Below are 114,411 nucleotides of genomic sequence, written 5' to 3'. Positions count from 1 at the left end.
CACGCGGACCGATTCGCTGTAGGCCACCGCGAACATGGAGATCACCGCCACTTCCGTGGTTCCGCCGCCGATATCCACCACCATGTTGCCCACCGGCCGCTCGATGGGAAGCCCCGTTCCGATGGCCGCGGCCATGGGCTCCTCAATCAGGTGCACCCTGCCCGCGCCGGCCTGCTCGGCGGCATCGATCACGGCCCGCTTTTCCACGGAGGTGATCCCGGTGGGCACGGCCACCACCAGCTTGGGGCGAATGAGAGGCCGACGCGACAACACGCGGGACAGGAAGGTTTTGATCATCACGCTGGTGACCTCGAAATCCGCAATGACCCCGTCCTTCAAGGGCCGGATATGGACGATGTCATCCGATGTGCGCCCTGCCAGCTCTTTGGCCTCGTGGCCCACGGCGACCACTTCCTGTTTGTGGCGGTGGATGGCGACCATAGAGGGTTCGTTGAGAACGATCCCTTTGCCGCGCAGGTAGATGAGGGTGTTGGCGGTGCCCAGGTCCATAGCAAGATCTTTGGATAAGAAGCTCAAAAGCCGGTCCAGCATGTGCGTCCTTTCTGCACGCGTCCATCGTTGTTGCCGGCTCACCACCAGGCTGACCAGAGTCTAGCCCCGGGGCCGCAGGCCGTCAATGCTTTTCCCCCGCCGGTCTTTGCGCGAAGGAAATCACGAAGACCCGCTTGAGGGCGAAGATCGCGACGGGCCGGGCCGAAACGATTCCAGCAGCCGGCGGTAGGCCGTTTGCCAAAGATCGTCCGCCGTGGTCCCGTCCTGGGGCAGCGAGGCCCAACCCAAATGGATCTTGAGATGGATTCCCTTCCTGCGGGGCGCCGAAAGCTTGATCAGGCATGCGTCCAGCGCATCGGCGGTGAGCATGAGCTCTTTCATGTCCCCTTGCGGGTGGAGCACGGCGTAGCGGTTCTGGGCCAAACGGCCTGCGATGGCTCCCGGCGGGGTGGCGTCCCGGAGGGCTGCGGCCAGCGCGCTTTCCCACTGGTTTGTCTCGGAAGGGGGAAAGATGCTTTGGGCGTACTGCCAGGGTTCGCACTGCACCACGATCAAGGCCAGGGGGGTACTGCCGTGGATGGCGGCCTGCACACATTGGTGAAGCCGCTGCGCCAGCGTGCATTCGTTGAGCAGTCCGGTGGGGCCATGGGTGCAGGCCGACTCAAGGTAGCGCGCATGCCAGTAGACGCTGTCCAAGAAAGCGGCGAAAATCTGAAGGGCCTTTTCCACCGCGTAGCGTTCGTCCTGGGCCCAAGACATCTTCTTTCGGGCCAACACAGCCAGGCACAGGCGCCCTCCCGCTCGGCGCTCCGTTGTGAGCACCCAAAGGGAACCCTGGTGCGGCAGATTTTCACCCGGGAAAAAGAGGTAATGCTCGTCGGCGTCCGGTTTGAGGGCCGGAATGAAGAGCTGTCCCCCCTTGCGCATCGTTTCGGCCACCAAGGCAGGCGACGAGACGGGAAGGGGCCTTTGCAGCAACCCGCGCGGAAGGGATCCGGACGCCGAAAGCATGGTGCCATCCCTTTCACCCGGATCCTGCTGCAGGCAGAAAGCCCAGTCGGTGCCCAAGAAGGCGCGGGCCTTTTCGGTGAGCTCGTGGGCGGCTTCCAGTGGATCCTTGGCGGTGTGCCAGCATTCGATGAGCTCGTGCCAGAGGGTGAGGATTCTCGAATAGCTGTTGCGTTCGAAGACGCATTGTTGCTGATCCAGGAGCTGGCGCAAGACGCGTGCGGTCTCCAGGATCCATTTTTGCTGCTTGTCGTTGAATCCCCAGTGACGCTTGGTGTCCGCGTAGAGCAGCCCCTGGCCGGTGCCCACCGGTGTGGCCAAAAGTCCCTTGATGCCCCCCTCCCCCTCACGATAAAAGGGCAAGGACGCTGCCAGCTTGTCCACATCCACTTTGCCCAGGTGCACGGTATGGCCCACCTTGTGCACCTGGGACAGGATGCCGCTGCCGTCCTTGGGAATCGAGACTTCCGTCTGCAGGTATTTGCTCAGGGAATGGGCGGCCACCAGACGGAAAGCGCCGCAATGGGGGTCGTACTGGAAAAACGCCACCGTGTAGGCGTCCAGTACGTTGCTCAGGAGATGAATGACGGACTCAAACGTGTTCATGGTGATCCTTGCTGCCTGAAGTGGGCGCCTTGAGATGCACTTCGCCGCCGGATACACACTCCCTTTAACTCTTCATAGTGGCGGATCGGCCATAACACTGTCAACCAAGGATCCAACGTGGGACGTATAAAGGTATTGCCCGAAACCCTGTGCAACCAGATTGCCGCCGGCGAAGTGGTGGAACGGCCGGCGGCTGTGGTCAAAGAGCTGGTTGAAAACAGCCTGGATGCGGAAGCCGGGCGCATCGTCATCTCGCTGGAAAGGGGCGGCAGGTCGGAAGTGTGCGTGGTGGATGACGGGGTCGGCATGGACGCCGACGATGCCTTGCTGGCCCTGGAACGGCATGCCACCAGCAAGATCACATCCGTTTCTGACCTGCAAGCGGTTCGATCCCTTGGGTTTCGAGGCGAAGCGTTGCCGAGTATCGCGGCGGTGAGTCGCTTTGATCTGATGACACGGGAGCGCGATGCCGTGGCCGGAACGCGGATTCGCGTGGAAGGCGGCGTCATTCGATCCGTGGAAGAAACGGGATGCCCTGCCGGCACCTCCATCACCGTGCGCGATCTCTTTTTCAACGTGCCGGCCCGGCGAAAATTCCTCCGCTCCGTGAACACGGAATGGGCGCATATTCTGGACCTGGTCCTGCGGCTGGCCTTGGCTTATCCGGACGTGCACTTGCAAGTCCACCACCAAGGCCGATGCACCCACGATTTCCCCAAGGCGACTTCCCTTGTGGAGCGCGCCGGCCAGGTCCTGGGACACGACACGGCCCGGAGCCTCATCCCCGTGCGCTCGGAAAAGGCCGGTGTGCACGTGGAGGGCCTCCTGGGACCGCCCACGCTCCAACGGGCCAACACAAAGGGCATCTTCCTCTATGTCAACCGACGCGCGGTGAAGGACAGAGTTCTCCAACATGCTTTGCTCAGCGCCTACGATACCCTCATTCCCAAAGGCCGATACCCGTCGTGCATTCTCTTTGTGTCGGTACCCCCGGAGTTGGTGGACGTCAATGTCCATCCCACCAAACGGGAGGTGCGGTTCCGACGTCCGTCCCAGGTGGTGGAAACAGTGCGGGGATCGGTTTCGGAGACCCTGTCCCAGGCCCTGCAGGCCGGAGTGCGCCGTCCCCTGCCCGCCGGCAGCGCCCGCGAGGATTTGCGCCCGACCGCCCAAGTGCGCGAATTTCAAAATCGCCTGGGCCGTCCGGATGCCTTCCCGGAAAAGCCGAGGTTGCAGGAAGGATCCAGCGCTGTTCTGGCATCTGACGCCGACGGCCTTTCCGAGACGCACCCCGGAAGCGGTTCGGCTGCCGCAGGCCCCCGCCGGGAGGCCCTGCCCCGCCAGGTCCCGCTCTTTTCCCGTGAAGATCCGTTCTCACACGAAACTCCAGGATCGGAATCCGTCCTTCCCAGGTTTTCCCAGCTCCGCATCCTCGGACAAGTGGCCCGGTCCTACATCCTTTTGGAGGCACCGGACGGCCTGGTCATCGTGGATCAGCACGCGGCCCACGAGCGGATTCTTTTCGATCGATTGGCTGCGGAGGGCTCGTCGCGGGCGTGTCAAAGGCTCGCACCGCCCGCGGTGGTGGATCTGCTTCCGTTGGAATCCACGATTTTGAAGCGTTGGCTGCCTCAACTGGCGCAGCTCGGCTTCGAGGTGGAACCCTTTGGGGGCGAAAGCTTCGTGGTGCACACCGTCCCGGCGGTCCTCGGTCGGATCGACCCTCGGGAAGTGATCCGCTCCGTGGTGGAAAGCAACCCCGAGGAGGAGTCTTCCCCAAAGGTGGAGCTCTTGACCCGGCTTGCCAAAACCGCCGCGTGTCACGGATCGGTGCGGGCGGGCCAACGATTGAGTCATGACGAGATCCGGCTCCTGCTGCAGGACCTGGACAAGACGCGATTCGGCGCCACCTGCCCCCACGGTCGCCCCCTGTGGCACAAGATCACGGTGGCGGAATTGGAGCGCGCCTTCCTTCGCACCTGAAAGTGGATACCGACGATTCCATGGGTCCCTTGGCAAACGAACAGGAACATGGCCGGCGACTTCCCATCGTGCTTCTGGCCGGCCCCACAGCCGTGGGAAAGACTTCCTTGGCGCTGGATTTGGCACGCCGGATGAACACCCAGATTGTGAACGCCGATTCCATGCAGGTCTACCGCCACATGGACATCGGCACCGCCAAGCCCACGGCCGAAGAGCAGCGCCTGGTACCGCATCATCTCCTGGATGTGGTGGATCCCGACGAACCTTTTGATGCCGCGCGTTATGTGGAGATGGCGCGGCCCATCGTGGACCACTTCCATCAGCGCGGTCGTATCCCTTTGGTGGTGGGTGGAACCGGGCTCTATATGAAGGCGCTCACGCGCGGGCTGTGTCCCGGAGCCCCGTCGGATCCGGAGATTCGACGGATCCTGAGTGACGAGCTGGCCCAGCGGGGTTCACCGGCCTTGCATCGGGAGCTTTGCCAAGTGGATCCGGAGCTGGGCCGGCGCCTCCATCCCAATGACCGTCAGCGGATCCTCAGGGCCCTGGAAGTCTATCGTGCCACGGGCAAGCCGCTGTCCCACTGGCAGGCCCAACATCGATTCCAGGACCGTCTCTATCCCAGCATCAAAGTCGCCCTCTTCCGGGAGCGTGAGGAGCTTTATGATCGGATCAACCGGCGCACCCTGATCATGATGGAGCAGGGTTTCCTGGAGGAGGTGCGAAAGCTTTTGTCCATGGGCTACGATCCCTCACTCAAGCCCATGCAATCGCTGGGCTACCGGCATCTGTGCGACCATCTGTTGGGCAAGCGAAGGCTGGACGAGGCGGTGTCGCTCATCCAGCGCGACACCCGCCGCTATGCCAAGCGGCAACTCACCTGGTTCAAAGGCGATCCGGAATTTCAATGGTTCCACGCCGAGGATCACCAGGCGGTCCTTCAATGGGTGCAGGAACGGATCCGGGCCATGCAGCAGTAGGGGCGGGTTCGGATCCCCCCCTTCCCCCACAAAGTTCGGCCGGCCGCACGGGCCCGCCTGGCGATCCCCAACCCTTCCTTCGCATGGGAAGGAAACAACCGGGGTGTTCTCGGACCCAGGGGCCTTGTGCATGATCATGGCCCCGCTGGCACGTGGCGGTTTACCTGAGGCGGGAAATGCGCTAGCATGCCGCGGCCTTTCACGATAACCGGCATTGGACATGCCACACATTGATCTTGGAGCCCTATGAACGAGTTTCTACGATTCCGGGACAGCATTGCACTGCGCACGGCCTCCTTGCGTTCCTCTGTGGAACGGTTGCTGGAGGACCAACTGATCGATTCCCAACGGGCTGCGCTCTGGTTGGAACACCTGAACCTGGTGAGCGGCGCGTTGCAAGACCCGCTGGTGCGGGTTGCCGTGGTGGGTTCCGTCAAATCGGGCAAGAGCACCCTCATCAATGCCCTGTTGGGCCGGGATCTGCTCCGGCGGGGTGCGGGCATCATCACCTCCTTCATCACCCGAATCCGTTCCAACACCAGCCAAGGCGGCTGGGTGGAGCTGAAGTCCTGGCCGGAGATTCACCGGGAAGTGCGCGAGGCGGTGGCGCTTTTGCCGCCCACCGAAGATGGGGCCCTGGCCCAGGAGGAATGGGACCTGAGGAACCCCGACCACCGGGGGATTCTGCAGGAAAGGCTCCGGGCCGTACAGCGGGAATGGCAGCAGAGCCGGGGGAGCCTGGAGGCCAACTTCGTCCTCCTTCAGGCCTATCTCAACGGCTTCGACGACCTGGAACAGATGGTGGGCGAAGAGCCCAACCGCCTCCATTTCGATGCCAACACCCTGGAGGAACACCAGAAATTCGTGGGGCGGGAATCCCACGCGGTTTACCTCAAAGATGTGCAGCTCCACTACCCTGTCCCTTGGCTGGGTGAAGAGGTGGAAATCGCCGACTGTCAGGGAAGCGATGCTCCCAATCCGCTCCATTTTGCGCTCCTGCAGGCTTACCTGCTCAAGGCGCACCTCATCGTCTACGTGGTCAGCTCCCGTACGGGGCTGCGGGAAGCGGATCTGAAGCTCCTCCAATTCATCAAGACCCTGCGCATGCTGCCCCACACCCTGTTCGTCTTGAATCTGGACCTGGACAACCACCAAGGGCCCGACGATGTGCACCAGTCCATCGAGCGATTGCGCCAGGAACTGGAATGGACCGTGCCGCAACCCCACGTTTTTTCCTTCTCCGCCCTCTACCACCTGATCCAGGCCCAGGGAGAGCGGGCACCGGCCAAAGACCGCCGGCGTTTCCAGATCTGGAACGACGAATTCGCCGATGGGCACATGGACTCGGTGGTCGGCTTTCAACAGTTGCAGGAAAGGCTCTCCGAGCGGATCGGACGACAGAGAATCCGGGTTCTTTTCGGAAGCGGCCTGAACCGACTGGGCGTGGTGGCCCACGCCCTTTCGGAGACCACGCGCACCCAGCGCCAACTGCTGGGACAAAACGTGGATCAACTGAAGCGCTCCGCCAAGCGGCTGCAGGACCGTCAGGAAGCGCTCTTGGAAACCTTGGGAACCCTGGAAAACGCCATCTCCGGTCTTCGCGACACCCTTCGCCAGGACCTGGACCGCGCTGTGGGTACCTTTTTTGACCTGAGCTATGGCGCGGTGGTTCAGGAGACGTTGCAGATGGTGGACACCCATCCCGTGGATCCCTCCTATTTGAAGGATCTGAGCGATCCGGCCAAGGTCTTGAAGCAGCTTCACCGCTATTACCTGGACTTTCGCCGATCCCTGTCCGTTTTTCTGGTGGAGAAGGTGAACCTGGCAACCATTGAATTCGCCAAGGAACAGGAGCAGCATCTTCGCAGTCGCCTGAGCCAATCCTCGCGGGCCTTCTGGGCGCTCTTCGAGACGGCCATGGAGGAATACCATCGGGAACTGGCCTCCTTCGGGGTGGAAACACGCGGTTTCCAACGGCCTCCGGAGACGGGCTGGAACGAGTGGGAGGAGATCACCCCGCCGGCCTTCAGCGGCTTCGTGGATGAAAACGCTCTGGGCCGCGGGGCGCTGCTCATGAAGTTCGGGATCGGACGGGTTTCCCGCCTGCTGAATACGCTGAAGACCCGCCTGGGAAGAAAGGGGCGCGCAGAGCAACGGAGTGCGGAAAGCGATACCCTTCGGGAGGCCATCGAGGTGGTCAAGGCCGAAGCCCGTTCGGAGCTGCTCTACGCCTTCCGTGACTACCGCCAAAACTTCCGGTTCCAGTACCTGCACCGGCTGCTGGACGTTGCGAGCGCCAAGCTGGTGGAGGAATTCCGTTTGAGAGCCCGCATGGCCCAGGTGGACTTTTCCGATCTGCTGCGCCAAGGGCGTCAAGAAGAAAGTGTGCGCCAGCGGCACATGACGACGCTGGAGGAGACCGCCCGGTTTGCGGAAGAACAACTGGACGCCATCGAGGAACTGCGCCGGGCCCTCAATCTGGAATGGTTCCCGGAGGAACAGGCGGCCAATCCTGGGGAACAGGCGCTTTCAGACGGAGGGGCTGCCGGGTGACCGGGTGCTCCAATTCCAGCCGATAGGCGTGGAGGCGCAATGGCTCCGCCCTAGCGGGAGCGGAATCGCCTCCGTAGAGACGATCGCCCACGATGGGATGGCCCTCGGAACTCAAGTGGAGGCGAATCTGATGGGTCCTTCCCGTGAGTGGTCGGGCTTCCACCAGCGCCCTGTCTTGGTCCCGGAAAAGAACCCGAAAGGCGGTGCGGGCGGGCCGGCCCGAGTGCCTGGCGCAGACCCGATACGCCCCCTTCCCTCTTCCGATGTCGCGATCCGTCACCCAGTGGTCCCGGAACGGGCTTCCGGCCACCCATGCCAAGTAGATCTTCTTCACGCGACGCGCTTGGAAGGCGGCCCCCAAGCCTGGATTGGCCTTTTTGTGCACGGCGAGAAGAATGACGCCCGTGGTGTCCCGGTCCAGGCGCTGGTGCAGCGCCGCATAGGCGGGATGTCTCTCGGCGGCCAGGTACCGAAGCACGGCTGCGTAAAGGTTGTTGTAGGCGTCCGCCGGAGTGGCTTGGGAGGGGATGCCGGCCTCTTTGTTATAGGCCAGGATCCAGCGGTCCCGGTAAAGAAGGCGCTTGGGATCCAGCTCGTAGGTTCGAGCGGTCCCCTGCCACGGCCAGTAGATGCGCACCCGAGATCCCTTTGCGAGCAGGAAATCGCTCCGGGTTTGCCGGCGCCCGTCCACGTGCACGGAGCCGAAGTCCAGGAGATCTTCGGCCTCTTCGGGACTCAACAGACAGATTTGCTCCAGGAGCGCCCCCAGCGTTCGGCCGTTCAGGTGCGCTGGGACCTGCACTTCCTGAAAGGCTTTCGCGCGAGAACCGTCACTCCAGATCGTCGTCATGGGCACCGCCGTCCCCTCCGCCCGTACCACTCGCTTGGCCGCCTCCCGCGGCCTCCTCTTCCATGGCCTCTTCGATCAGGGAGTCCACGTCCTCGTCCAGGTCGTCACCCATCTCGTGGGTCATGGCCTTCATGAATTTGGCCATGCTCTTGGGGTCGTTTTCGTCCAGGTTTCCAAAACGCGCAGGGTCGGCGAGACGTTCCAGGCGGGTTTCTTCCGACAGACGAACGCGAACGCGGGACGGAATGCGCCGGAGCCCGCTCTGATGGCAATGGGTGCAGGTGTCGGGCACCACCTCGGAGACACGGAACGTAATGAACTCGTTTCGCCTGCCACAGTGTGTACAGATGAATTCGTAGATCGGCATTTGTCAGACCTCCTCCATTTCACGGGTCCGTGTCGCGGGCGGCCATCCGGCCAAGGGCCCTGCAAATTTTCAACGGCCTAAAGGATTTCGTCAATATGGATCTGGTGGTCGGTGTCCGTCAAAGGGCGCTGGTGGGTGCCGTAGGCCTGTTCCAGGTAGGGAGGGAGAATGAAAAGGCCCAGGAACATGGACGGGCTCAGGTACCGCAGGGGAAGCGAGGCGGCTTCGGCTCGTCGGGCCACCTGCTCCGGCGACCACTGGGGGTCCAGAGATCCCAGAAGATGGGCATCCGGTCGATGGAAGCTGTGGAGCATATAGGGGCAGGTGCGGGCCACGGGGAAGGAGGCGGCCAGGGTGTTGTAGATGCGTGCGTGTACCGTGCATTGTTGCGGGCTGATGGATTCGGCCTGGACGGCACAGGCGCCGCCGGGCTGGAGCCGGCGGCGCACAATCTGGAAAAATTCGCTGGTATAGAGAAGAACGGCCGGGCTGTCATCCACTGGATCGCTCAGATCCAAAAGGATCACGTGGAAGCGCTCATTGGTGGCTTCCAAATACGCCCGGCCGTCTCCCACGACGAGCTCGACCCGGGGATCGTCGAAGGCGCCCTGGTGCCATTCGGGCAGAAAGTGCCGGGCGATGTCCACCAGTTGCCCGTCCACTTCCACCATGAGAACGCGTTCCACGCTCGGATGGCGCAGCACCTCGCGAAGAGTGGCCCCCTCGCCTCCCCCGACGATTAAAACGGACGTGGGCCTGTCCACGCTGAACAGCGCGGGATGCACGAGGGTTTCGTGGTAGATGAACTCGTCCCTTTCCGCAGACTGCAACACCTTGTCCAGGAACAGAACCTTGCCGTGAAGCGGCGAATCAACGATATCCACGCGCTGAAATCGGGTTCGGCCGCTGAAGATGATGGAACGGCACAGGTAGGCAAGGTCCACACCCCCAGTGCAGAGTTCGCGGAACCAGTGGTGTGCGCTGGCCTCCTCGATCACGGCTTGTGCCTCAGCTCCTTGCCCGGAAGATCCAACACACCGCGCTTGATCTCCATGACAGACATGCTGCCGGCCTTGAAGGCCTCTTTCAGGTATTGGAGCGATGCGTCGGAATCTATAAGATCGCCGCACGTGAAAATGTCCAGTGCGCAATACCCATATTCGGGCCAGGTATGGATGCTGAAATGGGATTCGGCAATGATGACGGCGCCGCTGACGCCATGCGGAGAAAATTGGTGGAAAACGGGTTGGACGATGGTTGCCTTGGAAATGGCGACCGCCTCCACCAGGATCTTCTCTACGGAGGATACCTGGTTGATGAGGTCATGGTCGCAGTCATAGAGCTCGACGATCAGGTGTTTTCCTAGTGATTTCATTTTCTTCTCTGCTTCCTCACGTCATGGTTTTACCTTTTCTCTGGGTTTGCAAAACAAAAAACCTCCAATTCATGGGGGGGCTGTCATGCGGCAAGCCGCATGACCCAACCAAACGCCATAAACGGAGGCGGGCCAAACGCATCCACTATACTCAAAACTTTTCCCAGCGCAACCAAAAAGTAACGGTGCCGTCTCCATAACGCACAAGACAGGCCCCGATGAGCCTTCCAACTCCGGCCGAAATGGCGCGTGTGCTCCCCGCCTCCTTCAAAGAAGTTGACAATGGACAATGCCCTTGTAAATATCGTGACGGACCAGATATCCACCGATCTTAGTCTTTTTGACGAGCGAGCGTCCAACGGCGCTATGACAAGTCCCCAAAAGGTGCGGGAAGGTTCCTGGTGCCGCGAGCGGAACCTTCCAACACTCCCCGCCTGTCCCCCATGGTGTGCTTGCCATTGTCAACCCAAAGGAGGTGACTGATGAGACCGATCCGGATCTTCGATACAACGCTTCGCGACGGGGAAAAATCGCCCGGGACCGTGCTTTCGGTGCAGGAAAAAGTCCGACTGGCCAGGCAGCTGGCCCGCTTGGGGGTGGACGTGCTGGAAGCGGGATTCCCGGCGGCATCCGCGGAGCAGTTCCAGGCGGTGGAAGCCATCGCCCGGCAAGTGCAGGGACCGGTCATCGCGGCCCTGGCCCGCCCGACCCATGCCAAGGACTTCGAGATGGCCGCCGAAGCGCTGGAGGCGGCCGCAAAGCCCCGGATTCACACCTTCGTGCCCGTTTCCCCTTCCTATCGCCGCCATTTTTTGAAGATGGACGTCAAGGAGTGCCTGGCCCTGACGGAGCGTGGAGTCCGGTCGGCCTTGCAAAAGGTGCCGGAGGTGGAATTTTCCCTGGTGGATGCCCTTCGGGCTCCCCTGGAAGACGCGGTGGCCATGGCCCGTGTGGCGGCCGAAGCCGGAGCACAAGTGGTCAACATCGCCGATACCGTGGGGTATGCCGCTCCCGCGGAGGTGGAACGACTCATGGAAGCGGTTGCCGCCGGTCTGGCTTCCTTTCCCGATGTGGTACTGAGTATTCACTGCCACAACGACCTGGGCCTGGCGGTGGCCAACTCTTTGGCGGCCATAGGCGCCGGCGCCGGCCAGGTGCATTGCACGGTCAATGGGATCGGGGAGCGTGCAGGTAACGCCGCCTTGGAAGAGCTGGCCGCCATGTTGAAAGCGCGGCAAGACCACTTCCAGTGCGAAACGGGAATCCGGTTCCAGCGCCTGGGTCCCACCTGTCGGCTCGTCAAGAGACTCACCGGCATCGGCATCCAGCCCCACAAGCCCATCGTGGGAGCCAATGCCTTTGTGTATGAAACCACTGTACCGCAGCTGGCCGATGCGGCAGAGCAGCCGCCCTATCAAATCGTGGACCCCAGGGAACTGGGCATGGCGGACCAGGCCAATGAGCTTCCCAGGGATATGACGCGCGAAGGCCTGGCGGATGCGGCGGATCGCCTCGGCTATAGGCTAGAGGACGATGAGTTGGATCGTTGCTGGCAGGCCTTCCTGGATCTTCGGGATCGCAAGGAAAAGCTCTTTGAGAGCGATTTGGAAAGCCTACTGGATGAGCAGATGAAGGCCCCGGAAGCTCGCTACCGGCTGCTCTACTTGAACGTTTCGGCCGGGTCCATCTCGGTGCCCAACGCCACGGTTCAAATGGAAGTGGATGGAGAGGTCATTCAAGACGCGGGCTTCGGACAGGGCCCCGTGGATGCGGCCTTCAAGACCATTTGCAAGATCACTCGGCGATTTCCCAAGTTGGTGCGCTACGAAGTAAACGCCGTCACGTCCGGAACGGATGCCCTGGGCGAGGTGTGCGTTCGCTTGGAAGAAGACGGCCAGTGGGCCCTGGGCCGGAGCGTGGCCACCGATGTGGTGCTGGCCAGTGCCCAAGCACTGATCCATGCCCTGAACAAGTTGGAACAGAGCCGAGAAGCCACTCCCATCTCCGAATTCGCTTTGCTGGAAGACTGGGAGCCCCGCCTATGACGCCCTTTGGGCCATAGGAGTCTGTTCGAGAACGCCCAGGTTGCTCCCTAAGGGCCCGTGCTTCCAGCCTAACCTTCGGCGGTAGGGGCGGGTTTCAAACCCGCCCCGAGTCCCCCAAGGCCAGACGGGCAGCACGAACCCGCCTGGCAGCTCGAATCTTCCCCGTCCACTCCTCGCTTCACTTGACAGCCGGCCGAGACCGGGATCCCGCGCCGAGGCGCGCGAGGAATTTCCCCTCGCCCCCTTGAATTGGCCCCCCGAGTGCTGCTAAGAGTCTCCCCTGTTGGAACGGGGACGCCCTCTCCCGTTCCCGGTGGCCGAGAGAAGCGGACTCGAATTGGGGTGGAGATCTTGCCTGCTACTGAAAGGGGTCGATGGCATGGCTGGTGACCGATGGATTGACAAGGCCCGGGGGAAGTCAACCCTGGCGTTTTTTCGGTGGACGATCGTAGCCTGCGTGGTCCTCGTGTTGGGCGTGAGTTCCGGCCGGGCGCAGACCGCCTTGAAGGTGGAGGCCCGCTCGGCGATGTTGGAAGAGGTGGCCACCGGCGAGGTGCTCTTTACACAGAACGCGGACGAGCCCATCGCCCCGGCTTCCTTCACCAAGATGCTCACGCTCTATCTCGTCTTTGAAGCCCTGGAAGAGGGACATGCCCGGCTGGACGACCAGGTCTGGGTGAGTGAGAAGGCGTGGCGCACAGGCGGATCCAGGATGTTCATCGAGGTGGGGGACAAGGTTCCCCTGGAGGAACTGATCAAGGGCATCGCCGTGGTATCGGGAAACGATGCGTGCGTGGCCGTGGCCGAGCACCTGTACGGATCGGTGGATGCTTTCGTGGAAGCCATGAACCGAAAGGCCCGCGAACTGGGCATGGCACACAGCCATTTCGAAAATCCCAACGGTCTTCCGGCCGACGGACAGCTCACCACGGCGCGGGACATGGCGACCCTGGCCCGCGCCTACATCCAACGGTTCCCGAACGCCCTTCGGTATCATTCCATGACCGAATATACCTACAACGGGATCACACAGCCCAATAGAAACCGGTTGCTCCTCAAGGACGCCAGCGTGGACGGGCTCAAGACGGGCTATGTGGCATCCGCCGGATACCACCTGGCCGCAACCGCTCGACGCGACGGCATGCGGTTGCTGGCCGTGGTGATGGGGGCCGCTTCTCCGGCAACGCGAGAACGGGAAGCCCACAAGCTTCTCAATTACGGCTTTCGTCAGTACGTCTTGGTGGCTCCGCCGGATCCGGCTTCGCCCTTGGCGGTCCTGCGGGTCTGGAAGGGAGCCGTGGATGAAGTGTCGCTTTATCCCAAGACCAGCCGCCCCATTGTCTTGAAAAAGGAGTTGCGGCAGGGACTACGGTGGGAACTGAAAGTTCCGGAATCGGTCACCGCTCCGCTCGAAGCGGGCCAGGTGCAGGGAGAGACGCTGCTCAAATCCGGCGATGAAATTCTTGCTCGGGTAGAGCTGATCAACCGCCAGCCGGTGCCCGCCGGCGGGCTGCTCAAAAGGCTGTGGCATTCCCTGCTGCTGATGCGTCTAAACGGGTTGGCTCGGTGGTGGAAGGCGGCTGGAGGCGTTGCCCTGATGGCGGTTCTGGTCGGCCTGGTGTGGATCCGGGCCCGGGCCAAGCGCCGTCGGAAACAACGATGGCAGCTCCGATGACGCACATGGAACCGAAAGGGTCTTCAAAGCACCCGGCCTGATCTCTACGGAAAAGAAGAGCGGAGGGCTCAAAGAGCCGCCGCTCTTCTTTTGCCTACTTTTTCTGCGGATCGCCGATCTCGCAACTGGGAGACATTCACGTGGAGACACCCATCTTGGGAAGCACCCACTTGTTCAAGATCACCCAAACAGCGACGATTCCAATCAACCACCATGCGTCCTGACTCATGCGAACCTCGATTCTTCCACTTTGACGGTTGCCGATGACCCATCGGCATCACACATCAGGCTCAGCCAAAACCTCCCAAGCCCCCGGTTCCGCAGCCGGAACTCAGTGCGCTGCCCAGAGAACCCTTGCTGCTGAAAGACGACAGCAGCTTGGTCACTTCCTCGGCTTCGCATTTGGGACAACGCAACGTCTCCTCGTCCCGCGAAGACCACACGAATGTTTCGAACTCATGACCACACTTCTGACAGCGATACTCAAAAATGGGCATCCTCTCTCACCTCCACCGGATGATTGTCTCAAGCCGTCGTTTCGAAGGCCCACACGACATGATAGACATTAGTAATCCGGTGGGGCTTATGCAAGAGGTTTATCCGATACCGGCTGGGCCGGGGGCCACTGGCCCCGTTCCTGGAGCACGGATTTGAGAGTGGCGAGGGCCGCATTGACCACCGGAAACCCTGCATAGACCCCCACTTGAAAGATGGCCTCGGCGCAGGTCTTCCACGACACCCCCACATTCAAGGCACCGTGCAGGTGGATGCGAAGCTCCTCGGTCCGCCCCAAGGCCGCCAGGGCCGAAACCGCCACCACCTGTCTTTCCGGAAGGGAAAGCACCGTGCGGGAATAGAGGTTGCCCGTGATGAAAAGCGATAAATCCCGGGCCAGCTCGGGGTCGAATTCCTTCCACAGGTGATAGGGCACCTCCACGTCCACGGGGCCGGAAAAGAGTTGGGCGGCGGTCTGCTTCGTTCGTGCCTTCAGGCTGGATTCCTTCACCACGTCCCCTCCTTGTCCTGTCTGCAAGAGCATCCGTTCTGTCCTGTCAGTTGACAACCGATTGGTAGCTCTTTACCTTAGCGTCCACCGAAAGGGGAAATTTTATCTGAGCGAAGGGAGACCACCCATGAGTTCTTGCGAAGGAAAATCGTGTTCCACCTGTGAACGTCGTTCCAAGGGCACCAAAGATGAGCTTCTGGAGTGCAAGCTGTCGCGCATCAAGCACAAGATCATCGTCATGAGTGGCAAGGGGGGTGTGGGCAAAAGCAGTGTGGCTGTCTACATCGCCTTGGCTTTGGCCCAAAAGGGCCACCGCGTCGGTCTGATGGACATCGACCTGCACGGGCCCAGCATCCCCAAGATGCTGGGCTTGCACGGTCTTTTGCGCATCAGCAAAGACCAGGAGATCCTCCCCCATGAGTACAGCCCCAATTTCAAAGTGGTGTCCATTGAATCCATGCTGGAGGATACGGATTCGGCGATCATTTGGCGCGGCCCGATCAAGCACGGCGTTATCCAGCAGTTCATCAGCGACTGCACCTGGAATGACCTGGATTTTCTCGTGGTGGATTGTCCTCCGGGAACGGGCGACGAGGCCCTGAGCATCGCGCGGATCATGCCGGACGCCAAGGCCGTCATCGTCACCACGCCCCAGGAAGTGGCTCTGGCGGATGTTCGCAAATCCATCAATTTCTGCAAGAAGGTCCAGCTGGATATCGCCGGGCTGGTGGAAAACATGTCCGGTCTTTATTGCCCGCACTGCAATGAGTTCATTCCCATTTTCCGCACGGGCGGCGGCTCCAAGACGGCCGAGCGCATGAAGATCGACTTTCTGGGGTCTCTTCCCTTCGATCCCGCGGTGGTGGTGGGAGGCGATCAGGGGCGTCCCATCCTGGAAGACGCCGCATCGGATTCCCCATTCCGAAAAGCCGTGGAGACGCTGGCCGATGCCGTGGTGGCCCGTTTTGAAAGAAACGGTGCCGAGGAAGTGAAAGAAAGCCAGACCGTGCACTGATCGGCCTGTATCGAGCAGAGCCGCACTCTTCTCTTGCCGGGGGCAAACGGTGGTTTGTCCCCGGCAGGACGACCTCAAGAAGTTAACACCCCATAACCGCTAAAAAAGATAGTATTCCTTGCCCGCCGGGGGACCTGTTCCGAGCGCAAGGAACACGGCTGAGCCCAAGGGGCTTGTCTGAGAACCCCCAATTGGCTCCCTTGTTGTGTGGCCGGAAGGTTGGGACTTTCAAGCGGGCTTGTGCTGCCGGCCTTGCCATGCCTTGTAGGGTTTCCAACGCTCTCCGCCGAGGCTTCCTGAGAGCACCGAGACCGCACAGCCCTTCCTGGCATCTCTACAGGTTCAGTTCTTCCACGAACTTTCGGATCTCCTCTCGGACCCGCCGATACGGTTGGAGGGCCTCCTCTTCCGATGCGGCGTCTTGGGCCAGCCGAGGGGGATCATCGAAGGGGACGTGCAGGCGCTGCGTGGAGGCGGGAAAATAGGGACAGGTTTCCTGAGCGTGACTGCACAAAGTGATGACGAAATGAAAATCCACCTGGGGCAGCTCGTCGATGCTTTTGGACCGATGGCCGGTGAGAGGGACGCCGGCCTCTTCCATGACCCGAGCCGCTCGTGGGTCCACGGTCTTGGGCTCCACACCGGCGGAAAACACCTCATAGCGGTCTCCATGAATCGCCCGGGTCCAGGCTTCCGCCATCTGACTGCGACATGAATTGCCCGTACACAAATAGAGAATCCGCTTCCGATCGCTCATCTATCGTCTCCAGCCTTGTTTCTCTGATCATCCGTTCCTGTCGAAGGGCTCCAAGTAGGCGTTCAGGGCCTGAAGATCTTCCGGGGAAAGATGCGGGCAATCCTGCGGATCCTTTCCCCCTTCCGCCACTTGAACGGCGAAGACCGTGCACGTGGGAGAGCCGCAGTCCTTGCAGTTGGTTTTGGGCAGGCGCTTCAGGATGGTAAAGACCTGCGGCTTTCGAATCGGCTCGTATTTGGGGGTGATGTCCGCCCGGTTTTCCCAGATGCGATTGATCTCTTCCTTGAGCCAGTTCAGGATGTGATCCGCTTCTTCCGGGTCCTTCAGGGCGTTGATGGCGATCTGGCGGGGATGGACCGTGATGAGCTTGCCATGGGCCTTGAAGGTCACGGACGGTGGTTCGCGGGTGAACTGGGATCCGCCCAAAACCGCATTCAGGTATGGGATCACCTCACACACGTCCTGATCCAGATGGGCGATGCAGTGGACGGACTGAAACGTGGGATTGCATTCGGGGCGAAAAACTTCTTTTCGATAGCTTGTGAGCAGCATGGGCCACCTCGCTTTCGTGCGGTCCCGGAGATCCCTTCGGGATCGCCGGGCCGCGTTCTGGATTGTCTTTCCCCGACCTTCGTTCGGGTTCCGAGCGAGGCACCGTCCAATGGAACAGACCGTACAAGATGCGAGGGTCAGCTGCAGCACACTTCTTGGCTCAGTGCCTCGGTGGGAAGATCCTTGCAGGCTTTCTTCACGGCGTCCTTGACGGCGTCGATGGTACCCCGCTCCAGATCGAACTTCTTGTTCTTCTCGATTCCCAGGTCCGTGAGCACCAGGTAAGCCTTGAGGGGCACCTCCGCGTGTTCCAGAATGGCCTTGGCACATCCGACGGAACAGCCGTCGACGGCCACCATGGCCGGTACGTCCCGGGCCGATTGAACGAAACCGGAAAGATGGCCGCCGATGCCGGCCAGGCAGAACATCTTCCCAAAGCCTTCCCGTGTGAGCTCCACCGCCGCCTGATTGGCAAGCTGTCCCACATTGGATCCTCCCGAGCAGGAAAGGATCATCACATTGCCTGCGGACGATTTCGCGGTTGCGCAACAACTTTCAGCCATAGCTATGATTCCCTCCCAGGTAAGTGGTGAACTTGGCGCGGCGCTGAACCGTTGGTCTCTTTTCCAAAGGTGGAAAGACCGAGCCCACGCCCTCATCCATGGCCGGCCCTTTTGACACCTTCGGCCGGCCCTGGGTTCCGAGCCGTCTAACCCAAAAGCATGCATTGGGGCCCTTTGAGACGGCTCCCTACGCGTTCTTGAGCCACCCGATCACTTCCTCCTTCTTGGGCACCTTGCCGACACTTTTGACCTCGCCGTCGATCACCACGGCCGGGGTTCCGAAAACACCGTAGCCGGCAATCTCCATGGCATCGGTAACATGCCCTATCTGGGCGGTCACACCGGCCTCGGCCACGGCTTCCTTCACGATCGTCTCCGTCTGCTGGCACTTCTTGCAACCGGGTCCTAGTACCTTGATATCCATCGTAACCTCCTCTTGAGTGGAATCATCGTTCGTCCCCACTGGACGCGGGCGAACGAAGGGCCGAAAGAAGTAGATTCCTAAGCTTTGCCTTGGGCGGAATCCGCCCCGCAAAAAGAACGCGTTGGCCCACCAAAAGAGCGGGAACCGCCACCACCCCCATCTCCGCAATGGCCACCGGATCGCGAACGTGGTCCACAGACACCTGAAGCTGCTCCGCGCTGAGGATCTCCATGACCGTGCGTTCCGACGCATCGCACTGGGCACAACCGGGGCCCAAGATGAGCACGGAGGATTCCTCCCGAGCCTCGTCCGGGACCGGCAAGCCGGCATGGCGCAGAAGTTCCCGGTAGAAGGCGTCCGCATAGGCTTGCCGGGCAGCCGCGGGAATATAGTTTTGACGGGAAAGCTCCTCCAGCAGTCTCTGTCTGGCGGTTGGGGCGGGAAGGCTCGCCAGTTCCTTTCCCTGGGCTTCCAAGAGCTCATCCAATCCCACCACGCCCACTTTCCGACCGGCCACGTTTAAGGATCGCACCTTTGCCATGGGACCCTCATTGCCGGGAGCAGATGGTGTCCCGATCCAGCTGAGGCACCTGTTTCAGCAGGGCACGGATTTCGGGATCGTCGTTGAGCCAGTGTTTGAGATTTCCCAGCAGCGTGGCGGCGTAGGGGCTGGCTTCCCCGTCGCTGAGCCGGTAGTTGACCCACAGGCCCTCCTTGGTCTTTTGGACCAGCCCGGCGTCTTCCAGGATCTTGAGGTGCTTCGACACGGTGGGCTGGGCCAATCCGAGTCCCGCCTGAACCTCGCACACGCACAGTTGACGTTGCGACAGCATCTTGAGGATCTTGACGCGATTGGGGTCGGAAAGCGCCTTCATGACGCGAATGAATTCCTTCATGCGCTCTTTCCTCCTATATTGCCATATAAGGATATGTCATCCACTCCCGGGTGTCAACCTTGGAGGAGGCCAATCCAGGCCCGGTTCGCTTTTTTGCCGAAAAAGACGGAAAGAAGGGATGCCATGGCCTGTTCGGTCGTAACGCCGGGTGCTTTTGGCAAAAGGCCGGTTGATCCCCTTGCGCCCTGGCGACGTGGTCCGGACCCGGTTATATCCAGCGCCGCCGGACGCCGGTCGGAAAGCCCCTGGAAACGTTGCACCATGGGTGCGGCCCCTCAAAGGGGTTGCGTTGTCCTCGATCGGGCCGGGCTTCACCACTTGGAAGGTGCACCTTCTGAGGCCGGTGTGGTTCCGTGCGGCTTAGAGCACCCGGGTGATCGTCAGGCGCTCGCCCAGGCGCCGCAGGCCGTCTTCCGGGCCCAGGATCGCCACGCGGCCTTCTTGGCGAAGCACTTCCACGGCGTCGGCAAAGCGGCGAAAGTCTTCCGGTGAGGTGGCCAGCACCTCTTGGCGCAACTGCTGGCGCCGCTCGTCGTCATCTCCCGTAAGATGCCGGATGAAGGAAGTGAAGCCTTTGGCGTCCGGCAGAAGATGGCGATCCAGATCGCCGATCACGCCGATGACGCTCTTGGTCAGTTCTTCCACGGACAGATCCAGATTGCGCAAAAAGTCCGCCGTTCGGTCGTAGACTTCCAGGGTCTTTTCCAGGTTGGGGTCCCGGTAGGAAACGAAGGCCAGGTTTCCGGAAAACCGGTCCAACTGGGTGAAGGCGCCATAGGCCCCACCCTGGACGCGGATCTGATCCCACAACCAAGCCGTTCGAAGGAAGTGGGAAACCACCAACGCCGAGCCATGGAAGTGGAATCCGTGGGAAGCAAGGCAGGCACCCTTGGCCACGTAATGGACCTGGGCCGGCACGGTCAGTCCCTCATGAGCCGGTAGCAGTTCAGGATTCCAGGACGCGTCGGGGCCTCGACGATCGGGCACCGCCTCCAGCAATTCTTCCACCACGGAGGCCGTGGACCGCCAGGCGGCTTCATCCAGGGTCACATTGACGCGAAGCCGGGATCGGTCCAAAAGCGAGCGGCGAAGCTCTTCCAGATCCGCCAGGACCTGCGGCCAACTGGAATCCACGCGGTCCGCCAGGTTCCGCACGAAGTGAATGGAATCCACCCCTTTCATCTTTTCAAGCACCCAATCGGCTGGATGCAGGGAGGCCTTCAGCCGGCGGCTCACGAAGCGGTGTCCTTCCGGGATGAGGCGTGCCTCGCGCCGTGCCTTCGATTCCAGCACCATCTGTTTGAAGCGGGGCCGGTTGTCCAGCCGGATGGAGGTGAGCACATCTCGGAGAATCCGGCACAGATCCGATGCCTGACGAACCATGGCCTTACCGCGCACAAAGAGCCAGGCGCCGAATTGTCGGCCGTCGGCAAAGGCGCTGGTGCTTACTTGAGTGAAGATGCCGCCCGTGGTTCGGCTGATGCGCTGCGTCAAGGAGACATAGTCTTCCTCTTCCGTTCCCATCTCCAGGAGGGCCCTAGCGAAAAGGGGGACGTAGGGCAAGAGGCGTTGGGGAACGCCTTTCAGGTCGAAGCCCAGATCCAGGTAGAGGATTCCTCCCGTGAAGAGGTCGTGGGTCAGTACGGGAACGCCGGCCAATCGCCCCTCTTGGGCGGGGATGGTCTTGTTTTTCGGGTCCAGGTCTTCCAGGCGCAGCCGGGGAATGGTGGCCAGGGCTTCGGGGGGATCGGGCTTTTGCTGCATTTCCCGCAGCAGGCGGGTCTCTTCCACAATCTGCTGGATCTGTTCCGGGCTCAGGGATTCCTTGATGGCCTGTAGCCTTCGCGATTCCTCCTCTTCCCGGCGTCGTTCCAGCTCGGCGTCCGGCTCCAGGATGAGCGTGGTACGGTGCGGATTTTCCAGCCAGTGAGTTTGCAAGAGGCCTTCCAGATAGCCGGGCATTTCCAGGATTTTGCGCTTGGCTTCTTCCAGGGGTTTCTCGAAGGCGATGAGGGACAAGGGGTTTCCGTCGTAGAGCCAGGTGGAAAGAGACCGAAGCATCAAGGCCAGCCCCCTGGGGTAACTTCCGGTGTTGTTCTCCCGAAGGCGAAATTCCACGGTGTTGACAGCGGCCTCCACGGTTTCCCTGGCAATGCCGTTTCGGGCCAGATCTTGGAGGGTGTCCAGGATAAGGGGTTCCACCTTGTCCGTCGCGTCTGGGGAAACCCCGCGGAGCCCCGTGGAAAACATCATCTGGCGAAGCTCCCCTTCCAGCCCCACACCACACAGGTCTTCTCCCAGTCCGGAATCGATCAGGGCCTTTCTCAGGGGTGAGGCCGGCATGCCCAATAGGGCGTACTCCAGAATGTGAAGCGACAGGTTCAGTTCCGGCGGTTCCGTCTCCGGCAGAAGCCAGTTGACGGTCACAAAGGATTTGGCCGTCTCGGCTTCTCCCGCCGCGTAGGTCCGGCTGAGCCTTTTGGGTTCAGGAAAGGGCGCCTGGCGGGGAATGGCGCTGTTTACCCTTCGGGCCTGGAAATCCTTCAGATACTCTTCCAGGATCTGAAGCCGGCGATTGGGATCGTCGTCTCCATAGAAAAAGAACCAGGCGTTGGAAGGATGGTAAAAGGTTTCATGGAACGCCTTGAACTGTTCATAGGTGAGAGAAGGAATCACCTTGGGATCGCCTCCGGAATCCACGCCGTAGGGAGTGTCGGGAAAGAGGGAGTGCTGGGCGTATTCGATCACCAGACGGTCGGGAGATGAATAGGCCCCGCGCATCTCGTTGTAGACCACACCCTTGTAGGTGAGAGGGGCTTGGGGGCTGTCCAGTTCATAGTGCCAGCCTTCCTGTTTGAAGATCCACGGCGTGATGCGTGGGTAGAAGACGGCGTCCAAGTAAACGTCGATCAGGTTGTAGAAGTCCTGGTGATTCTGGCTGGCCACCGGATAGCAGGTCTTATCCGGATAGGTGAAGGCGTTGAGGAAGGTCTGGAGGGATCCCTTGAGCAGCTCCACGAAAGGTTCCTTGACGGGGTACTTGCGGGAACCGCACAGAACGGAATGTTCCAGGATGTGAGGAAGTCCCGTGGCATCCTGAGGCGGTGTGCGGAAGGTGACGCCGAAGACCTTGTTCTCATCGTCGTTTTCCATGCTCAGAACGCGAGCGCCCGTGGCTTTGTGTCTGTAGATGGTCGCCTTGGTTCGAATCTCGTCGATCACCGCGTGTTCCAGCCGTTCAAAAGCCTGGCTCCAACTCATGCGTGCCTCCCGCATCGTTAGCCCCGAGCGCCGGGATACGTCGGTCGCCGGGGAGAATGGAATGACGTTTGTCAAAAGGGTCCTGTTTTCATAACATGATCCGGGCCAATTTCGAACCAGGTCCCCTTGGTGGGGGATGTGCCCGGAACGGTGCAAACGAGTGAGGTTGTATAAACCATGAATCCAGGAACCGACAAGCGTCGCCTCATCTGGGCCCTTTTAATCTGCCTTCTTGCCGCCCTGTGGGCGGGCGTCACCCCAGCTGCCAGGACGCCGGGCGGCTATGAACGGCTGGAGGAGCGGCTGGTGGCTTTCGGCCGCTCACCCGAGGCGGTGCACCGGCTTTTTTCCGGATCGGGCGGCGCAAGGCTTAAGAACGTGGCGCTCTACATGAGGATCCAAGAAGGGAAGCTGGCCTATGACCGCTTTTTGGATCCCCAGGCGCTGGCCCAGGCGCGGCGCTTTTCGCGCCGTTACGACGAGGCCCTTCGCCAGGCCCAGGCAGCCTATGGGGTGGATCCATCGGTGGTGGTGGCCATTCTGCTCGTGGAGACCCGTCTGGGGACCCAAACGGGGAATCATCCCGTGGTGCCCTCCTTGGCGGCCTTCGCCCTCATGGAACGCAAAGACTATCGCGATCGGGTGTGGCGGATGCTACCCGCCAAGGATCGCAAGAGATGGGGACGGCGGCGCTTTGACCAGAAGCTCATCTCCCGGGCGCACTGGGCTTTGACGGAACTGGATGCTCTTGTGAGGCTCCTGGAACAAGACCGGAAGGTTTCCGGCTTGAAGGGCTCCTTCATGGGGGCCATTGGATGGGCTCAGTTCATGCCCACCAGTCTGCTTCGCTACGGAGCAGACGGCGACGGCGACGGCCAGGTGGATCTCTTCACGCCGGAAGATGCCTTCATGAGCATCGCCAACTACCTGAAAAGCCATGGCTGGAAGGATTCCGCTTCGCGATCCCATCGGGAAAAGGTTCTTTTGCGCTACAACAACAGCCGCCCGTATGTCCGCACCGTTTTGGAGATTGCGCGGCGGCTGAGCCGCGATCCGTGATCTTCTGGACCCTGCCCGGTGCTGGGGAATGGGCGTGGGGTCCGGTATCAGGCCAGGTGATTCACCCCAATAACCGCATGGAAACGAGACGGACACGGGACGCCCGCTTTGGCGGAAGGCCGGCGGTGTAAGCGGCGAAAGCCGCCATGCTGTCTTCCCCCATGCCCTCGGGGTCTGCGCCGGCCCTCATCCGGCAGCCGTCCATGGGGGGCGCGCCTTTCGGGGCTCCCACAGAAGATCTATGGGGCAGCGCGTGCGATTGGAAGCGCCCACTGGGCCCAGGAGCCTGTCCGACAAGGGCGTTTCAGCCTTTCGGGAGATTTCTAACTGCTTGAAATGCCACGGGGCCTTGTGTCCCTTTTCGAGCCTTGGTGAGGCGGGTTCCCAACCCGCCCCTACTGCCGCAAGGCCAGGCCCGTAGGGCGGGCGCTTCTGGTACCCCAACCTTCCGTTCGCACAGGAAGTGAAGAACCTGGGCCTTCTGGGGCAGTCTTCCAGGCCCGTCTTACCCAATTTTTCAGGAGGAAAGCAGGCCCCAAGAGGATCCCCGTCAGGCGTGGAGGCGCGCCTTGAGCTGCTCCTCCACCACTTCGGGCACCAGCCCTTGCACGTCCCCGCCGGAGATGACCACTTCCTTGATGATGCGGGAACTGATGTAGATCCAGCGCATGCCGGTCATGAGGTAGAGGGTTTCGATGTTGTTGTTGAGCTTGCGGTTCATGAGGGCCATCTGGAATTCGTATTCGAAGTCGCTCACGGCCCGGAGCCCTCGCAAGATGGCTTTGGCCCCCACCCGGTCCACGTAGTTGACCAGGAGGCCGTCGAAGGTGTCCACCGAGACCCGCTTTTCCAAAGGGTGTCCCTGCAGAGAGCGGCGGATGAGATCCATGCGCTCTTCCAAAGAGAACAAGGGCTGTTTGGCAGGGTTGCTGGCCACAGCGATGATCACGTGGTCGAAGATCTTGAGGGCGCGCTCCAGGAGATCCAGATGTCCATTGGTGATGGGATCGAACGATCCGGGATAGACGGCCAGCTTGTCCATGACCCCTCCTCGTGGTTGGATGAACCATATCTCAAGGCGAACGAAAGGCACAGAAGATAACGTTATCGACAAGGAAAGTCAAAAGTGTGTCCATTACGGGTTCAGTCACGGACCAGGAAGGTGATCGCCGTATCGCCGTATCGGCGTTGATCCCGGACGCTCCAGCCGTGGTAGGAGCGGGCCATGGCCTCTGAGGGAGTGTGTTCAGCCACCACCAGGGTTTCGGGAAGACTGATTCCCATGAGCAGCGGCAGCGTATCGGAAACCAGATGTTTTCCGTAGGGCGGATCCATGAAGATGATCTGGAAGTGCCGCCCTTCCTTTCGCAAACGCTCCACGGCGGCCTTGGCGGGCATGCACAGGACCCGTGCGCTCTGGTCATCCAGCCCGCAGGCCCCCATGTTCCTGCGGATGAGTTCCACCGACTTGGGATGGCTATCCACAAAGACCGCCTGGGCCGCTCCACGGCTCAGGGCCTCCAGGCCCAAAGCTCCCGTACCAGCAAAAAGGTCCAGGACAGAGGCGTCCTGGACCCTGGAACCCACAATGCTAAAGAGCGCCTCTCGGACCCGGTCGGATGTGGGTCGCACGTGCCGGGAGGCGGGGGCGAAGAGGCGGCGTCCGCGGAATCGCCCGGAGATGATGCGCACGGCGGATCGCTCCTTTCCCTCCGTCCAGCAATCCACGCAGGCTTAGAGGAGCCCTTCTTGCACCAACAGCTCTGCGATCTGCACCGCATTGGTGGCGGCACCCTTTCGGATGTTGTCGGCCACCACCCAGAAGACCAAGCCGTTTGGTATGGAGATGTCCTTGCGGATGCGCCCCACAAAGGTCTCATCGCGGCCTTCCGCATCCAGGGGCATGGGATAACGGCCCGCCAGGGGATCGTCCACCACCTGCACCCCCTGGGCCTTGGAAAGGAGCGCCACAGCGTCTTGAACCTCCAGGGGCTTGCGCATCTCCACGGCCACCGATTCACTGTGACCATAATAGACAGGCACCCGCACCGTGGTGGCGCACACCTGGATGTCCGGATCCTCGAAGATCTTGCGGGTCTCGTTGACCATCTTCATCTCCTCTTCCGTATAACCGGAATCGAGGAAGGATCCGATGTGCGGCAGGCAGTTGAAGGCGATCTGATGGGGATAGACTTCCTGCGGCAGGGGCTCACCTTTCACCGTGGCCTCCACCTGCCGGCGCAGCTCTTGGATGGCCTTCATGCCGGTTCCGGACACCGCCTGGAAGGTGGTCACCACAATGCGCTGGATGCCCACCGCATCCTGGATGGGCTTGAGCGCCACCACCATTTGAATGGTGGAGCAGTTGGGATTGGCGATGATGCCCTGGTGATGGCGCACTGCGTGCGGGTTGACTTCGGGAACCACCAGCGGGGTGTGCGGATCCATGCGAAAGGCGCTGGAATTGTCCACCACCACACAGCCGACACGGGCGGCTATGGGGGCGAACCGACGACTCACCGAGGCCCCGGCGGAAAAGAGCGCCACGTCCAGCCCCTGAAAACTATCTTCCGTGAGCTCCTCCACGCTCACCTGGGCGCCGCGAAAGGAGATCTGCTTTCCCACCGAACGGGACGAGGCCAGGAGTTTCAGTTCTCTTACGGGGAATCGTCGCTCCTCCAGCACCCGAACCATGGTGGTGCCCACCGCTCCGGTGGCTCCAACCACCGCCACGCGATAACCGTTTTGTGCCATTGTTCCCCCTCTTGTCCATGAAGATGAATCGGCGCCCAGCCCTTTGGGGGCCGGCGGCAATGATGGAATTGCGCATCATGGCGCGCCGCAGCGGCCTGAAAAGAAAGCCGTGGCGAGCGATGCACGGCCAATGGCTCGGGTCCGGAAGCGTAGACAGGAACGCCTCACGCCGGACCCCTCACAGCGGCCTGGCCGGGCAATCCACACTCACCCAAGTCGTGCCTCAGGCTGCCTGGACGCGCTTTTTTACATAAGCCATGAGCCCCCCCGCCTCCAACAATTCCATCATGAAGGGAGGGATGGGTTGGGCCTGATAGGTCTGTCCCGTGGAAAGGTTTTGGATGGTCCCCGAGCCAAGATCGATTTCCAATTGATCGCCTTCTTTCACATCTTCCACCGCCTGGGGGCATTCCAGGATGGGGAGTCCCATGTTGAAGGCGTTGCGGTAGAAGATCCGCGCAAAGCTCTTGGCCACCACGCAGGCCACCCCGGCCCCCTTGATGGCGATGGGAGCGTGCTCGCGTGACGAGCCGCAACCAAAGTTTTTCCCGGCCACGATGATGTCGCCCGGTTGCACCTTGGACGGAAAGGTCGGATCGGCGTCTTCCATGCAATGGAACGCCAGCTCCTTGGGATCGGAGGTGTTCAGGTAGCGGGCGGGGATGATGGCGTCCGTATCCACATCGTCGCCGAAGATCCAGGTCCGACCGCTCAAGACGTTGGCTTTCTTTGAGGTATGGCAACATGCACAGCCCATGTGAGTCCCCTTCGTGTGGGTGCTTAGTGTACTTCTTCCGGGTGAGCGATGCGTCCAAGGACGGCCGAAGCGGCCGCCACCGCCGGCGAGCTGAGATAAACCTCGCTTTCCGGATGTCCCATTCGGCCCACGAAATTGCGGTTGGTTGTGGCCACCGCCCTTTCTCCTTGGGCCAGAATCCCCATGTGTCCACCCAGGCAGGGTCCACACGTGGGAGTGCTCACCGCCGCGTTGGCTTCCAGGAAGATCTCCAGAAGGCCTTCCTGCATGGCTTGGCGATAGATGCGCTGGGTTGCCGGAATGATGATGCAGCGAACATGGTCGCTCACCTTGTGGCCCTTAAGGACCGCGGCTGCTTCCCGCAGATCGTCCAGACGGCCGTTGGTGCAACTGCCGATCACCACCTGGTCAATGGAGATCTCGGGAAGTTCCGTCACCGGTTTCACGTTTTCCGGAAGGTGCGGCAGGGCCACCATGGGATCCAGGGAAGAGACGTCCCAATCGTAGACCGCTTCATACCGGGCGTCCGGATCGCTTTGATGGAAGACGTACGAGCGCTGGGCTCTTCCGTCCACATAGTCACGCGTGATCTGATCGGGTTCAATGAGGCCCACCTTGGCTCCCGCCTCGATGGCCATGTTGGACATGGTCATGCGGTGGCTCATGGGCAGGTCCTGCACCACCGGTCCGGTGAACTCCATGGCCATGTAACGGGCCCCGTCCACCCCGATCTGTCCAATGGTATGGAGGATCAGGTCCTTGCCTCCCACCCAGGGCTTTCTCCGGCCGTGGTAGACGAACTTGATGGAGGCCGGCACCTTGAACCACGTGGTACCCAGAACCATGGCGGCGGCCAGATCCGTGCTCCCCACGCCGGTGGCGAAGGCCCCCAGAGCGCCGTAGGTGCACGTGTGACTGTCGGCACCGATGACCACATCACCCGGAAGGACCAGGCCCTGTTCGGGAAGAAGCGCGTGTTCGATGCCCATACGTCCCACTTCGTAATAGTGCGGAATGCCCTGTTCTCGGGCGAAATCACGCAGCATCTTCACCTGCATGGCCGATGCGATGTCCTTGTTGGGAACGAAATGGTCCGGAATCAGCGCAATGCGCTCGGGGTCGAACACCTTGTCCACCCCGGCCTCGCGAAAGGCCTGGATGGCGATGGGAGCGGTGATGTCATTTCCCAGGCAGAAGTCCACGGAGACTTCCAGTAGCTGTCCGGGTTCCACGCGCTCGCGCCCGGCATGGGCGGCGAGGATCTTTTCGGCAAGCGTCATGGACATGGTCGCTCATCCTCTCATCATCTAGCAGTCCGTAGAGAAAAAAGATGTGCAAAGGGCGTCGTTCCGCGTGGCAAGCGGCGAGCGCCGCCCTCGGGGCGTCCCAAAGGCCGATCCGCCTGTGGACCGGACCGTGGGCCTCTGGACCCTGTTTCCATTCAGCTTTGGGAATGGAGCCCTGCGGGCGGCGAGTGGCCTTCGGCGACGCCCTCATCATCGGTTTCCAGCGCCCGCTTTTTTCGGAACCGTTTCACCAGGTAGGTGACGGGCCCCGAAAGTACGTAGGCGCTGAACATGAGAAAGAGCATCACCGGCGGCTTGGCGGCCACAACCGTCAGAAGCAAGACCAGCACAAAAAGCGCGGGCAGCGGCTTTCCCTTGATCACTTCCATTTCCTTGAAGCTGTTGAAGGGAATGTTGCTGACCATGAGAAATCCCAAAACGTAGGCTTCCAGGAGGAAGATCACGAGGGTCGGGTTGTAGCTCTGGCCCTTGATCTTGAATAGAAAAAGGACGGTGGTGGCGATCATGCAGGCGGCCCCGGGGATGGGCAGTCCCACGAAGTAATTGGAAGGGCCCTGCCCTGCCTGGACGTTGAAGCGGGCCAAACGCAGCGCTCCGCAGGCCACGAAAACAAAGCCCGCCAGCCAGCCCAGTCGGCCAAAGGGCTGCAATGCCCACAGGTAGATGAGCAGCGCAGGCCCCACGCCGAAGGCCACCAGGTCCGCCAACGAATCGTATTCGATTCCAAAGCGGCTGGTGGCCTTTGCAAAGCGAGCCACTTTCCCGTCCAGGATGTCGAAAACACACGAGACCAGAATGGCCACGGCGGCATGAAAGTAGTGGCCGTTGATGCTGCTCACGATGCCGTAAAAACCCGCAAACAGATTCCCCGTGGTGAACAGATTGGGCAGGATGTAAGTACCCCGGGAGGTTTCCTCTTCCGGGTTTCGGCGTTTGCGTTTCTTCTTCCTGGCCGGATTCCTGTTGGTGTTCATTGAATGCGACATAGAATCGTCTCCCCGGCGAAGACCTTCTGACCTTTGGTTACCAGGACCTCGCCCTCCAATGGAATATAGACGTCCACACGCGAACCGAAACGGATCATGCCGAACCGTTCTCCGCGCAGGACCGAATCGCCCACTCGGGGCCAGCACACAATGCGTCGGGCAATGAGCCCGGCCACCTGGGTGAGTACCACGTCGGAGCCGCTATCCGTCTGGATCCAGAGCCAGTTTTGTTCATTTTCCAGACCAGCACGTTTCTTGTTCGCCGCCAGGAATCGGCCTTTTCGATAATGGAGGCCGGCCACGCGACCGCTCACCGGAACCCGGTTCACATGCACGTCAAAGATATTCATGAAGATGCTGATCTTCCACATGGGACGGTCGGTAAAGCACGTTTCCTCTTGCTTTTCCACGGCGATGATCCGTCCGTCCGCAGGACAGATCACCTCCCCCGCCTCGGCGTTGGACCAGCGCACGGGGTCACGAAAGAAGTGCACCATGAGCAGGGTCACCGTGAGCAAGATGACCGTGACGGGATGCCAGTGGGACACCGCACTCACCAGAGTGGCGAAGCCGGCGGCCGAAACATAGGGCAACCCCTCGCGGGCAAAGGGAATGTGCCGGGATCGCTTTCGGAAATCATTACCGGGCAATGGCGTGCTCCTTTCGAGCCGGTTCACCAGGAGGCTTTCTGATAATGGCCTCTCTTCCTTTTGGGCTTTTCTGACCAGTTGAAATTCTACCGGCCCCCTGGTGCTTTTGGAATTCTCGGGCAGCCTAGGTGGGGCGGGTTCGGAACCCGCCCCTGCTTAAAGGCCCGGCTGGCAGCACAGGCCCGCCTGGTGGTCCCAACCTTCCGTTCGTACAAGAAGGGAGCAACCTGGGCGTTCTCAGAAAAGCTCCGAGGGCCGGTTCTCCATACAAAACCACCGCGGGAGCTGCAAGGTTTTTGTTGCTCGAACAGCTGCCGCGGTGACCTCTGATGACTGGAAAATCCTCTTTAGTCGAATTTCTTGGGCTCCAGGAAAGGCATCATGGCCCGAAGGCGCGCCCCCACCTCTTCCACCTGATGGGCGCGCTCCCGCCGGCGCATGGACCGGAACATGGCCGTCCCCGCCTGGTTTTCCAGGATCCACTCTCGGGCGAACTGGCCCGTCTGGATCTCCCGAAGGATCTTCTTCATCTCCTTGCGCGTTTCGTCCGTGATGATGCGCCGGCCCCGGGTGTAATCGCCGTATTCGGCCGTATCGCTGATGGAATAGCGCATGTAGGACAGGCCGCCTTGGTAGATGAGATCCACGATCAACTTCAATTCATGCATGCACTCGAAAAAGGCGATTTCCGGCTGGTATCCGGCCTCCACCAAGGTCTCAAACCCCGCCTTGATGAGTTCCGAAACGCCGCCGCAAAGAACAGCCTGTTCGCCGAACAGGTCCGTTTCCGTCTCTTCCTGAAAGGTGGTCTCCATAACACCCGCCCGGGTGGCACCGATGCCCTTGGCGTAGGCCAGAGCGGTCTGCAGGGCCTGGCCGGTGGCGTCCTGCTCGACGGCCACCAGAGCGGGAACTCCGGCGCCCCGCACGTATTCGCTTCGCACCAGGTGACCGGGGCCCTTGGGAGCCACCATCACCACGTCCACATCCGCCGGGGGGACAATTTGCCCAAAATGGATGTTGAACCCGTGGGAAAAGAGGAGCGTCTTTCCCGCACTCATGAAAGGGGCCACATCGTCACGGTAGAGCTGAGCCTGAATGTGGTCGGGGACCAGCATCTGGATCACATCGGCCGCTTCGGCCGCCTCCCGCGCACTCACCGGCTCAAAACCGTCTTCCACGGCCTTTTGGTAGTTCGCCGACCCGGGCCGTTGGCCCACGATAACGTCCATGCCACTGTCGCGCAGATTCTGGGCCTGGGCGTGCCCCTGACTGCCGTATCCGATCACAGCCACCTTTTTTCCCTGCAACACCTTCGCATCCGCATCCGCGTCATAGAAAATCCGCATTCACTCTCCTCCTACGTCTCCCTTCCCAGGGGATGGTTGCAAAAAACGCCCGCCTTGGGTGGGAAGGCTGCGCCCTTCCCACCTGCACGGAGGCGGGGGTCTATGATCTGCTCCACAGGGGACCCTAATCTATCCGGTCCGCTGAGCGCTCAGCGCTTCTTGGCGCGGGCCAAGGCCGCCTTGCCGGTTCGGGCCACCTCCACGATGCCGATCTGTCCCAGGAGCTCCAGGATGGCGTTGATCTTGCCATCGTCTCCCGTCACTTCAATGGTAAAGAAATGGGGACTCACGTCCACCACCTTGGCCCGAAAGATATCGACGATCCGCAAGACCTCCGCCCGGGTGGCCTGCTCGGCCCGCACCTTAATCAGGGCCATCTCCCGCTCCACAAACTCGGTATCGCGAAAGTCGATCACCTTGATCACGTTGATCAGCTTATTGAGCTGCTTGATGATCTGTTCCAGGATATGCTGATCTCCGGATGTCACCAGGGTGATGCGCGAAAGCCCCGGCTCATTGGTCACGGCCACCGTGAGGGACTCGATGTTGAAGCCCCGCCCGCTGAAAAGCCCCGCCACGCGCGAGAGCACGCCGGGCTGGTTTTCCACCAACACGCCAATGGTATGTCGCAGTCCGTTTTTTTTGTCCATCGTCACACCAGCAACATCTCCGAAATGTTCTTGCCTGCAGGGACCATGGGGTAGACGCCCTCTTCGGGGCTGACCCAAAAATCCATAAGAACCGGCTTTTGAACGGATAGGGCCTCACGCAAAACCGGCTCCACCTCCTCCATGCTCTTGGCACGAAGCCCCACCGCCCCATAGGCTTCGGCCAAACGCACGAAGTCCGGTGAGGCATCCAGACAGGTGGCACAGAAGTTCTTGTCGTAGAAAAGCTCCTGCCACTGACGGACCATGCCCAAATAGCGGTTATTGAGAATCGCCACCTTAACGGGCAGCTCATTGCACACGGCGGTAATGAGTTCCTGGATGTTCATCTGGATACTGCCGTCGCCGGCCACATCGATCACCAACCGGTCGGGAAAGGCCGCCTGGGCTCCGATGGCCGCCGGAAGTCCATAGCCCATGGTCCCCAAGCCGCCCGAGGTGAGCAGCGTGCGCGGTTTGGCAAAGTGGTAATACTGGGCCGCCCACATCTGGTTCTGGCCCACTTCGGTGGTGATGATGGTCTCCTCATCGGCCAACTCGAAGATCTTTTCCACCACATACTGGGGCTTGATGCCGTTGCCTTCCTTCTTGTAGGCCAGCGGGTAGGTTTCCCGCCATTGGTGTATCTGCTCGAGCCAGGGAGCCCGGAGGTCATCCACATTCTCAAGGGGTTCTTGTTTTGCGATGTCATTGAGCTTTCGCAATGCGGCCTTGCAGTCCCCCACAATGGGGATGTCCACCACCACGTTTTTGGAAATACTGGTGGGGTCCACGTCGATGTGGATGATCTTGGCCTTGGGCGCAAAGCCGGAAATCTTACCCGTCACGCGGTCATCGAAGCGGGCGCCCACGGCAAAGAGCACGTCGCAGTTTTGAACGGCCATGTTGGCCCGAAAGGTGCCGTGCATACCGAGCATCCCGAGCCACAGGGGGTGCAATTCCCGTTGGCCCTTGTCATTGCGAACCACGGCCGGAAAACCGCCCAAGCCCATGAGGGTGGTGGTGACCGGGGCTTGCAAGGCTTCCGCCAGCCGGGTCAGTTCCCGGTGAGCACTGGAGCTGATGACACCGCCTCCCGCATAGATGACGGGCCGCTTCGCCTTTCGCAGCAGGTCCCAGGCCCGATTGATCTGCCCCGCATGGGGCTCGACGGTGGGGCGGTAACCCGGCAGTTGCACCCGCTTGGGATAGCGGAAGTCCGTGGATGCCTGGATCACATCCTTCGGCAGATCCACCAGGACCGGCCCCGGCCGGCCCGTTCGCGCCAGGTAGAAGGCTTCGCGAATCACTCGGGCCAAATCCCGTACGTCTTTCACCAGGTAATTGTGCTTGGTACACGGGCGCGTAATCCCCACGATATCCACTTCCTGGAAGGCGTCGTTGCCAATCAGGGCCGTGGGTACTTGGCCGGTGAAAACCACCATGGGTACCGAATCCATATAGGCCGTGGCGATCCCGGTCACCGTGTTGGTGGCGCCAGGGCCGGAGGTGACCAGACAGACACCCACCTTGCCCGTGGCCCGCGCATAGCCGTCCGCCATGTGGGCGGCGCCCTGTTCGTGGCGAACCAGGATGTGGCGAATGTCATGCTTGGGCATTTCGTGGTAGAGGTCGATCACGGCACCGCCGGGAAATCCGAAGATGACCTCCACGTTTTCCCGCTTCAAGCATTCAAAAAAGATTTGCGCCCCTGTGCGTTTCATGGCCTCCCTCAAAGACTGGCAAGGACACCGGAACCTGGGTCGTGGGCGTCCTTTCGAAAAAAAGTTTTACTACAGCTAACCCATGTTCTTCACTGAAAATTCCATGATTGGGGACCCACTTTAGAGAAAAGGAGAGGGGCTGTCAACTAAAGCAAAAAAGCGTCTTTGTTCACAAAATAAGCCCTCCTTTGACAAAGGAAGGCCACTGTACGATCCTGAATGTGAAGACGGTTCGCGGAGTGGGTGGCGGAGCGCGGGGTTGGAACCGGGCGAAGGGCCGGCCGAGCCCCGGAGAATCGGTTGGTTTTTTGGGTGTCAGCGTTCCGGGGCGCTCATGAGCCCGTCCTGCTTTGCGAACGGTTGCGTGCCACGAAACGACACGCCGTCTCGAAACAGAGGAACCGACGGTGCGCCTTGCAAAGCCTGCAGGGACGCCTAAGTTTGGACTTCTTGCGCTGAAGTGACGAGCCCGGAAATGCTCACAAAGGCGACGAATCAGAGGGAATCGTATCGTGAAGATCCAGCCCAACACCATGGTCACACTTCGCTATACCCTGGAACCCGTGGACTCCCAAGGCTTCCACTACCCCAGGGGGCCCTATAAGATGGAAGTCATCATGGGACATGACAGACTGTTGCCCGGCCTGGAAGAGGCTTTGATGGGCGTCGATGAGGGGGCGACGGTCGAGGTGGTACTGGAGCCGGGCCGTTTTGCTGGGGAGTCCGAGGAAGAGTCCCATGTTTCCCGGCGGGAGGTGGTGGAGGAGGGGCCGGTGGAAGTGGGCGACCTTCGCCACACCATGGATGAGAACCGGTGCCTCCGTCCGTTTCGCGTTCTGGCCGTGGAAGGGGATCGCCTGCGGGTGAGCTTCGCCCACCCCTTGGCGGGGCGATCCTTCCGGTTTCAGGTGGCGGTGGAAAGGGTCCGCTGGGCCACCCTGGAAGAGATCAAAGCCGCCAAAAGCCCCGTGCGGGGCCAAGGCCGATGAATGGGGACCGGCGGACACGGGCTGAGCCTGCCGATTTCAAGCGCGCGTCTACGGAACCGAAGGGATGCAGGGACCGGAGTCCCGGCGTACCCCATGGCGACCGAAAGAAGCCGTGCGCCTCGCCGGTGTAGGGAAAGGATGTCCGACGTGTTGATGGATGACAAGAAAGTGACACACCCCACCGAATCACCCGATCAAGATAAGCCGATGAACCTGAGCGCACTGGCCGACTTCTTTTTCGAGGTGGGCATGCTGAAAAAAACCCCTCGGTCGGGCTTTCAATTTCTGGGCACCGGCCGCGAGTCGGTGGCGGATCATTCCTTCCGCGTCGCCGTCATCGGCTTTTGCCTTGCACGGCTGGTGGACCATCCCGATCCCTTTCGCGTGGTCTGCCTGTGCCTCTTCCACGATTTACCGGAAGCCCGAACAGGCGACATGAACTATGTCAACAAGCAATACGTGCAGGTGGACGAAAGGAAAGCGACGGCCCACCTGGCCGCTGCCCTCCCCTTCGGTGACGAGCTGGAGGCCCTGCTGGACGAATACCGCTCACGCCAAACGGAGGCTTCCCGACTGGCCCACGATGCGGATCAATTGGATCTCATCCTGGAGCTCAAGCAGCAAAAGGACCTGGGAAACACCTATGCCCAAGAATGGATGCGTTATGCGCTGGAGCGTCTCCATACGGACATGGGAAGGAAGCTGGCGGAGCAGATCCTGAAGACCGACTGGACCGCCTGGTGGTTTGATGGAAACGACCACTGGTGGGTTTGATGTGCTGAAAGATCCACCGGAAGGCCGCCTCCCACGCTGTCCAGGCCCAAGGCCGTGCCGGGGGGGGGGTGCGGTTGGAAGGCTTCTTTGGAACCTTCGAAAGCCCGTCTGCCTCACCCTCCCCTGTTTTTTCACAAGTGAATCTCAAAAGTCCCGCGGCAAAGCAGCGATCCCGATCGGCTCCCGGGGTGTTTCCATCACACACCGCGCGTCCCGGCTGTGATTGCCCACGATTCCATACCCAACCCAAGAGGAGGACGCGGCGGCCCTTCCGGCTGGGCGATTCTCTTTGTTGACAGCATGACCCTTTCTGAATAGTCTGGCAGAATAGAGCTCAGCCCTACAATGAACCAGGCAGTATCGGTCCGAAACCTTAAAGAGGAGGAATCCATGAGAGCGTTAGGACGAAATCTGCTATTAGGTGTCCTGGTGTTGGGTCTGATATCTTTCTTTCACACCATTCCTGCATCAGCGGCGGGCAAGGTCATCAAAGTGGGTTGCGCCATCTCCTTTACCGGCGGCAAGAGCCGCAGCGGAAAGCTCTACCGCGATGCCTACGATATGGCCGTTGAAACCATCAACAAAACGGGCGGTGTCAAGGTCGGCAACGACTCCTACCAGTTGAAGATCATCTACTATGACGATAAGAGTGATCCCACGGAAAGTTCCCGCCTGGTTGAAAAGCTCATTGTGGAAGACAAGGTCAATTTCCTGCTGGGGCCCTATTCCAGCGGCATCACCATCCCCGACAGTCTGGTTGCAATGCGTTACAAAATACCCATGATCGAAGGGGGAGGCGCCTCCGGGAAGATATTCAGCCGAGGAAACAAGTACATCTTTGGAACCCTTCCTCCCGCCGGCCAATATTTCAAATCCACCTTGGAGATGCTGAAAACTTTTTCCCCACCTCCCAAGACAGTGGCCATCCTGTATGCGGACGATAAGTTTGATGTGAGCGTTGCCAAAGGAACCAAGAAGCTGGCCGAAGAGATGGGCTTACAGGTCGCTCTCTATGAAAAGTATGCGGAAGGAGCCAGCGACTTCAATACCATGTTGACCAAGATCAAGGCCCAGCAGGTGGACGTGGTTTTGCTCGCGGGCCATACCGAAGAATCGCTCAACTTCGCTCAGCAGGCCAAGGAACTCAACGTCTGCCCCAAGATGATCAGCATGACGGTCGGTCCCTCCGAGGCGGACTTCCGCAAGTCGCTGGGAAAGGATGCCGAACACATATTCGGCGTGGCGAGCTGGTCGACCCAGATGAACTTCAAGGGGTATCTCTATAAAGATACGCAGGAATTTGTTAAGCTTTTTAAGGAAAAATTCAACTATGATCCGGATTACCACAACGCCAGTGGAATCGCGGATGTGGCGATCCTGAAGGCGGCCATTGAAAAGGCCGGTACGCTCGACCCGGAAAAGGTTCGGGACGCCATCGCCTCCATATCCCTGGACACCATCTATGGTCACGTGGAATTCAACCCCAATGGCCAGATCAAGGGAACCAGCGTGGTTCTCCAGATCCTTGGAGGCGAGGTCCACCAGGTCTATCCCAGCAAAGAAAAAGAACCGGTCTATCCCTTCCCTTGCTGGAAATAGCAACCCCGAAGCCCCCTGGGCCGCCGGTCGCCAGACCAGTGGGTTTGCGGCCCGGGGGAGTTTCAGCCCTCTTGATCGTTCGCCTTTAAGGCGCTTGTCCGCCCTGAACGGCCCGGCTGGCCTCCGTTCGGCGCGGATGCGCGTGTGATTCACCTTTCCCATGGTTTGTCAGTGTGCACCCTGCCCCATGAACCCAAGGCGGGCGGCGGTGCCGACAAACGTACCGATCGGGCGCTGGGCCGGAGGGCCGTCCCTGGCTCCCTGGATCCGGCCTCAACGATTGAGCCGACAGCGCAGCGAAAGCCGCGGGGTTGCACAACGGGGCCCTATCCATCGTCTCTGCTTGAAGGAAGTGATGCATGCTAGCGCAAATCGTGATCAACGGGATTCTCAAAGGCGGCCTCTATGCCTTGATGGCCATGGGGATGTCCCTCATTTGGGGGGTGATGGACATCATCAACATCGCCCACGGCTCCTTTATCATGCTGGGCGCCTTCACCACCTACTGGCTGTTCACCCTGTTGGGGATCGATCCCTTTGTCAGTCTAATCTTTTCCATTTCCATCCTTTTTGTGATCGGCTATGGCATCCAGAAGTACCTGATCAACTTGATCATCCGAGCCAGCGCCTTCATCACCTTGATCCTGGCCTTCGGCATTGAGATATTCATCAACAACGCCGCCCTGGTGGCCTGGACGGCCGATGTGCGTAAGGTGAAGGTGGCCTACGGCGCCTCCAATTTCTCCCTTGGAGATTGGGTCACCATCCCCACCGTCCGGTTGCTGGCCTTTATGCTGGTGATCGTGATCGGCACCATCTTTTTCTTCATCCTCAACCGAACGGACCTGGGGCGCTCCATTCGATCCACCGCGCAGGACCTGGACGCGGCGCAACTGGTCGGCGTCGACGTGGCCCGCACCTATGCGCTCACCTTCGGCCTGGGAGTGGGCGCGGCCGGAGCGGCGGGGACCCTCTGGTCCATCCTGTTTCCCATCAGTCCCATGATGGGCGGCATCCTGACCCTCAAATCCTTTGTGGTGGTCATCATCGGCGGACTGGGAAGCATGTTGGGGCCGATCCTCGGCGGACTGACACTGGGTGTTGCGGAAGCCATGGGAAGCACCTGGTTCGGGTCCACCTACGAGAATCTTATCAGTTTCACGATCCTCGTCCTGGTCTTGATCTTGAGACCGAAGGGAATTCTGGGAGGAGCTGATTAGAGATGAAGCACAATGCGTTGCGCTCTTTCTTCATCTGCGGATTGATCCTGATCGGCATGGCTCTCTTTCCGCTCTTCACCAACAACTTCATCATCCGCTTCGGTACGGACATTTTGATGTTCGCCATCATGGCAAGCGCCTGGAACATCATCGGCGGATACACGGGCTATGCGTCGTTTGGGAACGTGGTCTTTTTCGGCATTGGGGCCTACACCACCGCCGTCCTCATGGAGAAGGCGGGATTCGGCTTTGCCCTGGCCTATGCCAGCTCGGGGCTGCTTGCGGCCGTTTTCGCCATTCTGGTGGGACTTCCCGTTTTGCGGCTCCGCGGTCACTATTTCGCCATTGCCACGCTGGGGGTGGCCGAGGCCATGAAGGCCCTCGTGCAGAATCTGGAGATCACGGAGGGCAATTCGGGCATTTATCTTCCCATGCTCGATATGTCCGTGCGGGGTCAATACTATTTTTTCTTTTACATGATGCTTGCCACGTTGGTCGCCTGCCTGCTGACTACCTACATACTGCTGAACGCCAAGTTCGGTTATTCTTTGATTGCCATCAGAGAAGATGAGGACGCGGCCAATTCTGTTGGAATCAATACCACCTATGCAAAGACCATGGCCTTTTCGCTGAGCGCTCTCTTCACGGGTTTTGCCGGAAGCATCTACGCGTATCAGCAGGCATTCATCAAGCCCGAGCCGGCCTTCACCGTGCACACCACGGTGAAAATGATCGTCATGGCCGTATTCGGGGGTATGGGGAAATTGTTCGGCCCCCTGCTCGGAGCGTTCAGCATTGAAGTCATCTCGGAAATCCTTTCCGACCACTTCCTGGTGGCCCATGCCCTCTTTTTCGGTACCATTGTCATTCTGGCCATCGTTTTCACTCCCAAAGGAATCATGGATATCATCACAGAAAGGAAACTCAACGTCTCTTACTTCCTGGAAAACATCCGAAAACATCGTGTTTGAGAAGGTTAGCCTATGGCCATTCTCCAAGCGAATCGTATCAGCAAGCACTTCGATGGATTGGTTGCGGTGAACAAGGTGAGTTTTGTGCTCAATCCAGGCGAAATCCTGGGGCTGATCGGCCCAAACGGAGCGGGGAAGACGACCGTCGTCAACATGATCGCGGGCGTTTATCCGCCCACGGAGGGAGAGATCCACTTCAAGGGAAAGCCGATCCATGGCCTCAAGCCCTATCGAATCGGCCGCATGGGAATCGCCCGGACGTTTCAGGTGGTCAAGCCGTTTCCCGGCATGACGGTCAAGGAGAACGTGGCGGTGGGAGCCATGTTTGGGGCCCGGGGTAAGAGGCGAAGCGCAAAGGAGGCCATGGAAAAGGCGGAAGAAGTCCTGGAGTTTGTGGGATTGGCCGATCAGAAGGACCGGCGTGCCGATCAGCTGGGCGTTGCTTTCCGCAAACGGCTGGAGATGGCCAAAGCGCTGGCCATGTCCCCCGACGTGGTGCTCTTCGACGAGGTCATGGCCGGGCTCAATTTCGGCGAAATCGACCAGGCGGTCCAGATGATCCAAAAGATTCGCCACAGTGGGATCACCATCCTGGTGATCGAGCATGTGATGCGCGCCATCAAGAACCTCTGTGATCGAGTTTTTGTGCTCCACCACGGTGAAAAGATCGCCGACGGACCGGTGGAAGAGGTCCTGAACGACGAGAACGTGATCAAGGCCTATCTTGGAAAGCGCTTCAAAGAGCTGACCCACTAGGAGGAAAGAGATTGCTGCTCGGAATCAAAGAGCTCGATGCGGGATACGGCGACGTCCAGGTCCTTTGGGGACTGAACCTGAAGGTGGAAGAAAAACAAATCGTCGCTCTGGTGGGTTCCAACGGTGCGGGAAAATCGACGCTGCTCAAGGTCATATCAGGGCTCATGCGGCCATACCGGGGTCAGATCCTGTTTCGGGGAGAAGACATCACCCGCACGCCTCCCAAGGAGATTGTCCGTAAAGGCATCGTCCATGTGCCGGAAGGGCGCCGTCTTTTTCCTCAGATGACCGTGGAGGAAAACCTGGTGATGGGGGCATTCCGGCGAAGGAAAGACAAGGATATCCGCCCTGAGCTCGCCAGGGTCTATGAGCTCTTCCCGCGCCTCAAGGAAAGACGTTTGCAAAAGGCCGGGAGCCTGTCCGGGGGCGAACAGCAGATGTGCGCCATCGCCAGGGGCCTCATGAGCGATCCGCGCCTGCTCATCATCGACGAGATGTCGCTGGGCCTGGCCCCCGTGATCGTCGATGATCTGGTGGAAATCCTCAAGGAGATCAACAGCCGCGGAACCGCCATTCTCCTGGTGGAACAGGATGTGCAACTGGCACTGTCCAATTCCCACTACGGGTACGTGGTGGCCACCGGACGATTGGTCATGGAAGGCCCGTCCGAAGAACTCCTGCAAAGTAAAGAGATCAAGGAAGCCTACCTGGGAATGTAGGCAGGGCCTCCTGGGCCGCTGCAATCAAAGACGCGGCCCCCATGCCGGTCTGCCGGTTCCAAGGCCCCAAGGCGGCCCGTACGAGGCGGGCTGAAGGGGAAGCCTTCCCGCAGACCAAAGGGCGCCGGGGTCATGGCTTTTTCGGTTGGCGATCGAAGAGTGATACCACCTTGGCGCCCGTCCCACCGGTATCCCTTTTTTCGGGCTCCTCCGGGCCATCCTCGGCGGAAGGATCGGGCCCGTCCTGATCGTCCACCTGTTCCGGTTCGGCGGGCGCTTCCACCTTGACCAGCCGCATGGGGTGGCCGCCCATGGTGAATTCTTCACCGTTGATATAGGCTTCGCGCAAGATCCAGGTGACCACCATCAAAGGCACCTGCAGCACGAGCATCTTCACCTGCCACCAATGGGGTTTGGGATCGGGGCTGATCTTTTCGATCCTGGCAAAAAAAGCCGGCTTGTTGTCCATGTGGACCAGTACCAGGTCTCCTTCACCGGTCATGGAGGCTCCTTTCTCACGCTCATTTCCCGCCTACGGCCGTCCGGCAAGAACGGCGCGACCCACGTCCCAGGGCAACCTGGCACCTGGGGCTGGGCGCTTCATTCTTTGGGATCCTGCCCGTCGCACCCCCCTGATGGGGGCCTGAGACGCGTGCCTTTCATGCCGACCGCTGCCGTTTTTGTCAAGGACTCGCCGGTCATCTTCCCCAGGTTCATATCCTTCCTGGCGCCTGGGTCATTGATCCCTAAGCGCGCCGGGCATGAAGAGGCGAGGCGAACCAGCGGAAAGGTGGCCATCGTCTCCCTTTCAATCCCTCGCCATGGCCCGAAGGTGCGAAGCGATGGTCGGTCGTGCCCTCAGTTCCTCCATCCAGGGTGCCGGCACGGCTTTCAGCCCGTGGTAAGCGCCCAAAACCATGCCGATGATGAGACCGCGGGCTGCCGAATCCCCACCGGCCATGACGTTGGCCACCAGCGCCGATGGAAAATCCTCTTCATGGCGCGCCACGATGTGAACGGTGGCCGGAAAGGCGGCCGGAACCGGGCACGCCCGGCCGAAGCGCCCCACGGCCTCCACCGTCTCCGTCGTCTTGCTCTCCACGCCCTGTTGCAGCCAGTCTTGCATTTCGGACGGCAAGGGAAGCTCCTGGGCCGCCTCCATGAGGGCCCGGGTGGGTCGTTGTCCCTGCAGTATGTGGAGGGTGGCGAGGGCAAAGAAGGCGGCCGCCTCCACCACCTGGGGATGGTTGTGGGTCATGGCGGTCTGCTCCCGGGCCGCCATGAGACAAGACGAGGGCGCATGCGCCAGGGCATAGACGATGGGAGCGATCCGGGCGGCTCCCGCCAGATCAGCGGATGACGAACCGGATTCCCGGGGACCGTGACCTTGCTGGAAGTTGGTCAACGTGTCCTGAGTGGCCTTGTCCACATAGCCATGATAGTCTTGGAACAATCGGCGCCACCTTGTGGAAAAGTCGTCCAGATCGAAGGTGCCGCCCGTTTGAGCCATGGATTCGAGCAGGACCAGGGTTTGGTCCCCGTAGTGGGTGAAGGCTCCGCGCTTTTTGCCTGCGTGGTAGGAATCGGGCGAGGGCTCCAGAAGGCGGTCCACGGTTCCAAAACGTTCACGGATCACCTCAGGGTCGTAGATCCAGTGTGCTCCCAGGGCCAGGGAATCCGCTACGAACGCTCCCCACACCAGAGCTTCTCTCGAGTCGTCCATGGGCACCTCCTCGGATGCGCAACGAAGGTTCGTTTTTTGACCGCTGCCGGCAGCAAAGGGCAGCCTCCGGTTGTGCGTCTCCTCTCTTCATAGCAAAAAGACCCACGGGGGGGCGAGCGCAATCCAGTCCGAAAAAGAAAGGAACGGATGATGGGCATTGGAAGGCTTTTGGCCATCGGCACGCAAAGGGGCATGGATCTCCTGGAACGGGTCGCCACATTGTTGGAAAAGGCCTCACCGGCCGTCCTGGCCCTGGATGAAAACCCGATCTGGTTCAGCACCCTGATCCACATGCGCACTTCGGGAGAGCTTTTGACGGAACAATTCCTCTTGGAACAAAAGGAACACGTGCTCCGACGCGGAGGGGATGTGGGAAAACTGGGAGCTCTGCTCTATGCCCTCCGTCATCCCGGCCTTCCCCTCCACTTTGTGGATGGGATCTTCGGGGAGGTTCTTTCCGAGACCGGGGACCTGGTGGGCGTCTATCCCTATGTGGGCGATGTGGATTTTGCCGTATCAACGGACATGATGAACACACCCATCCAACTCATCAAAGAGCGGATTCCCCGGTATCCGGGCGTGAACTTCGACTACGAACTCATCCACGCCTTCCAGGTGGAGGCCACTGACGAGGCCAAGGACCGGGCTCTCGGGGCGCGAAATGCCTTTACAGCCCAGGTGCTGAATCGGCTTTTGGACGAAAAGGAGGGAGAAACCCTTGCTTTTGTGGGCCACCGCAAAAGGTTCCTGAAGGATGCTTTCGAGAAGACACCCGGCCTCACGGCTGAGGAAAGGAGTGCCTACGAACCGCTCTTCGATCTGGTGAAAGCCGAGCAAAAGCAATTTTGGGACAGCTCCGCCGCCGAACAACCCGGCCCGGGAAGGAACGGCCTGTAACACCCCATACCCGAAGGCGGAAGGGGTGTGGACATCGGGATCTCAGCGCGGGCGTTGGATGCGCTCCATGCTGGGGGCATGGGATGTGATCCGCCGTATCAGCTTTCGAAACGCGGGCACCGTGCGCCCAGCGGGCCCTTGGAGGAGTTGGTTCAACCGGCGCCACCCCGCCGGGATATGTTCCAGAAAGCCACTCTTTTTCTTTTCTTTGCCCAAGAAGGCGTAGGCCGCCAGAGCCTGCAGACACCGACACAGGGCAAGAGTCTGGAAGCGTTCCCAGAAGACATGGCGGGATCGGCCGAGAATGGGGCGCGCCCTTTCCCAGTACAGCTCCGCCAGGGGCTGCCAAACGCGATCGGGAAGCATCACGTAGGGGTCGAGCAGCAAGCTCGCCAGGTCATATTCCGGCGGCCCCAGACGCATTCCCTGGTAATCGATCACCCACAGGGATCCCCGGTGGACCATGAGGTTTCGGCTTTGAAAATCCCGGTGCAGAACGAGTCCCCCCCGCTCCTCTCCCGCTCGTTCGGCCAGGGCCTGAAAGTCCTGGGAAAGTCCCAGGTCTGCGGCTTCCAGTCCCAGAAACGATTGGAGAAAGGAGGTCTGAAAATAGAGGAGCTCCCGGTTCAGGACGAATTGGGGCGTGTATTGGGGCGTATCGAAACACCACTCGGAAGAAAATCCATCCGGCGCCGTGCGGTGGAGGCGCGCCAGGAGTTCCACGGCCTTGCGGTAGAGCCCCTGGATGCGCGCAGAGGATGCGAAACGCCTCGCCATGTCGTGGAGGTGGACGCGCCCCAGGTCCTCCAGCAGAAAGACCCCATCGTCCAGGCGGGCCGCCAGGATGCGAGCGACCGGCAGACCTTTGGACGCCAGGTGGCGGCCGATGAGCCACATGGAGTCCACTTCGTCCAAATCCGCACCCGACCGCTGGGAGATGAGCGCGATGAGACTCCGGCCATTGAGGTGAACGCGGTAAAAACGCCTGTCCGAGCCGTCCCCGGCCAGTGGCTCCACACGGGAGCACGAGGCCCACTCGCCCCTTTCCGACAGCAGGGACGCGAGGCGCGCCTTGTCCTCCCTTGGGATCCTATTGTCTTGGATCACACCGGCATCCATGCCATCTCCCGCCGAATTCGGTCGTCACAGAACTAGGGGCGCCTTTCCATCGGGAAGAAGGATCGCCTGGCTCTGGTCTTTTGGAACGTGGATGCCGTCGGTCACGATGCATCCTTTCAGGGAGACCCCGGGGGCCACCCGCACATCTTCCCACAGGATCACATCCCGCAAATGGGCTTCCCTGCCGACGTGGCACCGGGGCCCAATGACCACCGTGTCCTCGAAATAAACGGGGTGGTCCACCCGGGCGGTCGGATGGATGAGCACCCGGCCACGCACGGTGCCGTCCGGTATGAGTGGGCCGGCGGTCCGTTGCATGCATTCCCGGTTGAGGGCCCAGTAGGCTTCCACGGAGCCGATTTCCCGCCACCAGAGGTTGGGGAGGCACCAGGCGGCCGGAGGATTTTTGGCCTGGATCAGGCGCTCATAGACAGGGATGATGTGGAAAGGCTTTCCCGCGGGCAGGGCCTTGAGAAGATGGGGGTCAATCACGTGCACCCCGGTAAAGGTCCAAAGAGGCCGAAAGGTCTTGCCGTTTTTCCCTTCTTCTGAGCGACCTTGGGTAAACGCCTGGATGCGGTCTCCCGACTGGTTTACCAGGACGGAATCAAACGTTCCCGTGCGGCACAAAACCAACAGCGCAGGAGCCCCGGAGTTTCTGTAACGGCGCATCAGTTCCCCAATGGGTAGATCGCAAGCGATGTCTCCGTTGACGACCAAAAAGGGATCATCTCCCAGTAGCGGCAGGGCATTTCGAAGACCGCCTCCCGTTCCCAGGATCTTCTCTTCGCGAAGGAGGTGGACGGGCACCGGCCACTGGGTGCTTCTTAGATGGGCTTCCAGGCGATCCGCCAGGTGATGGGCGTTGATGACGATCTCCGAAATGCCGGCCCGAGCGAGCCGGCGGATCCAATCATCGACCAAAGGCACATTGCCCACGGGACAAAGGGGCTTGGGCCGGACCAGCGTCAAGGGCCGCAGGCGATGACCGAAACCCGCTGCCAGAATCATGGCCTTCACGGAGCGGATCTCCTTTCCATGGGCACCTCCCAGGGTTTCCTTCGCGGGCAAAAACCGGGCCCGAGCCATGGGCTTGGACCTTCCCGGGCACTGTCGCCGGGGGGTGTCCAAAAAGGTTTCGGGCTACCAGGCCGTCCTGGGGACCTCATTTGTGCGTCCTCAAGCGAATGCGTCGCAAGGTCAAGCGGGCGGCACGGGCCCGCCGGGGAGCCCCACCCGTCCGTCCGCCCAAGAAACAATCAACCTGGGCCTTTTCGGCCGAGCTCCCATCGCTCGGCGTGGGCCCCTCCCCTATCGCTCCTACCGACAGGGACCGGGCAGTGTCAAGCGGTCCATGGAATGGGGGTCTGGAAGCTTGTCCCACAACGGCCTTACAGCCTTTCGGGAGGTTTCCAACTGGTTGCAATTCCACTGTGCCCTATGGCTCTTTTGGAGCCTTTTGGGGCGGGTGCGGACCCCGCCCCTCCTGCTGAAACGCCAGGCCGGCAGCACGGCTCCGGCTGGGTGCCCCGAGTATCCGTCCGTACAACAAGGGAGCAACCCAGTCGTTTTCGGAAAGGCTCCTGGCTGTGCCTCACCACGCTGATCCTTGACAGATGGGATTCAATCTCATTAACTGACTTTTTTGACGCAGCGAAAAGGATGCATCCACAGCCTTTTCCGGTAAGCTCCCTGAACCGCTGCGTCCCAAGCGCCCGTGGGGGATTTTCCATGTCGAGTTTGGACACCGCCATTCTTGATCGCGTGGGACGGCATCTGTTCCTCGGCTTTCAGGGAACCAGCTTTGACGAGGAACTTCGCTATCGGCTCAAAACGCTTCGCCCCGGCGGGCTGGTGCTCTTCAGGCGAAACATCGAAAGCGAGGAACAACTGAAGGCCCTCACGGAGCACATTTCCTCATGGGCCCGGGAGGAACTCCACCGGCCGCTGCTTTGGGCCATCGACGAGGAAGGAGGTACGGTACAGCGCCTGAGGGAGATCCTCGGACGGGCCCCTTCGGCGGCAGAATTGGCCGCAGCCGGTCCGGATATCCTGGAGCGCTCGGTGGGGGAAACCGCGCGACGGCTTCGCCAACTGGGGATCTCGGTCAATTTTGCTCCGGTGCTGGACCTGGTCGAAGAGCCGCACAAACATTTTCTAGGCACCCGATCCCTGGGACCCGACCCACAACGGGTTTCGGATTTGGGACAGCGCTGGATCCGAACCCAACAGGGCTCGGGTGTGCTGGCGGTGGCCAAGCATTTTCCCGGTCTGGGACCCGCCAGGCTGGATCCCCATGACCATCTGCCGGTCATGAGTGGCTTGTCGGCCCAGGAGATGGACCGCCATCTTCAGCCATTCCGTGGGGCCGTGGCGGCCGGCGTGGCAGGCGTCATGACCTCCCATGCCGTTTACGGATGCTGGGACGCTCAGTGGCCCGGGACCTTGTCTCCGGCCGTCAACAGGGATGTGCTTCGCGGCAAGCTGGGTTTCCGCGGAATTCTTTTTACAGACGATTTGGATATGGAGGCAGTGCGGGGGCGGTTCGAACCGGAAACCATCGTCCGCCAGGCGCTAACGGCGACCGTGGATGTCTTTTTGGTGTGCCAAAAGGAAGGGAGCGCCGAACCCCTGCTGCGCGCGCTCCACGATGCGGTCCGACGTCACAGGGATCTCCAGGACGCCCACCAGCGGTCCACGCAGCGTCTGGACGAAGCCCTGGTCCTTTGCTTTGACATCTCAAGGCGCCTGAGATAGCGTCTGATTTTGCCTTCGGGAGGTGGACACATGACGTTCCAAATCGAGCAGTTCAGCCGGATGCGGCGCCTGCCGCCCTACGTCTTCGCCCAGGTGAACGCCCTGAAGATGGAGCGACGCCGCGCGGGAGAAGACATCGTGGATCTGGGTATGGGCAATCCCGACCTGCCCACGCCGCCCCATATCGTGGAAAAGCTGGTGGAGGCGGCTCGAAAGGGCCACAACCACCGCTACTCGGCCTCCAAAGGGATCACCAAGCTTCGCCATGCCATTTGCGATTGGTACAAGCGGCGCTACCAGGTGGATCTGGATCCGGAATCGGAAGCGGTGGTGACCATCGGAGCCAAAGAGGGGCTGTCGCATCTGGTGCTGGCTCTGGTGAGTCCCGGGGACGTGGTCTTTTCCCCCAACCCCACCTACCCCATTCACCCCTACTCGGTGATTATCGCCGGCGGCGATTTGCGCTCCATTCCCATCGGACCCGGTCGCGACTTTTTTGAGGACCTTCTCATTGCCACCAAGCAGACCTGGCCACGGCCCAAGATGCTCATCATCTCTTTTCCCCACAACCCGACCACGGCCGTGGTGGACATGGATTTCTTTCAAAAGGTGGTGGATTTCGCCCGGGACAACCACCTGATGGTGATCCACGATTTGGCTTATGCCGATCTCACCTTCGACGGCTACCGAGCCCCGAGCATTCTGCAGGTACCGGGGGCCAAGGACGTGGCGGTGGAGTTTTTCTCCATGTCCAAAAGCTACAGCATGGCGGGATGGCGTGTGGGCTTTTGCGTGGGAAATCCCGAGATGGTCGCGGCGCTCACCCGCCTCAAGAGCTACCTGGATTATGGCATCTTTCAGCCCATCCAGATCGCTGCCATCATCGCCCTCAACGGAGATCAATCCTGCGTGCAGGAAATCGTGGACATCTACCAATCCCGGCGCGACGTTCTGGTGGATGGACTGAATCGCGCGGGCTGGCCCCTGGAAAAGCCCAAGGGCACCATGTTCGTGTGGGCACCCATCCCGGAAGCCTTTCGGTCCATGGGATCGGTGGCCTTTTCCAAGTTTCTCATCGAGAAGGCCAAGGTGGCGGTGTCGCCGGGCCTGGGATTCGGAGAATACGGCGACGACCATGTGCGCTTTGCGCTCGTGGAAAACGAGATGCGCATCCGGCAGGCCGTGCGGGGGATTCGCAAGGCCCTGCAAAACGGCTAGGGCCTACCCGGAAACCGGTTTAGAGGCCAGCGCCTGGCAATGGGCTTCAATAGGCTTCGCTTCACTTTTGCCCTGATGCTCAGAGCCTTGGAACGTCCATGGAGACGCACCAAGGGGATGCACGTCAGGGCGTTTTAGGGTCGATCGTTTGGGAAGTAGGATCTTCATCCATTGCTGCCAAAGGGCGCGGGTTTCCTTTGCAAGGATGCTGAACCCGCACGGGAGAGGCGACAGGTTGCAATCTTCCAGGTGATAAGGAGTGGTGACGGACAAATGGAATCGGTTCGCGTGGGTTTGATCGGATGGGGCACCGTGGGCTGCGGGGTGATCCGCGTTCTTGAAGAAAACGCTTCCGCCATTCAGGCGCGTCTCGGATTCCCCCTGGAATTGGTTCGTGTGGCGGATCTGGACCTGGATTCCCCCCGGCCGGTGTCCGTGGGACGGGAGAAGCTCACCACCAACGTGCGAGACATCCTGGAAGATCCCCACATACAGATCGTGGTGGAGCTTATCGGAGGGTTGGAGCCGGCCCGGACCTTCATCTTGCAGGCTCTGGACCAGGGCAAACACGTGGTGACGGCCAACAAGGCCCTCTTGGCCCATCACGGCAACGAACTTTTCGCCCATGCCGCCCGGCGGGGGTGTTGCATCGGCTTTGAGGCCTCCGTGGCGGGTGGCATTCCACTTCTCAAGTCCATTCGAGAAGGGCTTGCCGCCAACCGGGTGGATACCATCTTTGGCATTCTCAACGGGACCGGCAATTACATCCTGACCCGCATGACCGAAGAGGGGCTCGGCTTTGAGGAGGCTCTTCGTGAGGCCCAGGAAAGGGGTTATGCGGAAGCCGATCCCACCTTGGATGTGGACGGCATCGATACGGCCCACAAATTGGCCATTGCCGGCGCCATGGCCTTCGGCACTCCCATCCAGTTCGACCAGGTCTACGTGGAGGGGATCCGACATACCGACCCGCTGGACGTGCAGTTTGCCTCGGAGTTCGGCTACCAGCTCAAGTTGCTGGCCATTGGACGGCATGTGAACGGGCAGTTGGAGATGCGCGTGCATCCCACCCTGATTCCCTCTTCCCACGTTCTGGCCAGTGTCCGAGGTGCCTACAACGCCGTGCATCTGCACGGCAACGCGGTGGGAAACATCATGCTCTACGGCCTCGGTGCCGGCATGATGCCCACCGGAAGCGCCGTGGTGGCCGACATGGTGGACATCGCACGGGATCTCACCTCGGGGGGAATCAACCGCGTGCCGCCGCTTTCTTTTCTCCCTGAAAGGACGCAGGACACCCCCGTCCGGCCCATGGAAGAGGTGGTGACCCGATACTACTTTCGCTTTTCGGCCGTGGATCGCCCCGGGGTGTTGTCCAAAATCTCAGGCATCCTGGGGGAAAACGCCATCAGTATCGCGGCGGTGATTCAAAAGGGTCGGCAAGTGGGAGGGGCCGTTCCCATTGTCATGCTCACCCACGAGGCGCAGGAGGAGGCCGTTCGACGGTCGTTGCAAGCCATCGACCGATTGGATATCGTCCGTGGCCCCACCCGCATCATCCGGATTGAAGACACGCCCAACAACGACGTGGAACCCGAGTAAGGGCAGATAAGTATGCATCCAAAGATTGTGATCTTGATCGGAGACGGAATGGGCGACACGCCCGTGGCATCCCTGGGGGGAAAGACTCCCCTGGAGGCGGCCCACACCCCCCATATGAACCGGCTGGCCGGTATGGGCGAGATGGGGCGCGTCCAAACCATTCCCCCGGGGATGGAACCGGGAAGCGACATCGCCAACATGGCCCTTCTGGGCTATGATCCGGCCGTCTACCACACCGGCCGCGCCCCGCTGGAAGCCGCCAGCCTGGGCGTCTCGCTGGATCCCCACCAGGTGGCCTTCCGATGCAACCTGGTGTACCTGGAAGACGACGGCCGGGGCGGACGACGCATGGGCGATCACTCGGCGGGACACATCACGACCCAGGAAGCCCGGGAACTGGTGAACGCCTTGCAGGAGGCCTGCGACGGGCTGCCGCTCACCCTCCATGCGGGCGTGAGCTACCGCCATCTTTTGGTCTGGGACCACGGGGACGACTCTCTGCCGACCACGCCACCGCACGACATCTTGGGAGAGCCTTCGGATCCATACGCCAGGGTCTATGACCAGGTGGAGGTGCTTTCACGGTTCGTCGCTCGGGCGGCGGCGATCCTGGCCGCCCATCCGGTCAACGCCAGGAGAGTGGCCCAAGGTCGACGCCCGGCCAACGCCGTGTGGCCGTGGGGACAGGGCCGAGCCCCCTCCATGCCCACCCTGCAGGAGCGCTTCGGCCTCGCCGGGAGCATGATCTCAGCCGTGGACCTCTTGAAGGGACTGGGCGTCTATGCCGGCTTGGAGCCCGTGGAGGTGCCCGGAGCCACCGGCTACCTGGACACCAACTACCAGGGAAAGGTGGAGGCGGCCCTGGGCGCCCTGGAAGATGGGGACCTGGTTTTCGTCCACGTGGAGGCTCCCGACGAGGCCTCCCACGAAGGCAGCCTGGAAAAGAAGATTCGGGCCATTGAAGACTTCGATGCCAAGGTGGTGGGACCGATTCTTCGGGGTCTTGAGGGCAAGGGGCTCGTGCATGTGTTGGTGGCGGCCGATCATCTAACGCCTTTGCATGTGCGGACCCATGTGGGGGATCCTTCGCTTTTTGCGCTCTTTCGAGGGCGTCTGGAAGCGTCGGCGGGCCCTGCCGCAAAGGTGCACTTTCACGAAAAAGCAGCCTCGCAGACCGGCCTTCACCTTTCCAGTGGGCCGGAGCTTTTTGAGCGCCTCGTGGGTTCCATCTAGCCAGGAGGCCCAGGATCGAGATGCTGCATCCGGTTTTGCTGGGGGGAAATGTGGACATGACCGATGCAAGAGCCACCCTGCGCGTTTTATACGGCGATACGGACGCCATGGGCCAGGCCTACTATGGCAATTACATGCGTTGGTTCGAGGTGGGTCGGGCGGAATGGTTCCGAACCTTGGGAACCAGCTACCGAAGGTTGGAGGAGGACGGGATCTTCCTGCCGGTCATCGAAGCCCACTGCCGGTATTTCAAGCCGGCTTTCTACGACGACCTCTTGGAGATCGAAACGCGCTTTCGTTTTTCCGGGCCGGCCCGGCTCCGCTTCGACTACACCATAAGGAAGAACGGACCCGATGGGCCCATCGCCGAAGGCTATACGGTGCACGTCTGCGTGGACGCCCAACGACGGGTGCTCAAGCCCCCGGCGCCGCTCCGTTCCCTCCTGGAAAAGCACCAGGTGCAACAAGGAACCAGCCCATCACAGAGACAGCCACGGCCATAGGGAGTACGCGATTCCATGATTGTCTTTCCGGCCATTGATTTGAAAGAGGGACGCTGTGTGCGCCTCATGCAAGGGCGCATGGACAAGGCCACCGTCTACGGCACGGACCCGGTGGAAGTGGCGCTTCGGTGGCAAGATCAGGGAGCCCCATGGCTTCACGTGGTGGACCTGGACGGCGCTTTTGCCAGGAGCCCCAAGAACCGTGAGGTGGTGGCTGCCATTGTCCAGGCGGTCAAGATCCCGGTGCAACTGGGCGGAGGTATCCGAAGCGTGGAAACGGCGGCCGTCTATTTGGACCTGGGAGTCCGGCGGGTCATCCTGGGAACCGCCGCCACCCGGAATCCCAAGATGGTGGAGGAAACCTGCCGCCGGTTTCCAGGACGGGTCGCGCTGGGCATCGACGCGCGCAACGGCCGGGTGGCCGTGGAGGGATGGACGGAAACCACCGATCTGCGGGCGGTCGACTTCGCCCGCGGGTTCGAGACCCTTCCCCTGGCCGCCATCATCTACACGGACATTCACCGCGACGGGATGCAATCGGGCGTCAACCTGGAGGCCACCGCCGAGCTGTGCCGGTCCGTTTCCACACCGGTGATCGCCTCAGGGGGCGTGTCCGGATGGGAGGATATCGAGGCGCTGCTGCCCCTGGTTCCAATGGGATTGGAAGGGGTCATCGTGGGGCGGGCCCTCTACACGGGGGCATTGGATTTGGCGGAGGCGCTGCGGCGCATCAAGGATATGGCCCCGTAACGTGCATGGGCGATTCCATCCATGAACAAACCAGACCAGCGCCCGCCGGGGCGGGGCCCCACCGTAGGACGGATCACGGCGGCCAGGATCGAAAAGGGTCGGCCCCCGGTGTTCCGCTCGCCCATGGGGCGTCGCACATCCCGCCGCGGCCGGTTATCCAAGGCAGAAGGAGGTAACCCATGGAACTGTTGGAACGGATCAATACGGCCCTCAAGGAAGCCATCAAGAGCAAGGACACGGACACCAGAAATGCCATCCGCATGCTCCTCACTGCCATCAAGAACAAGGAAAAGGAACTGAGGCGGGAACTCCAAGAACAGGAAATCCTGCAGCTCATCGCCACGGCCATCAAACAGCGAAAAGACTCCATCGCCCAATACGAAAAGGGGGGACGGACGGATCTGGCGGAGGCTGAACGCCGGGAGGTGCGCATCCTGCAACAATTCATGCCCGAAGAGCTTTCGCCCGAAGCCCTCCAAGCCCTGGTCCGGGAAGTCATTCAAGAAGTGGGCGCCACATCGGTCAAGGACTTGGGCAAGGTCATGAAGCCGCTCATGGCCAAGATCGCAGGCCGCGCGGACGGAAAGACCGTCCATGAGATGGTGCGACAGGAGCTGAGCGGCTAGGAGACGGTCCTCAAACGCGCCGGTTGGTCCTTTTTTATGCGGACGGGAGTCGGGACTGGCAAGCGGGCTGGTGCGGCCGGCCTGGGAAGGTCTTGTGGGGGCGGGTTCCAAACCCGCCCCCACAAGGCTGTCTGACAGGTCAAAAAGGGCCACGGGGCCGGTGACATTTCAAACCTTTTAGAAATTCCCAAAAGAAGCCGAAAGGTCATTGTCGGATGGGCTCTGGGACGATCCTTTTTCCCCTTGACCTTCCCATTGGGGCTTGATAGACATGTTGGGTTTGTTCTCTGGCGCAACCAGCGCCCTAAAAAACGATGAGGGGGCGGCGTAGCGCAGTGACCACCTCCGATGTGGCAACACGAATCAAGCAGGCTGTTGATGCCGTCGATCTGATCGGCCAGGTGGTGCCTTTACGCCGGGTCGGTAGCAGATACATGGGGCTTTGCCCGTTTCACCGGGAAAAGACCCCTTCTTTTCAGGTCGACGCCGGCAACGGCCTTTTCTACTGCTTTGGTTGCGGCGCCGGCGGCGATGTCATCACCTTCGCCATGCGCCATTGGGACCTGGACTTCGGTGAAGCCGTCAGGTACCTGGCGGAACGCTACCATGTGCCGCTGCCGGAACTGGAAAAGCAACGGCCCGGTCGCCGTTCTTCGGACACGCAGGCCATCCTGTCGGCCTTGGAGGAGGCCTGTACCTTCTATTACCGCCAGTTGCATCAGAGCGAAAAGGGTCGGGTCGCCCGGGATTATATCCGTTCCCGCGGCCTGACGGCGCAGGTGGTGGAACAGCAACGCCTGGGCTATGCCCCGGACGGATGGAACGCTCTCCTCACCCACTTTCGCCGGCGGGGCATTTCCGAAGAGGTGGGGGTCCAGGCGGGACTTTTTATCACCTCCAAGAAGGGCACGTTGTACGACAGGTTTCGCCACCGGCTCATCTTTCCCATCACCAATGGAGAGGGCAAGGTGGTGGCCTTTGGGGGCCGCAGCCTGGACGGCTCCGAGCCCAAGTACTTGAACAGCCCGGAGACACCCGTCTATCACAAGGGACGGATGCTCTACCAGTGGGCCACCGCACGGGAGGCGTGCCGACAGGTGCGCCAGGTCTTGTTGGTGGAAGGCTACATGGATCTTCTAGCCTTTCACCTCCATGGCTTTTACCGGGTGGTCGCCACACTGGGAACCGCCTTGACGGTCCAGCAGGTTCGGCTCATGGGACGTGTGGCCGACGAGGTGGTGCTGGTCTATGACGGAGACGCCGCGGGGCGCCGAGCCATGCTCCGCACCCTGCCCCTTTTCGCCCAAGAAGGGGTATCGGCCAGTTGCCTGGTTCTGCCGGAGGCCATGGACCCGGACGATTACCTGTCCCGGCACGGCCTGGAGGCCTTTTTGGCGCTTCTGGAAAAGCGCCAGGACCTGGCCCATTTTGCTGTGGACCATCATGTGGACACGTGGAACGGAACGTCCCAGGACAAGGTCCGCGTCCTCAAAGACCTCCAGGAGGTGGTGCGGCAGGTGGCCCAGCCGGTGGTGCGCCAGGAGATCGTCTCCCACCTGGCCGAACGCCTGGCACTGCCCCAGTCGGTGGTGCAGGAGCAACTGTTCGCATCGGCGCGGTCCCGGGCGCCGCGGCCCATCAAAGGGATCCCGCCGGCCCCTGCCCGTGGGGTCGGGGTCTCGGACATCCAGCCGCCCGAAGAGACGATCACCCGCCTACTGGTCCTGTATCCGGAATTGGCGCGGGAGGTGTCCCTGAAAGAAGCCCTGGGTCTCTTTCGGGAATCGCCGTTGCGGACCTTGGTGGCCGCCATGGCCCAGCAGGAATCGGACCACGGAACAGTGGATCCGGACGGATTGCTGCGGATCGTCTCCGATGCCCAAGCGGTGAATCTTTTGACCCGCTACCTCATGGAGCGGGACCAGGCCGATTTGGAAATCGATCAGGCCCGCATCCTTGTTCTGGAGCGGTTGCAGGTTTTGCGCGAACAAAATCGAAAAAAGCGCTTCCAGGAACTGCAGCAACGGCTCCAAAAAGCCGACCAGGAAGGCGACGCGCAGATGCGCCGGCAATTGCTCAAAGAGTACCAGGCTCTTTGCGCCACCGTCAAAAGGGGTTAAGGGTAAGAAAAAGTCAGCAAAGGAGTGCACGACACATGACCGAACAGCTCAGGAAAAACGGGGGCAAACAGCCCGTCCGACCGGCCCTGGAGGACCTCAAGCGACTGATCAGCGTGGGGAAGGAAAAGGGATACCTCACCTACGATGAGCTGAACGAGGTGCTCCCGGAGGATCTGGTCACGCCGGAAAAGCTGGACGACATGATGATGATCTTCGATGAGATGAACATCGAAATTGTGGACTCCGATCAGCAGGTCAAGGTGGTTCCTGAGCGCGTGAGCGACGATGAGTCCGAGGAAGATGAGGCCGCTACCACGGCTGTGGAGACGGATCCGGATAGCCGTGTGACGGATCCGGTAAAGCTCTATCTTCGCGAGATGGGGCAGGTCTCCTTGCTCACCAGAGAAGGCGAGGTGGAAATCGCCAAGCGGATCGAAGCGGGTGAGCGCGAAGTCTTCAACGCCATCATGGAATCGTCTCTCGGGGTGGCCGAAGTCCTCACCATCAAGGAGGACCTGCAGGAAGGCAAGGTCAAGATCACCGAAATCCTCCGTAGCACGGAAGAGGACATGACCGAAGAGGAGCTGGAGGCACTTCGAGGCAAGGTCATTGAGGCCTTGGAAGAAGTGGAGCGCCTGGATGCCGAAACCCGCAACATGCAGATAACGCTCATCGCCGAAAACCTGGAGCCCCTGGAGCAGGATCGCCTGAGCCAGCAGGTCCAGCGCAACAAGGAAAAAATCGTCGATCTGCTCAAGGACCTGCAGCTCGACAAACAGCAGATCGATAAAATCGTCGAAAAGTTGCGCTCGTACCTGGAATCCATTGAGGCGGCGGAACGGGATCTGGAGCACTGTCTGTTGGTGACCGGAAAGCCCCTGCAGGAGCTCCAGCGCTGGTACGAGGAAGTGCGCGGCAATACGGATGAGCTGGAGCAACACGCCGGTCGCTTGGGAATGAGTTCCCAGGACCTTTTGAGGCTCATTGAACGGGCCTTGGAGGCGCGTGAGCAGATCACGGCGTTCGAGATGCGGGCCAAGATGGATTCCAAGAGCTTGCGACAGATCCTGCGCCGCGTGGAAGACGGCATGGCCCGTGCCAAGATGGCAAAAAGCGAACTCATCGAAGCCAACCTGCGCCTGGTGGTGAGCATCGCCAAAAAATACACGAACCGCGGCCTACAGTTCCTGGACCTGATCCAGGAAGGCAACATCGGTCTGATGAAGGCCGTGGACAAATTCGAATATCAGCGGGGTTACAAGTTCAGCACGTACGCCACCTGGTGGATTCGCCAGGCCATCACCCGCGCCATTGCCGATCAGGCCCGGACCATTCGGATTCCCGTGCACATGATTGAAACCATCAACAAACTCATCCGAACCTCCCGGTACCTGGTCCAGGAATTGGGGCGCGAACCGACGCCGGAAGAGATTGCCGAGCGCATGGATTTTCCGGTGGAGAAGGTGCGCAAGGTGCTCAAGATCGCCAAGGAGCCCATCAGCCTGGAAACTCCCATTGGAGAAGAAGAAGACAGCCACCTGGGCGACTTCATCGAGGACAAGAAGGTCACCTCTCCGGTGGACGCCGTGATCAACCTGAATCTGAGCGAGCAGACCCAAAAGGTCCTGGCCACGCTGACGCCCCGGGAAGAGAAGGTATTGCGCATGCGTTTTGGTATTGGAGAAAAATCGGACCACACGCTGGAAGAAGTGGGTCAGGACTTTCACGTGACACGGGAACGCATCCGCCAGATCGAGGCCAAGGCGCTCAGAAAACTGCGTCATCCCAGCCGCCGCAAGGAGCTGAAGAGTTTCATGGAAACCTAGGCGGCTCCTGGGGCGGACGGCCGACTCCCCTGCTCCTTGAGGGGCTGAAAGACGGGACACCAATTGTTATTGCAACGCCGGGGCGAAGGTTTCTTCGCCCCGGCGTTTTTTGTCCGTCTGCATCCATGGATATACCCCGCCACGCTATTGGATCTTTTTGGCCAGAAGGCGTGCGGCAATGATCAGCGGATCCCACAGGGGGGAAAAGGGAGGCGCATAGGCAAGATCCAGCTCACTCACCTGCCGGGCCGTGAGCTCTGCGCTGATGGCGGTGGCCATCACGTCGATCCGCTTCGCGGCTCCTTCCTGGCCCACGATCTGAGCGCCCAAAACCACGCCTGTGGCCGCATCGGCCAGCATCTTCACGTGGATCGTTCCGGAACCGGGGAAGTAGGCCGCCCTGGTGTGGCTTTCGATGGTCTGGGACACAAAAGGCCGCCCCAAACCTTCCAGTTCCCGCGTCTGCAGGCCCGTTCGCGCCACTTCCAGGGAACAGATCCGCGTGACAGCGGTCCCCACGACGCCTGAAAACCGCGCGTCTCCTCCCGCCATGTTGGTCCCGGCCACCCGCCCGTGGCGATTGGCCACCGTACCCAGGGCCACGTAAAAGGGTTGGCCCGTCAAGCGGTGAAAGGATTCGGCGCAGTCGCCCGCCGCCCAGACGCCCTCCACCTCCGTGGCCATGCGCCGGTCGACCCGAACGGCACCCCGCTCCCCCAACGGGATACCGGCTTCCTTGGCCAGTTGCGTGTTGGGGGCCACTCCCATGCCCAGCAAAACCAGATCCGTTTCCAATGTCCTTTGGGATGTGATCACGGCGTGGACTCGCCCGTTCCGGACCGCGAACGCCTCCAATGCCTCGTCGAGATAGAGATGGACGCCGCGATCGGTCAGGGCCCGTGCCACGTGGCGGGCCATGTCCTGGTCCAAGGTTCCCATCACCTGCGGGGCCTTGTCCACCAGAGAAACCCGCATTCCGCGAAGCAAAAAGGCCTCGGCCATCTCCAAACCGATGTATCCCCCGCCCACGATCACCGCCGAGCGGGGTTGCTGTGCATCCAGCACCTTTCGCAGCCGGATTCCACTTTCCAGGGTGTGGACACCGTAGATGCCGGAGGCGTCTGCGCCGGGAACGGACGGGCGAAGCGGCACGGCACCCGTGGCCATGAGCAGCTCATCGTATGCCTCCCACGCTTCGTTTTGGGTCTTTCGGTCCACAACACGGACACGGCGCTCCCTGGTTTCGATCCCGATGACTTCATGGAAGGTCCGGACGTCAATCTGTTGTTTCGCGCGAAATTCCTCAGGCGTTCTGGCAACCAAATCGTTCTCGTTATCGACAAGCCTGCCGACATAGTAAGGGATGCCTCAGGCCGAATAGGAGGTGTGCGGTCCTTTTTCAAATACCATGACCTCCAGATCCGGATTCTTTCTCTTGGCAACCGATGCGGCGCTCATGCCCGCTGCATCCCCCCCGATGATCACCACTCTCTTCTTCCTGGTCCCCATAGAGTCCTCCGTCCATAAGGCAAAACAACAACCAACGCCCCCTATACGACCGGCCTTGTCCGATGGGATCCGCTGCGAAAGCCGTTCCTTCTGCGGTCTTTTCACCGCAGCGGGCCCACGGATAAAAACCACCGCGCCTGTTGCAGGCTTGCAGGATGCTCGGTTTCTTGGCAAGCGGGTGACGGCAGCCGCTTGCCCATGGACCCACAGGCCGCGGCATTGAACCATCATTTCCTGGACCATAATCTCAATCTCAACCGGAAACCAGTGTTCAAAATCTGGAAATTGGCACAAAAAAAAGCTTGGCATGTGGAGGTGGGCGTGATAGAGGACCATGACTTTGTGAGAGGGGCACCGGCTTTGGGCCCCCAAAAAACAGTTTCATGTACGCAGCTCGTGGTTCCGTTTTTGGCCCGCCGTGGTTCTCACCTTTCGGTAAGATCCCGCGATCCCCAAAGCACGTCCCGGCATGCAGTACAGAACAATGAAGGAGTGGTTCAATGATGCAAGGACATGTCAAGTGGTTCAATGAAAAGAAGGGTTACGGCTTCATCGAGACGGAAAGCGCCGGGGATGTGTTTGTGCACTATTCGGGCATCGAGGGCACCGGTTTCAAGACCCTGACCGAAGGCGAAGCGGTCACCTTCGAGATCTCCGAAACGGCCAAAGGTCCGCAGGCCGTCAACGTACGCCGCGCCTAAGCGCCTCGTATGGGACAAAGAACCGCCCGGGATGCCAAGCGTTCCGGGCGGTTTTCTTTTCTGGGGATACCAAAGGCCCTGAATAGGTTTCCCTTGACACGAACAGGTCCCATTTCTATAACGTCACACACCTTAGCATGTCTCGGGCCCATAGCTCAGTTGGTAGAGCCACCGGCTCATAACCGGTAGGTCCCTGGTTCGAGGCCAGGTGGGCCCACCATTTCACGAAACCCACCGGTCGGGAGTGGAACCGTTGACGGGTTCTTCGAGGGAAAAGGAAATGGCAGAGCCGATTGCGGGAAAACATGGGTTCTCGGATCCCGTGAGCCATCCCTAGGGGGGTGTTCCTTCAGTGGAGCACCCCCTTTTTCGTTGGCTGTTCCGCACACGGAGCGGATCTTCCACCTTCAATGGGCCCGCAAGGAGTCTTGAACCCAAATCCATAAGGATCTCGAACCCATGCGTCAGGCCACCGTGGACCTCTTGATGCAATGGATCGACCGACTGGCACCCTTTGATCTAGCGGAAGAGTGGGACAATTGCGGCCTTCAGATCGGCGACCCCGGCGCCGTGGTCTCCCGCGTCCTGGTGGCCCTGGACCCCACTTCGCAGACCTTGAGCCAGGCCATTGCCATGGATTGCCAAGCCATGGTGACCCACCACCCCCTGCTGCTCAAGGCCGTGAAGTCCATCCGCTTCGACACGGCCCCGGGCGCGTTCATCCGGCAGGCCGTCACCCACGGCATCCACCTGATTGCGGCTCACACCAATCTGGACGTGGCCGTGGACGGGACCAATCATAGCCTGGCTTCCCTGTTGGACATGGCCGTGGACGGCCCCCTGGAAGGATCGAAAAAGGCCGACGCTTCGGGAGACCGCTACGCGGGCCTGGGCCTGGTGGGCAACCTGCCGGAACCCATGACGCTGGAAAAACTGGCGGTCCGGCTGGCCGAGCTCCTGGGTTCCCATTCTGTTCGCTTTGTGGGGGACGCCGGGGCCTCGATCCAGCGCGTGGGGCTGTGCACGGGCAGTGGTGCCGGCTTGTGGCAACAGGCCGTAAGGGGCGGTTGCCACGCCTTGATCACCGGGGATGTGAAGTACCACGACGCTCAAGCGGCCCTGGATAACGGGTTGGCGCTGGTGGACGTGGGCCACTTCGCTTCAGAAAGGATTATGGTGGCGCCGCTGGTGCTTTATTTGACCGAGTGCGCGGCACGGGAGGGTGTGGCGTTGGAGGTGTTTGCTTCCGACGTGGAGAAAGACCCCTTCACCACATTGGTCGTCCGCTAAAGGAACGGGAGGACGGAGCTTGCAGGAGCAATTGAGGTACCTGGTGGAATTGCAGATTTTGGAAAACAAGAAGAACGAACTGCTGCGTGACCGGGAAGCCACCCCCGGCAAGCTTTCGGCACTGGACAAGGAATTTTCCACGGTCGAAAGCGAATACCTTCTGAAAAAGGCCGACTACGAACACGCGGTTCAGTTGCATCGTTCCCTCGAAACGGAGATCGCCGACCTGGAAGCCCGCATCAAACGCAGCAAGCAAAAGGAGCGAGAGGTCAAAAGCAACCGCGAATACCAGGCGCTTCTCAAAGAGATCGAGGAACTCAAAGAAGAGGTGGCCTCTCGCGAAGACCACGCCCTGGAGTTGATGGAAAAGATCGAGTCGGCTCGAGGCGAACTGGAGGCCATGGAAAAAGAGGTTTCGGAGTTGAAGGAAAAGATCGACGCCCAGAAGGCACGCCTCCAGGAGGAAAGTGAACGGGTGTCGGAAAAGATCGATCGGCTCAATGAGCTGCAGGCCGCCGTGCGCGCCAAGGTGGATCCCGACCTGCTCAAACGCTGGGACTTTCTCATCGGCAAGCAAAAAGGCATCGCGGTGGCGCCGGTGGAAAAAGGCGTGTGTCAGATCTGCCATCTCAACATTCCCCCGCAACGCTTCATCGAACTGCAACGGGATGAAAGCATCCTCACCTGCCCCCACTGCCATCGCTTTCTCTACTGGCCCGGCCATGAAGATTATCAGGTGATGGTGGAGGATCTGGAAACCGTGTGATGCCGAAACTTCCTTAAACATATCCTTGGGATGCCTTCCCGTGCCCGTACCTTCGCCAGCAAGCTAAAGGCTTGCCATTTGTGACTTCCTGTACTATGTAAGGGGCGCCTTCGGCACCACGTGCCCTGGGAAGCCTTGGCACAATATCGGGTAGGAGAGGAGAAAAACCCGCATGGCCACCTACGGACTTAAGATCTTTTCGGGCAACAGCAACCCGGAGCTGGCGCAAAAGATTTGTCAATCCCTGGAGATCCCTCTGGGCCGATCCCTGGTGAGCACCTTCAGCGACGGCGAGATCCGGGTCGAGATCGGTGAAAACGTTCGCGGAGCCGATGTTTTTGTGGTGCAGTCCGGCGCTCCCCCCGTCAATGACCATCTGATGGAGCTTCTGGTGATGATTGATGCCCTCAAGAGGGCCTCGGCGCGGCGCATTACGGCTGTCATCCCCTACTACAGCTATTCCCGCCAGGACCGCAAAAACAAGCCACGCGTTCCCATCACCGCCCGCCTCGTTGCCGATTTGATCACCAGCGTGGGAACCCACCGCATTCTCACCATGGATCTGCATGCCGGGCAGATTCAGGGCTTTTTCGACATTCCCGTGGACAACCTCTATGCGTCCCCTGTCTTGCTTCCCTACATCCGCGAGCACTTCAACCATAACCTGGTCATCGTGAGCCCCGATGCGGGAGGGGTCCCCCGGGCCCGGGCATACGCCCAGCGCCTCCAGGCCGACCTGGCGCTGATCGACAAACGTCGCGTGAACGTCAACGAAGCGGAAGTAATGAACATCATTGGGGAAGTGGATGGCAAGACGGCCATCATCCTGGACGACATGGCAGATACCGCGGGCACTCTGGTGGAGGCCACCAAGGCGATCCTGGACCGAGGCGCCCATGAGGTACATGCCTGTGTCACCCATCCCATCCTCTCCGGGCCGGCGGTGGAACGCATTGAAAAGAGCGATCTGAAGAGCCTGGTGGTCACGGACACCCTGCCCCTGCGTCCCCAGGCCGCCCACTGTGAAAAGATCAAGACCGTCTCGGCCGCCCGTCTTTTCAGCCAGGCGATCAAAAGCATCCACAACGAAGATTCCATCAGCAGCCTCTTCGAGATTCAGCACTAAGAGCCTGCCCTCCAGGGGACTCTCGGCCTTTCGGGGGGCTTTCCACCCAGTTCAAATTCCACTGTGCCATGTGGCTCTTTTTCAGTTCCCAGGCGGCCCCTGACATGGTGCGTTCATAGGAAACACTGCCGGCTCGTCTCATGAGCCAATGACACACCCCCAGGCCCGCCTCCACAGAAGACGCGGAGAGACGGGTCTCCTTTCCCATAGCCCAGCCCTTCCTGTAAAAGAAGAACGCCCATGATGCCTGGAGGAGCGGCTGTCTGCTTTGGCCCCCCCCTTGCGTCGACTCCGCCCGCCAAGGATACACCGAACCTGTTCCCGCCTTACGCCAGAATACCTCCGCATAATCTTTTGCCAGCAGACGCCAATCATTGAGGCGGACGGTCATGCCCAAGGCGTCCAGATGTTCCAGCATCGCCATGGACCGGGTAGGTCCGTAGCCCAGGCTTCAGACCCAAACCGCATCCACTGCTCCACCACAACGAGGCCTCGCGGGTGATGTAACGGCCGTCGCGAAGTCGGACCAGGTGTTTTGACTCAGCGAGGACTACGCCCCTTGTCGGCACCAGATCAATTGTCCGGTCTGGGGCGCGCCTTGGTTGGCCGATTTGAGTGGCCCTGCCACCAAGCAGCGCAGGTTCCATCCTGATGGGGCACTCTGTGGGCATGGATGGCACAAATGAAAGGTTCCCACGCCGACAGCTGGCTCAGCAGGCCTTACGGACCCCTCCTTACGGCCCGACGCGACAAGGCCGGCGCGGGGCGTGATCCCGGGTTGGCATGATTGCTGCCGCGATCCATGAACAGCTCAGCATGGTGCGAACCAGGAGGAATCGGAGATGGGAGAGCGCGAGCATCCGCCGCTGGGAGGTTGGAAACGCGGGAAAATGGGCCCCGGCGCGCGAATCGAGGGGGATTTCTAACCACACGGACAAGATAAGAGGCCGGCTCGCTCGCTTCTTTGAATAGCTCGGTGGGAAAAACACAGGGATGATCTGGGCGCTGAAGCGAAAGGTGGCGTGACGGGAAATCACCATCCGTCTCAGAAATGAAACGCATGGATTGAAACAGTTTCAAACCGAGCACGTGCAGAGGCGCCGCCGGGCGCGCGCCGGAGCACGTAGGACCGCTTCAATGCGGGAAAGGAGGTTTGGTCATGCGAAAACCTCAATCCCAAGAAACCCTGAGCGAGAAGCTAAAGCGGGGCCTCTTGAGCTTCGGATTGAAAAGCAACCTACTACGGACTCACACCCTGAGACAGGTGGAAAAGGGCCTATACGATTACATTGTAGTGGAAAACCCTGAACGGCGGCCCCGTCAGGTCCAACGCCTCCGCTTTATGGCCATGAAAAACCTTCTGCATGCCGGCGCTCGAGGCGCCCGAAGGGGTCTCATCGGCGAAAAACCGCTCAGAATGCTGGCGGACACCTTTGTGGGCAAGTTTGTCATGGCCGACCCGCAAAAGAGCAAAGCGTTTGCCAAGGTCTATGGATTTGAGCCACCCAGCTTTCTTGTGGTGAGTCCGACGGAACGATGCAACCTTCGCTGCGTGGGATGTTACGCGGGGGATCGTTCCCATCAAGCAAGGTCATTGGAGGCGGACACCTTTCGACGCATCCTTCGGGAGAAGACGCAATCTTGGGGGAGCCATTTTACGGTCATCTCAGGGGGCGAACCGTTTCTCTATCGAGGCGAGAACTCGGTGGATCTTATCGATATCATAGCCGAGAACGCGGACAATTACTTTCTCGCCTTCACCAACGGGACGTTGATCACGGAAACTTTGGCTGCTCGAATGGCAGATGTGGGAAACGTCACCCCCGCCATTTCCGTGGAGGGCTTTGGAGAAGAAACAGACGCTCGGCGGGGCAGGGGCACCCATGAAAGGATCCTTCGGGCCATGCGGTGTCTTCGAGACGCGGGAGTTCCCTTCGGCATTTCGGTGACGGCAACGCGCCACAATGCGGAGAGGATCCTTTCGGATGCATTCTTGGATTTCTATTTTGAAGAACAAGGAGCGCTTTACGGCTGGATCTTTCAGTACATGCCCATCGGGCGGGACGCTTCTTTCGACCTGTTGGTCAGCCCTCGGCAGCGGCTTTGGATGTTGGAGCGCGAGCTTCATATCCTGGAGAAGACGGGTTATTTTTACGTGGACTTCTGGAACGGTGGGGTCTTGTCATTGGGATGCATCGCGGCGGGCCGTGCCGGGGGATACCTCCATGTGGACTGGAATGGAAACATCGCCCCGTGCGTCTTCTTCCCGTACTACATGGACAACATTTATGATCTCTACAAGAAGGGCCGTTGCCTTTCGCATGCGCTCAAATCCCAGCTTTTTCTGGATATTCGATGCTGGCAAGCGAAATACGGGTACCAGCAGCCTCCAGAACGCGTTCGCAATCTCTTCAGGCCCTGCCCCATGAGGGATCATCATGGGGTGGCCCACGCAATCGTGGAAAGGACCAAGGCGAAGCCTCTCAACGCCGAGGCCGCAGCTGCCGCCGAGGACAGCGAATACTTGATGCGCTTCATAAACTACGACCACCGATTGGAAGAGGTTTTGGATCCGGTCTGGGAGCGCCAGGTGCGGCTCTATGAAGCCTGGTAAAGGAAAAGCCGTGGACCTGAGGTCCTTTGTGGAGATGGAAGAGCCTTTCGAGGCGGAATTCGTCGCTTTCTGGAAGCGGAAGATCCGGGCTGGGGTTTCGCGTGGAAAATTCCATGCGGTGGTCCTGGGAGCAAGCGGGGGATTGGACAGTGCGGTGTGCGCCGCCTTAAGCGTGGCGGCGGGGGTCCCGGTTGTGGCGGTGCAGATGGTGGATCGGCGCGTCCGGGGCGAAACCTACAATCCGGGCTATTTCGATGAACTGGGCGCGGAACGCATCCCGGTGGACATCACGGAGGAGGTCGCGGATCGCGAAAGACGCCTCGGCCTTCCGCCCCATTGGACGACCGTGTTGGGATTGAATCTTCTGGTCCGAGTGGCGCCGCGGCGCATGCTGTGGGCCTTGATGGCGCAGATGAAGCGCTCCCACGCCGACAGCCGGCTCGGCCGCCATTACGAGCGCCTCCTCACGGCCCATCGGGTACGTAGGTGCGTGCTCCAAACCATCGCGGCAAAGCGCGGGGGCGCCCTTTTGAACTGCGCCAATCGAACGGAATGTGAACTGGGCTTTTTCGTGGAGGGCGGGGTCGACGATGTTCGTTTCGGTCAATGGGCTCCTCTGGCGGGCCTTTACAAGTTCCAAGTCCGGCGTCTGGCCCGATTCCTGGCACTGCCCCCACGGCTGTTGCAGCAAAGCCCGTCGCCGGGTTTTGGAGGTGTCCGCGACGAACACTTCCTGGGCCCCTACGAACTGGTGGACCGGATTCTGATGGGTTTGAACCGCGGCTGTTCCGATGCGGTCATCCTTCGCGCCTTAAAGGATTATGCAGAACGTGTGGGGCGCCCCCTTTCCAGACGTTTTCGACCTTTCCTGCGAACAGCGTATGTGGAGCACCTACGGCAGCTAAGACACTTGAGCGCTGCCAAAAGGGGGGAAGGAGGCGATGGATCGTGCACACCACCAATCCCAAGCCATTGATCCAGCAAGCATTGGAAATTCTGGAAGCCATCCGAAACAACTATCCCGAAGGCGACTTTGATCGGGAGATGCTCCATGGCGACATGGATTTTCGATACAAGAAGATCCATGAGCTCAGGCGCCGCCTGGACGATTTGCCGGAGGCGGTGCGCCGTTTCGCCGTCTGTGTTGAGGCTCTGCCTGTGGACAAAGACGTGCTCTTAAAGCTAATGCGATGGCTCCAGGAAAAGCCCGGCACCTTCTCCCAGGTCGCTGCGGGCGGCTCTCAGGCCGTCCGGGATCGGGCCGCGGCAGTGGCTCAGGCCATGGGCGTGCGTTCCTGCGATCTTCAACAGGTGCTCTTTCGCCTGCGCTTGGCGGGCATTCTGACCGGAACTTATGAACTTTCGGAAGTCTACCGGCCGGTGGCGTCGGACTTTGTGGGACTGGCCGAACCCCGAGAGGGAGAATCTGGTTACCAGGAGCGTTGAACCGATGGCATGGCGAAAACCTGAATCGATGAGCTACCCAAGCTGCTTGGCCTGCGGGTGGAAAGATGATGTTTCGGGATGAAGAGAAGGCTTCTGCACAAGCTCAAGGGAGGCGGACTGAAAAGATGGACGTGCGGGCTCCATCGCCTGGGGCGTGTCGCACCAGATCCCAGGACGAGGTTCCCGCGGTGGGCTGGCTGTGCTCGGCCGTGCCGGAGGAACTCCTCATCGCTGCAGGGGCCGAGCCGCGGCGGCTTTACGGGTATGAGGCGCGTGGCGAGGGATCGGAAAGCCTCTTGCCCACCACGTTCTGCGCCTACGTCCACGGGGTGCTGCAGGCGGCCCTGCAAGGGGCCTTCGCCTCGCTCGCTGCGGTTGTCGTGGTGAACTCGTGTGACGCCATGCGTCGCCTTGCGGATCTGTGGCAGCGCCAGATCAAGGAGCCGCCCGTGTTTCGGCTCGATTTTCCCTTCGGCTTTGGTTCGGCCGCCGAAGACTATTGGGTGGCTGCCCTAAAACATCTTGTGAGGTATTTGGAGGACCTGGCGGGCCGGCCCATCAAGGACTCGGATCTTCAGGGGGCCATCGCGGTTATGAACGAAACGCGCCGCAGGGTCATGGCCCTGGATCGGTTGCGGGCTCAGCCCCTGCGCGGCATTTCCGGAGTGGACTATTCTCGTTGGCTGGTCAAAGCGTTCGTCGGGGACAAGAGGCGCTTTCTTTCGCAGAGCGCCCCAATACTTGCCGAATGGGAGGCCGCTGCGAACGGGGCCGGACCAGCGCCCCCCCGCCTGGTCCTGGGAGGATGCGCGGCAGACACCGTCCATCTGGTGCAGGTGATGGAAGCGTGTGGAACGCAGGTGGTGGCCGACACCTTGTGCACCGGATCGCGCCACTTCGACACGCTCGTTGAAGAATGGGGCGATTCTGTGCGGGCTGTGGCGCGCCGTTATCTGCGCCGTGCCCCCTGTGCACGGCGCGTGGACGGCTCGGACTTTGTGGGCCATCTTCTGCGGCGGGTCCGAGAAACCCGGGCGGATGGAGTGGTTTTTCCCACCCTCAAGTTTTGCGACATGGTTCGCTGGCGACTGCCGCGTCTGGCCGCCGTCATGGCACAGGAAGGCATCCCCTTTCTGCATGTGGAACGGGACGGCTCGGCGGCGTCCTGGGGGCAGATGCAGACCCGGATTCAGGCTTTCGTGGAAATGATCGAAACGCGGCGCGCTGCTGGATAGCCGGTGGAGGATGAACGATCATGCACTACCGTGAGCGTTTTATGATTTCTCTTGTGGCCAGGGCCCTGCTCACTGGGAACAAGTTGAAGACCTGGAGGCGGGATTCGGCCCTCGATGCGATCCAGCATGAGACGCTTCGGCTGCTGGCCCATTGGTATGGGCGAAAGAGACCGAAGGTGCTGGCGGGCTTTTTCTTCCCTGTGGAATTGCTTCACGCCCACGGGGTGATCCCCATGTTCGGCGAGTTTGTCGCGACGGCAATGGCGGCTGCGGGCCTGGAAAAGAATGCTTTGAGCGTGGCGGATGCGGAAGGATTCCCCGTGGAAAGCTGCGCGTTCCATCGGGCCAGCCTGGCGGCCTTGCTGAAAGGTTATCTACCGCCACTCGACGCGGTGGCCGCCACGACCCATCTATGCGACAGCCAATGCAAGGCCCTGGAAGAATTGGCTGTGCGTCTCGGAGTGCCTTTCATTGTCCTGGATGTCCCTCAGGAAGATACAGCGGAGGCGCGAACTTATCTGGTTCGTCAGATGGAAGAGGCGGATGGCGTTCTTGCGGGATTGAGTGGGAAATCCCCGGGGTGTGCGGATTGGAGGCGCGTGTTCGCTTTCAGCAATTCCGCCCGCGACCGCATGCTCCGGCTGAACGCCCTGCGTGCGACGGCGCCCGCCGGTGTTTGCGGCAAAGAAATGGCCACCGCCTTGATCCAATCTCAGCTCTTCCTTGGCCTTGAGATGCTGCCTCCGCTCTTGGAGCGCCTGGCCCTAGAGATCCCTTCCACGCCCCCGCCACCGGATGGCGGACACCCTAAATACCGACTTGTCTGGCTCCTGACGTTTCCCTATTTCAAAGGAAACTTCATTCCCTTTATGGAGCAAACCTTGGGCCTGTGGCCCGTGCTGGACGAGCTCACCCATGTGTTCTGGGATCCGCTCGATCCGGAACGCCCTTACGAGAGCCTTGCGGTCAAGATGCTTCAAAACCCGGGGCTGGGCCCCGTGGATCGTCGCCTTAGATGGTGGAACACATGGTCCGGGCGGCAAACCCGGATGGTGTGGTCCATTATTCCCATTGGGGATGCCGCCAAGGCTTGGGTGGTGTGCGGGCCGTGGCGGAGCTCTTGACGTGGCTCGGCGTTCCTTTCTTGGACTTGGACGGGGATTGTATCGACAGCCGTAGTTATGCGGAAGGGCCTACACGAACACGGTTGGAGGGGTTCGTGGAGCTTTTGAAAACACGCAGCGGCAAACAGGAGAAAACAGGTGTCTCGGGCGACGGTCTCTTTGCCGGCATCGACATTGGATCCACGACGGCCAAGGCCGTGGTGGTGGATTCGCAGGGGCGCATCCTGGCGCACACCATGGGCCACACCGGGGCCAGTGCCCGCCGCGCAGCGGCGTCCCTTCGGGTTTTCCTTGAGGAGGTGTCCCAACGGCACGGTCCGGTGCGCCGGTGTGTGGCCACCGGCTACGGGCGAAAAGCCGGGGATTTCGCCGACGAACAGGTGACGGAGATCACCTGCCATGCGCGCGGCATGTGGCATCTTTTTCCTGATGTGCGAACCATCATCGATATCGGGGGACAAGACACCAAGGCCATCGCGGTCAACGACCGGGGCGAGGTGCTCAACTTCCTCATGAACGACAAGTGTGCGGCGGGAACCGGCCGATTCCTGGAGCTCATGGCTCGGGCTTTGGAGATGGACATCGAGGAACTGAGCGTCCTGGGCGCTCGGGCTTCACGCAGCGTTCCCATCAGTTCGGTCTGTTCCGTGTTTGCAGAAAGTGAAGTGGTGTCCCACATTGCGGAGGGACATGCGGTGGGGGCCATCTGCCGTGGCATTTGCGAAAGCGTGGCGGAGCGTACGGCCGCTCTACTGAAAAAGGTCGGACATCGTCCCGTGGTGGCCATGACCGGCGGTGTGGCCAAAAACGCCGGTGTGGTCAAGGCGTTGGAACGCCGTTTGGCATGCCGCATCTCCATGGCCCAGGACCCGCAAATAATCGGCGCTCTAGGGGCTGCGCTGATCGCCCGGGAAGGCACCTAGATGTGCGTGTGGAGGGCTTTGTCTGAACACTGGAATAGAAGGTGAAATGCCATGAACGATCGAGATCGCCGGAACTCCCCTCGCGTTACACGGTCCATCTGCGGCCTGATGGACGATGGGCAGACCTGCTGCCTGATCGTCAACAGTATCAACGACGGGGTCTTTGTGGTGAGTCGGGATCGACGCATAGAAGGCTTCTTCAACCAAGCTGCCGAGCGTCTTACCGGTTTTCGTGTGGAAGAGGCGGTGGGACGGGCCTGTTATGATGTCCTTCGCTGCAGCCTATGCCAGACGGAATGCCCCGTGGATCTTGTGTTTCAGAAAGGGGAGGTGGTCCGAGATCGGCCCGCCAAGATCATCAGCCGAGACCACCGGGAAGTTCCGGTATGCATTTCCCTTTCACCCATCAAGGATGATCGAGAGCGGGTGATCGCGGCCGTGGAAGTCGTTCGGGACTGCAGCGTTGAAGAGGACCTACGTCGAGTGCTTCACGACTCCTACCATTTCGGGGAGGTGGTCAGCAAGAACCCGCTCATGCAGGAAATCCTGGAACTTCTGCCCGTGGTGGCGGAAAGTCACAGTACGGTTTTGATCCAAGGCGAAAGCGGTACAGGAAAAAGCATGCTGGCGCGCATCATTCATCAGCTGAGTTCTCGCCGCGCCGGGCCCTTTGTGAAACTCAATTGTGGGGCCATCCCCGATCCTTTGCTCGAATCGGAGCTTTTCGGCTATCGAAAAGGGGCCTTCACGGACGCAAGAAAAGACAAACCCGGCCGATTGCAGGCCGCCGACGGCGGAACTCTTTTTCTCGACGAGGTGGGATGTATGTCGGCGGCGCTCCAGGTGAAGCTCCTCCGGTTTTTGGAAGAGCGGGCCTATGTGCCTTTGGGAGGCACAGAACCCGTGTTCGCGGATGTGCGGATCGTGGCGGCGAGCAACGTCGATCTGGAACAGCAAGTGGCGGCTGGCTCCTTTCGCGCTGATCTCTTCTATCGGTTGAACGTCATTGGACTCCGACTGCCCACCCTGGCGGAACGGCGTGAAGACATTCCATTGCTGGCTCGCCATATTCTCAGAAAATACAATGCTGTTTCCGGGAAAAATATCCGCTGCTTTTCCGAACAGGCTCTATCTCTTTTGATGAACTACGATTTTCCCGGCAACGTCAGGGAACTGGAAAACATCGTGGAACATGCGTGCGTGCTTTGTCCGGGTCCGACCATCGAGGTGAAACACTTGCCCATGGATTTGGTCACCAAAGTGCGAGGCCGCCGCCGGGAACGCCCGGAACCGTCCCCGCTGGCGTCCTCTGAAGAGCGCACGATTCGATGGGTCTTGCGCAAGGTCCAAGGCAGCCGCGTGAAAGCGGCCCATGAACTGGGCATCAGTCGCGCGACCTTGTGGCGCAAAATGAAGCGCTACGGCATATCTTAGCCGGAGGTATCCATGATTTGCTCGACCCCATCTCCTGAACATGGGTTTCTCAGGGTGGCCATCCCAAGTTTCGGGCCCAATGTGGCACCCCATTTTTCTACGGCCCAGGAAATCCTTATCTACGTCGTCCACAAGGGTCGTGTTCGCATTCGCATCCCCTTGTCCGTGGCGCAAGAGCCCCCGCCCCAAAAGCTTCGAAAGGTGCTGGCCCTGGGGATACAGGTTCTCGTCTGCGGAGGCATCGAAGAAAGGACCCGGGCGGTCCTTGAGCGCCGGGGCGTGCGCGTGCTCAGCAATCGCACGGGGCCTGTTGCGGATATTTTGAATCGCATGGCCGCGGCTACGGAGCCGACGGGGCCTCCGATTGCGAACAGCTGATAGTTGACCACGCATTGGCCGACCCGCCCACACCGAGTGTCTTACGATCATTGTTTTGGTTCACAGCGATTGGAATTTTTCTCTTGCCATTGCCATGTGCCCTTCTTGGTTTGAAGGGTACCAAGGCCGCTTTGCACACTTTTTGGCCATGTCCAGCGACAATTTTTGCAATCGCCCTGGGAAGCAATGCGCGGACGGTGGCCGCACCCCTCCAGGATATGCTAAAAGGCTATGCGATCTAGGCGATGAGGCTCGCCTTGGAACCGCCCTTCGGGCTGATGGCCTCTAGGGAAGCGTGGCTTCCGTAGAGGCCGTCTTTTTTGATGGTCCACGATTGCGGACGGGCCTTTCCCCTGCCGCGCTGGGAGATGTTGCCGTACGTGCCCTTTCCCAACACAACACGGGAGACCCTTGCGTGAAGTTTCTCAGCATTTTGAGCCCTGACGGGAATGTTCAGCGCTGCACCGCCGAGGAACCCACCTTTTTCGGCGATCTCAATCTGGACCAGGTGGTGGATGCCATCACGGCATCCAAGCAGGAATACAACCTGAAGCCTTTCTTCTATACGATTCCGCACGATCAGGAAACGATCCACTACCGCCAACAAATCATGCAGGATCTGGAAAAGGCACCGGCCATGACATCCATCCAATCCTTTGCCGAGAGGATGGCGGTGGTCCGCCGCTACCTGTCCCTGATTGAAAGGCTGGACTTTGAGTATCATCGAAAAGGATGGTTCTTGGAAGCCGCTCGGGTCTATTGCGATGCGGTCGCCGATTTGGCGCGTAATCTGAGCCGAACGGACCTTCGCTCACGGGGGCTTCGGATCTTTCGTAAGTATCTGGAAGACTACCTGGGCTCCCATGAGTTCGACTCGCTCAAGAGGGAGGCGCAAACCCTTAAGGCCGCATTGAGCAAGGTGCGCTATTGCGTGATTCTCAAGAGCGGAAAGTTCAGCGTGCGCCGGTACGAAGGAGAGGAGGACTACACTGCGGAGATCGAAATGGTCTTCGAAAAGTTCCGCCAGGGTGCGGTCAAGGATTATCTTGTGGATCTGAAGGAAACAGCGGGCATGAACCACATCGAGGCCAAGATCCTTGAATTTGTGACCCGGCTGTTCCCCGAGCCCTTCGCTGCACTGGACCGATTTTGCAGCAAGCATGGAGAATTTGTGGATGAGGTCATCCGCACCTTCGACCGCGAGGTTCAATTTTACGTCTCCTATTTGGAATTCATCGCCCGGATCCGACGCAAGGGCTTGCCGTTTTGCTACCCCCAAGTGAGAGCAAGCTCCCCGGAGGTGTTTGTGCGCGACGGTTTTGACCTGGCACTGGCCCATGCCAGCGCGGATTCCCAGAGACCGGTCGTCGTGTGCAACGATTTTCACCTGCGGGCGCCGGAGCGCATCCTGGTGGTTTCCGGCCCGAACCAGGGTGGCAAGACCACCTTCGCGCGCATGTTTGGACAACTGCACTACTTGGCCGCCCTCGGCTGTCCCGTGCCGGGACGTGAAGCCTGTTTGTCCTTGCCCGACCAGATTTTTACGCATTTTGAGCGCCAAGAAGATATTCATAACCTGCGCAGCAAACTGCAAGATGATCTGGTGCGCATTCACCAGAGCCTGACCCGCGCCACCCCCCACAGCCTCTTCATCCTGAACGAAATCTTCGCCTCCACGACCCTGGATGACGCCGTCTTTTTGAGCCGGCAGATTGCGCATCGAATCATGGCCCTAAACGCCCTGTGCGTGTGGGTGACCTTTGTGGATGAATTGTCGCGTTTGAGTGAAAAGACCATCAGCATGGTCAGCACGGTGGATCCCCAAAACCCGGCCATCCGAACCTTCAAGATCATCCGAAAGCCGGCCGACGGAATGGCCTACGCCCTCTCACTCATCCAAAAGCACCGAATGACGTACGAAAACATCAAGGAGCGCATTCAACCATGAAGGTCTGGCTGCTCTACCCCGACCGCGATTTCGATCCGAATCAACCCCTACCGCCCCACGTGGATGACCTTGTGCAGGACCTGGAGCTGAATACGCTGTTCAAGACCATGGCCCTGGGCGATCGCTTTGTCTTTGATGTGGTGCGGCGCGTGGTTCTACTGGGTTTGGAGGACGTGGAATGCATTCGTTATCGGCAGAATATCCTTCGGGATTGCCTCAAAAACGCCCAGGTGGTCAGGCAGATCTATGAGCTACCGATCCAGGCCTTAGCGAGCAAACGCCGCCTTTGGCTGGGCATGTTCGGCAAGTATCCAAGCAGCATACTGAGCGGGGCGCGAGGTATGCTCAAGGTGTATCTCGAACTGCTCAAGTCTTTGAGAAAAGCGGCCGATACTCACGCCGACCAATTCGAATCCGAGGGTTTCCGCCGTTTTTTCGGCATGATTCACGAGGAGTTGAACGACGAATATCTGGCGACCGTGGAGCACCACCTCAAGGTGCTCGAATTCAACGGCGGCACGCTGGTAAGCGCCGAGCTGGGAAGGGGCAATGAAGGCACCAACTATGTCCTTCGAAAACCCAAGGAAGAGGATCGGAATTGGTTGGAGCGCATCCTCTTCAAAAGATCTTCGGCCTATTCCTACACCCTTCATCCTCGTGACGACCAGGGAGCACGAGCGCTGGGAAGATTGAGAGACCGGAGCCTCAACCAGGCGGCCAACGCGGTCGCTCAGGCCGCTGAACACGTCGAAAATTTCTTTAAGGTCATGCGCAGAGAACTGGCCTTTTACATAGGGTGCCTCAATCTGGCCGCCGCCTTGCACCGGCTGCATGCGCCCATGACCTTCCCCGAACCGGCCCCGCCGGCCGAGCGCCGACTGTCGGCCCAGGGCCTTTACGACGCGACCCTGGCGCTGACCATGCAACGGAAAGCGGTCAGCAATGATATGGCAGCGGATGGCAAAGATTTGCTCATCATCACGGGCGCCAACCAAGGCGGCAAGACCACCTTTTTGCGAAGCGTTGGATTGGCACAAGTGATGATGCAGTGCGGCCTGTTCGTGCCGGCCCGGTCCTTTTCGGCCAACCTGTGCCGGGGGCTTTTTTCGCATTTCAAACGGGAAGAAGACGCCTCCATGAAGAGCGGGAAGCTGGAGGAAGAAGTCGTGCGCATGAGTACCATTGTGGATGCCCTAAAGCCCCATGCCATGGTTTTGTTCAATGAGTCCTTCGCCGCCACCAACGAACACGAAGGCTCGGAGATCGCCCGCCAAGTGGTCCGCGCTCTACTGGAACGGAGCGTCAAAGTGCTGTTCGTCACCCATCTCCATGCATTTGCCCGTGGTTTTTTTGACAAACAGACGAAAAACATACTTTTTCTGCGGGCGGAAAGGAGGCCGGATGGCACGCGCACCTTCAAACTCTTCCAAGGGGCCCCTTTGTCAACCAGCTACGGGCCGGACCTGTACCAAAGGATATTTGGAACACCGAAGGTTCCGGACAATGAACAGGAGACCCTTCGGACCCGCAACGGAAGCCGTCTGCACCGGTGATCGCGATCGCCTGACGCTGGTCGCCGGACGCGCCTTTGGCCTGACATGGAAAGCTCTGAGCGTCATGCCCCTTCCATCTTGCGCCACAAAAAAATTCCAGTGCACCTCGACTGTCTGCAAGATATTTTTCTCACTTGAGAAATCAACAGGTTGTGCTTTTTTGTCAGCCACCTCAGGTTAATGTGCGCTTGCACCTGGATGTTTCCTCGGACCCCCCTGTCCGACTGCAGAATGAAGGTGCCTGATGGCGGAGCAGGCGGCCTCACAGGGCCTTGCCGAATCCGCAGTGGGGAAAGGTGCATCGGTCGCAATCCTGGCAGAGGCCCCCGTGGCCCAGGAAGGCCAGTTCCCTTCTGCCGATGGTTTCACCCGCCAGGAAGCGCGGCAGCACAAGATCCAGAACCGTGGTGGGGTGGTGCAACGCACAGCCGGGAACGCCCAGCAAGGGCACGTCACCGATGTAGGCCACCAGCAGCATGGCCCCGGGAAGCGCCGCCGCGCCGTAATGGATCGGATCCGCTCCGGCCCGGCGGATGCCATGCCGAGTGACATCGTCCGGATCCACGCTCATACCTCCGGTGAGCAGCAAAAGGTCGCAGCCCTGTTCCATCTGCTTGTGGATGGTTGCCGCGATGCGTTCCGCACTGTCCGGCACCTGGTCCATGGCGGCCACCTCTGAACCCAGGGCCTCCACTTTGGCCCGCAGGATGGGCGCAAATCGATCCTGGATCAAGCCTTGATAGACCTCGTTTCCTGTGATCACCAGCCCCACCCTGGCGGATTGAAGCGGTAACACGTCCACCACCCAGCCGTTGGTGCGGGCAATGGCCGCGGCCCGTTCCACCGAGGCGCGTTTCATCACCAGGGGGATGGCCCGGGTGGCCGCCACCCGTTGCCCCTTTTTCACCAGGGTGTGGCTGTGCAAAGAAGCCAAAGGGCTCGCTTAATTTTCAATGAGCCAAAAAGGGTGCCATTCAACGATCCCCGCCCAGTAGGTTATGCAGATCGACCATGAGATCCGTCTTGGGATGACGATTGGGAAAAAGCTTGATCTGGGAGCCGATCATGGCGGCGAGTAGCAGGCGGAAACCTGTCAACATCAGGCATTCTCGCAGGGAAATCCCCCGCAAAGCTCCGAGCAGCCGATGATCATCTCAAGGGAAGAGTCGCGCTTGCAGGTGACGGTCTTGCGACGGGGCCGCGACAATTGTGTGCAGAATGAAAGATGGGATAGGTTGACGACCTACGGGTCTTCTTCATCATTCTCAAACCAGGTCCAGACGTGCTATGGAAGGAACTCGGCGGCCGTGGTGAGATGCCGGCGGGTGATGCCAAAGCTGGGAATTTTGGAAAATTTTTGCAGCGGCTCGCTCATCCGCCGGGATCGGCCGGAAGCGTCCGACCGGGAACGGGGACTCTCGGCTCGGCTCCGGCGCATAAACACCGCTGGGTAGGCCGAAACGACGTTGCGTGCAGGTTCGTGGGAATTGAGTTGGTTTTGATCGACCGGATTGGATTGGGAGGCATTCCGCTGCTATGGCCCAACCTGGCTACCTCTATGATCTGGATGAGCACCCTCCCCTACTCCACGCCCTACTCTACGGCCTTCAATGGGCCATGATCGTGTTTCCGGCCCTCATTGTGACCGGAAAGATCGCGGCCCAGGGCTACCACCTTTCCACCGCCGAACAAGTGCGCTTCCTGCAGCTCACGCTCCTCACGGCCGGCTTTTTCACCGGATTGCAGACCCTCTTCGGCCATCGATACCCGCTGTTCGAAGGCCCCTCCACGGCCAATCTTCTCACCTACATCTCCCTGGCCCCCTTGGGACTGCAGGCGGTCCAGGGGGGAGCCTCCCTTGCCGCTCTCAGCCTGGTGATCGTGGTGGCTGCAGGCTTGACACGCCATCTTTTGCGCCTTTTCACAGCCAATGTGATTGCCGTCATCCTCATGCTCATCGCCCTGGCCCTTCTTCCACACCTCATCCCCGCCATGGTGGGGGCTTCGTCGCCTGAAGGCGGAGGAGGTGACGGGGGTGTGCTGGCCATGAGCCTGGGGCTTACGCTTCTCATGGCCTATCTGGGCCATCGTCTGCGCGGCCTGTGGAAGACCTTCAGCCTGGCCATGGGAATGGCGGTGGGAACGGCGCTCTTCGGCCTGTGGGGCAAGGCCTCCCTCACGCCCTTGCGCACGGCCCATTGGATCGCCATCCCGTCTCCCTGGCTGCCGGAATCCCCCGCATGGAATCTGTCCGCATTCCTCGCCTTTCTGGTGACCTACGTGGCGATCCTCGTCAATAGCGTGGGTAGCGTTCAAGGCATGAGTGCCATCACCACCGGCGCAGCGGTGGAGACCCGCCTGAAACGCGGGTTGTTTTTCAACGGCATTTCCGGTATCTGCTGTGGGCTGCTGGGGCTCGTGGGCACGGTGTGCTACAGCACCGGCCCGGGGGTGGTCTTGGCCAGCCGAGTGGCCAGTCGCTACGCACTGACCTATTGCGGTCTGCTCCTGGTACTCGCCGCCTTCATCCCAAAGTTCACCGCCCTTTTGGCCCTACCCCCTCCCGCGGTGGTCGCCGCCGCCATGGTGGTGGCCATGGGAGGCCAGGTGGGAGCCGGCATCTCGCTCATCTGCCAGAAAGGCCCCTTGGAAAGCCGGGACTATTTCATTGTGGGCATTCCCCTCTTGGTTGGCACGATGGCGGCCTTTTTGCCGGTAGGCTTTGTGCGTTCCCTGCCCGGCCTGGCCCGTGTCATCATGGGAAACGGTTTGGTTATGGGCATTTTCCTGGTACTTTTACTGGAACATGTGCTGATTCCGGCCCGGCAAGGAGAGCAAACGTCATGAAGGCACCCAGCATCGTCTGTCCCCAATGCGGGGCTTCCGTGGCCCGCCAGAGAAATCCTTCCCTGGCGGTGGACGTCATCATCCGGGTGGACACTCGGGTGGTGTTGATTGAGCGGAAAAACCCTCCCGCCGGCTGGGCGCTTCCCGGAGGTTTTGTGGACTATGGGGAGAGCCTGGAGCAGGCCGCCATGCGGGAGGTGGCCGAAGAGACCGGGCTGGAGCTCAGCCGATTGCGGCAGTTTCGGGCCTATTCCGATCCCGGCCGGGATCCCAGGGGACATGTGGTGAGTGTGGTCTTTTCCGCCGTCGGCCGTGGAACTGCCCGTGCGGCCGACGACGCCCGGAAGGTGGCTCTCTTTGCGCCCGATAGGTTGCCGGCCAATTTGGCCTTTGATCATGCGCGCATCCTGGCCGATTATTTTTCCCAAGAAGGAATCCGCTGAGGACGTCTTTCAAAGAAGCCATGGAACGGTTGAACCCCCATGGAAAGAGATGATCGAAATCGAGCCGATGCGGGAGAAGAGAAGGTCTCTCCCGTGGAATCCTGGCTCTACAACGGACAAGGCGATTGGATCCCTCAGACCCAATGGGTCATCGAGGAACGGCCCGTCACCCTGTTTGTGAATGAGCGCGAGATCGTGACCCTGCTCTGTGCCGGCCATCACTTGCAAGAGCTGGCGGTGGGTTTTTCCTATGCGGAAGGCTTCCTGGACAGCACCGATGATCTTGTGAGCGTCCAGGTCGAAGCGAACACGGGACGGGTGCACCTCCAGGTGCAATCCGATACCGCACTGAGCGAGACCCTGCTTCACAAGCGCACCCTCGCTTCCGGATGCGGCAAGGGGACCCTCTTCTACCATGCGCTGGACGCCTTGCTCGCCCAGCCGGTCGAAAGCCCCATTCGTGTGCCGGCACACGCGCTGTGCCAACACGTCCGTAAGCTGAACGACCTGAGTCAGACCTACAAGAGAACCCACGGCGTCCACAACTGCGCCTTGGCCGATTGCCGGGAGATCCTCGTCTTCCGAGACGACATCGGGCGCCACAACGCCGTGGATATGCTCGTGGGGCACGCCCTCTTGCACCGGATGCCCCTGGAGGACAAGCTCCTCATCACCACAGGGCGGCTCACCTCGGAGATCATCATCAAAGCCGCCAAGGTGGGACTGCCGGTTGTGGTCAGCCGAAACACCGCCACCACCCTGGCCATCGCGCTGGCCCACCAGCTGAACATCACCCTGATCGGCTACGCCCGAGCCGGCAAGTTCACTCTCTACACCGGCAAGGAAAGGCTCTCATGACCCAATCCCCCTTCTCCCACAAGCGGTCGGACGCTGCGGACATCTACCTGGACCATGCGGCCACCAGCTATCCCAAGCCTGCGGCGGTGGAAGAAGCGGTGTTGTGGGCCCTTCGGGAACTGGCGGCTCCGGGGCGCGGAACCCACCCCAGGGCCCAAAAGGCGACCCAATGGATCGAAGAGGCACGCCGGGCGGCGGCGGACCTTCTGGGGGCGGAGGATCCGAGCCGCGTGGTCTTTACCAAGAGTGCCACGGAAGGGATCAACTGCGCTCTCAAGGGCTTCGTGCGTCCCGGAGACCGGGTGGTGGCCACTTCCATGGAGCACAACGCCGTGGCTCGCCCCCTGGCCCGGCTCATGCGCGAAAGGGATGTGACCGTGGAATGGTTGCCCTGCCTTCCATCGGGTGCACTGGACCTGGACCTGGTCCGTAAGGCCCTGGACCCCCCTCCCCGACTGGTGGTGTGCCCCCACGCTTCCAACGTGAACGGGGCGTTGTTTCCTGTGGAATCCATAGCCCGGTTGTGTCATGAACGGGGAGTGGCGTTTCTGCTGGATGCCGCCCAGACGGCGGGAATCGTGCCGATTCACGCCGACCAGTGGGGTTGTGCGATGATCGCCTGTTCGGGCCATAAGGGGCTTCTGGGACCCTCCGGTGTGGGGCTGCTTTATGTGGGCCGCCACGTGGACGTTGCTCCGTTGCTGGAAGGTGGCACCGGAAGCCGCTCTGAACAATGGGAGCAACCGGAACACCTGCCGGATCGCTACGAAGCCGGTACGCCCAACGTCCCCGGTATCGCCGGTCTGAAGGCCGGAATCCACACGGTGCAAGAACGCGGCGTGCAAAGCATCGGCGAACGCGAACGTGGTGCCGCCTCCTTTCTGGAAGACCAGATGGAAGCCGTCCGGGGGGTTGTGGTCCATCGGCCTCACCGGCGCGGCGGCAACGCCGTCTCCTTTCGGGTGGAGGGCCTGCACCCTCAGGATGTGGCATCCGTTCTAGCTCAGGCGGGGATCGCCGTGAGAGCAGGGCTCCACTGCGCCCCCCTGGCTCACCGCACCCTGGGCACCTATCCCGAGGGCACCGTCCGGGCGGCCCCCGGCCTGGACACGTCCCAGGAGGATCTCCTTTGTCTGGTGGAAAGGGTGGATCGGCTGGTTTCCCGAAAGAGACGGCGCGGACTTCGTTAGGATATGGACAAGAAAGCCAAAGGGGTGCAGATGATCCGAAAGGCGCGCATCTCCGATGTGAAATGCCTGCATAGGCTGCTCAATGCTTTTGCAAGCGAGGGCAGGCTCCTGCCCCGCTCGCTGAACGATCTCTATACCCACATTCGGGATACCTTCGTCTGGGAAGACACGCAGAGCAAGGAGATCCTGGGGTGCGCCAGTCTGCACGTGGTGTGGGAAGATCTGGCCGAGATTCGATCTCTCGCCGTAAAGCGGGAATGCCAGGGCCATGGGATCGGGGCCGCACTGGTGCGCGCTTGTGTGGAAGAAGCACGGGAGCTGGAGATTGCACGTGTCTTTGTGCTCACCTACGAGGTGGCTTTCTTTCAAAAGCAAGGGTTTCATCTGGTGGAAAAGCACATCTTCCCCCAGAAGATCTGGGTGGATTGCCTCCACTGCAGCAAGTTTCCGGATTGCGACGAAACGGCCCTCCTGATGGATCTGGCCTGAGCCCTGGGTGCGGTGGTTTGTCCGCCATGGATTGCCGTGTCCAGCGCATGGGGCCGGAAGGGAAAAGAGTGAGACAGTTCTTGAACAGTGTGCATCAACATCCATCCGTTCCAGATGATGCAGGGATGACCATGCATGTGATCCAAGACGGTGCCCGGAGTGCTGTCAGATCCCCTGTCCAGACGGTTTCAGTTGGTCTTAAGAGCTTTCTTTGTCTCCTATTGCTGGGTGTGATCCTGGCCGGCTGTGGGAGCCGCCCGTCCGGGAACGTTCGCCACGCGCCGCCCCCACGCGGCACCACGCATCCGCAACGCATCCAGGTAGTCAAGGAACCCCTGAAGGTGAACGCACGACCGAGGACGGTCGTCCATGAGGTGGCGCCTCTGGAAACTGTGTGGCGACTGTCCAAGATGTATGGAGTTCCCATGGCGGACATCTACAGGGCCAATGGCCTGAAGCCGGGAGCCACCATCCGCATCGGACAGAAACTCATCATTCCCAACGCCCGTTATTTCCAGAATGTGGTGCCCTTGTATCCCAACACCTGCTGGCGTTACATCGTGATCCATCACACGGCCACGGATATCGGAAATGCTAATGTTATTAACACCAGCCACCTCAAGCGGGGGTTCTGGAACGGTCTGGGCTACCACTTTCTGATCGACAACGGATCCCTGGGAAAGGGAGACGGACAAATCGAGGTGGCCCCCCGTTGGATCAAGCAAGAGGAAGGAGCCCACTGCAAGGCCGGAAACATGAACCGGAAGGCCATCGGCATCGCCTTGGTGGGAAACTTCGACCAGGATCTCCCCACCCCCAAGCAGATGGATTCTTTGGCTCGGCTCGTTCGAGAACTGGTCTACTACTACCACATCCCCCCCAGCCACATCCTCGGTCATGGAGACGTACCGGGGGCCAACACCGACTGCCCCGGCAGACGCTTCCCGTGGAAAGCCCTGGAGCAACGCCTCCGCAACATGGAATAAACATCCATCCCGAGATCAGGCAGAACCGCTTTCGGTAGGCACTCGCCGGTAGATCTGAAGGTAGGGCCCGGTGGCGGTCCTGGGCTCGGGTGCAAGGCACAAGCTGGAAACGTCTTGAAGGCTCGGGAATCGTTCGCCCGTGGGGCGCGGGGTGTAGAGGAGAAAGTAGGCGCCTTGGCCTCCGTCTCGCATCACCTTTTCCGCCAACTGGGTATGGTTGTTGGCGTAGTTGAAGACCACGTGAAAATCGGCGAAACGAAGGCCGTGATTTCGGTACAGGCTTTCATCCAGAAAGTCGCCGCACAGAAGGGTCGGTGGCGGAGAGGCGGGGTAGCGACGGAGGATACTGGCCATGTTGTCCATGGCCCGGACGTGCAGCTGCTCGTCGTATTCAACGCCCACGGCCCGCAAGCCGAAGACCACCGAGAGGAGAAACACCACCCGTCCATCGCCGCTGCCGGCGTCCAAAAAGAGAAATTTCCGCGCCGCCGGGTATCGTGACAGGAAATGGGTCATGCCGTGTTCCAGGTACGTCAGGGAACAGGGCACGAACTCTCCCACGGCCGTCACGGCATAGACGCCCCTCTTTTGATCCTGCTCTCGAAAGTATGCGTGGAGAAAGTGGGACCGCGTCTCAGCGCCATCCATCATGAAATCTCCGGACAGCCCCCTTCGCCTTCGGATGATCTTCCCGTTCTCCGCAAGAGTCTCTTCGGGGGCCGTCTCTGCGGCCACCACGCGCGGCCCTGATGTGTACCCCCCGAACATGGCGTTTCCTCAGTTGCAATCGCAAAAGAGAATCCACCCTGCTTCCTGGGGCCGGCTCCCAAAACACCACAGGGCCCAGCGGAATTTCAACGCGTCGGAAATCCCCGAAAAGGCCGAAGGGGCACGGTCGCACAAGCTCCTGGGGGGTTAGGACACCGGCGGCGGTCGCTATGGACGCGGCAGCAAATTGTCCCAGTTCTGGGGCGCTCCGGCACGGCCCTGCCCCCGCCCAAGGCGCATACCGGGCTTGGGCTTGCGCTTTTCCTCCGCCTCGTAGCACCGGCGTTCCTTTGCGATCTGTGTGGTGAGCGTGAGTTTGAGGGCGTTTCCTTGGGTGTGCTCATCGTCGTCACCGCTGTAGTGGCTCAAGATCATGGTGATGCGTTGCCCGTCCGGTTCCTCAAAGGACCACTTCCACGCCAAATAGGCCTGAAAGGCATCCCCCTTGTATTCGTCCGGGTCACCGAATCTCTGCTTGAGCCGATTCAACAGCTGGTCGAAGAATCGACGGCTGTCGTTGGCATATTTGACCTTGATGCGCGCAATGATGCCCGGATCGGCGCAGTTGCCATAGATGATGTAGCCGCTATGAAACCCCTGGGGCACCACCACGGGAACTTCCATGAGGTAGGGCCGAAGTCGAACGGGATAGACCGGACCAGCCACCACGCGTTGGTAACAGCTGTCCAAAGATTGCCCCAGCCGATATCCGGCGATTTCCCGTGGCGCTTTGGCCCAGGCAGGTACCGCGGTGGCCATCAGATGGAGGATGCAAAGAACGATCAGGTAACGTTTCATGGTTACTTCCTCCGGCATGGAAAGAGATCACGGTGACTCATCTTCGAAAGGTGCCAAAAACCCGATGCCCTTCTGTGTCTCAGCATCCTGATAGACGTGTAGATAACGCCCGGATGTGACCGAGGGAACATGGATCACATGCACCACGTCCTGGTACGATGTGTCATCGGGAAGCCACTGCGCCAGTCGGTTTTCGCTCTTGGTGAAGAAATCTTCGTTGAAGATCGTGTGGGGTTGGTCGGGGTGGATGGCCACGGGAACAATCCGCGCCTCCACCAGGTCGTTGAAAAAGTGCGTTCCGAACGAGACCTCTGGGGTGATTCCCCCGGATTGAAAGGCGATTTCTCCAAGAATCAGGGTGCGATTGATGTCTTCGTAGCCCACGCGCACGCCCAGGTTGATGTCGTTGCTGCCCCAGCGCCCCGGCCCGAACAGGGCATACCTTCGGCCCTCCAGACGGCGGTTCAGCCGGCTTACCACACGTCCAATGGCCCGCTTGGCCTCCCAATGGGCCATGCGCCCATAGGCCTTGGGGTCCACGTAGACGACGACCTCCACGTTGCGAACCACCGCATTGAACACAACTCGAGAGTTGGTGAAGACAATGGCTTCTTGGGGAACATCCGTCGGGAGACTCACCTGGTGAATCTCCTGGCGAACGCTGAGCGTTCTGCACTGGAGCAGGTAGAGCTTGTCCTGGTCCCAGGCGAACTCCACGTCCACCGGCCATCCGTAGGCCTGGTCCAGTTTTTTCAAAACCTTTCGGACCAAAGGAACGAAGCGGCTTCGTTGGAGGAAATTATCGAAAGTGATACAGCTTCGCTCCAGCGGCTCGGTTCGCCCTTTGAACATGGGCGGAGCCAAATGACCGTCCTGATTGTAGGAAAGGGCCATAAAGGACGCATCCGGCGGCAGAACCCGCATGACCTCCCGGAAGGGTATGGACTCCAAACAGCCTTTCTTCAGGTTGAGAACATCCACCATTCGTTGGGAATACTTGATGATCTGATCGGCGCTGCCCTCCGGGCGGAGCCCGGGATGACTCAGCGCGACCAGCCGCGGATAGTCCTGGGCCACACGGTCCACGGCTCGCGTGCCGAGCCCCAGCACCAGTCGCACCAGGCCGTCTTCGCTGCGGATCTTGGGAGTCCATCGATAGGTGTTGCGAGAAAACCCCACACCGGCGGCGAAAGGAAGGAAATAGTCTCCGTAGCGCTGTCCCACCACCTTCTGCACCAACACGCTCATCTTCTCGTCGAAATCGAGCAGGTTGTGATCCCGTCGGTAAAGGATGGGAGCCGGACCGTAGGTGCTCATGTGGACCCGCTTCAGTCCCCAGAGGAACTCTTTCAAGCGTTGATCCAAGCTGCCATGATTGACCAGGAAGACGGAATCGTACTTGCCGGAAAAGGCATGACCGAAATTGTCTTCCAGAAGGCTGGAAGAACGGAGAATCAGGGGATGTTCGCCGACCATCTGCAAAAATTTGCGGAACATGGCCACCATGTCCGGCGGGAAGACGGCCTTTTCGAAGAGCACGGCGATGTGTTGGTAGTCCTCTTCGATGGCCTCCCGGGACTTGTACTTTTGGCTGTGAAAGGCGTGGAGGCCGTTGTGGTCGATGAAGTCCGAAAAGATGCCCGAGTTGAAATAATAGGATTCGGGAACGGCCACGTGGGCTTTCAATTCGGGATCCGCCTCGCTCAAGCGGGGCACCAGAATCTTGTAGGCGAGAAGCATGCCCGCTGCCTTGCCGCCGATGCGCCCCGATCGGCGGGGGCAGGAGTAGGTGTGGTCCAGCAATTCGTCGATGTCCCGAATCGTGATATATTTTTTGGCGATACCGATGAACGGCAGTTGATTGGAGATGAAATGGTTGATGAGAGCCACCCGAACCCCTTCCGCCTCACTGGGATCGATATGGAGATCGCCCTGGGGGATGGCACAAAACGCCTTGAGGGCCTTTTGAATCTGCCGAGCGGTGGCTCCCTCGGCATTGACCACGCGATTGAGATGGGTGAATTGATCCTGTTTGCGGGCGAGATTGATGTGCTCCACCGCTTCCTTCTCGGAAAAGTGGGACGCAAAAAGCAGGTCGATCAGCGCGCCGCGGATCCGCTCCCTGTTCGCCTCGTCGTGCGCCAGCCCCTCCGCGTCCAGAACCTCCCGCACCTTCCGTTCCAGATCCTCTTCCGTGACCACCCCCCGGCGGATGAGTGAGCTCAAAAAGATCCGGCGCATCGAAGGCAGCAATTTGGGATATTGCATCATTTTTTGAAAGAGGTCGTAGGTGCGGAGGAGCCGGTTGAGCGACCCGACGGCCATGTCCTTCATGGAGGCACTCCTTTCCAGGCGGCAGGTTGCCGCGCCTCCATCTTATACCCGGTGGGCGGTGAAAAGAAAACAGGTTGGACAACGGGCGCATTAGGCCTTCCCTGAAACCACGTCCCGCCGGCATGAAAGCAACAGGTTCTTTAATCGATGAGGACGATCGGGCGAGTCGCCCCTATGGACAATGTCCGCAGGACGGACGCCTATGCCTGAGACCTTTTCCGGGCACCCTCCCATGGCGCTCGTTATATGGGCGAGAGGGTCGCCACGGCACCGGAAAGGGACGGTGAGGCCGCGTCAGTCCCGTGTGCCAGCCGAAAAGACCTCCTGCTCGCACCGGCCCGCCGTCCACCCCGTGGCGGACATGGCCGGCTAGACCCAGCCGCGCAGCTTGCAGGCCTCGGCAACCCGGGCCACACTCACCAGGTAGGCCGCCTCCCGCAGGTGGATCTTTTCGCGGATTCCCATGTCGTACACAGACCGAAAGGCCCGGGTCATCTTTTCATCCAGACGCCAGTGGACCTCTTTGAGTTCCCAGTAGAAGTTGTACGTATTCTGAACCTGCTCAAAATAGGACACCGTCACCCCGCCGGCGTTGGCCAGAAAGTCAGGCAGGACGATCACGCCCTTGTCGAAAAGGATGTCGTCCGCATCGGGGGTGGTGGGTCCGTTGGCCAGTTCGCAGATCATTTGGGCTCGTATCTTGGAGGCGTTCTTTTCGGTGATGACGTTCTCCAAGGCGGCGGGGAAAAGAACCGTCACGTCCAATTCCAGAAGATCCTCATTGCTGATGGGTTCCGTGTCCGGAAATCCCTGCAGCGACCCGTTTTGCAGCTTGTAATCCACCAGGGCCCTGGCATCGATTCCCTTGGGGTTGTAGACCCCGCCCTTGGAATCGGAGGCCGCCACCAGTTTGAGCCCCAGCAGTTGCTCACCCAAGAGCGCCGCAAATTGTCCCGCGTTGCCAAAGCCCTGCACCGCCATGGTGTGGCCGTCCAATTCGATTCCGTAGGCTCGGGCGGCTTCACGGGTGACGTAGATTCCCCCACGCGCCGTGGCGTCGTTTCGGCCCTTGGAACCGCCGATGGGAACGGGCTTTCCGGTGATGACCCCGGGATGATGCTCGCCCATGATCATCTCGTATTCGTCCATCATCCAGGCCATGATCTGCGGCGTGGTGTAGACGTCCGGAGCCGGAACGTCCCGGGTGACGCCCAAGGCCTGTGCGATGGCGCGCATGTAGGCCCGCGCCAGACGCTCCTTTTCCGTCTCGGAAAGTTCCTTGGGATTGCAGACAATCCCTCCCTTGCCCCCGCCCAGAGGGATGTCCACCACCGACGTCTTCCAAGTCATCCATGCCGCCAGCGCTCGCACCGTGTCCAGCGTTTCGTCCGGATGCCAACGCAACCCCCCCTTGGCCGGACCGCGGGCCGTGTTGTAGTGCACCCGAAAACCGTGAAAAACCCGGGTGGTGCCGTCGTCCATCTTCACCGGCAGCGTGAAGGCATATTCCCGCATGGGCCAACGTAGAAGCTCATGGGTCGCTGGATCCAGTCCCAAACGTTCTGCGGCCCTGTCCAACTGCTTCTGAGCAATCTTGAAAGGATTGAGCGCCTCACTCATGCCATGCCCCCTTTTGATATGGTGAACACATGTATGGTGCTGCCAAAGCGAGCCTAACACAGCCCCCACGGGCAAAGAAGAAAAAACCGTCCATGGGTGTGTCCCAAAAGCCTATGGAGGATTGGTTTGGGCGGAGCGCCGCCCTTCAGGACTGGGTCAAAGCCACCGCACGTTCAGAGGCCGGGGCGCACCGCCCGCCGCCAGATGGGGTTCCCATAGATGCCTTTCCCCCGGTTCGGAAACTCCACGGAAACGCCGGGAATGAAAATTTCCCGGCCTCTTGAGCCGAAGATCCATTCCCCGGCCGCTTCCCAGAAACCGCCTCCCCCGAGCTCATCCGGATCTCTTTGCCGTTTTGCACCGTTCCATCCGTTTTACCCAAGGCGTCTTTCTATGCTATCCTTTCTTGGAACATGGAATCCAGCTTTGATTCCCTGGGCTTGTGGAAACCCTCATTGGGGGCAATAAGGAATGGACGCAAAAAAGAGCGAGCCCCGGTCGAAAAGGCCCCCTGCAGACGAGCGCGACGTGGACCGGATCGCGGGCAACACCGACGAGGCCCACACCTGGGCATGTATGTGCCATTTCAGCGCCCTGTTGGGCGCCATCTGGTGGATCCCCACCAGTACCCTGTGGCTTCCCGTGGGCCATCTCCTCTGTCCGCTGGTTGTCTGGCTCTACAAACGAAAGGATTCCCCGTGGATCGATTTTGCGGGCCGTGAAGCCCTCAACTTTCAGGCAGCCATGACTGTCTACGGTGCCGTGGGAGGGCTCATCCTTTCCGGCACGATATGCGCCCTATGGCTGTGGTGCGTGGCCGTCACGGACCTCTTTTGGATCATCCGCGGGGGGGTGTCCGCAAGCCACGGACGTTTCTTTACTTATCCCCTCATTCCATGGCGCCTGTTGCGCGAACCCAAATCGGTTTCGGCGCTTCGAACCCGTTATCCCCATCTCTTTTGACCCATCTTTCCATTCAAGCCTTGCCCATGCAAAAGGAGTGTGCAGCGATGTCCGATACCACCCGGCTGGTCCCCGTGCTGCGCGAAGGGGTCCACATCATCAAGATGGTCTTTTTCAAAAGGCTCAAAGAACACCTGAGCGAATCGGGTGTGGGAAAAGACGCCACCGACACGGCCCGCCTGGCCGGGGCGGTTGTCAACCAGGTCTTCGGCACCCCCAATCCCCAGGAGCCTCACCGTTCCTTCGCCGAGGCCAACGCGCAGCGCATCCAGTCCATCATCGACCGGATCGCCGTGGATCTGGAGGACATGCGCATCCCGCTCACAGACGCCTTGCGCGTTCAGTTTTTGTGTGATCGTCAGGAGGGAATCGACAGCGAGGAAACCCTGGCGGCGGCCAAAGACCATGGCATCCTGCTGGTGGATCGGGAAGTGCCGCTGCCGGCGGCCTTCATGAACCTGGCTCGGCGACTGGGGGCGGCGTTTCAATTGTTGCAAAACCTTCCCCAGCCCGAACCACCGGAAACGAAATGATTGCCAACGGGAGACTGCTCCATGCGCACCCGGCTCACCGCCTGCACCCAGGATTGTCCTGACACCTGTTCTTTGCTGGTGGAACAAAACGAGGACGGTTCCCTGACGTTGCGGGGAAACCCCGATCATCCCATCACCAAGGGATTCCTTTGCTCCAGGATTCGAAACTTTCCCAAGCGCCTTGGCCGCCACGACCGCATCGTGCGGCCCCTGCTACGAACCCCATCCGGGTGGACCTCCATCCCATGGGATGAGGCCTTGGATCGGTGCGCGGAAAAGCTTCAGGCAGCCCGCCGAGACGACCCCGCCTCCATCTTGCACATTCAGGGGGCCGGCGCCCGGGGGATTCTCAAACAGATCCCGCCGCTCTTCTTTGGGCTTCTGGGAGCCAGCACCACCGAGGGAGCCCTTTGCGATGCGGCCGGCATCGCCGCCTTCGAAGCGGATTTCGGCTCGCTGGATTGCAACGCCCTGGAAGATCTGCAACATGCCCGACGGCTGGTCAACTGGGGCCGGGATCTGTCCAGAAGTTCCGTTCACCTGGCGGCTCTCGTGCGGTCCCTGCGCCGCCAGGGTCTTCCGGTGGTCTCCATCTCGCCGGGAGGCGACGGCAACGGGCCCTACACGGACCACGCCATTGGGATCCGTCCCGGCACGGACCGATTTCTGGCAGCCGCCGTTTTGAAGATTCTACTCCATCGCAGCGCCTGGTCCCAGCCCGCCATGGAACGAACGGCGAACGTGGAAGCCCTGCGCGATCTCCTGGCCCGCACGCCCCTGGAGCATCTGCTCCAGGCCGGCGGCGTGTGCCTGGACGATGCCGTTTTTTTGGCGGACTGGTACGGAGCCCCCGGGCCCACGGCCACTCTGGTGGGTTGGGGGCTTCAGCGCCACCCATGGGGCGGGGAAAACGTCCGGTTCATCAATGCCTTGGCGCTTTTGACCGGGAATGTGGGAGTGGCCGGCGGCGGCAGTCGATTCGGCATCCTTTCTCTGAGAAACTTCAACACCGCGTGGGCCCGGACCGGGCCGCCCCCCCGCACCCTGCCCATTTGGGCCCTGGGACGGGCCATCCAAGAAGCGAAGGACCCACCCATCCGCTTCGTCTGGATCAATGGGTCCAACGTGGTCAATCAGGCGCCCGATTCCCGGCGCACCCAAGCGGCTTTGCAGGCGGTCGATTTCGTGGTCGTGGTCGATGCCTTCATGACCGACACCGCGCGCTGCGCGGATCTCATCCTTCCTTCGACGCTCATGCTGGAACAGGAAGATGTGGTGGGATCCTTTTTGCACGACTACGTGCACTATGCTCCCGCCGTGGTATGCCCACCGGGCTCTGCGCGCGACGATGCCTCCATCATCCACGCGTTGGCGCAACGGCTCGATCCGCCACTCATCCTTCCAGACAGGCAAGAGTGCCTCAACCAGGCCCTTTCGTCCCCGTGGCTCCAACTTTCTTTGGAAGAACTTCGAAAGCGGGCGTTTGTGCGGGCCGCCCGTCCCCGCGTGGCCCACGAAGGGATGCATTTTGACCACCAGGACGGCTTGGCCCGCGTTCCGTCCATCCTGCACGAAGAACCGCCGCCCCCTCCTCACTACCCCTTGCGGCTCCTCACGCTCATTCGCCGCTCCGCCACCCATTCCCAGATAGCCCCCGAGGATCATCGCATCCCGCCGCGCGTCTGGGTTCATCCGGACACAGCCCGGGCCTGGAATGTGAGCGTCCATGGTCCGGCATGGCTTGTCTCGCCCTTGGGACAGCTGAAGGTGGAGGTGACTTTGGATGCCCGGCTGGCACCCGATGTGGTGGTGTATCGGCGGGGGGATTGGATGCATCTGGGCGGTGGGGCCAACCAGCTCATTGCCGCCACCTCCACGGACATGGGAGGAGGGGCCGCCTATTACGCCCAGTGTGTTCGGCTGGAACCGCTGGCGCCCGATTCTCGATGATTGGAGGCTGCGTGGGCAAACGGCGCCCTGAGGGGCCACGGCCGCCTTCCATGCCCCCAGGGGCCAGGGAGCCGCCCTCCCCGGCCCCTGGGCGCCAGAACCCAAGGCCGCCATGGAATTTAGGTACACCTGAAGGTTTCTTCCGTCTCCTGGTCCCAACCGTCCCACAGGTAGGCCGCTTCGCGCCCCTGGGCGAGAACCCGGAAGGCGTAACGCACCTGTTCCTCGTAGAACTGGCAATAGGGACTGGGAGCCTTCACGGTTCCCGAGACCATCCGCACCTCCGCCGGGCATGGCGCCCCGCAGAAATGCCGGATGGCACAGGATGCGCAAGGGGCGATGTCTTCCACCTTGCGCATGGTGATTTCCTTGAAAGGCGGGCTTTCCAGGACCGCGTTCAGGTCATCCTCGTACAGATTGCCGCCACGGTATTCCGGAAAGCCGATGAATTCACTGCATGGGAAAAGATCCCCGTGGGCGGAGACGGCCACGAAGCAACGCCCCCCGCCGCAGGGCGAGATGTCGCACATAAGCCGCCGCCCCGTGGGACCGGCCACAGCGGCCAGCACATTGGCGAAGTTGGCCACCACCAGCTTTCGTCCGGTCTGATCGTAGAGCTCGTAGGTTCGGTCCAAAGCCCTGCAAAAGGACCGGGCGAAGAGCTCATTGTCAGGCTTCAGCTCCAAGCCCCCCTTCTGAGTGCATCGCACCGGATTGAACATGACCACAGCCACACCCGCTCTGTGATAAAAGTCCACCATGGTCTCCAATTGCTCCACATTGAGCCGAGTGACCGTGGTGATCACATTGAAAGCGGGATAGCCGGCCAGCCGTTCCATGACCCGCACCACCTGGGCGAAGGCTCCCGTGCCGTTCCAGTTCTTGCGGGTGGCGTCGGCCAGGCCTGGGTCGGCGGCATCCAAAGAGATGCCGATCCCCACCCCCCGGGATGTGAGGAACTCGATGGCCTCATCGTCCAGGAGGGTCGCATTGGTCTGGACGCCGAAATGGAACCGATCCCGGTAGCGGTCGATGCCTTCAAAAACGGCGTCTCGGGCCAGCATGGGTTCGGCGCCATGGAAGATGAGCTGCGGCTTCACGCCTTTGGGCATGTGGGATTCAAAGTAGCCGAGCAGCCGTTCCAAGGCCCCGCAGAGCTCCTCCGGGGTCATGGTCTTGCCGTCGCGACGCATCGATTCGGGCAGGTAGCAGTAGGAGCAATTGAAGTTGCACCTTTCCGTGGGATTGAAATAGGCGGCGGAGGGCTTGAGTCCGAAACGCAGATGGTGCATCTCGCGCTCGAAACCCTCCCGTTCCTCATGGAACCTGTCCACCAGCGAACCGGACAGCGCCTCATCCAGGGATTGCTTTTCCACAATCGCCCAGAAGGCCGTATCGGCCTCCACCACTGCCACCCGGTCTTCCAGGCCGATGTCCAGGACGGAAAAGGTGGGGCCATAGCCGGTGTTGGCATGCCGAGCCGTTTGGTTGTTCATGGATTCGCCTCGGTCCTATTTGGCTTTGGGGGTGAGCAGGATGTAGTGGGACAGGCCCGTGTTCTTGCCCAGTTCCTTGCAACGACGCCGATAGGAAACGATCTTTTGGGTCTGGTGCTTCATGGTTCTTCCTCCTTTTGGGGTTGGGTTTCAGCGGCCTTGGGCCCAAAGAAAAAGCCCGGAGCCGATCCGTTCGCGCGGATCGCCTCCGGGCTCCCTTTGCCATCAGTCGCCCGGCACCCAGGTTTCCAGCAGGTCTTCTGGCTCTCGGATCATCTGAAAGGCAGCGGCCTTCCCCCCGGGGTGAGCCCCGAAAGTGACCGATCCGCCCGGCGGCGGATCCAGGCTGCCTCTCATCCCCGATCACAGCGGCGGGACCGCCACGGATTCGCACCGTGTTCCGGGATGCTGGAAACCTTGTGCAGTCCCCTCTTCCTTGTCAGACTTTGGGCCTTCTGTCAAGTGGCCCGTGAACCCACCTGGACGTTGCCGGTGCGCTCCCGGTTTCAGAAGGCCCCTTCCTGGTCATCCGGGGGTCCCACCTCCTGCTCGGTTGGGGAACCCAGATGGGCCGTCGGGAAACGGTCTTCCTCGGACAGTGCGCCCGCCGGCCTCCGCCTCGAGCCCTCGTGTCTCATGCCGGTGCTGCGACTGTTAGCCGCCTTCAAGATGTAGGGGCACGGCGGCGCCGTGCCCCTACCCTGGAACAATTCGGCAAACCGGTGCCCGGTTCCATCCCCACAATCATCCGTGCGTTCAAATCCGCTGTTACCCAGCGCATCAACGGCCTGCAGGGCATATCGGGGGGTGTTGTGTGGCAACGCAACTATTACGAGCACATTATCCGTGATGAGGAATCCCTGAACAGTAGGGGCACGGCGGCGCCGTGCCCCTACATCTTGATATCCTCAACAACCCTGTACGCTGGCCCTTCGACCGAGAGAATCCTCGCGCCTTGGCAACGGAGACGGGGGGACCATGGCAAATGCGACCGAATTCGATCGATCCTTAATCGGTGAAATTGCGCCTATCCATAAGACTATATCACGGCAGATGTGTCGCTGCATACTTTTAACCCAAAAGAACGATTAATAAAGCGACAATCAATGGCGTGGAAGTGACCAAGGAGACGATCACCGGGCGGGGTGGTTTGGGTCTGTTTGTCCGCTATCTTCGCAACATCCAGACCTTCCCGCAGATCGATACTTTTTCGGCTCCATGCGTCGCAGTCGCAAGGGGCAACCGGTCACAGAGATTTTCAAACAGCTGCTGTGTTTTTTCTTGCATGGTACCAGTCGACATCTGGTCTTCTTTGACACCTTGGCCAAGGATGCGGGCTATGCCGCCGTCATAGAGAGCGAGTCCACCAGCATGCTTTCTTCCCACAGTGTGAAGCGTTTCTTTCGCTCTTTCCGGTGGCCGCGCATCTACCTGTTCCGACACCTTTTGCAACGGATGTTTTTGTGGCGCCTCAAGCTAGAAGCGCCCGATGTAGTCATTTTGGGCATCGATACCATGGTCATGGACAATGACGAGGCCAAGGTGCGCCACGGCGTCAGACCCACCTACAAACGCGTCAAGGGATTTTAGCCCTTGCAGATGACCTGGTGCCAATACGTGATCGATGCGGCGTTTTGCCGTGGAGATGCACATAGCAACAACGGCGATACGGTCGAGAAGATGGTTCGCCACGCGGTAGCCAGAATCCGCAAGCGCTATCGACTGGACGTGCCCATCATCGTTCGAATGGACACTGGACCGCCCAAATAGGCTCTCTGGGAATGGTGCCCGGTTCATTAGACCGTGCGTGCATTGGAATCGCTCAATTTAAGGGGGAATGGGAACCGAACCCGACCTTCGCGGCCCATACCACAACCGTGGGGGTTACCTATGCATATCTATGGGGCCTGCCACATGGAAAGCCATGCCTAAGCCGCAGCTGGTCGAACCTTTGCCAGGGCTCATGGCCTTGGATGCGTCAAAAAAAGAGCGGGGCCTACGCCCCGCTCTTTCGCATAACAGGTTGTCTCTTCGCCATCGCTTCATCGAGGCGACTCGCGGGAAGATCCTCCTTAGTGCTTGACCGCAATCTTCTTCTGCCGAGAGCGTTCGCTCTTGGGGATCTCGATCCGAAGCACACCGTCACGATAGACGGCCTCCACGCCTTCGGACTTCACGTCCGCCGGAAGCGCGATGGATCGGGCAAAGGAGCCGAAGCGGCGTTCAACGCGGTGGTAGGACTCGCCCTTCTCCTCCTTTTCCTGCTTCTTCTCGCCTTTGACCGTCAGCACGTTGTCGGTGATGCTGATGTCCAGGTCCTTCGCTTCCACGCCCGGTAGATCGGCCTTGACCACGATCTTGTCTTCCGTCTCGGAGACGTCAAAGGCCGGCACCATGGGGCGATCTTCTCCCCACACGGACGGAAGCATTTCATCGAAGAACCTGTCCATCCAATCGAAGGCCCTCGGCCATGCCAGAAGCGACTCCCTTCTTTCACGAGGAACCAGTCCCAACATAGCCCGTACCTCCTTTTATCTCATGGAATCCGGTGGGTTACCCACCCTCACGATCCGACATAAAATTAAGGCGCATCGCCCGGTTGTCAAGGCCTCCGAGCGAAGGCAAAAGGGGCGGCGGGCGACCGCGCTTCGGCCTTCATCCCGCCAGCAAAAGCGAGCATTTCATAAAGACCAGCCTCTCGCGCGATCCTCAGGAAAAGAGGACCAAGGTGTCCGTTTTCCCGCAGGCTCCCAGCTCAAAGGTTTGGCTCTTTGGCCGAAGCTTCCTCCAGGATTCTCTTGTAGCGCGCCGTGTCGCGGACCTTCCGGGCCGCCGCCTCTTCCGCATCTTCCCGGGTGAGGTGAATTTCACCGCATTCGGGACACGTGACGTTGAGATCCGCTCCGATGATGCGCTCGCGGATCTCATCCACGGTCATGTGGCCGATGGCTCCGCACGTGGTATCCACACGCATGGCGCGGACCCTTCCCTTGATCCGCGGCCTTTCGCTGCTCACTGTCATGGTGACCGCTCCTTGGGTGTGAACGTCGTCGTCCGTGGTCCGACCCGCTGGGATCGTCGCAGTGGGACGTGTGCCGCCAGGCGCCTCCCGTCCCCCAAAACGCTTTCATGGCTCTCAGCCAAGGGACGCCAGGGTCTGTTCCATCTCCACGCAGGCTTGGGTGAACCGTTCGGCTTCCGCCGAGGAACACCACACCAGACGAAAACGCTCGCTTTCGATGCCCATGGTCTCCAGCATGTCTTCCAGGGCGCTCAACCGGTCCTTGGCCCGAAGGTTTCCGTCCAGGTAATGGCATTCGCCTTCACGGCAGCCCATGACCAGCACCCCGTCGGCACCCCTCTGGAAGGCCTCCAGAACCAAGTGAGGGTGCACCATGCTGGAGCAAAGAACGCGGATGATACGAACGCTCGCTGGATAGGCCATGCGAGCGGTTCCGGCCAGATCGGCCGCCGCATAGGCGCACCAGTGACAGGCAAAGGCGATGATTCGGAATCGATGCTTCATGGAGCTTTCCTGGATCTTCAAGGACCACTCCTCCTGCGGGCGCCGCAACCCGGCGTGCCGGTCAGGCTATGCGGCGAAACAGCTTCGAACCTGTTCCATGAGCTGGTGATAGGTGAATCCGGCCACCCGCACTCCGTCCTTGGGGCACGTGGCCTGGCAGGATCCGCATCCTTTGCAGAGGATCGCGTTGATGCGAACCAATTTGGTCCCTTCCCCGCCCCCGGACTTGGGATCCCAATCGATGGCCCCAAAGGGACACACGTCCAGGCAGAGGCCACACCCGTCGCACTTGTCTTCCACCACGTAGGCCTTGATGGCATCCACATCCTTTCGGCGTATGGACAGCACCCGGGTGGCTTGCGCCACAGCCGCCATGGCCTGCGCGATGGTCTCGTCCAGGGGCTTGGGATAGTGGGCCAATCCGGCCAGAAAGAGACCTTCGCCGGCAAAGTCCACCGGGCGCAGTTTGGCGTGGGCCTCCTGAAAAAAGCCATCCTCGTTGATTGGAATCCGATAGACCTGGGCCAGATCTTTCACGTCCGGGTGGGGCACGATGGCCGTGGCCAGGATGACCACATCCGCACGAATGGATAGGGGCATGTGCAGCACGTGGTCGGTAACCTGCACGTAGAGTTCATTGGGTCCCAGACGAACGGAAGGTTTGTCGTGCATGTCATAGTTGATGAACACGACGCCCATTTCCCGAGCCTTCTTGTAGAGTTTCTCACGCAGCCCGTAGGTGCGGATATCCCGGTAGAGGATGGTGATCTCCCGCGATGGATCCTCCTCTTTGAGCTCGATGGCCGCTTGAATGGAATGGGTGCAACAGACCCGGGAGCAGTAGGGCCGTTCAGGCTCACGGGATCCCACACATTGGATGAAGACGAAGCTGCGTCCCTTGGCCACCCGTTCGTCGCCCACCGCGTGCAGCTTGTCGAATTCCAGGGCCGTCAGGACCCTTTGGGATTCCGCGTAGCCGTATTCCTGGGGCTTGTAAGCGGTGGCGCCCACGGCCACGATGGCCACTCCATGGTCCAGGATGAGGGGGGAGTTCCCTTTGCGGATCGTGGAGCGAAAGTTGCCCAGAAAGCCCTCTGCCTTGACGACCTGGCTCCTCAGGTAGATGCTGATATAAGGGTGGGCCTTGACACGTTCCACCAGGGATTCCACAAATTCAGGAATGGCCTCCCCTTTCCAGGTCCGATACAAGTGTCGGGCATTGCCTCCCAGCTGCGAGCTCTTTTCCACCAGATGAACCGGATATCCCTGATCGGCCATGCCAAGCGCCGCCGTCATGCCCGCCACGCCCCCGCCGATCACGAGAACCGTGGGGTTCACATTGGCCTGGACGGGGGGCAGCGGCTCCGCCAACACCACCTTGGCCACCGCCATGCGCACCAGATCTTTGGCCTTGTCGGTGGCTTCTCGGGGCGCGTGGGCATGGACCCAGGACGCTTGGTTGCGAATGTTGGCCATCTCGAAAAGATACTCGTTCAGCCCCGCATTCTTTAAGGTCTCGCGAAAGAGGGGTTCATGGGAACGGGGAGAACAAGCAGCCACCACCAGGCGGTTCAAACCCAACTGCTCAATGCGGCGGCGAATCCATTCCTGGGTGTCCTGGGAACACGCAAAGAGGCTCGTTTCCACGTGGACCACGTGGGGAAGGTGCTTGGCATACTCTGCCACTTCCTCCACGTCGATCACCCCGGCGATGTTGGACCCGCAACAGCAGACAAAGACCCCGACCCGCGCTTCCTCGTGGGCCACATCCCTTTCCTGGGGAAATTCCACGGAGCGAACCAGGCTGTTTCGAACCTCGGCCAGATGGCCCGCCGCCGCCATGGCGGCGGCCGAGGCCTCCACCACGGAACCGGGGATGTCCTTGGGCCCCGTATAGACACCGCAGGCGTAGATACCAGGGCGCTCCGTGGCCACCGGCTGAAAGGACGACGTGTCCAGAAACCCGTCCTCATTGAGCTGCAGTCCGGAACGCTCCGCCAGCCCTCGGGCGTCGGCGTTCGTTTCCATCCCCAACGATAGCACCACCAGGTCGAAGGTTTCCCGCGCCGGCCTGCCCTCATTCGTGATGTAGCGAAAATAGAGCCTTTGGCAGTCCCCCACGGGTTCCAGGGAATGCACCCGGCAGCGGTTGAAGCGGATGCCCCGCCGGCGCGCCTTTTCGTAGTAGCGCTCGAAGTCTTTTCCCGGGGTCCGCATGTCCAGGAAGAAGACGGCCACATCCACGTCACCGCCCACTTCCTTGGCCAGCATGGCTTCTTTGAGCGCGGACATGCAGCACACGGCCGAACAGTAGCCGTGGCCGCAGTTGTTCTCATCCCGACTGCCCACACACTGCACAAAGGCGATCTTGCGCACGGGCCCGCCATCGGATGGCCGGATGAGACGGCCCTGGGTGGGCCCGGCCGTGGACAGGTAGCACTCCAATTCCATGGAGGTGATCACGTTGGGAAAGATTCCATAACCCCACGTGCGGATGCCCCGCGGGTCGAAGGGTTGAAATCCCGGGGCCAGAATGATCGATCCCACGTCCACCGTCCAAGAACGCTCCCGATCCTCCCAGTTGATGGCTTGCGCCTGGCACACCTTCTCGCAGGCTCCGCACGTACCCGATTGGATCTTGAGGCACCGCTGGGGATCGATTTGGTACTTGAGCGGAACGGCCTGCGGATAGCGAAGATAGATGGCCTTGCGGGTGGTGATCCCCCCATTGAATGCATCGGCCACTTCCTGGGGACAGACCCGAGCGCATTCGCCGCAGGCCATGCACCGGTCCATGTTCACATAGCGAGGCCTTTGGCGCAGTTTCACCCGAAACCGGCCGATCTCCCCTTCCACCTGCTCCACGTCCGTGAGCGTCAAGAGCTCGATATTCAAGTGCCGACCGCACTCGACCACCTTGGGCGCCAGGATTCACATGGAGCATTCATTTCCGGGGAAGGTCTTGTCCAACTGGGCCATGGTGCCTCCAATGGCCCCCCGGCGCTCCACCAGGTAGACGAAAAATCCGGTATCGGCCAGATCCAAGGCCGCCTGAATGCCGGCGATACCCCCGCCGACCACCAGCACGGCCCCCACTTTCTGTTGAATCATCGAGACCCTCCGCTGCTCCTCCGGCCCGGCGCCGCCAGGGATCGGGCCAGAAGCTCCCACAAATAGACCACTTCCACGTCCAGATCGTACTCCTTACGAAGGCTCTTCTCCATCTGGTCCCGGCAGTTGTGACAGGCCGTCACCACGCGCCGAGCCCCGCAGTTGCGGATCTGGCGCGCCTTGAATCTTCCATGAAAGACGCGCTCCTCATGGAACGGTACGGACCACAGGCCGCCTCCGCCCCCGCAGCAGTAATTGCCTTCGCGATTGGGATACATCTCCACGTAGTTGGGACAGCACTGACGCACAAGCCAGCGGCCTTCCTCGAAGTAGCCGTGGCCGAATGCCTGGAGCGATTTTCTGCCGTAATGACAAGAATCGTGGAACGTGGTGGTCTCCGGATGGAGCCTGGGGTCCAATTCCAGACGCCCTGTCTGTACATAATCCATGAGCAGGTCGAAGATGGAAAGCACCTGGAACTTTCCCAATTCCTCCGGAAACCAGCGTTGCAACCCGACCCGGGTCGCGTAATAGGCATGACCTCATAGGGGCAGAAGGAGAGTCCGGCACTCCAAGCGGGCCATCTGGTCCACCAGCCGGGCCACCAGGGCCCGCATGGTCTGGTCGTCCCCCGTAAAATACGCCCAATTGAGGCCTTCCCAATGCTCGGTGGTTAGCGTCCAGGATTCCCCGGCCGCATGCAGCACCTTCCATAGAAACTTCATGTCGTCCGGATCGGCAAAGGGCTCCTTGGAATTGACCGTGACCAGCACCCGAGCTCCCTTCACATCCAGCGGAACCCGAAAGCCGTTCCAGCCCTCCTCCACCAATTCGTCGGCCAGATCCAGACACACCCCCACGAAGTCTTCCTGGGGGATGCCCAGGTTGTTTCCCGTCTCCAAGCAGGTCTGCAGCCCCCGTTGCAGGGAAACGGGAACCCGGTCGCGGGGTTGCTTGCCGCGCACGGCCCGAATGAGGGAGACGATCTCCACGTTCATGGGGCAGGCCTCTTCACACTTTCCACAAAGGGTGCACTTCCACACCCAGTCGGATTCCAGCAGCTGGTTTTCCAACCCCAGCACCGCCATGCGCACCACCTTGCGCGGGTCCAGGCCGTCCACGGCGGAGATGGGGCAGGCGCTGGCGCAGCTGCCGCAGGTGAGACACACATCGGCCCATTGGGGGGAGGCCCGCAGGAGGTTGGTGCGGGGCTTCAATTGGGTGAGGGGGACCGACGGTTCCTGCGGCGGGCTCTCTTGATCGGCCTTCATGGGGATGCGGCGCACCGCGATGCTTTCCGGATCCAGGCCGAAGGCGTGGCAGAGTTTGTGAAAATCTTCTTCCGAAATCAAATATCTCTTGCCCGGCACGCCCCGCGCCGGTAGTTTGCCGCTTCGAATCCAGTTGCGGATCGTGTTGCGATGCACCCCCAACTGCTGGGCCAGTCGCCCGATCTGTACCACAATCATCGGCTCTTACCCCCTGTTCAGGCCGTGCCAAGGACTTTGTGTCCCCCCGTGACATGCTCGGACCCATCTTGTGCATTTTGTGCATGCCGCCCCTACATAGCGCTCCCGCCCCGGTTTGTCAAATTCAAATTCCATGCGGTCTGGTCCATCCCTGGGGCTCAACTCCCCCCCTTGCGCCCCTCCCCCGCCCACGTGCTATGATCCCTTAAGGCCAAGATCCTTAAAGATACAGTCGGCCAGCCCCCAAGATGGCGCCACCCGGCGCAGGCAATCGGAACGCAGATCACAAGGCATGCAGGAAGGAGCAAAGGTCATGGCAACGCGAAAGATTTTCAAATGGAGCCTCATCGCCCTGGGTGCTGTCGTGCTCTTGGCAACCGCTCTCATCATCGCCGCCAGCCTCTTCATGGACCCCAACGACTACAAGGAACCGATCCAGCGGGCGGTTCTGGAGCGCACGGGAAGGCAGCTCCACTTGGAAGGGGATCTGAGCCTTTCCGTCTTTCCTTGGATCGGCTTGGAAATAGAGGACGCTTGGCTGGAAAACCCCCAGGGGTTCGCCGAAGGCCCCTTTGCCCGAATCGATCGCGCGGCTCTGCGGGTGAAACTCTTACCGCTTTTGAAAAAGCGCGTACAGGTGGCCACCATTGTCCTGGACGGCCTACACGTGCGCCTCATTCGCCGCCCCGACGGGCGAAGCAACTGGGAAGATCTCACTGAAGCCCGGCCCGCCTCCGCCAAAGAACCCGCCCCCAAGGCCCCCGAGCCCACGCCTTCCCCCGCTTCGCTGCCTCTCATCAGCGTCTCCGGTCTGCGTGTGAACAACGCACGTCTGGAGTGGAACGATGCCCTGGCGAAACAAAGCGTCACCGTGTCCCGCATTTCCCTTTCCACGGATTCCATTGAACCGGGGACGTTCTTCCCGGTGGAGCTGAGTCTCCAGTGGGAAAGCACCCAGCCGCACGTGCTTGCCACCCTGAACTTGGAGGCCCAGGCCATGGTGGATCCGTCGGCGGATCGTTGGGCCGTCCGCCCGGCCCGATTGGATCTATCCCTGGAAAAGGCCGACTTCGTCCAGGAACCCGCCAAGCTTTCCCTGGAGATTGAAGGCGGCGGATCCCTGACCGGAGCCGCTTTGAAAATCCCTTCCATGAAGCTCCATCTTCCCGGACTCGCAGCCAATGCCCAATTAACGATAACCCAAAATGCAGGAATCCCCCGCCTTGAAGGAAAGCTCCAAGCACAGCCTGTGGAACCTCGAAGGCTTCTGCAGATCCTATATCCCCAGGGACTGGCCCAGCTGCCCGAAAAGGTCTTGCGCCAGGCAAGCCTTGAGCTGCGCTTTTTGGCAACGCCCCATAGCCTCAAGATTCCCGAACTGCAGGCGAGCCTGGATGAGGCTCAACTGAGCGGACGGGTGGATCTTTCGAGCCTTCAGCCGGTCAAGGGAAGTTTTCAATGGCACCTCAATCGACTGGATCTGGACCAGATCCTGGCGGCCACCGCCGGCTCCCCCACTGCGCCCAAGGCTTCCGGGCAATCGGCCCCGGGCTCGCCCGGACCCCAACCGCCGCCATCCAGCTCCAAGACGCCCCTTCGGATCCCACCGGGGACCGACCTGAGCGGCATGGTGGACATGGAGCAACTGCGCGCGGCCAAGTTGAGCATCTCTTCTGTGAAAGCAAAGATTCTGGTGCGAAACGATCACCTGACGGTTGAGCCCTTTCAGGCGGGTCTTTACGGCGGAAAGGTGACAGGCTCTTTTGGGCTTTCCGCCGATCCCAAACGACCCAGCGGCGCCCTCGCCTACCAACTTCAGGGCGTGGATCTGGGTGCCCTTCTCCAGGACCTTCAAGGCAAGGAATCGCTTACGGGCACCGCCTCCGTGAAGGGCAAGACCACCTTTGCCGGTCTGGACGGCCCGAGCATTATTCGCTCGCTTACGGGAACCACCTCCATCCGCGTGACGGACGGGAGCTACAAGGGCATCAACATCCCCCGAATGATCCGTCGGGCCAAGGCCGCCCTTCAAGGGCGCACGTTGGCTCCCGGTGAGGAAGAGGATGCCACGGACTTTACGGAGCTGACCGCCACGCTGGTGATGAAAAACGGCGTCGTTGCCAACGATGACCTGTCGGCCAAATCCCCCTACCTGCGAGTGGGCGGGCAAGGCCGGCTGGATCTTCCTGCAGAAAAAATCGATTACCTTCTCACCACCACTCTGGTCGCCGTCCCGCGGGGTCAGAGCGGCGAGGACCTGAAGGACTTGCTTGGCATCCCCATTCCTATCCGCATTCAAGGTCCCCTAGCCAAGCCTCGCTACGCTCTGGACATGCAGGCGGTTATCCAGTCAGCCGCCAAGGGAAAGGTGCGGGAAAAGGCCAAGGCGCTGGAGGGCACGCTGAAGGAAAAGCTGCAAAAGAAGGCACCTCCGATCAAGGGCTTCGATCTGAAAAAGCTCTTCTAACCGTCGATTCCAAGAACGCTGGCACGCGCCCCCCGGCGGTTCTTTTCCCTGCAGGAGCGGCTCGGATTGCCATGGGCATGGGCCACCGAGGAGGCTGCCCGAAGATGGCCTTTTGCCCTTTTATGGCTTTCTGACCAGTTGCAATGTCACCGGTCCCGAGGTGGTTTTTCGATTCTCAGAGAGCCTTGGTGGGGCGGGTTCGGAACCCGCCCTACGGCCATATTGCCAGACCGGCACCACAAGCCCGCAAGGACTGGGCAAACCGCCCCTCTTGTTAAAGATAGACGCGCCTTATCCCCCGGCGTAACCATCTTTGGATGACGGCCCCCCACGGGGGTAAAGATCTTGTCTTCCTGGCAGGACGGCGGCGCCCAAAAGTGCCATGAAACGTGGAGCGGCGGCGCATCGCACCGCCGCTCGTAGTGGGAGGGAGGGGATCAGAATTCCGAAAAGTCGTCGTCGAAGGGGATCAACTCTTCTGGGCTAACCTGGGCGGGCTCCTTTTGGGAAACGGCCGGAGGACGCGCGCCGTTTCCTTTCTTGGATTTGGATGGAGCCTTGAGCGAAGGAACCGGCACGTCCCTTTCGGTTGAGGGTCCGGATGCCGCTTTTCGCTTTTCACCCTTTCGGCCGTGGGCCTTGAGCCCCACCAGGTCCGCCAAGGCCCGCACGTATTGGCGCATCTGTTGGGCCTGCGCGTTCAGTTCCTCCGCCGCCGAGGCGGTTTCTTCCGTCGTGGACGCATTCCGTTGCAGCACCTGGTCCATTTCCGAGACGGCCCGGTTCACCTGCGAGATACCTTCCGCCTGCTCCCCGGAGGCCGCCGCGATCTCGCTCACCAATTCACCGATCTTACTGGCGCCTTCCGCCACTTTTTGGAAAGCCTGGTTGGCGTCCTTGAGGATGCTCTCTCCACCGGAGACTTTTTTCACCGTGGCTTCGATGAGCTCAGCCGTATTCCGGGCCGCCTCGGCGGAACGCATGGCCAGGTTTCGCACCTCGTCGGCCACCACGGCGAATCCGGTGCCGGCCTCTCCCGCTCGAGCCGCCTCCACAGCGGCATTGAGCGCCAGCAGGTTGGTTTGAAAGGCGATCTCGTCGATGGTCTTGATGATCTTTTGGGTCTCCGTACTGGCCTGGGAGATCTCCTGCATGGATTGGGTCAGGGCCTGCATGGACCGTTGCGCTTCCGAGATATCGCCGGAAGAAGCCTTTACGATGCTATCGGCTTGCTGGGCATTGTCGGCGTTTTGCCGTGTCATGGAGGCCATCTCCTCCAAGGCGGAGGAGGTTTCCTCCAACGAGGCGGCCTGCTCCGAGGCCCCTTCGGCCAATTGCTGACTGGCAGAGGAAACCTGGGTGGACGCTTCAGCCACCTGGTCCGCCCCATCGCTTAGGCCCTCCGTGGCCACCATGATCGGTCGCGTCATGTTCCTGGAAAAGACAAAGAACGCGAGCAGGGTGAGAAGCACCGCCACAACGCTCACAGCGCCCACTTGCCAGGCCATGGCCCGGACAGGCCCCAAAAATTCACTCTTCGTTTGCGTCGCCCCGACCATCCAGCCGTTGATTCCCACGGGAGCGTATCCGCTGATCTTGTCGGCACCTCTGAAGCGGTATTCCACCACGCCGGACTTACCTGAATCCATCGCGGCCGCCAGGGGCTCCAGGCCCGGCACCTTGTGGAGATTGAGCTTCAAGATCAGTTTCTTATCGGGATGCGCAATGATGGTACCTTCCTTGTCGGTCATGTAGGCGTAACCGGCGGTGCCCACCTTGGTTTGGCTGACGGTCTCCGCCAGAAAGCCCACCTTGAGCGTGACCCCCACGATGCCCAGGAACTGTCCTTTTTCATTTTTGAGGGGAACGGAGATCACCGCCACGGGTTCCTTGGAGATCTTGGAGACAATCACCTGGCCGATGACCGGCCGGCCCGCTTCCTTGGCCCGCTTGAAGTAGGCGCGGTCTTTGATCTGAACCCCTGGATAGAGCTTCGTGTTTCCGTCATGGAGCACTCCTCCGAAAAGCGTTCCCGACGCGTCGGAGAGGAAAATTCCCTCGTATTGCTCTCCGGCGACGCCGATAATCGCCCTCAGCGCCTCATTTGCCTGCGCGATCGCATCGTGAGCCCCCGAAGCTCCCTGTGCGGCCACCTGCCGCGCCGCCTGCACCACGGGGCCCATGGCCGCGATCGCCTTGGCCTTTCCCACCTCTTCTTCCATGACCATCCGGACCATGGCGGCCATCTGTTCCGATTGCTGCTGGGAATTGGTCTTGCTCAGCCCGATCAGCGACTGCATCGATTTCCAAATGGAAACGCCGCCGATCGCCACAACAACGGCCAACACGATGGCTCCCCCGATAAACATCAGTTTCTGGGTCAAGCTTAGCTTCCTGCCTTTCATGGCTTCGTTCTCCGCTTTCCGATTGAGATGTTTCGCCAGGGCAAATCGCTCCGCTGCCGTGATCTCTCTTAGGCCGTCTTCTCCAGGGCCTGGATCTCTTGGGCGGTGAGAACCTTGTCAATGTCCAGGAGGATCTTCACCGAATCGCCGCTTTTGGCCATTCCCAGGATGTATTCGGTGGAAAGACGTGTCCCAAAGGCGGGCGAGTCCTCGATGTCCTCCTCCTTGATGTTGACCACCTCGGAGACGGAATCCACCACCAGACCCATCATCGCATAAGACGATGAGGCCCCACTCGTTTCCACCACGATGATGCAGGTGCGTTCGTTGTATTCCGACTCCTCCATGCCGAATTTCAAGCGCAGATCGATCACGGGAATCACCTTGCCGCGCAGGTTGACCACCCCTTTGACGAAATGGGGGGTTTGGGGCACGGGTGTGATGGCCATCATCCCGATGATTTCCTTCACCTTCAGAATGCCGATCCCGTATTCCTCGTTGCACAAGGAAAAGGTCAGGTACTTGCCCTCACGGGATCGGTCCTCCTTGTCCATGACCACTGCTGCATTCTGTGCCGTCACGACCATCCTCCTTTTCGGCTTTTGCCGCCTACCATGTGGTGTATCCGCCGCCCCTCCGGTCCAAGGGTTGAGCCGGCTCACGGGGACCTCTCGGGCGGAACCGCGGTTGCAATCTTCGCTATTCCTATCGGCCTATTGGGAAATGAACTTGAAACAAAAAGAGAGCGGGTTAGAATGCACCTATCATCAGATGGTTGAGGCCTTTTGTGCAGGGCGAGGAACCGTTTTGGCGGCGCGAAGGATGCGCGGGTGCGCACAGCCGCAGCAGCACGCCCCCAGGAGGTGGCCTATGATTGTCCAGGAAGTGGATCTGTTTCGGCGGATCCCATCCCATGTGATCGACGAGATCGCAGCGTTGGCCCAGGAGGTGAAAGGCCCGGCGGGAACCGTTCTTTTCCGGCAGGGAAACGCGGCCGACAAGCTCTATATCCTGGTGACCGGCCGGGTGGACCTCACCGTAGGGTCTCAAGGTTCCCAGCGCACGATCACCTTTCCGGTGGACCGCGAACAGTCCGTGTTCGGCTGGTCTGCCCTGGTGGAACCCCGCCAGTACACGGCCACGGCCACGTGCGCAACCGATGCCGAGCTTCTCTCCATCGATGGGGACCGTCTGCTGCGCCTCTTTGCCAAACATCCCCAGGAAGGCCTCATCGTGATGCAAAGGCTTGCGGGGCTGGTGGCCCAACGGCTCCTGGCCAGCTACCAGGCCCTCACCGGGGGATAATCGGCCATCGGCGGGCACCCGACGATCCGTTCCGGCGTTCGCTTCACGGACCGCGGTCTGTCCATGGCGGGGCGCGACTTTCAACGAAGATCCGCTGTCTCCGTTACGGCATTGGTACGGTGATCTTCTTGCAAGTCCTGTATTTCGCGGCAGCAGCGGTTGTAGTACGTAAAATCCAGCCCGTAGAGGGAGTGCAGGTTCCGGTCCACCAGGAATTTTCCGGTGGGCAGGTCGTCCACGATCCTTCCCCGGTGCATCAAGAGGGTCCGGTCCGTCAGCATGGAAACGAAGCAGACGTCGTGGCTGATGAGCACCAGGGTGGCTTCCACTTCGTCCAGAAGCTGGAGAAGTTTCTGTTCCGTTTGCGGGTCCAGCCCGGCGGTGGGCTCGTCCAGGATGAGCACTTCCGGCTCCATGGCCAACACAGCCGCCAGGGCCAATCGCTTGCGCTCTCCGCCGCTGAGATGCTGGGGCACCCGATCTTCGAATCCCTCCAGTCCGGCCCAATGGAGCATGGCCTGGACCTTCTTGCGGATCCTGGATTCGGGCCATCCCAGATTCCTGAGGCCGAAGGCCACCTCATCGCCGCACCGGGAGCAGACCATCTGGTCCGCCGAATCCTGGAACACCAGCCCCACGTGGCGCCACAGGTTCCGCCTGAACGCGCCCTCCACCTTTCGGCCGTCCAGGAGATATTGGCCCGTTCCCCAGCGAATCCCCGCCAGACACGCGGCCAGAGTGGATTTGCCCGCCCCGTTCGGCCCCACCAGGGCCAGGCGCTCGCCGCGGCCCACCTGAAACGACACGTTCTCCAGCGCCACCGTCCCGTCACCATAGGCATAGGAAAAACCGAGCATTTCCAGGAAGAATCCCTGTGCGGAGCCTGGATGGACCTTGGATCCCCTTTTGGGAAGGGCGCCCACCAAGCGGCGGTCGGGTCCGCAGGCACCTTGTTCCGAGATCAGCTCGGGGGATGTGGGGATGGCACGATGGCGTCGGCCGTGTTCATGGGACCCGTTCCCATTGCAGCACTGAAATCGGAACGTGAAGTCGAGTCCGTGTTCCTGAAGGGATGCCCGGTGGGAGATGAGCCTTTCAAAGGAGGTATCGTGGTGAATCCCCCCAGCCTGCAATACCACCGCGCGGGTGCACAGGCCGTAGAGGAAAAGGATGTCGTGGCTGATGCAGATAAGGGTACCCGGGTAGTCCTTCAGCACCTTGGAAAGCAGGGCCTCGCTGGTCGGGTCCATGTTGGCCGTGGGCTCGTCCAGGATGAGCACGTCGGGTTCCAGCGCCAAGATGGCCGCCAGGGCTGCCCGTTTCCTTTGCCCGTAGCTCAGGTGATGGGGAGCGCGATGGGCCTCCGCCTCCAGTCCCATGGCGGCGAGGGCCTTTCGAGCCCTTTCTTCCGCCTCTTTTGGCGGCACTTGGAAATTGAGCAGCCCGAAAAGGACGTCATCCAAAACGGTGGGGCAAAAGAGCTGATCGTCCGGATCTTGAAACAAAAAACCGACTCGCTGGCGGAGATCCTCCAATCTTTCGCGGGACAGGGGATCGCCTTGAAAAAGGACTCGACCCTGGGTGGGAGGAGCCAGCCCGGACAGAACCCGGGCCAGGGTGGTCTTTCCGGAGCCGTTGTGACCCAGCACCGCGATACGCTCCCCCTCATGAATGGAAAGATCAATATGCCGTAGGGCCTGGCGCCCGTTGGGATAGACATAGTCCACCCCTTCCAGGCGGAAGACAGAAGGTGTGGATACAGTTCGAATCGGACAGGGAATGGCTTGAAGATGCACCGGTTGGCTTCCTCTTCTGATGGGAAAACGGCCTCCGGAGACCCGACGTCCCAGGACGAGCCGCGATGGTGTCAGCGGAAAAGGACCGGGACGGCCCAACCGTCCAGGATCAATACTCCCATACTCAAGGCGATCCAGCACGCTCCCAGGGCCCAGTCCTTCGGACGGGCATGGAAGCCCTCCCGAACGGGGAACCGTCCCGAATAGCCCCGGCACAGCATGGCTTCGTAGACCCGCTCAGTGCGTTCCAGGCTGCGAACGAAGAGCATCCCCAGGAAGTTTCCCAACGCATGGAAACTCCGGCGGTTGGTGCCCGGTCGAAAGCCCCGGACTCCCATTCCAACCCAAAGGCGTGAGATCTCGTGACGGAACACAAAAACGTAGCGGTACATGATGAGGAGCATGTGACAGAGGGATTCGGGCAAGCCCATGCGCGCCAGCGCGTTCACTGTACGCGCAAAAGTGCAGGTCCGAAAGAGGGGTTCCATCAGCAGAGCCACGCTCAGGGCCTTGGCCGCCACCAAGGCCGCCACCGAGAATCCCCGAAGGTTCAACTGGATCCAGCCGGCCTCCCCCAGTTGCACCACTTCATCTCCGGGCAGCACCGGCACGGTGAGCGGCATGACGACAAAGAACATGGCCAGAAACCCGGCCATGGCAGCGATTCTTTTCGCGGCAAAGCCCAGAGGGGTTCCAGCTGTCAGCAGGGCCGCGCAGGAGATGGCGCAGCAAACGCATGCCACCCCCAATTGATCCACAGATGCTGCACAGAAGGCGAAAAAGACCAGGGAAGCGATCTTGATCCGCGGATCCCAGCGGTGAAAGATGGACCTCCCCCGCGCTTGCTCATGGGTCCCCAATTCGGGAACGGCCCACCGCTCCGTTTCTTCCCCCTCGCGGCGTGGCGACCCTTGGCCACGTTTTCGCAAGCGAAACCACCCCACGGCAACAAGGACCGTGAGAAAGACGGCAAGTCCCAGGCCGGTCGCAGCCAGTGGATCCCAATGCAAGGGAAGAGCCTTCATCTCGCCTCCGACCTCCATGGGCTGCGGCCAAGGAGTTCCGGCTTCACCCGATCCACAAACGCCAGCACAAAGCCGGTGATGACCGCTTCCAGGACGACCACCGGCACATGGGCCGCCAAGGCCAGTTTGGCCACTCCGGCAAAATCCTCGCCGCCGGTGGCCAGCAGGACGGCCAGGATGAGCGCCGCAACGACCACGCCCCCCCCGGACACCACGGCCCCCGCCAGCAGCCGCGTACGTGAAGAAGCATCTCGAAAGCCATGGAAGACCGCCGCCGCCAGCCACGCAGGCAGGCCCATCATCAGCCCGTTGGCCCCCAGGGCGGTGAGGCCCCCGAATTGAAAGAGCAGGCACTGGAGCACAAGCCCCAGAAAGATGGCCAGAAAGGAACTCCACCCCAAGAAGATGCCCACCAAACCCGGCAAGAGCAGGTGAACACTGGTGGGCCCCAAGGGCACATGGACCAGGGAGGCCACGAAGAAGGCGGAGGTCATGACCGCCACCTTGGGAAGATCCTCCGAGTGCGTCTTTTTAAGGCTCACAGCGACGCAGCCGGCACTGAGCGCAAAGCAGGTCAGAGCCACCTGGGTGGGCAAAACTCCGTCGGAAATATGCATGGAAAACACCTCCACTGGCGCCTACAGGCGGCCACACACAGCGTCGCGGCGCTCCGTCACGGACTGAGGGGATTACGGGGCATCATCGGCCGTGCCGCCGGGGCTCTTCGATGCGTTCTTGCGTGAGGCCACGAAGGCCGCCACACCGAACAGTCCCACAATGTATCCAACCCCGGACACGACGTCGTGCAGGCTCACCCGATCCCGAGAAGCCCGAAGCCTTGCCAGTTCCCGCTTGATTTGGCGCAATTCCTGGTTCATCTCACGGCGCTGGGCTTCCAGGGCGGCCAGGACCTCCCGATCTTCCTTTCCCTGCTTGTCGGCGGCCTGGACGGTTTCGGGCGTCCGACCAACCGTCGGGCCGGCGAGCGGCGCTGCACCTTGGGCTCTGGCGTTCAAAACGGGCAACATGGCCAGAACGACCAGAGCCCCTAAAAGGACATTGCTTAGGCGAAAGAGAAATCCCTTCATGGACGAGCGCTCCAATCCTCTTTTTTCAGCAGATACCGGGCTCGGTGGCCCAGGGACGCATCCAGCTCGATGCTCAAATCGCAGGGAGAAGACGGTGCGGAAAATTGAAAGTGCCCTTCTTTGTCCATTTGTCCCTGTACCACGGGCTTTCCAGCCTCATCCGCCACCCGGACCTTGGCATGGGCCGTCGGCGTTCCGTCGGAAAAGTAGCCTTCCACATAGATCTTTCCGCCTTCTGCGTAGGCAAACACACTCACCTTGTGGGCCCAGGCCGATCCAGAGAGGATGAAAAAGATGCCCACCATCACAATTGCCACGAACCCGACTCCCTGTGGTCCCCACGAACCTTGCGCGGGCTTTCGATGGCCCATCGCCGTTTTGGGCTGACGTCTCTGCATGCGCTCCTCCATCGTCTTGGTTCCCGGCATGAGGAAAGTAAAAAAGGCCGGCATCGGTTCGCACCAATGCCGACCTTCGTGGCCCTCGTCCGTTCTTGCTTCTTCCATGCAACGGGCTGGGCTCGCCCCGTCACTTTTTGAACAAACAGCCCCTTCCTGGAGCGATTGCACCTTCCAGGTAGCACAGCCTGCAAAGGAAATCAAGACCGCTTTTGCATTGGCACTTGCGTCCTCATTTCCTTCCCACTATAAAGGGCCCATCCGGAACGGGTTTGGCTCCCTGCGAATCGAGTGGCTACCATGACTCATAAGCACGCAAAGCAGAACGGCCGGGGTGGGATCCTCTTGATTGAGACCGACCGAGCGCTCGATCGTGACACACGGCGCATCCTCCAAAAAGAATGCGGGCCGCGCCTCCAGGGACCGATCCAGGCTTCGGCCCGGGGGATCGCTGCGACCATTGAGCGTTTCGACCCGGAGCTGGTCCTGATCGATGCGTCACCAGATTGGAACCCAGCGGTCTTTCCCACAAACAAGTTCAGGGAATCCCATCCGCTCTTGCCGGTGGTTCTTTTGGGCTCACCCGAGGATACCCATTTTGAGCGCAAGGTGCTTCAAACCGGCGCGGACGGTTGGCTGCTCAAACCACCCCGCCCGCAGGAGCTGAGGCTACTGACCTCGCTTCTCCCCAAACGCCGAGGGCTCCGCGAGGTCACGCTCAACCGCATGAGGACGGACGCCTTGAACACCTTGGCGGTCGCCGTTGGGAAGGATCTTTTCAATCTCCTGGAGACCGTGGAAGATCGTCTGGAGGACTTGCAGGCGGCACCCGGCTCCGACGGCGCCTCGAGCGCATCGCTCGTGCAGGCCCTTCGAGCCGCCTGTAGCGCCAAGAGCCTCTCCGAGCAGATACTTTCCTTGGCCCGGGAGATCAAGCTGGACCCGAAACCGTTGGACCTGGCGGAAATCGTGGAAGGCGCGTGGTCCCGCACCCTTCAAGACCACCGGGCGGTGGCCGTGGATGTGGCTCTTGGCCCCTCGTTGCATCCCGTCCATGGGGATCGGCAAGCCCTGGAACAGGCCCTTAAAAACCTTCTGCGATGGGCCAAGGCGTCCACGAAGGAACCCGGTACGGTGCGGGTTCGCGTGGAAAACGCTTTGTTTCCCTACCCGGGCGTGGGATCGGACGCTGCTTTTCTTCCGGCACCCTGCGTCCGGATCGAAATCGAGGGCGCCGGTGCCCTGCAGGCGTCGGAGGATTCGTGGACTTCCCGCTTTGCTCTCTTGAAGGTGCAAAGATTGGTTCAGGCCCATGGCGGCTTCGTCCAGGTGGCACGTCCCAATAGCAACACCTCCGCCGTGACCCTCTATCTTCCGGTGTCGACAGCCCACAAAGAAGCCGCAAAGCCCGAGCCCCAAAGCCAGGAAGGCATCAAGGGGCGCGTTTTGGTCATGGACGACGAGCCCGCCCTTCGTCAGTTGGCACAGGCGGTCATGAAGCACATGGGTTTGGAATGCGATACAGCCGCCCACGGCGAGGAGGCCCTATCGCTTTACAAGCGGGCACTGGACATGGACAGACGGTACGACCTGGTCGTCTTGGACCTCACGGTAAGGGGCGGCGTGGGCGGCATCTCCACCATGGCCCAGCTTCTGGAGATCGATCCCCAAGCCAAGGCCATCATCTATACGGGTTATTCGGAAGATCCCATTCTGGAAAACTATCAACTGTACGGATTCAAAGGGGCCCTGCGCAAACCCTACGCCGTGCAGGAAATGGTGGAGATGGTGCGCCGTATCCTGGGAAGGAACATCCACTGAGCAGCGGATCCAAAAGGGAGCGTCAGGCTTACCTCGTAGCCCGAGTTTGCCATTTTTGAAGGCCATTTTTCAGAAACCGCTCAGATGAGCGGCACTCAGTTCTTGAAAAGAGGTTCCGGAAGACGGAAAACCCAATGTAGTGGCAGAAAATAGGGTGCCCTATTGACTTCCCAGATGATATCTGCTAGCCTGCTGCCACTATGTTTATCCGAAGAGCGCGAAAGAAAGACCCCCAAACGGGCAAAACCTACTTCTACCACCAGCTGGTCGAGTCCTACAGGACCCCCAGCGGGCCCAGGCAGAGGACTCTCCTCAACCTGGGCAGGCTGGATCTGGAGCCCAAGGAGCTCAGACGCCTGGCAAAGCGTATCGAAGACCAGATGAAGGGCCAGCCTAGCATTGCTCAACCCAAACACATCGAAGAACTGGCCCTTCATTTTGTCTCGCTTTTGCGTAAGAAGCGAATCCAAGCCGCTCAGGCCGAGCCGGAAAAGCAGGGAGATAAATGCCAAACAGTCGATATCGATTCCGTTCAGACGAGCGATGTGCGCACCGTCGGAGCCGAGGCCGTCGGGGCTTGGGCCTATGATCAGCTGCAGATGACCAAGATTCTAAAGGAGTGCGCCTTCACCCAGGCGGACATTGACCGGGCCAAGGTGTTGATTCTTGGAAAGCTGATCCATCCCGCAAGCGAGCGGGAGACCCACGCGTGGTTTCACCAAAGGAGCGCTCTGGATGAGGTGATGGACATCAACGCAAAACACGTCTCTCTTACCAGCCTGTATCGCACCTGCGATCGATTGCTGTCCCGCAAGGAAGACATTGAGGCCTCTCTTGTGAACCGGGAAAGGAGCCTTTTCGGACTGGGAGAAAAGCTGATCCTCTACGATCTGACCAACACCTACTTTGAAGGAAATCCCAACGCACAAGAGGCTCAGCGGGGCGTTTCCAAGGAAAAACGACCGGACCGCCCCTTGTGACCTTGGGACTGGTGCTGGACGAGGAGGGCTTCCCCAAGACCAGCAAGGTCTTTGCCGGAAATGTCTCAGAACCGGCGACTCTGGAAGCCGTTGTGGAGGAGATGCTGCTCCATCGCCCACGGCAACTCAATTTGCACAGTCCGAGGCCCACGGTGGTCATGGATGCGGGTATCGCCACGGAGGCGAACCTGGAGATTCTTCGCGCCAAAGGCCTGGATTACATCTGCGTGGACCGACGACGGGTTGAAGGTCTTCCGGAGGGCGATCCCCATGTTGTCCTTGAAGGTCCTTCTGGAATCGTCAGGGCGCTCCGAAGTGCAGACTCTCGTGAGGTCTTCTTGTTTTGTGAAAGCGAGGGTAGAAAAAACAAAGAAGAGTCCATCAAGAACCGATTTCAAGTGCGCTTTGAGCAGGATCTTCAAAGAATGGCCGATTCTCTTCAAAAAAAGGGCGGCATCAAGAAGTACGAAAGGGTTCTGGAGCGTATCGGTCGTCTCAAGGAAAAGTACCGGATGGTGGCCCGATTTTACGAGATTCGGGTGGAACAAAAAGATGGTAAGGCGGTCAAGATCTCATGGAATCTCAAGGATAAGGAGGGCCTGGAAAAGAGGTTTGCCGGGCGCTATCGCCTACG

The 114,411-nt window shown here is 60.5% G+C and carries 102 protein-coding genes, 1 tRNA gene, 1 pseudogene and 2 riboswitches (1 of these 106 only partly in view); of the genes and pseudogenes, 55 read left to right on the top strand and 49 right to left on the bottom strand.

Annotated features, from left to right (window positions below; translation table 11 throughout):
• Positions 1-552: the 5' portion of a rod shape-determining protein gene (gene mreB / locus B9A12_RS09690; RefSeq protein WP_084057684.1), read on the bottom strand. The gene continues 471 nt to the left of window position 1, outside the view; the window shows 552 of its 1,023 coding nt (coding positions 1-552); its start codon is at positions 550-552; its stop codon lies beyond the left edge, outside the window.
• 120 nt (positions 553-672) lie between these two features.
• Positions 673-2,127, bottom strand: a complete 1,455-nt coding sequence (locus tag B9A12_RS09685; RefSeq protein WP_084057683.1) for a diguanylate cyclase domain-containing protein — start codon at positions 2,125-2,127, stop codon at positions 673-675.
• Between the two features lie 117 nt (positions 2,128-2,244).
• Between B9A12_RS09685 and mutL the strand changes: the two genes are divergently transcribed.
• From mutL to B9A12_RS17360, 3 genes are all read left to right on the top strand, one after another.
• Positions 2,245-4,110 (top strand): DNA mismatch repair endonuclease MutL, encoded by a 1,866-nt coding sequence (gene mutL, locus B9A12_RS09680; protein ID WP_084057682.1) that lies wholly within the window; start codon positions 2,245-2,247, stop codon positions 4,108-4,110.
• Between the two features lie 20 nt (positions 4,111-4,130).
• The gene (gene miaA / locus B9A12_RS09675) at positions 4,131-5,090 is read left to right on the top strand and encodes a tRNA (adenosine(37)-N6)-dimethylallyltransferase MiaA (protein WP_139796570.1); all 960 of its coding nucleotides are present in this window, start codon (positions 4,131-4,133) and stop codon (positions 5,088-5,090) included.
• Positions 5,091-5,336: 246 nt separating this feature from the next.
• Positions 5,337-7,643: a dynamin family protein gene (locus B9A12_RS17360; protein WP_084057681.1), complete on the top strand. Its 2,307-nt coding sequence runs from the start codon at positions 5,337-5,339 to the stop codon at positions 7,641-7,643.
• On the opposite strand, the gene B9A12_RS09665 is transcribed toward B9A12_RS17360, so the two are convergent.
• The 4 genes from B9A12_RS09665 to speD all read right to left on the bottom strand — a co-directional run bounded on the left by B9A12_RS09665 (position 7,564) and on the right by speD (position 10,235).
• Positions 7,564-8,493, bottom strand: coding sequence for an RluA family pseudouridine synthase (locus tag B9A12_RS09665; RefSeq protein WP_084057680.1), 930 nt, complete (start codon positions 8,491-8,493; stop codon positions 7,564-7,566). The genes B9A12_RS17360 and B9A12_RS09665 overlap by 80 nt on opposite strands.
• On the bottom strand, positions 8,474-8,860 hold the full coding sequence (locus B9A12_RS09660; protein ID WP_084057679.1) for an FmdB family zinc ribbon protein: 387 nt from the start codon (positions 8,858-8,860) through the stop codon (positions 8,474-8,476). The genes B9A12_RS09665 and B9A12_RS09660 overlap by 20 nt, the downstream gene beginning before the upstream one ends.
• A 77-nt stretch (positions 8,861-8,937) precedes the next feature.
• Entirely contained in the window at positions 8,938-9,858 is a 921-nt protein-coding gene (locus tag B9A12_RS09655) for a fused MFS/spermidine synthase (protein WP_084057678.1), read from the bottom strand.
• Positions 9,855-10,235: an adenosylmethionine decarboxylase gene (gene speD / locus B9A12_RS09650; protein ID WP_084057677.1), complete on the bottom strand. Its 381-nt coding sequence runs from the start codon at positions 10,233-10,235 to the stop codon at positions 9,855-9,857. Before speD ends, B9A12_RS09655 begins: the two co-directional genes overlap by 4 nt.
• Positions 10,236-10,717: 482 nt before the next feature.
• Here speD and B9A12_RS09645 point away from each other — a divergent pair, with 482 nt between their 5' ends.
• Entirely contained in the window at positions 10,718-12,280 is a 1,563-nt protein-coding gene (locus tag B9A12_RS09645) for a 2-isopropylmalate synthase (RefSeq protein ID WP_084057676.1), read from the top strand.
• A gap of 379 nt (positions 12,281-12,659) precedes the next feature.
• A complete protein-coding gene (locus B9A12_RS09640) occupies positions 12,660-13,955 on the top strand; it encodes a D-alanyl-D-alanine carboxypeptidase family protein (RefSeq protein ID WP_084057675.1) in 1,296 nt (431 codons plus the stop codon).
• A 290-nt stretch (positions 13,956-14,245) separates the two neighbouring features.
• Here the strand turns inward: B9A12_RS09640 and B9A12_RS09635 are convergent, their stop codons facing one another.
• Together B9A12_RS09635 and B9A12_RS09630 are read right to left on the bottom strand one after the other, a co-directional pair.
• A complete protein-coding gene (locus tag B9A12_RS09635; RefSeq protein WP_084057674.1) occupies positions 14,246-14,452 on the bottom strand; it encodes an FmdB family zinc ribbon protein in 207 nt (68 codons plus the stop codon).
• An 86-nt stretch (positions 14,453-14,538) separates the two neighbouring features.
• Complete coding sequence (locus B9A12_RS09630) at positions 14,539-14,964, bottom strand: carboxymuconolactone decarboxylase family protein (protein WP_245802409.1); 426 nt, start codon at positions 14,962-14,964, stop codon at positions 14,539-14,541.
• Positions 14,965-15,088: 124 nt separating this feature from the next.
• On the opposite strand from B9A12_RS09630, the gene B9A12_RS09625 reads away from it, so the two are divergent.
• On the top strand, positions 15,089-15,976 hold the full coding sequence (locus B9A12_RS09625; RefSeq protein WP_084057672.1) for an Mrp/NBP35 family ATP-binding protein: 888 nt from the start codon (positions 15,089-15,091) through the stop codon (positions 15,974-15,976).
• Between the two features lie 334 nt (positions 15,977-16,310).
• On the opposite strand, the gene B9A12_RS09620 is transcribed toward B9A12_RS09625, so the two are convergent.
• The 7 genes from B9A12_RS09620 to B9A12_RS09590 form a co-directional block, all read right to left on the bottom strand.
• A complete protein-coding gene (locus B9A12_RS09620; RefSeq protein ID WP_084057671.1) occupies positions 16,311-16,733 on the bottom strand; it encodes an arsenate reductase ArsC in 423 nt (140 codons plus the stop codon).
• 27 nt (positions 16,734-16,760) lie between these two features.
• Positions 16,761-17,285, bottom strand: a complete 525-nt coding sequence (locus B9A12_RS09615) for a (Fe-S)-binding protein (RefSeq protein WP_084057670.1) — start codon at positions 17,283-17,285, stop codon at positions 16,761-16,763.
• A gap of 137 nt (positions 17,286-17,422) precedes the next feature.
• Entirely contained in the window at positions 17,423-17,800 is a 378-nt protein-coding gene (locus B9A12_RS09610) for a putative zinc-binding protein (protein ID WP_281247912.1), read from the bottom strand.
• 235 nt (positions 17,801-18,035) lie between these two features.
• Complete coding sequence (locus B9A12_RS09605; RefSeq protein ID WP_084057668.1) at positions 18,036-18,272, bottom strand: thioredoxin family protein; 237 nt, start codon at positions 18,270-18,272, stop codon at positions 18,036-18,038.
• Positions 18,273-18,294: 22 nt separating this feature from the next.
• Positions 18,295-18,813 carry a thioredoxin family protein gene (locus B9A12_RS09600; protein ID WP_084057667.1) on the bottom strand — a complete coding sequence of 173 codons (519 nt, stop codon included), beginning with the start codon at positions 18,811-18,813 and terminating at the stop codon, positions 18,295-18,297.
• 7 nt (positions 18,814-18,820) lie between these two features.
• On the bottom strand, positions 18,821-19,168 hold the full coding sequence (locus B9A12_RS09595) for an ArsR/SmtB family transcription factor (RefSeq protein ID WP_084057666.1): 348 nt from the start codon (positions 19,166-19,168) through the stop codon (positions 18,821-18,823).
• Between the two features lie 360 nt (positions 19,169-19,528).
• Positions 19,529-22,429 (bottom strand): insulinase family protein, encoded by a 2,901-nt coding sequence (locus B9A12_RS09590; RefSeq protein WP_084057665.1) that lies wholly within the window; start codon positions 22,427-22,429, stop codon positions 19,529-19,531.
• 177 nt (positions 22,430-22,606) lie between these two features.
• Between B9A12_RS09590 and B9A12_RS09585 the strand changes: the two genes are divergently transcribed.
• Entirely contained in the window at positions 22,607-23,488 is an 882-nt protein-coding gene (locus tag B9A12_RS09585) for a lytic murein transglycosylase (RefSeq protein WP_084057664.1), read from the top strand.
• Between the two features lie 550 nt (positions 23,489-24,038).
• Here B9A12_RS09585 and coaD read toward each other — a convergent pair.
• The 10 genes from coaD to ilvB all read right to left on the bottom strand — a co-directional run bounded on the left by coaD (position 24,039) and on the right by ilvB (position 33,662).
• A complete protein-coding gene (gene coaD / locus B9A12_RS09580) occupies positions 24,039-24,530 on the bottom strand; it encodes a pantetheine-phosphate adenylyltransferase (protein WP_084057663.1) in 492 nt (163 codons plus the stop codon).
• Positions 24,531-24,631: 101 nt separating this feature from the next.
• Positions 24,632-25,180 carry a 16S rRNA (guanine(966)-N(2))-methyltransferase RsmD gene (gene rsmD / locus B9A12_RS09575; protein ID WP_084057662.1) on the bottom strand — a complete coding sequence of 183 codons (549 nt, stop codon included), beginning with the start codon at positions 25,178-25,180 and terminating at the stop codon, positions 24,632-24,634.
• Between the two features lie 42 nt (positions 25,181-25,222).
• Entirely contained in the window at positions 25,223-26,242 is a 1,020-nt protein-coding gene (locus B9A12_RS09570; RefSeq protein ID WP_084057661.1) for an aspartate-semialdehyde dehydrogenase, read from the bottom strand.
• 223 nt (positions 26,243-26,465) lie between these two features.
• Positions 26,466-26,999, bottom strand: a complete 534-nt coding sequence (leuD, locus tag B9A12_RS09565; protein WP_084057660.1) for a 3-isopropylmalate dehydratase small subunit — start codon at positions 26,997-26,999, stop codon at positions 26,466-26,468.
• A 23-nt stretch (positions 27,000-27,022) separates the two neighbouring features.
• Positions 27,023-28,285: a 3-isopropylmalate dehydratase large subunit gene (gene leuC, locus B9A12_RS09560; RefSeq protein ID WP_084057659.1), complete on the bottom strand. Its 1,263-nt coding sequence runs from the start codon at positions 28,283-28,285 to the stop codon at positions 27,023-27,025.
• A 155-nt stretch (positions 28,286-28,440) separates the two neighbouring features.
• Entirely contained in the window at positions 28,441-29,292 is an 852-nt protein-coding gene (gene pssA, locus B9A12_RS09555) for a CDP-diacylglycerol--serine O-phosphatidyltransferase (RefSeq protein WP_245802407.1), read from the bottom strand.
• On the bottom strand, positions 29,277-29,942 hold the full coding sequence (locus B9A12_RS09550) for a phosphatidylserine decarboxylase family protein (protein ID WP_084057657.1): 666 nt from the start codon (positions 29,940-29,942) through the stop codon (positions 29,277-29,279). The genes pssA and B9A12_RS09550 overlap by 16 nt, the downstream gene beginning before the upstream one ends.
• A 347-nt stretch (positions 29,943-30,289) precedes the next feature.
• Entirely contained in the window at positions 30,290-31,291 is a 1,002-nt protein-coding gene (gene ilvC / locus B9A12_RS09545; protein WP_084057656.1) for a ketol-acid reductoisomerase, read from the bottom strand.
• A gap of 149 nt (positions 31,292-31,440) precedes the next feature.
• Positions 31,441-31,923: an acetolactate synthase small subunit gene (gene ilvN, locus B9A12_RS09540; protein WP_084057716.1), complete on the bottom strand. Its 483-nt coding sequence runs from the start codon at positions 31,921-31,923 to the stop codon at positions 31,441-31,443.
• 20 nt (positions 31,924-31,943) lie between these two features.
• Positions 31,944-33,662 (bottom strand): biosynthetic-type acetolactate synthase large subunit, encoded by a 1,719-nt coding sequence (gene ilvB, locus B9A12_RS09535; RefSeq protein ID WP_084057655.1) that lies wholly within the window; start codon positions 33,660-33,662, stop codon positions 31,944-31,946.
• 512 nt (positions 33,663-34,174) lie between these two features.
• Here ilvB and B9A12_RS09530 point away from each other — a divergent pair.
• From B9A12_RS09530 to B9A12_RS09500, 7 genes are all read left to right on the top strand, one after another.
• Positions 34,175-34,651: an FKBP-type peptidyl-prolyl cis-trans isomerase gene (locus B9A12_RS09530; protein WP_084057654.1), complete on the top strand. Its 477-nt coding sequence runs from the start codon at positions 34,175-34,177 to the stop codon at positions 34,649-34,651.
• 153 nt (positions 34,652-34,804) lie between these two features.
• Positions 34,805-35,425, top strand: coding sequence for an HD domain-containing protein (locus B9A12_RS09525; protein WP_245802406.1), 621 nt, complete (start codon positions 34,805-34,807; stop codon positions 35,423-35,425).
• Between the two features lie 390 nt (positions 35,426-35,815).
• Positions 35,816-37,024 carry an amino acid ABC transporter substrate-binding protein gene (locus B9A12_RS09520; protein ID WP_170920513.1) on the top strand — a complete coding sequence of 403 codons (1,209 nt, stop codon included), beginning with the start codon at positions 35,816-35,818 and terminating at the stop codon, positions 37,022-37,024.
• A gap of 359 nt (positions 37,025-37,383) precedes the next feature.
• On the top strand, positions 37,384-38,244 hold the full coding sequence (locus B9A12_RS09515) for a branched-chain amino acid ABC transporter permease (protein ID WP_084057652.1): 861 nt from the start codon (positions 37,384-37,386) through the stop codon (positions 38,242-38,244).
• Between the two features lie 2 nt (positions 38,245-38,246).
• Positions 38,247-39,215: a branched-chain amino acid ABC transporter permease gene (locus B9A12_RS09510; protein ID WP_084057651.1), complete on the top strand. Its 969-nt coding sequence runs from the start codon at positions 38,247-38,249 to the stop codon at positions 39,213-39,215.
• A gap of 12 nt (positions 39,216-39,227) precedes the next feature.
• On the top strand, positions 39,228-39,971 hold the full coding sequence (locus B9A12_RS09505) for an ABC transporter ATP-binding protein (protein ID WP_084057650.1): 744 nt from the start codon (positions 39,228-39,230) through the stop codon (positions 39,969-39,971).
• Between the two features lie 11 nt (positions 39,972-39,982).
• Positions 39,983-40,690 (top strand): ABC transporter ATP-binding protein, encoded by a 708-nt coding sequence (locus tag B9A12_RS09500; protein ID WP_245802405.1) that lies wholly within the window; start codon positions 39,983-39,985, stop codon positions 40,688-40,690.
• 130 nt (positions 40,691-40,820) lie between these two features.
• On the opposite strand, the gene B9A12_RS09495 is transcribed toward B9A12_RS09500, so the two are convergent.
• Together B9A12_RS09495 and B9A12_RS09485 are read right to left on the bottom strand one after the other, a co-directional pair.
• Entirely contained in the window at positions 40,821-41,192 is a 372-nt protein-coding gene (locus B9A12_RS09495) for a hypothetical protein (RefSeq protein ID WP_084057649.1), read from the bottom strand.
• Between the two features lie 306 nt (positions 41,193-41,498).
• Positions 41,499-42,413, bottom strand: coding sequence for an ADP-ribosylglycohydrolase family protein (locus B9A12_RS09485; RefSeq protein ID WP_084057647.1), 915 nt, complete (start codon positions 42,411-42,413; stop codon positions 41,499-41,501).
• A gap of 150 nt (positions 42,414-42,563) precedes the next feature.
• On the opposite strand from B9A12_RS09485, the gene B9A12_RS09480 reads away from it, so the two are divergent.
• Positions 42,564-43,310 carry a hypothetical protein gene (locus B9A12_RS09480; RefSeq protein ID WP_084057646.1) on the top strand — a complete coding sequence of 249 codons (747 nt, stop codon included), beginning with the start codon at positions 42,564-42,566 and terminating at the stop codon, positions 43,308-43,310.
• A gap of 42 nt (positions 43,311-43,352) precedes the next feature.
• Here the strand turns inward: B9A12_RS09480 and B9A12_RS09475 are convergent, their stop codons facing one another.
• Both B9A12_RS09475 and B9A12_RS09470 read right to left on the bottom strand, forming a co-directional pair.
• Positions 43,353-44,429 carry an aminoglycoside phosphotransferase family protein gene (locus B9A12_RS09475; protein ID WP_084057645.1) on the bottom strand — a complete coding sequence of 359 codons (1,077 nt, stop codon included), beginning with the start codon at positions 44,427-44,429 and terminating at the stop codon, positions 43,353-43,355.
• 24 nt (positions 44,430-44,453) lie between these two features.
• Positions 44,454-45,518: a nucleotidyltransferase family protein gene (locus tag B9A12_RS09470; protein ID WP_084057644.1), complete on the bottom strand. Its 1,065-nt coding sequence runs from the start codon at positions 45,516-45,518 to the stop codon at positions 44,454-44,456.
• 642 nt (positions 45,519-46,160) lie between these two features.
• Between B9A12_RS09470 and B9A12_RS16985 the strand changes: the two genes are divergently transcribed.
• The 9 genes from B9A12_RS16985 to rpoD all read left to right on the top strand — a co-directional run bounded on the left by B9A12_RS16985 (position 46,161) and on the right by rpoD (position 57,064).
• Positions 46,161-47,186 carry a glycoside hydrolase family 3 N-terminal domain-containing protein gene (locus B9A12_RS16985; RefSeq protein WP_170920512.1) on the top strand — a complete coding sequence of 342 codons (1,026 nt, stop codon included), beginning with the start codon at positions 46,161-46,163 and terminating at the stop codon, positions 47,184-47,186.
• 30 nt (positions 47,187-47,216) lie between these two features.
• Complete coding sequence (alaC, locus tag B9A12_RS09460) at positions 47,217-48,404, top strand: alanine transaminase (RefSeq protein ID WP_084057643.1); 1,188 nt, start codon at positions 47,217-47,219, stop codon at positions 48,402-48,404.
• A 273-nt stretch (positions 48,405-48,677) separates the two neighbouring features.
• Entirely contained in the window at positions 48,678-50,006 is a 1,329-nt protein-coding gene (locus B9A12_RS09455) for a homoserine dehydrogenase (RefSeq protein WP_084057642.1), read from the top strand.
• Between the two features lie 12 nt (positions 50,007-50,018).
• Entirely contained in the window at positions 50,019-51,239 is a 1,221-nt protein-coding gene (locus B9A12_RS09450) for a cofactor-independent phosphoglycerate mutase (protein ID WP_084057641.1), read from the top strand.
• Between the two features lie 56 nt (positions 51,240-51,295).
• Positions 51,296-51,742 (top strand): acyl-CoA thioesterase, encoded by a 447-nt coding sequence (locus B9A12_RS09445; RefSeq protein WP_084057712.1) that lies wholly within the window; start codon positions 51,296-51,298, stop codon positions 51,740-51,742.
• A gap of 15 nt (positions 51,743-51,757) precedes the next feature.
• The gene (gene hisA / locus B9A12_RS09440; RefSeq protein WP_084057640.1) at positions 51,758-52,492 is read left to right on the top strand and encodes a 1-(5-phosphoribosyl)-5-[(5-phosphoribosylamino)methylideneamino]imidazole-4-carboxamide isomerase; all 735 of its coding nucleotides are present in this window, start codon (positions 51,758-51,760) and stop codon (positions 52,490-52,492) included.
• A 179-nt stretch (positions 52,493-52,671) separates the two neighbouring features.
• Positions 52,672-53,118, top strand: a complete 447-nt coding sequence (locus B9A12_RS09435) for a GatB/YqeY domain-containing protein (RefSeq protein ID WP_084057639.1) — start codon at positions 52,672-52,674, stop codon at positions 53,116-53,118.
• 335 nt (positions 53,119-53,453) lie between these two features.
• Positions 53,454-55,238 (top strand): DNA primase, encoded by a 1,785-nt coding sequence (dnaG, locus tag B9A12_RS09430; RefSeq protein WP_170920511.1) that lies wholly within the window; start codon positions 53,454-53,456, stop codon positions 55,236-55,238.
• Positions 55,239-55,273: 35 nt separating this feature from the next.
• Positions 55,274-57,064, top strand: coding sequence for an RNA polymerase sigma factor RpoD (rpoD, locus tag B9A12_RS09425; RefSeq protein WP_084057637.1), 1,791 nt, complete (start codon positions 55,274-55,276; stop codon positions 57,062-57,064).
• 144 nt (positions 57,065-57,208) lie between these two features.
• On the opposite strand, the gene B9A12_RS09420 is transcribed toward rpoD, so the two are convergent.
• A complete protein-coding gene (locus B9A12_RS09420) occupies positions 57,209-58,573 on the bottom strand; it encodes an FAD-dependent oxidoreductase (protein ID WP_084057636.1) in 1,365 nt (454 codons plus the stop codon).
• A gap of 500 nt (positions 58,574-59,073) precedes the next feature.
• Here B9A12_RS09420 and B9A12_RS09415 point away from each other — a divergent pair, with 500 nt between their 5' ends.
• From B9A12_RS09415 to B9A12_RS09345, 15 genes and pseudogenes are all read left to right on the top strand, one after another.
• Complete coding sequence (locus tag B9A12_RS09415) at positions 59,074-59,274, top strand: cold-shock protein (protein WP_084057635.1); 201 nt, start codon at positions 59,074-59,076, stop codon at positions 59,272-59,274.
• 144 nt (positions 59,275-59,418) lie between these two features.
• Positions 59,419-59,494 (top strand) — tRNA-Ile (locus B9A12_RS09410).
• Positions 59,495-59,733: 239 nt separating this feature from the next.
• Positions 59,734-60,564: a Nif3-like dinuclear metal center hexameric protein gene (locus B9A12_RS09405; protein WP_084057634.1), complete on the top strand. Its 831-nt coding sequence runs from the start codon at positions 59,734-59,736 to the stop codon at positions 60,562-60,564.
• 19 nt (positions 60,565-60,583) lie between these two features.
• Positions 60,584-61,330: a zinc ribbon domain-containing protein gene (locus B9A12_RS09400; protein WP_084057633.1), complete on the top strand. Its 747-nt coding sequence runs from the start codon at positions 60,584-60,586 to the stop codon at positions 61,328-61,330.
• Positions 61,331-61,502: 172 nt separating this feature from the next.
• Positions 61,503-62,456 carry a ribose-phosphate diphosphokinase gene (locus tag B9A12_RS09395; RefSeq protein ID WP_084057632.1) on the top strand — a complete coding sequence of 318 codons (954 nt, stop codon included), beginning with the start codon at positions 61,503-61,505 and terminating at the stop codon, positions 62,454-62,456.
• A 1,159-nt stretch (positions 62,457-63,615) separates the two neighbouring features.
• Positions 63,616-65,070: a radical SAM/SPASM domain-containing protein gene (locus tag B9A12_RS09390; protein WP_084057631.1), complete on the top strand. Its 1,455-nt coding sequence runs from the start codon at positions 63,616-63,618 to the stop codon at positions 65,068-65,070.
• Positions 65,057-66,046 (top strand): ammonia-dependent NAD(+) synthetase, encoded by a 990-nt coding sequence (locus tag B9A12_RS09385; RefSeq protein WP_084057630.1) that lies wholly within the window; start codon positions 65,057-65,059, stop codon positions 66,044-66,046. The genes B9A12_RS09390 and B9A12_RS09385 overlap by 14 nt, the downstream gene beginning before the upstream one ends.
• Positions 66,019-66,516 (top strand): hypothetical protein, encoded by a 498-nt coding sequence (locus tag B9A12_RS09380; RefSeq protein WP_084057629.1) that lies wholly within the window; start codon positions 66,019-66,021, stop codon positions 66,514-66,516. The genes B9A12_RS09385 and B9A12_RS09380 overlap by 28 nt, the downstream gene beginning before the upstream one ends.
• Before the next feature lie 125 nt (positions 66,517-66,641).
• On the top strand, positions 66,642-67,751 hold the full coding sequence (locus B9A12_RS09375; protein ID WP_170920510.1) for a 2-hydroxyacyl-CoA dehydratase subunit D: 1,110 nt from the start codon (positions 66,642-66,644) through the stop codon (positions 67,749-67,751).
• Between the two features lie 20 nt (positions 67,752-67,771).
• Positions 67,772-68,922, top strand: a pseudogene (locus tag B9A12_RS09370) (2-hydroxyacyl-CoA dehydratase subunit D); the annotation flags it as partial.
• Positions 68,923-68,970: 48 nt separating this feature from the next.
• On the top strand, positions 68,971-69,798 hold the full coding sequence (locus tag B9A12_RS09365; protein WP_245802404.1) for an acyl-CoA dehydratase activase: 828 nt from the start codon (positions 68,971-68,973) through the stop codon (positions 69,796-69,798).
• 51 nt (positions 69,799-69,849) lie between these two features.
• A complete protein-coding gene (locus tag B9A12_RS09360; RefSeq protein WP_212636891.1) occupies positions 69,850-71,232 on the top strand; it encodes a sigma-54 interaction domain-containing protein in 1,383 nt (460 codons plus the stop codon).
• A gap of 12 nt (positions 71,233-71,244) precedes the next feature.
• Positions 71,245-71,610: a NifB/NifX family molybdenum-iron cluster-binding protein gene (locus B9A12_RS09355; RefSeq protein WP_084057626.1), complete on the top strand. Its 366-nt coding sequence runs from the start codon at positions 71,245-71,247 to the stop codon at positions 71,608-71,610.
• Positions 71,611-71,842: 232 nt separating this feature from the next.
• A riboswitch (Fluoride riboswitch) is annotated at positions 71,843-71,905 on the top strand.
• A gap of 120 nt (positions 71,906-72,025) precedes the next feature.
• A complete protein-coding gene (locus tag B9A12_RS09350; protein WP_084057625.1) occupies positions 72,026-73,558 on the top strand; it encodes a MutS-related protein in 1,533 nt (510 codons plus the stop codon).
• Positions 73,555-75,111: a MutS-related protein gene (locus B9A12_RS09345; protein WP_084057624.1), complete on the top strand. Its 1,557-nt coding sequence runs from the start codon at positions 73,555-73,557 to the stop codon at positions 75,109-75,111. The genes B9A12_RS09350 and B9A12_RS09345 overlap by 4 nt, the downstream gene beginning before the upstream one ends.
• A 262-nt stretch (positions 75,112-75,373) precedes the next feature.
• On the opposite strand, the gene B9A12_RS09340 is transcribed toward B9A12_RS09345, so the two are convergent.
• Positions 75,374-76,045: a molybdopterin-binding protein gene (locus tag B9A12_RS09340; protein WP_212636890.1), complete on the bottom strand. Its 672-nt coding sequence runs from the start codon at positions 76,043-76,045 to the stop codon at positions 75,374-75,376.
• Between the two features lie 40 nt (positions 76,046-76,085).
• Entirely contained in the window at positions 76,086-76,211 is a 126-nt protein-coding gene (locus B9A12_RS17815) for a hypothetical protein (protein ID WP_281247910.1), read from the bottom strand.
• A 436-nt stretch (positions 76,212-76,647) separates the two neighbouring features.
• Here B9A12_RS17815 and B9A12_RS09335 point away from each other — a divergent pair, with 436 nt between their 5' ends.
• The 6 genes from B9A12_RS09335 (at position 76,648) to B9A12_RS16700 (ending at position 81,924) form a co-directional block, all read left to right on the top strand.
• A complete protein-coding gene (locus B9A12_RS09335) occupies positions 76,648-77,958 on the top strand; it encodes a uracil-xanthine permease family protein (RefSeq protein ID WP_084057623.1) in 1,311 nt (436 codons plus the stop codon).
• Positions 77,955-78,401 carry an NUDIX domain-containing protein gene (locus B9A12_RS09330; protein ID WP_084057622.1) on the top strand — a complete coding sequence of 149 codons (447 nt, stop codon included), beginning with the start codon at positions 77,955-77,957 and terminating at the stop codon, positions 78,399-78,401. The genes B9A12_RS09335 and B9A12_RS09330 overlap by 4 nt, the downstream gene beginning before the upstream one ends.
• A 39-nt stretch (positions 78,402-78,440) precedes the next feature.
• Positions 78,441-79,259 carry a formate dehydrogenase accessory sulfurtransferase FdhD gene (fdhD, locus tag B9A12_RS09325; protein WP_084057621.1) on the top strand — a complete coding sequence of 273 codons (819 nt, stop codon included), beginning with the start codon at positions 78,441-78,443 and terminating at the stop codon, positions 79,257-79,259.
• A complete protein-coding gene (locus tag B9A12_RS09320) occupies positions 79,256-80,449 on the top strand; it encodes an aminotransferase class V-fold PLP-dependent enzyme (protein WP_084057620.1) in 1,194 nt (397 codons plus the stop codon). The genes fdhD and B9A12_RS09320 overlap by 4 nt, the downstream gene beginning before the upstream one ends.
• A gap of 3 nt (positions 80,450-80,452) precedes the next feature.
• On the top strand, positions 80,453-80,938 hold the full coding sequence (locus B9A12_RS09315; RefSeq protein WP_245802403.1) for an N-acetyltransferase: 486 nt from the start codon (positions 80,453-80,455) through the stop codon (positions 80,936-80,938).
• Between the two features lie 341 nt (positions 80,939-81,279).
• A complete protein-coding gene (locus tag B9A12_RS16700; protein WP_170920508.1) occupies positions 81,280-81,924 on the top strand; it encodes an N-acetylmuramoyl-L-alanine amidase in 645 nt (214 codons plus the stop codon).
• 15 nt (positions 81,925-81,939) lie between these two features.
• On the opposite strand, the gene B9A12_RS09305 is transcribed toward B9A12_RS16700, so the two are convergent.
• From B9A12_RS09305 to B9A12_RS09290, 4 genes are all read right to left on the bottom strand, one after another.
• A complete protein-coding gene (locus B9A12_RS09305) occupies positions 81,940-82,575 on the bottom strand; it encodes a class I SAM-dependent methyltransferase (RefSeq protein WP_170920507.1) in 636 nt (211 codons plus the stop codon).
• Positions 82,576-82,860: 285 nt separating this feature from the next.
• Complete coding sequence (locus B9A12_RS09300; RefSeq protein WP_084057618.1) at positions 82,861-83,490, bottom strand: hypothetical protein; 630 nt, start codon at positions 83,488-83,490, stop codon at positions 82,861-82,863.
• Between the two features lie 27 nt (positions 83,491-83,517).
• Positions 83,518-85,824: a PEP/pyruvate-binding domain-containing protein gene (locus tag B9A12_RS09295; protein WP_084057617.1), complete on the bottom strand. Its 2,307-nt coding sequence runs from the start codon at positions 85,822-85,824 to the stop codon at positions 83,518-83,520.
• Positions 85,825-86,193: 369 nt separating this feature from the next.
• A complete protein-coding gene (locus B9A12_RS09290) occupies positions 86,194-87,444 on the bottom strand; it encodes a Glu/Leu/Phe/Val family dehydrogenase (protein WP_084057616.1) in 1,251 nt (416 codons plus the stop codon).
• A 471-nt stretch (positions 87,445-87,915) separates the two neighbouring features.
• Between B9A12_RS09290 and B9A12_RS09285 the strand changes: the two genes are divergently transcribed.
• The 3 genes from B9A12_RS09285 to B9A12_RS09275 are packed head-to-tail and all read left to right on the top strand — an operon-like array spanning position 87,916 to position 90,890.
• Positions 87,916-88,407, top strand: a complete 492-nt coding sequence (locus tag B9A12_RS09285; protein WP_084057615.1) for a DUF4870 domain-containing protein — start codon at positions 87,916-87,918, stop codon at positions 88,405-88,407.
• Between the two features lie 47 nt (positions 88,408-88,454).
• Positions 88,455-88,940 carry a hypothetical protein gene (locus B9A12_RS09280; protein WP_084057614.1) on the top strand — a complete coding sequence of 162 codons (486 nt, stop codon included), beginning with the start codon at positions 88,455-88,457 and terminating at the stop codon, positions 88,938-88,940.
• A gap of 21 nt (positions 88,941-88,961) precedes the next feature.
• Positions 88,962-90,890, top strand: a complete 1,929-nt coding sequence (locus tag B9A12_RS09275) for a molybdopterin-dependent oxidoreductase (protein WP_084057613.1) — start codon at positions 88,962-88,964, stop codon at positions 90,888-90,890.
• Between the two features lie 119 nt (positions 90,891-91,009).
• Here the strand turns inward: B9A12_RS09275 and cbpB are convergent, their stop codons facing one another.
• On the bottom strand, positions 91,010-92,386 hold the full coding sequence (gene cbpB / locus B9A12_RS09270) for a peptide-modifying radical SAM enzyme CbpB (protein ID WP_084057612.1): 1,377 nt from the start codon (positions 92,384-92,386) through the stop codon (positions 91,010-91,012).
• Positions 92,387-92,619: 233 nt separating this feature from the next.
• A riboswitch (cobalamin riboswitch) is annotated at positions 92,620-92,814 on the bottom strand.
• 790 nt (positions 92,815-93,604) lie between these two features.
• On the opposite strand from cbpB, the gene B9A12_RS09260 reads away from it, so the two are divergent.
• Both B9A12_RS09260 and B9A12_RS16980 read left to right on the top strand, forming a co-directional pair.
• Complete coding sequence (locus B9A12_RS09260; RefSeq protein WP_084057610.1) at positions 93,605-93,976, top strand: hypothetical protein; 372 nt, start codon at positions 93,605-93,607, stop codon at positions 93,974-93,976.
• Positions 93,977-93,979: 3 nt separating this feature from the next.
• Positions 93,980-94,156: a hypothetical protein gene (locus tag B9A12_RS16980; RefSeq protein WP_170920506.1), complete on the top strand. Its 177-nt coding sequence runs from the start codon at positions 93,980-93,982 to the stop codon at positions 94,154-94,156.
• A 302-nt stretch (positions 94,157-94,458) separates the two neighbouring features.
• Here the strand turns inward: B9A12_RS16980 and B9A12_RS09255 are convergent, their stop codons facing one another.
• The 5 genes from B9A12_RS09255 to B9A12_RS17810 form a co-directional block, all read right to left on the bottom strand.
• Complete coding sequence (locus B9A12_RS09255; RefSeq protein ID WP_084057609.1) at positions 94,459-94,902, bottom strand: Hsp20/alpha crystallin family protein; 444 nt, start codon at positions 94,900-94,902, stop codon at positions 94,459-94,461.
• Positions 94,903-95,141: 239 nt separating this feature from the next.
• Positions 95,142-95,408 carry a hypothetical protein gene (locus B9A12_RS09250; protein ID WP_084057608.1) on the bottom strand — a complete coding sequence of 89 codons (267 nt, stop codon included), beginning with the start codon at positions 95,406-95,408 and terminating at the stop codon, positions 95,142-95,144.
• Between the two features lie 114 nt (positions 95,409-95,522).
• On the bottom strand, positions 95,523-95,912 hold the full coding sequence (locus tag B9A12_RS09245; RefSeq protein ID WP_084057706.1) for a hydrogenase iron-sulfur subunit: 390 nt from the start codon (positions 95,910-95,912) through the stop codon (positions 95,523-95,525).
• Between the two features lie 66 nt (positions 95,913-95,978).
• Positions 95,979-99,023: an FAD-dependent oxidoreductase gene (locus tag B9A12_RS09240; RefSeq protein ID WP_084057607.1), complete on the bottom strand. Its 3,045-nt coding sequence runs from the start codon at positions 99,021-99,023 to the stop codon at positions 95,979-95,981.
• The gene (locus tag B9A12_RS17810; protein WP_084057606.1) at positions 99,020-100,492 is read right to left on the bottom strand and encodes a 4Fe-4S dicluster domain-containing protein; all 1,473 of its coding nucleotides are present in this window, start codon (positions 100,490-100,492) and stop codon (positions 99,020-99,022) included. Before B9A12_RS17810 ends, B9A12_RS09240 begins: the two co-directional genes overlap by 4 nt.
• Before the next feature lie 313 nt (positions 100,493-100,805).
• Between B9A12_RS17810 and B9A12_RS09230 the strand changes: the two genes are divergently transcribed.
• Positions 100,806-102,959: an AsmA family protein gene (locus B9A12_RS09230; protein ID WP_170920505.1), complete on the top strand. Its 2,154-nt coding sequence runs from the start codon at positions 100,806-100,808 to the stop codon at positions 102,957-102,959.
• 437 nt (positions 102,960-103,396) lie between these two features.
• Here the strand turns inward: B9A12_RS09230 and B9A12_RS17340 are convergent, their stop codons facing one another.
• Both B9A12_RS17340 and B9A12_RS09220 read right to left on the bottom strand, forming a co-directional pair.
• Positions 103,397-105,343: a methyl-accepting chemotaxis protein gene (locus tag B9A12_RS17340; RefSeq protein ID WP_212636887.1), complete on the bottom strand. Its 1,947-nt coding sequence runs from the start codon at positions 105,341-105,343 to the stop codon at positions 103,397-103,399.
• Positions 105,344-105,432: 89 nt separating this feature from the next.
• The gene (locus tag B9A12_RS09220; RefSeq protein WP_084057603.1) at positions 105,433-105,951 is read right to left on the bottom strand and encodes a chemotaxis protein CheW; all 519 of its coding nucleotides are present in this window, start codon (positions 105,949-105,951) and stop codon (positions 105,433-105,435) included.
• Between the two features lie 283 nt (positions 105,952-106,234).
• Here B9A12_RS09220 and B9A12_RS16970 point away from each other — a divergent pair, with 283 nt between their 5' ends.
• The gene (locus B9A12_RS16970; RefSeq protein WP_170920504.1) at positions 106,235-106,669 is read left to right on the top strand and encodes a cyclic nucleotide-binding domain-containing protein; all 435 of its coding nucleotides are present in this window, start codon (positions 106,235-106,237) and stop codon (positions 106,667-106,669) included.
• 80 nt (positions 106,670-106,749) lie between these two features.
• Here B9A12_RS16970 and B9A12_RS09210 read toward each other — a convergent pair whose 3' ends face one another.
• The 5 genes from B9A12_RS09210 to B9A12_RS16695 form a co-directional block, all read right to left on the bottom strand.
• Complete coding sequence (locus B9A12_RS09210; protein ID WP_170920503.1) at positions 106,750-108,465, bottom strand: ABC transporter ATP-binding protein; 1,716 nt, start codon at positions 108,463-108,465, stop codon at positions 106,750-106,752.
• 71 nt (positions 108,466-108,536) lie between these two features.
• A complete protein-coding gene (gene cbiQ / locus B9A12_RS09205; protein ID WP_170920502.1) occupies positions 108,537-109,490 on the bottom strand; it encodes a cobalt ECF transporter T component CbiQ in 954 nt (317 codons plus the stop codon).
• The gene (gene cbiM, locus B9A12_RS09200) at positions 109,487-110,107 is read right to left on the bottom strand and encodes a cobalt transporter CbiM (RefSeq protein ID WP_084057601.1); all 621 of its coding nucleotides are present in this window, start codon (positions 110,105-110,107) and stop codon (positions 109,487-109,489) included. Before cbiM ends, cbiQ begins: the two co-directional genes overlap by 4 nt.
• Before the next feature lie 72 nt (positions 110,108-110,179).
• Positions 110,180-110,578 (bottom strand): hypothetical protein, encoded by a 399-nt coding sequence (locus tag B9A12_RS09195; protein ID WP_084057600.1) that lies wholly within the window; start codon positions 110,576-110,578, stop codon positions 110,180-110,182.
• Positions 110,575-110,895 (bottom strand): carboxypeptidase regulatory-like domain-containing protein, encoded by a 321-nt coding sequence (locus B9A12_RS16695; protein WP_139796565.1) that lies wholly within the window; start codon positions 110,893-110,895, stop codon positions 110,575-110,577. The genes B9A12_RS09195 and B9A12_RS16695 overlap by 4 nt, the downstream gene beginning before the upstream one ends.
• Positions 110,896-111,321: 426 nt before the next feature.
• Here B9A12_RS16695 and B9A12_RS09185 point away from each other — a divergent pair, with 426 nt between their 5' ends.
• From B9A12_RS09185 to B9A12_RS09175, 3 genes are all read left to right on the top strand, one after another.
• Positions 111,322-112,797 (top strand): response regulator, encoded by a 1,476-nt coding sequence (locus B9A12_RS09185; RefSeq protein ID WP_170920501.1) that lies wholly within the window; start codon positions 111,322-111,324, stop codon positions 112,795-112,797.
• Positions 112,798-112,997: 200 nt separating this feature from the next.
• Positions 112,998-113,777, top strand: a complete 780-nt coding sequence (locus B9A12_RS09180) for a hypothetical protein (protein WP_084057597.1) — start codon at positions 112,998-113,000, stop codon at positions 113,775-113,777.
• A partial coding sequence (locus tag B9A12_RS09175) for a hypothetical protein (RefSeq protein WP_212636886.1) occupies positions 113,774-114,411 on the top strand: 638 nt, incomplete at its 3' end. The genes B9A12_RS09180 and B9A12_RS09175, both read left to right, overlap by 4 nt.

Source organism: Desulfacinum hydrothermale DSM 13146, from assembly GCF_900176285.1.
GTDB classification, from domain to species: Bacteria; Desulfobacterota; Syntrophobacteria; order Syntrophobacterales; family DSM-9756; genus Desulfacinum; species Desulfacinum hydrothermale.
This window is presented reverse-complemented; position numbering and strand designations above follow the sequence as displayed.

What these genes read in the sequence shown, in the direction of transcription:
- B9A12_RS09520 (WP_170920513.1), top strand. Translation starts at nt 35,816, where the DNA reads ATGAGAGCGTTAGGACGAAATCTGCTATTAGGTGTCCTGGTGTTGGGT.
- B9A12_RS17815 (WP_281247910.1), bottom strand. Translation starts at nt 76,211, where the DNA reads ATGTTGACAGGTTTCCGCCTGCTACTCGCCGCCATGATCGGCTCCCAG.
- B9A12_RS09260 (WP_084057610.1), top strand. Translation starts at nt 93,605, where the DNA reads ATGCGTCGCAGTCGCAAGGGGCAACCGGTCACAGAGATTTTCAAACAG.
- B9A12_RS09330 (WP_084057622.1), top strand. Translation starts at nt 77,955, where the DNA reads ATGAAGGCACCCAGCATCGTCTGTCCCCAATGCGGGGCTTCCGTGGCC.
- cbpB (WP_084057612.1), bottom strand. Translation starts at nt 92,386, where the DNA reads ATGAACAACCAAACGGCTCGGCATGCCAACACCGGCTATGGCCCCACC.
- B9A12_RS09290 (WP_084057616.1), bottom strand. Translation starts at nt 87,444, where the DNA reads ATGAGTGAGGCGCTCAATCCTTTCAAGATTGCTCAGAAGCAGTTGGAC.
- B9A12_RS09620 (WP_084057671.1), bottom strand. Translation starts at nt 16,733, where the DNA reads ATGAGCGATCGGAAGCGGATTCTCTATTTGTGTACGGGCAATTCATGT.
- coaD (WP_084057663.1), bottom strand. Translation starts at nt 24,530, where the DNA reads ATGGACAAGCTGGCCGTCTATCCCGGATCGTTCGATCCCATCACCAAT.
- leuC (WP_084057659.1), bottom strand. Translation starts at nt 28,285, where the DNA reads ATGTCCATGACGCTTGCCGAAAAGATCCTCGCCGCCCATGCCGGGCGC.
- B9A12_RS09285 (WP_084057615.1), top strand. Translation starts at nt 87,916, where the DNA reads ATGGACGCAAAAAAGAGCGAGCCCCGGTCGAAAAGGCCCCCTGCAGAC.
- B9A12_RS09480 (WP_084057646.1), top strand. Translation starts at nt 42,564, where the DNA reads ATGGGCATTGGAAGGCTTTTGGCCATCGGCACGCAAAGGGGCATGGAT.
- B9A12_RS09570 (WP_084057661.1), bottom strand. Translation starts at nt 26,242, where the DNA reads ATGGCACAAAACGGTTATCGCGTGGCGGTGGTTGGAGCCACCGGAGCG.
- B9A12_RS09195 (WP_084057600.1), bottom strand. Translation starts at nt 110,578, where the DNA reads ATGAAGGGATTTCTCTTTCGCCTAAGCAATGTCCTTTTAGGGGCTCTG.
- B9A12_RS09220 (WP_084057603.1), bottom strand. Translation starts at nt 105,951, where the DNA reads ATGGTCGTGACGGCACAGAATGCAGCAGTGGTCATGGACAAGGAGGAC.
- B9A12_RS09525 (WP_245802406.1), top strand. Translation starts at nt 34,805, where the DNA reads ATGGATGACAAGAAAGTGACACACCCCACCGAATCACCCGATCAAGAT.
- B9A12_RS09375 (WP_170920510.1), top strand. Translation starts at nt 66,642, where the DNA reads ATGGACGTGCGGGCTCCATCGCCTGGGGCGTGTCGCACCAGATCCCAG.
- B9A12_RS09300 (WP_084057618.1), bottom strand. Translation starts at nt 83,490, where the DNA reads ATGAAACGTTACCTGATCGTTCTTTGCATCCTCCATCTGATGGCCACC.
- B9A12_RS16985 (WP_170920512.1), top strand. Translation starts at nt 46,161, where the DNA reads ATGTCGAGTTTGGACACCGCCATTCTTGATCGCGTGGGACGGCATCTG.
- speD (WP_084057677.1), bottom strand. Translation starts at nt 10,235, where the DNA reads ATGAAATCACTAGGAAAACACCTGATCGTCGAGCTCTATGACTGCGAC.
- B9A12_RS09320 (WP_084057620.1), top strand. Translation starts at nt 79,256, where the DNA reads ATGACCCAATCCCCCTTCTCCCACAAGCGGTCGGACGCTGCGGACATC.
- B9A12_RS09600 (WP_084057667.1), bottom strand. Translation starts at nt 18,813, where the DNA reads ATGGCAAAGGTGCGATCCTTAAACGTGGCCGGTCGGAAAGTGGGCGTG.
- B9A12_RS09250 (WP_084057608.1), bottom strand. Translation starts at nt 95,408, where the DNA reads ATGACAGTGAGCAGCGAAAGGCCGCGGATCAAGGGAAGGGTCCGCGCC.
- B9A12_RS09385 (WP_084057630.1), top strand. Translation starts at nt 65,057, where the DNA reads ATGAAGCCTGGTAAAGGAAAAGCCGTGGACCTGAGGTCCTTTGTGGAG.
- B9A12_RS09345 (WP_084057624.1), top strand. Translation starts at nt 73,555, where the DNA reads ATGAAGGTCTGGCTGCTCTACCCCGACCGCGATTTCGATCCGAATCAA.
- B9A12_RS09665 (WP_084057680.1), bottom strand. Translation starts at nt 8,493, where the DNA reads ATGACGACGATCTGGAGTGACGGTTCTCGCGCGAAAGCCTTTCAGGAA.
- B9A12_RS09405 (WP_084057634.1), top strand. Translation starts at nt 59,734, where the DNA reads ATGCGTCAGGCCACCGTGGACCTCTTGATGCAATGGATCGACCGACTG.
- B9A12_RS17360 (WP_084057681.1), top strand. Translation starts at nt 5,337, where the DNA reads ATGAACGAGTTTCTACGATTCCGGGACAGCATTGCACTGCGCACGGCC.
- B9A12_RS09585 (WP_084057664.1), top strand. Translation starts at nt 22,607, where the DNA reads ATGAATCCAGGAACCGACAAGCGTCGCCTCATCTGGGCCCTTTTAATC.
- B9A12_RS09255 (WP_084057609.1), bottom strand. Translation starts at nt 94,902, where the DNA reads ATGTTGGGACTGGTTCCTCGTGAAAGAAGGGAGTCGCTTCTGGCATGG.
- B9A12_RS09445 (WP_084057712.1), top strand. Translation starts at nt 51,296, where the DNA reads ATGACCGATGCAAGAGCCACCCTGCGCGTTTTATACGGCGATACGGAC.
- B9A12_RS09355 (WP_084057626.1), top strand. Translation starts at nt 71,245, where the DNA reads ATGATTTGCTCGACCCCATCTCCTGAACATGGGTTTCTCAGGGTGGCC.
- B9A12_RS09275 (WP_084057613.1), top strand. Translation starts at nt 88,962, where the DNA reads ATGCGCACCCGGCTCACCGCCTGCACCCAGGATTGTCCTGACACCTGT.
- B9A12_RS09280 (WP_084057614.1), top strand. Translation starts at nt 88,455, where the DNA reads ATGTCCGATACCACCCGGCTGGTCCCCGTGCTGCGCGAAGGGGTCCAC.
- B9A12_RS09390 (WP_084057631.1), top strand. Translation starts at nt 63,616, where the DNA reads ATGCGAAAACCTCAATCCCAAGAAACCCTGAGCGAGAAGCTAAAGCGG.
- B9A12_RS09315 (WP_245802403.1), top strand. Translation starts at nt 80,453, where the DNA reads ATGGACAAGAAAGCCAAAGGGGTGCAGATGATCCGAAAGGCGCGCATC.
- cbiQ (WP_170920502.1), bottom strand. Translation starts at nt 109,490, where the DNA reads ATGAAGGCTCTTCCCTTGCATTGGGATCCACTGGCTGCGACCGGCCTG.
- B9A12_RS09305 (WP_170920507.1), bottom strand. Translation starts at nt 82,575, where the DNA reads ATGATGGATGGCGCTGAGACGCGGTCCCACTTTCTCCACGCATACTTT.
- B9A12_RS09470 (WP_084057644.1), bottom strand. Translation starts at nt 45,518, where the DNA reads ATGGCTCGGGCCCGGTTTTTGCCCGCGAAGGAAACCCTGGGAGGTGCC.
- B9A12_RS09360 (WP_212636891.1), top strand. Translation starts at nt 69,850, where the DNA reads ATGAACGATCGAGATCGCCGGAACTCCCCTCGCGTTACACGGTCCATC.
- cbiM (WP_084057601.1), bottom strand. Translation starts at nt 110,107, where the DNA reads ATGCATATTTCCGACGGAGTTTTGCCCACCCAGGTGGCTCTGACCTGC.
- B9A12_RS09510 (WP_084057651.1), top strand. Translation starts at nt 38,247, where the DNA reads ATGAAGCACAATGCGTTGCGCTCTTTCTTCATCTGCGGATTGATCCTG.
- B9A12_RS09685 (WP_084057683.1), bottom strand. Translation starts at nt 2,127, where the DNA reads ATGAACACGTTTGAGTCCGTCATTCATCTCCTGAGCAACGTACTGGAC.
- B9A12_RS09455 (WP_084057642.1), top strand. Translation starts at nt 48,678, where the DNA reads ATGGAATCGGTTCGCGTGGGTTTGATCGGATGGGGCACCGTGGGCTGC.
- ilvB (WP_084057655.1), bottom strand. Translation starts at nt 33,662, where the DNA reads ATGAAACGCACAGGGGCGCAAATCTTTTTTGAATGCTTGAAGCGGGAA.
- B9A12_RS16970 (WP_170920504.1), top strand. Translation starts at nt 106,235, where the DNA reads ATGATTGTCCAGGAAGTGGATCTGTTTCGGCGGATCCCATCCCATGTG.
- B9A12_RS09610 (WP_281247912.1), bottom strand. Translation starts at nt 17,800, where the DNA reads ATGATCCTTTCCTGCTCGGGAGGATCCAATGTGGGACAGCTTGCCAAT.
- hisA (WP_084057640.1), top strand. Translation starts at nt 51,758, where the DNA reads ATGATTGTCTTTCCGGCCATTGATTTGAAAGAGGGACGCTGTGTGCGC.
- B9A12_RS09230 (WP_170920505.1), top strand. Translation starts at nt 100,806, where the DNA reads ATGGCAACGCGAAAGATTTTCAAATGGAGCCTCATCGCCCTGGGTGCT.
- B9A12_RS09505 (WP_084057650.1), top strand. Translation starts at nt 39,228, where the DNA reads ATGGCCATTCTCCAAGCGAATCGTATCAGCAAGCACTTCGATGGATTG.
- B9A12_RS09495 (WP_084057649.1), bottom strand. Translation starts at nt 41,192, where the DNA reads ATGACCGGTGAAGGAGACCTGGTACTGGTCCACATGGACAACAAGCCG.
- B9A12_RS09635 (WP_084057674.1), bottom strand. Translation starts at nt 14,452, where the DNA reads ATGCCCATTTTTGAGTATCGCTGTCAGAAGTGTGGTCATGAGTTCGAA.
- ilvC (WP_084057656.1), bottom strand. Translation starts at nt 31,291, where the DNA reads ATGCGGATTTTCTATGACGCGGATGCGGATGCGAAGGTGTTGCAGGGA.
- leuD (WP_084057660.1), bottom strand. Translation starts at nt 26,999, where the DNA reads ATGGGCTGTGCATGTTGCCATACCTCAAAGAAAGCCAACGTCTTGAGC.
- B9A12_RS09415 (WP_084057635.1), top strand. Translation starts at nt 59,074, where the DNA reads ATGATGCAAGGACATGTCAAGTGGTTCAATGAAAAGAAGGGTTACGGC.
- B9A12_RS09645 (WP_084057676.1), top strand. Translation starts at nt 10,718, where the DNA reads ATGAGACCGATCCGGATCTTCGATACAACGCTTCGCGACGGGGAAAAA.
- B9A12_RS09625 (WP_084057672.1), top strand. Translation starts at nt 15,089, where the DNA reads ATGAGTTCTTGCGAAGGAAAATCGTGTTCCACCTGTGAACGTCGTTCC.
- B9A12_RS09475 (WP_084057645.1), bottom strand. Translation starts at nt 44,429, where the DNA reads ATGGATGCCGGTGTGATCCAAGACAATAGGATCCCAAGGGAGGACAAG.
- B9A12_RS09245 (WP_084057706.1), bottom strand. Translation starts at nt 95,912, where the DNA reads ATGAAGCATCGATTCCGAATCATCGCCTTTGCCTGTCACTGGTGCGCC.
- B9A12_RS09605 (WP_084057668.1), bottom strand. Translation starts at nt 18,272, where the DNA reads ATGGATATCAAGGTACTAGGACCCGGTTGCAAGAAGTGCCAGCAGACG.
- B9A12_RS09595 (WP_084057666.1), bottom strand. Translation starts at nt 19,168, where the DNA reads ATGAAGGAATTCATTCGCGTCATGAAGGCGCTTTCCGACCCCAATCGC.
- B9A12_RS09590 (WP_084057665.1), bottom strand. Translation starts at nt 22,429, where the DNA reads ATGAGTTGGAGCCAGGCTTTTGAACGGCTGGAACACGCGGTGATCGAC.
- B9A12_RS09660 (WP_084057679.1), bottom strand. Translation starts at nt 8,860, where the DNA reads ATGCCGATCTACGAATTCATCTGTACACACTGTGGCAGGCGAAACGAG.
- B9A12_RS09435 (WP_084057639.1), top strand. Translation starts at nt 52,672, where the DNA reads ATGGAACTGTTGGAACGGATCAATACGGCCCTCAAGGAAGCCATCAAG.
- B9A12_RS09450 (WP_084057641.1), top strand. Translation starts at nt 50,019, where the DNA reads ATGCATCCAAAGATTGTGATCTTGATCGGAGACGGAATGGGCGACACG.
- B9A12_RS09485 (WP_084057647.1), bottom strand. Translation starts at nt 42,413, where the DNA reads ATGGACGACTCGAGAGAAGCTCTGGTGTGGGGAGCGTTCGTAGCGGAT.
- B9A12_RS09335 (WP_084057623.1), top strand. Translation starts at nt 76,648, where the DNA reads ATGGCCCAACCTGGCTACCTCTATGATCTGGATGAGCACCCTCCCCTA.
- pssA (WP_245802407.1), bottom strand. Translation starts at nt 29,292, where the DNA reads ATGTCGCATTCAATGAACACCAACAGGAATCCGGCCAGGAAGAAGAAA.
- rpoD (WP_084057637.1), top strand. Translation starts at nt 55,274, where the DNA reads ATGACCGAACAGCTCAGGAAAAACGGGGGCAAACAGCCCGTCCGACCG.
- miaA (WP_139796570.1), top strand. Translation starts at nt 4,131, where the DNA reads ATGGGTCCCTTGGCAAACGAACAGGAACATGGCCGGCGACTTCCCATC.
- B9A12_RS09640 (WP_084057675.1), top strand. Translation starts at nt 12,660, where the DNA reads ATGGCTGGTGACCGATGGATTGACAAGGCCCGGGGGAAGTCAACCCTG.
- fdhD (WP_084057621.1), top strand. Translation starts at nt 78,441, where the DNA reads ATGGAAAGAGATGATCGAAATCGAGCCGATGCGGGAGAAGAGAAGGTC.
- alaC (WP_084057643.1), top strand. Translation starts at nt 47,217, where the DNA reads ATGACGTTCCAAATCGAGCAGTTCAGCCGGATGCGGCGCCTGCCGCCC.
- B9A12_RS09615 (WP_084057670.1), bottom strand. Translation starts at nt 17,285, where the DNA reads ATGCTGCTCACAAGCTATCGAAAAGAAGTTTTTCGCCCCGAATGCAAT.
- B9A12_RS09295 (WP_084057617.1), bottom strand. Translation starts at nt 85,824, where the DNA reads ATGAAGGACATGGCCGTCGGGTCGCTCAACCGGCTCCTCCGCACCTAC.
- B9A12_RS09395 (WP_084057632.1), top strand. Translation starts at nt 61,503, where the DNA reads ATGGCCACCTACGGACTTAAGATCTTTTCGGGCAACAGCAACCCGGAG.
- B9A12_RS09515 (WP_084057652.1), top strand. Translation starts at nt 37,384, where the DNA reads ATGCTAGCGCAAATCGTGATCAACGGGATTCTCAAAGGCGGCCTCTAT.
- B9A12_RS09180 (WP_084057597.1), top strand. Translation starts at nt 112,998, where the DNA reads ATGTTTATCCGAAGAGCGCGAAAGAAAGACCCCCAAACGGGCAAAACC.